Source organism: Cognatundibacterium rivi (genome assembly GCF_018139565.1).
GTDB classification, from domain to species: domain Bacteria; phylum Pseudomonadota; class Gammaproteobacteria; order Burkholderiales; family Burkholderiaceae_D; genus Undibacterium; species Undibacterium rivi.
Genome location: NZ_JAGSPK010000004.1, coordinates 1 through 115,343, shown reverse-complemented (window position 1 = coordinate 115,343; position 115,343 = coordinate 1). Strand labels below are relative to the sequence as shown.

Sequence of the window (115,343 nt, the reverse complement as noted above, 5' to 3'; positions counted from 1 at the left end):
AAGCTTCTTGTGTTAAACGACGCAGGTGCGATCGGTCTTCCGGCTGCGCCAACTGGTTTTGCTGAATCTGCTTTTGCATCCCAGTCAGATAATCAAAGAATTGACGATCTATCGTTACCGTATCCACCGCGCCACCAGCAGGCAACCATGATTGAAGGTGCCCTGACTGACCCACACCATCTTGCGCAACCGTACCAACACCGCCGGCCTGATTTCGCTCTTTAGACGCCTGAGGATAAAAAATATTTCTTAATTTATTTTGCAGATAAGGATCGCGTGAATCAAGATCCTCACTCTTCAGCGGAGCATGCCGTTTTTTGTTTTCCCGCTTCACGGCATCAGTATCGACCACGATACCGCGCTCAGCCAACGCGTCATTCACCCCCTGATAAACTGAATTTAAATTCAGAAATAAATCGGGTTGCATGATCCGTATGATCAGATGTGGCGTCACAGTCGTTGATTCCAGCTCCATCCAGGCCTGCAATACCGCATTGACAAAGATTTCTGGGCGAAAGGGATTTTGCGACACAGTAATTGGTGTGCGCTTCATCACCAGGCCGATGCGGCAATTCAGCTCCACCAATTTTTCTGCGCTGTTTACTTCCAGCGATTTCGTCAGATTATTGGTCAGAACTTTATTTTCCATTTCCTCGAAAGTAACGAGAGAAATATCCTTGATATCGTGATTATCTTTGAGCCGTTTGCGGGTATTAATCGCGCTGACTTCTTTCATCAGCATCGTTGAAATCTGCGATGCCAACAAACGGTAAAAAGTGGTCTGGTTCCGTTTCAATAACTGGCAAGCCTGAAAACTGCTTGCGGCCTCTTCCGGCTGCAATGTCTGGTCAGAAATTTTAAATAAGGCATCCGTTAATCGCGACGTAAATGCCTCTAATTGCGACGAAATAAGATTGGTGGCAACAGGCACCAGACTTTGCAACATCAGCAAACGACTCGAACTCGAAAATTCACTGACTTTGGCGGTGTTTAAAGGAACAGTATCCATAATTCGAGACTCGGTGTATAAAAAAATCAGAACGTCATTCAGATAAGCAAACGGTTCATCGTGAAGAGATTTCCCGCTGCGCTTAATTCGTGTAGTAAGCCTCGGTTGCGACTGTAATCAGCACGATCAACATGACGGCAGCAAACAAAACCAGCAGCAGACGTCCAAACTTCGGACGCCCATCATCGGCTGGCAGTCTTTCATTTTCTTTCGGAAGCATAGTTGTTCGCCCTATGGAATCAATAAACTCGACCCTGTTGTTCTGCGTGCTTCCAGATCCTGATGCGCACGGGCAACCTCACTCAAGGAATAACGCTGACGGATGTCGATTTTAACTTTTCCGCTTTCAACCATCGTAAACAAATGTGACGCCATCTGTTCCAAATCAACTCTGTTTGCAGTGTAATTCATCAAACTCGGCCGGGTAATGAACAAAGAACCGCGTGAAGCCAGCTCACTCAGAGAAAACGCAGGGACAGGGCCCGAAGCATTGCCAAAACTGACCATCATACCAAGCGGAGCAAGACAATCCAGAGAGCCGGTGAACGTATCCTTGCCGATAGAATCATAAACGACCGAGACGCCTTTGCCTTCCGTAATTTCCCTTACACGTTCAACAAAGTTCTCTTTATTGTAATTAATAACATGAGTGCATCCATGCGCTTTTGCCAGCTCAGCTTTTTCGTCCGATCCTACGGTTCCAATCATATTGACGCCTATTGCGCGTGCCCACTGACAGGCAATCAAGCCCACACCGCCAGCAGCAGCATGAAAAAGTATGGTTTCCCCACCCTTGAGTGGATAGGTACGATGAAACAGGTATTGCACCGTCAATCCCTGCAACATCATTGCCGCCGCAGTCTCAAACGAAATGCTGTCAGGCAGACGAACCAATTGTGCAGCCGGCATGACACGCGCCTCTGAGTAAGCGCCTAAAGGGCGGCCTGCATATGCAACCCTGTCGCCGACAGCAACATGACGCACGCCATCGCCGACAGCTTCAACGATACCAGCGGCTTCCATCCCTAAACCTGCCGGAAGAGTTTGTGGATATAAACCGGTGCGAAAATAAACATCGATGTAGTTGAGGCCACATGCCTTATGCCGGACGATAACTTCGCCCGGCCCCGGAACACCTAATTCAACATCCACATATTCCATTACTTCGGGACCACCTACACTGCGCATCCTGATTGCTTTGACCATATCTCCTCCTACATTTTTTTTCTGGTTAACAAATACATCCCACCCATCACCAACACCGTACCAGCTATCTGCCAGCCGGTGATCGGCTCAGCGAGAAAAAAAGCGCCCAAAAACAAAGTGGATACAGGACCTATCATGCCCGCTTGTGAAGCAGTCGCCGCGCCTATGCGCTGCACTGCAATCATTGTCATAAACACGGGCAATACCGTACAAAATATCGCATTAATGACAGATAAAAAGTAGACAGGCGCTGGCTGCAGCAACATTGATACGGGGCGTAACGCAAAGAACTGACCGATGCAGGCAACACTGGACACGCACATGGCATAAGAAACCAGTCGCAAAGAACCCAGTTGACGTACCATTTGCCCGGACTGGATAAGATAAACAGCATAAGAGACAGCCGCGCCCAGCACCATTGCCGAGCCAAGCAATACATCTTTTCCACCAAACTCAAGATCGTGCAAAAACACCAGGACGATACCAAAATAACTAACGACTAAAGCCGCCCATTCCAGCATCGAGACTTTCCGGCGATACCATACCGCTGACATCAGCAGAACAAATGAAGGGGTGAGAAACAGTATCAAACGCTCCAACCCGGCAGTGATGTACTGCAAGCCAAGAAAATCTAAAAATGAGGAAAGGTAATAACCGACCAATCCCAACCCAACCAGGCGCCACCGGTCAGAAACGGGCAAAGGAGATGAATTCCTCATTTGCCAGACGGCGATCGCCGCAAAAATCGGCAACGAGAAAGCCATGCGAAAAGTAATCAGAGTCACCGCATCAACCTGATACCGGTATATCAGCTTGGCAACGATGGCTTTGGTTGAAAACAGAATGGCGCCAGCGATGGCTATGGCGAGTCCGCCAAGATAATGCTGCCGCGTATGAGAGTTTAATTGTTGTGAATGCATAGCCGGAATTGTAAGGCCATCTGACAAAATAAGAGGGAAACGGAGAAGTGAGAACATCCCATTTACTGCAGCTCAGACTGGAATAGCGTCAATTACAAATCATTGAGACACGTTTATTGTAGGCAACTTGCAACATCTGGCCAAAACGCAATGTGTGGTTGATATCATTTTTTGCAAACGCATCAGCAAAAGGCGAAATACAAGAACGGACGAAATACCTCAGGCTAATAAGGTGGAGCGTACACAAGGTTGAACGTCATCACCCTTTACCATAACAGGGGCGCTTTGAAGGATTATTCAGACAGATGAGTGGTGTGTCTATAAGCCGATCGGACGGTTGATTTCGGCATTTTCCACCATGCCAGTATGATAAAATGCGCGTCTTCAATATCAAACTAAGCTAGGCAAAACCGCTGACCAGATGGCTCAGCAATTGCCAATTCAGGAAAGAGCGACCATGGCAGGACATAGTAAATGGGCCAATATCAAGCATAAAAAAGCGGCTACCGATGCGAAACGCGGCAAAATCTGGACGCGTCTGATTAAAGAAATTACTGTAGCAGCGCGTATGGGTGGAGAAGACGTCGATTCCAACCCACGTCTGCGCCTTGCCGTCGATAAAGCTGCAGATGCCAATATGCCGAAAGAAAACGTCACACGCGCGATACAACGCGGTGCCGGAACTCTGGAAGGCGCAAACTATGAAGAAGTCCGTTACGAAGGCTACGGCATCGGTGGCGCTGCACTGATCGTTGACTGTATGACCGATAACCGCGTCCGCACGGTTGCCGAGGTACGCCATGCGTTCAATAAATACGGCGGCAACATGGGCACGGAAGGTTCTGTTGCTTTCATGTTTAAACACTGCGGCCAGATGTTATTTGCGCCGGGTACAAACGAAGATGCGCTGATGGAAGCCGCGCTTGAGGCCGGTGCAGATGACGTGGTTACCGATGAAGAAGGTGGTATCGAAGTATTATGCGCGCCATTTGATCTGTCAGATATCCGCGCCGCACTCGAAGCTGCTGGTTTCAAACCGGAAGTTGCCGAAGTCACCATGAAACCTGCGACAGAAACCGTCTTTACCGGTGAAGATGCGACCAAAATGCAGAAATTGCTGGATGCACTTGAAAATCTGGACGACGTACAAGAAGTTTATACCAACGCCATCGTAGAAGAATAATATGAAAATTCTGGTTGTCGGCTCTGGTGGCCGCGAACACGCTCTTGCCTGGAAACTTGCTCAGTCTGAGCGGGTACAGACGATTTTCGTTGCCCCTGGTAACGGTGGAACTGCAACGGACATCCGTCTCAAAAATATCGACATCACTGATCCGGCAACGCTGGCCGATTTTGTTCAACAAGAGCAGATCGAACTGACCGTCGTTGGCCCGGAAGTTCCACTGGCAGCAGGCATTGTGAATATTTTCCGTGACCGTGGTCTGAAGATTTTTGGTCCATCGAAAGAGGCGGCGCAACTGGAAAGTTCTAAAGACTTTGCCAAAGCGTTTATGCATCGTCACCAGATTCCAACCGCCGAATATCAGACTTTCTCCGACGTTCAGGCCGCGCACGATTACATCTCAGCCAAAGGCGCTCCTATCGTCATTAAGGCGGACGGTCTCGCTGCGGGCAAAGGTGTCGTGGTGGCCATGAGTCTGGATGAAGCACACGCCGCCGTTGACATGATGCTGTCTGACAACAAGCTCGGTGATGCTGGCGCACGTGTCGTCATTGAAGAATTTTTAGCCGGTGAAGAAGCCAGTTTCATTGTCATGGTGGACGGTAAAAATATTTTGCCGCTGGCAACCAGTCAGGATCATAAACGCTTGCTGGATAACGATGAAGGCCCGAATACCGGCGGTATGGGCGCATACTCTCCGGCACCGATTGTCACACCACAGTTGCACGCCCGCGTGATGCGCGAAATCATTGTGCCGACAGTACAGGGGATGGCAAAAGACGGTATCGTATTCACAGGCTTCTTGTACGCTGGTTTGATGATTGATGAACACGGCACGCCGAAGACACTGGAATTTAATTGCCGTATGGGTGATCCTGAAACTCAGCCTATCATGGCGCGCTTGAAAACCGATCTGGTCAATGTGATGGAACATGCGGTCAACGGCACGCTGGACACCGTAGAACTTGAGTGGGATCGACGCACAGCGATGGGTGTCGTGATGGCCGCCGCTGGTTACCCTGATGCCCCACGTAAAGGTGACAAAATTACGGGTATTCCAACAGAAACACCGGACAGTGTTACATTTCATGCTGGCACAGTGCTGAACGACAAGGTACTCAGCACCAATGGCGGCAGGGTTTTGTGTGTGGTCGGCCTCGGCGACACAGTCAAACTTGCACAAAAACATGCCTACGATGTTGTTGAAAAAATTCATTTTGACGGCGCTCAATACCGTCGCGATATCGGCTGGCGCGCACTGAACCGCAAGCACTGACAATGCTCACGGGGAGTATTCCCTGCGCAACAACGAATGGGTTGGACTATGTCCAACCCGTCTTGCTTTTTGAAGACCACCCTGTTCAACGTAAAATGACCGATACACAAGCCGTTAAAAATTATTTACTGTCGTTGCAAGCGAAGATTGTTGCCGCGCTTGAGGCTGCCGATGGCCATCAGTTTATCAGCGACAGTTGGGAACGCCCCGATGGTGGTGGCGGTATTTCCCGCGTGATTGAAGAGGGTCATGTTTTTGAACGGGGCGGGGTCAATTTTTCCCATGTTATGGGCAACAATTTACCACCATCAGCAGCAGCCAGCCGCCCGGAACTGGCAGGCAGAAAATGGGAAGCAATGGGTGTCTCACTCGTATTGCATCCACGCAATCCCTATGCACCAACTGTACACATGAATGTGCGTTTTTTCACCACCCACGCGGAAGGCAAAGACGCCGTCTGGTGGTTTGGCGGCGGCATGGATCTGACTCCGTATTACGGTTTTGAAGAAGATGCGCGTCATTTTCATCAGACCTGCAAAGATGCACTGACACCGTTTGGCAGTGATTTACATCCGCGTTTCAAAAAATGGTGTGACGAGTATTTCTATTTAAAACATCGCAAGGAAGCGCGCGGTGTCGGCGGCATTTTTTATGATGATTTCAACGAACTAGATTTCGCACAAAGTTTTGCGATGACCAGAACAGTCGGTGACGCGTTCATCCCCGCCTACCTGCCAGTTCTTGAAAAACGCAAAGAACTTTCCTACAGTGAGCGGGAGCGGGATTTCCAGGCATATCGTCGTGGGCGCTATGTAGAGTTTAACCTCGTGTTTGATCGTGGCACACATTTTGGTCTGCAATCAGGGGGGAGGACGGAATCCATTCTGATGTCTATGCCTCCGGTCGTGAAATGGCGTTACAACTGGACTCCGGAAACTGACAGTGCAGAGGCTCAATTAACAAATCATTTTCTGGTGCACAGGGAATGGGTTTAAGCAGTAAAGATCCTTATTGCGCCTTGGTTCTGGGTGGTAGTTTTGATCCCGTCCATACTGGCCATATTGCACTGGCAAAGCACCTGTGCGATGTACTTAAACCAGATGAATTACGCATTATCCCGGCCGGACAACCGTGGCAAAAATCCGCTCTGACGGCTACATCAGAGCAAAGAGTCAGCATGCTGAAGCTGGCTTTTGAAGACTGGCCAGACTGCAAGCTGATCATTGATGCGCAGGAAATACGACGTGCAGAAGCCCATGTCGCCAGCTACACCATAGAAACGCTGCGCGAACTGCGAACAGAACTGGGGGCGCAAGCTTCTATCTGTTTTGCCATGGGAGCAGATCAATTGCTGAATCTGCACACATGGCATCAGTGGAAAGACTTATTCAGCGTCGCGCATTTATGTGCGGCAAGTCGTCCCGGATTCGATATCAACCTCGCCTGCCCTGAAGTGACAAAAGAGTGGCAGAAAAGAATGATAAGTCCACAAGAAATGCGTGCCAGTGCTGCAGGAGGAACTTATCTGGACTCTAGTCTGGCCGTTGATGTATCCGCGACCCAACTGCGCAAAGAATTAAAACAGCATAACCCGACAATCAGATTGCTAGTCACTCACAAGGTGCTAGACTACATACAACAACATTCAATTTATCAAAATAATGGATATTAAAAAATTACAAACACTGGTCATTGATGCTCTCGAAGATGTGAAAGCACAAGACATACAATTGTTTGACACTATGCACCTGACCAGCCTGTTTGACCGTGTTCTGGTCGCTTCAGGTACATCAAATCGTCAGACCAAGGCATTGGCCGCATCTGTCCGCGATAAGGTCAAAGAAAATGGTGGCACGGTCATCAGCGTCGAAGGCGAAACCACGGGTGAATGGGTACTGGTCGATCTGGGTGACATGGTTGTGCACATCATGCAACCGGCGATCCGCGCCTACTATCGTCTCGAAGAAATCTGGGGCGACAAACCGGTCAAACTCGGCGCAGCAAAACGCACAGCAAAAGCGGCAGCACCTGCAAGCGCGGCTGATGATGCAGAAAAACCAAAACGCACACGCAAACCAGCAGGCAAAGCAGCACCGCTCGAAGTCACTCATGACATGATGGCGATTCAGACCACGATCGACGATGAGAAAAAACCTGCGCGCAAACCACGCGTGGCGAAAACAGTGGATGGTGAAGCAAAACCTGCACGCAAACCAGCCACCCGTAAAGCAGCAGATGGCAGCACAGTGAAAGCACCAAAAGTTCCTACTGGTGGACGTATTAAAGTCGCTGCGACAAAAACAGCGGTGGCATCAGCAAAAGAAGCTGCAGCCAAACGTCCTGCCCGTAAAAAAACAGTCGAGTAATCTGCGCTGTTCTGAATTATCAAATGGCTGCCTTGTGCAGCCATTTGTTTGCGCCAGACCTTTAGCTCATTTCAGTTTTTAAAAAAATATCATGCAACTCATCATCGCCGCAGTTGGGCATAAAATGCCAGACTGGATAGAAACGGCCTTTCAGGAATACGCTAAACGAATGCCGCCTGAATGCCGGATACACTTGAAAGAAATCAAGCCCGTCGAACGCTCTGGCAGCAAAACGGCGGAAACGGTCATGGCACTGGAGCGCACAAAAATAGAAGCCGTCATTCCAAAAAATGCGCGCGTCATCGCATTAGATGAACGCGGTAAAGACTGGACCAGTGTCGCTCTGTCACAGAATCTGAGTCTATGGCAACAGGATGGGCGTGACGTGGTTTTTGTCATCGGTGGTGCAGATGGTCTGGATGCGGAATTCAAAGCAAAAGCGGACACACTGATCAGAATTTCAAGTCTGACTTTACCACATGGCATGGTCAGAGTCGTGTTGGCCGAGCAGTTGTATCGCGCCTGGTCCATCACGCAAAATCATCCTTATCACCGCGTATAAAATAAGTCAGCCATCAAATGCAACGCGAAAATAAAATCTATCTCGCATCAAAAAGTCCACGCCGCCGCGAGTTACTCACGCAGGTCGGCATAGCATATGAATTACTCCTGCTCAGAGATATACCGCCGCGTGGTCCGGACGTAACAGAAATTGTATTACCCGGAGAGTTACCTCACGACTATGTCAGCCGTGTGACCAAAGAAAAAGCTGAAATGGCATGGAAAGTCATGCACCTGCGCAAGCTGCCGGTGCGCCCCGTGCTGGCGGCAGATACCACCGTTGTGATTGATCAGAAAATACTTGGAAAACCGGCCAACCGCGACGAAGCGATATCGATGCTCACGCTGTTGGCAGGTAACACCCATGAAGTGTTGACCAGCATCGCTGCGCAACACGAGCATGGACTTATCGCGGCAACACAAGTATCGGAAGTCAGCTTTGCGGCATTAACTGAACAGCAAATTCAAGCTTATTGTGACACGCCAGAACCCTACGATAAAGCCGGTGGCTACGGTATACAAGGTGCGGCAGCACGTTTTATTTCCCACATCAATGGCAGTTATTCTGGCATCATGGGATTACCGTTATTTGAGACTTGCCAGGTGTTACGTCAGTCTGGAATTTTTATCCCTTAATTTCTGAACTTCATGAGCGAAAATCTCCTCATTAATATCACGCCACAAGAAACCCGCGTTGCTCTGATTTTTCAGGGAGCAGTGCAAGAATTGCACATAGAAAGAACCCTATCCCGCGGCCTCGTCGGCAATATTTATCTCGGCAAAGTCGTGCGCGTCCTGCCCGGTATGCAGTCGGCTTTCATTGATATCGGGCTCGAGCGGGCAGCTTTTTTACACGTTGCCGATATCTGGGATGCGCGCCCTCAGGAGGGTAGTTCGAACGCACCACTGACGCCGATAGAAAAGCTGCTGTTTGACGGCCAGGCCATCATCGTTCAGGTCATTAAAGATCCGATAGGAACGAAGGGTGCACGCCTGTCCACCCAGATCTCGATTGCTGGACGCATGCTGGTGTTTCTGCCGCAGGACACCCATATCGGCATCTCTCAGAAAATTGAAAATGAAGCAGAGCGCGAAGCATTGCGCAGCAAAGTACAGCGTCTGCAACAAGCAGACGAAAAAGGCGGATTCATCGTCAGAACGATGGCAGAAGATGCGTCTGATGAAGATTTGAAAGCTGACGTCGATTACCTGCGCCGCACCTGGGCTACGATCACGCAGCTTGGCAAAACCCAGCCGCCAACGACCTTGCTGTATCAGGACTTGAATCTGGCCCAAAGAGTCTTGCGCGATTTCGTCAATGAAGAAACAGAAAATATTCAAGTCGATTCGCGCGAAAATTATCTGATGCTACAAGAATTCGGCAGGCATTATATGCCTTCCGTACTACCCAAACTGCAACACTATACGGGCGAACGTCCGCTGTTTGATTTGTACGGTGTGGAAGAAGAAATTGAACGCGCCTTAGGTCGTCGTGTCGATCTGAAGTCTGGCGGCTATCTGATCGTCGATCAGACAGAAGCGATGACGACGATTGATGTGAACACTGGAAGCTTTGTCGCAGGTCGTAATTTTGACGATACCATCTTCAAAACCAACCTGGAAGCAGCACACGCGATTGCCAGACAGCTACGTTTGCGCAATCTGGGCGGCATCATTATTCTCGATATCATCGATATGGAGAACGAAGAACACAAAACGGCCGTGCTGTCTGAGTTAAACAAAGCATTGTCACGTGACCGCACCAAACTGTCTGTGTCTGGTTTTTCCGCACTGGGCTTAGTCGAAGTCACACGCAAACGCACCCGTGAATCGCTGGCGCATGTATTGTGCGAAACCTGTCCGGCCTGCAATGGCAAAGGCCAGGTGAAAACCGCCCGCACTATTTGCTACGAAATTTTGCGTGAATTATTACGCGAGGCGAAACAATTCAATCCACGTGAATTCCGTATCATGGCGTCGCAGGTCGTGGTCGACATGTTCCTGGAAGAAGAATCACAACATCTGGCCATGCTTGGTGACTTTATTGGTAAACCAATTTCACTGCAGGTTGAAAACGTGTTCCATCAGGAACAATACGACATCATCCTGATGTAATTTTTCTGCTTATTTTATTTCATGCAAAACCGCGATCACTGGGTTGATTACGCCAAAGGCCTGGGCATACTGTTAGTGGTGTACGGTCACGTGAGTCGCGGTGTATTCAATGCCGGCATCAAGGTCGATGCCGGGCTGTTCAAGCTGGTTGACAGTGTCATTTACAGCTTCCACATGCCGTTGTTCTTCTTTTTGTCGGGACTGTTTTTTTTACCATCCTTGCAAAAATATGGTCGCACCGGATTAATTGCCGACAAAGTTGACAGCGTGCTGTACCCATATATTCTCTGGTCATTGCTGCAGGGTTTTATCGAGGTTTTTTTATCCGGATATACCACTTCTTCAACAACGACTGGCGAAGTGTTATCGCTGTTCTGGCAACCGCGGGCGCAGTTCTGGTTTCTGTATGTGTTATTTGCCATTTTCGTTTTGATGGCGATGCTATATCGCGACCACGAAACTGTTCCCACCTGGGTCTTACCTCTGACAGCGCTTGCCGCCTGGTTTTTACAGCTATTTGTGCAACTCCCTTTCCCTCTGGATTTTATCGCCAGTTATCTGATTTTCTTTGTATTGGGAACACAAGCCTTGCACTGGAAGGACGTACTGAAAACACACGCACTCACAGCAACACTATGCGCCGTCGCGATGTTCACCGGGCTGGAATATCTGTTTCATTCGCAGCTGCATCTGGTCTATACCGATAAGTCTGCGTTGAATCTGGCTCTGGCAATCGCTGGCATTGCATTGATCTGCAGCACAGCGGTGTTACTGGCACAGTGGAAGCAACAGTGGCTGACATGGCTGGCGATGCTGGGATACTGCTCAATGCCGATTTATCTGATGCATATCCTGACCGGTAGCGGTGTCAGGATAGTGTTGAGTAAATTATTTCACATACAAAGCGCCGCACCACATTTAATCATCGGCAGCCTGGCAGGATTACTGATACCGATAGCCGTATATCAGTTGTCAACAAAAGCAGGGCTGCACGGCTTACGTTATTTGTTCATGCCACCGGCGGGCTTCTCTTTGAAAACGCGTTTAGCCCGGAAATAGCAACGCAAAAGCGTCCATAGCGGCAATGCGCCCTTCATCGGTTGGAACAACCCAGATCTCGACCCGACTGTCACTCGCATGAATTGCGCAGATTTCATCGCCTCGCGCGGCAAGATTTTTATCCCGATCTATCCTGACACCAAGATATTCCAGCCCTGCACCGACCTGCTGTCGCAAGATAGCATCGTGCTCACCGATACCGCCGGTAAACGCAAATACATCGACGCCATTCAGGCATGCGGTTAAGGCGCCAGCTTCACGGATGACGCGATACGTAAATAAATCTATCGCAGCTTGGGCCTGCGCCTGATCGCTGCTGCGTAGAGTTCGCATATCGGCAGAAATACCAGAAACGCCCAGCAGCCCGGATTCCTTGTACAGGGTTTTTTCCAGTTGTTTCGCATTCCATCCCGCCTGCAATAAATGCAGGATGACACCGGGATCAAGTGCGCCGCAACGGGTTCCCATCATCAGCCCGTCTAATGCAGAAAAGCCCATCGTTGTCGCTACGCTACGACCTTCTTTCATGGCGCAGACACTGGCACCATTGCCCAAATGCGCCATCAATACGCGTTGGTCAGCCTTTTCTGAATTCTGGCGCAGACGACCAGCAACGTAACGGTACGACAATCCGTGAAAACCGTAACGGCAAATCCCCTCGTCACGTAAGCTTTGCGGCAATGCTATCGTACGTTCAGTCACAGGCATCTGTGCATGAAAACCCGTATCAAAACAAGCAATCTGCGGCACTTCAGGATAAGCTTTCTGAAACGCCAGCACACCATCCAGATTATGCGGTTGATGCAGCGGTGCCAGCATATTCAGCGTCCGCAGATAAGTCATGGTGTCTTCATCGATCAACACTGACGCGGCATAGCGCGCACCGCCATGCACTATCCTGTGGGCGACTCCGGCAATACGTATGCCTGCACTATGCTGCCCGATTAATTCCCTCAAAGCTTTGAGTACAGCGGCAAACGCATCACCATTGGCATCCAGCTCCAGTTCTGTCAGCACAAACTGCTGTCTGACACCATCAACGTCGAAACGTATGCACGGCTGCCCACCAGGTTCCAGACCTTCCACAATGCCGGACATACTGGCGGCATCCACATGGCTGTCACGCAGCGGATAAAGCGCAAACTTAATGGTGGATGAACCGGAATTCACCGATAAAATCGCGCTCTTATTCATGGCGTGTTTTTTCTGTATTCATGCGCCAGTAATTTAACCAGCGCCGCAGAAGCTACCCTCGCAGCAGGCCCATCAGCACGACTGGTGAGAGCAATCGGCACGCGTGCACCAAGCACCACGCCACACGTCGATGCTCCGGCAAGATACTCAAATTGTTTCGCCAGCATGTTGCCGGACTCAAGATCAGGAACCATCAGAATATCAGCCTGACCAGCGACTACAGAAGTAATCCCTTTAATCCTCGCTGCCTCTGCAGAAATCGCATTGTCAAATGCCAGTGGCCCATCCACAATCGCTCCGGTAATCTGCCGACGATCAACCATCTTGCACAAGGCCGCCGCATCAAGCGTCGAGGCAATTTTTGGATTCACTGTTTCGACGGCCGATAAGATCGCCACTTTAGGTTCCGCCGTTCCCAGTGCATGCGCGAGCTGAATCACGTTTTGCAGAATATCTGCTTTCTCCAGCAGATCAGGGGCAATATTCAAGGCGGCATCGGTCAGTAACAAGACCTTGTGATACATGGGAACATCAAGGTGAAAAACATGAGACAGCCGTCGCTTAGTACGCAATGCGGGGCAATGAACAACAGCGGCCATTAATTCATCGGTATGCAGGCTGCCTTTCATTAAGGCTTCCACCTCACCCGCAGCAGCCATCGCAACTGCTTTTTCTGCTGCTGCATGACTATGTGGCACGTCGATCACTTCGATGCCAGAAATATCCAGTTGCGCGAGTTGTGCTACTTCATTCAGTTTGACTAACGGTGCCACCAGCACAGGCACGATCAGCCCTTGTTTCGCGGCATCCAGTGCGCCAGCCAGAGAATCGGCATCACACGGATGAACCACCGCACATCGTACTGCGGTCAGGCTACGCACACTATCCAGCAATTTTTGCTGACGGGCACCCAGATCGAACATAGTGACGGTAGGCAAATGCGCACGCGGGCGACTGACCCGCTCGACAGGTGCGATCACCAGCGCGTTTCCGAACACCACTCGCGCACCATGCTGATTCACGATTTCACAACTCAGCGTAACGCGTTTTTTTTCATCATCTTTTGCGGCCACTGTCACCGTCGTCGTCAGCGTGTCGCCGATGCGCACAGGTTTTACAAAATGCAGATCCTGCTCAAGGTAGATCGTACCGGGCCCCGGCAACTGCGTACCGAGCACACTGGAAATCAGCGCCCCGCCCCACATACCATGCGCAATCACTCCGTGGAATAAAGTTTTTCCGGCATACTCAGGATCGAGATGCGCAGGGTTCACATCGCCCGAAATCGCCGCAAATGCCTGTATATCTTCATTACTCAAAGTCTTGATATCACTGGCAGTCTGACCGATCTGCAATTCGTCATAAATCACATTGACTATCATGTCAGGCACATTGGTATCGCTATTCATGCGGTCATTCATAGTGGTATTCCAGAAAGAGATAAACGAGGGAAGGAAAACAAAAACAGACGGGTGCAAGAAACGATCAATTCACAATATGATAACCAGCATCGACATACAGCGTCTGCCCTGTCATTCCGGAAGAGGCGTCACTGACAAGAAATGCTGCAAGCTGCCCGATTTCATCCAGACTCACCAAACGCCCCAACGGGGAACGTGCCACAGCTTTGGACATCAGTGCGTCAAAATCCTGTAATCCTGATGCGGCACGGGTTGGTACCGGGCCAGGTGACATTGCATGGACACGATGGCCGCTCTGCCCCATTTCCATCGCCAGATATCGCACCAGAGATTCCAGCGCCGCTTTGACCGGTCCCATCAGCCCGTAGTTTGCAACGGCTTCATCTGCCCCCAGATAACTCATCGTGATCAGGCTTGCACTCTGGCTTAAATGCGGTTCGCATAAACGCGCTAACCGGGCGAAAGAGTGGCAGGAAATATTCATGGCCTGCAAAAAACCGGCAGCAGAACTATCGATCACCCTGCCGTGTAAATCCTCTTTCGGTGCCCAGGCAATGGAATGGATCAGAAAATCGATCTGTCCGAGATGACTGACGCTGGCATTCACCAGAGATTCGAGCGCATCGTCCTGCTCAACATTACAGACTATCAGCGGCGCCTCAAGCTCTGCCGCCAGAGGCGCAACAAAAGTCTGCGCTTTCTCATTGACACAGGAGACGACCAGCGAGGCGCCCTTTTTTTTTAACACCGCCGCGCAGCCATAAGCAATGCTGTGCTCATTGGCGAGACCGATGATCAAGCCCCGCTTTCCTGCCAGTGAAAAACTGCCACCTGTATTTATCATTTTCATTCCTGTTCTTATTCACAAGTCTTCAAATACGTTCTAACCAAACTGTTTTTTGAAACGTAATATGGTCGCACCGCTGACAATACAACCGATGACAAGAATGCCCGTAAACAAAGGCCACAATATGCTGATGCCTGCACCTTTCATCAAAATGCCATAACTGGCATTGATGTAGTAATACAGCGGCGACACATACATTCCCCAGCGCATCAGCGTCGGCATCGCTTCGGGCGGCGTCCAGGCACCGGATAAAAACATCATCGGTGCCAGTATCAGTATCACCATCATACCGGCCTGCGCCATATTGTTCGTCAACGTTGCAATCCAGATTCCTATGCCCGCCAGCGTGCTGACGTACAGAGTAGTTAAAGCAAAAAATAACAGCAGGCTACCGCTGACCGGAATAGAAAAGATCGGGACTAAAATACCAAACAAACCCAATGCTGTTCCGCCCAGCAGCACCGCCACCATCGCCACAATTTTTGGAATCATAATCTGCAAAGGTGACAACGGTGAGACAAGCAATTGCTCTATCGTACCGCGTTCTTTTTCCCTGACCATCGCCGCTGCCGGTAGCAGCATAGAAAATAAAGTGACGACATTCAGTAATTCTGAAATACCCATAAACCAGGCATCATTCTGATTCGGATTAAACCAGACCCGGCTGTTATTGTTGATGACCGGGGCATCCAGTGCAGATAAATCAGCACTGAAACCGAGATTGCCTGCCGCCTGCTCCAGCCCGTAGCGGGCTACGATCTGGGTCGCGTCAACAGCAGCTAAAAAACCCAGCACAGAATTCGACGCGTCAATCTGCAATTGCAAAGCGGTGTTATCGCCGCGCGTCAGCGCGGCGCCGAAACCTGGAGGAATATCCAGCACAGCCATTGCCTTGCCATCATCAAGCAACTGCTGCCCTTGCTTTGCATGATCGATCGATCCTGCCCAGCGAAACTCCGGCGGCATAAAGCGTCCGGCGAGTTCGCGCGATGCAGCGCTGCGATCAAGATCAAACAATACCAATGCAGCATTATTCAACTGAAACGAAACGCCGGACGCCGCGTTATAAATATCCGCCGAGAATGCATACAGCACAAACACCAGCAATACAGGATCGCGTAAGAGTTGCAATAACTCTTTCCAGATCATCGCCTGCAAACGGCTCCACCAGACCCGGTCAAACAAAAATAGCATGTCAGTTTCCTCGTTACTCAATTATCCGGGCGTTTGTGAAACGCCAGAAATCCGGCGGTAAATAAGGCGGCTGCATAAAGAGTCAGTATCAGCAAATCCATCCACAACGCGGCAAAACCAACGCCTTTCAAAAAACTGCCTATCGTAATTTCTGCGTAATACATCCCGGGCAAAAGATGTGCAATCACCGCGGCAATGGCCGATAACGAGGGGATAGGAATGATCATTCCCGAATACAGCACCGCCGGTACCACGGTCACAATAGCAGTCCCCACCATCGCCGCCACCTGCGTATTCACCATCACCGATACCAGCAAACCGATCCCCGTTGTGCAGATCACATACAGTATCGTGGAGATAAGGAAGAACAAGGGGTCGCCTTTAAATGGCGCGCCAAATAACAGCAGCGCAAATCCGCTCAGTGCACAGGCATTGACGATAGAAATTCCGACATACGGCAGCAATTTACCGATCAGATATTCGCCGCGCGATAAGGTCGAGGAATACACGTTATAGATGGCGCCGGATTCTTTTTCCCTGACCACCCCCAGTGCGGTCAGAAATGGCGGCGATAACATCAGGATCACCATGATTAATTTCGGCGCAACCGACCAGATGCTTTTAACCTCCTGATTGTAGAGGTAACGTGTTTCCAGTTTGACTGGTTGCAAACTGCTGCGTATTTTTTCCTGACTGATACCGGTCATCGCAGAAAAATGTGCGGATAAGTTTTCCACATTAATCGCCGCGTTGATCGCCGTCACGTAGCCTTTCGTCGTCAAAGCGCGGAACGGGAAAGTTCCATCGATCCAGGTCTGTACTTCGGCAGAACGCCCGGCTTTCAGATTTTGTCCGAACTGCGGCGGAATCACAATCACTGCCCGCAGGGTATTATCAATAACGAGCTTTTCCACCTCTTTCTCATGCCTGGCATAACCTTGAAATGAGAAATAACGGGAATCTGTAAAACGATGTGCATAGTCACGCGAAGTGACAGACTGATCGTAATCGACTATCGCCAGTGGAATATTTTCCACATCCAGCGACAGCCCATAACCGAACAAGAGCATCAGCAAAGACGGCACAAAAAAAGCCAGCGCAAAAAACAGCCTGTCACGAACGATTTCGCGCCACTCTTTAAATGCGACTACCCGGATACGGCGCAGATTCATCGTTTTTCTCCTCTGGCTTTCGCATCTTCGGCTTCAAGACGCGTCACGATATGCACGAACACGTCTTCCATCGCCAGACGTTTCGGTGCGACTTTCAGCACGCCGGTATCTGCAATCACTTCCGTCATCTGACGCAAAGCCTGCTCATCGTCAGGCATCAACACATGGACTCGCGAACCAAACAAAGCAGCACTTGAATAACCTGCAGCCTGCAAACGATCCAAAGCCGCCTGCGCATCGCCGGTCTGAATTTCATAGAGTTTGCCAGCCTCTTTTTCGACATCGGCTTTTAACTGATCAGGGGAAGCATCCGCGACGATACGACCGGCATACATCAGCGCCAGATGATCGCAATGTTCGGCTTCCGACATGTAATGCGTGGTCACCAGTATCGTCACGTTCTCTTCCCGCGAGAGGCGGAACAGCACATCCCAGAATGCGCGTCGCCCCATAGGATCGACGCCCGAAGTTGGCTCATCCAGAAACAGCACTTGTGGCCGGTGTATCAGCGCGCATCCCAGCGCCAGTCGTTGCCGCAAACCCATAGGTAGGCTGGCCGCCAGTGCTTTACCGAAGGGGCGCAAACCAGCCATGTCGAGTATCCAATCCATACGCGCGGCTGTTTGTTGCCGGGTCAGACCATAGATGCCGGCATATAAGCGTATGTTTTCGAGTACAGATAAATCCAGATACAGGGAAAACGCCTGCGACATGTAACCAATACGTTCACGTATCTGGCGCCCTGCGGTACGCATGTCGGCACCGGCGACCCGCCCTTTGCCATCGGTCTGACTCAGTATTCCGGTCAGCATTTTGATGACGGTACTTTTTCCAGCGCCATTCGCGCCCAGCAAACCAAATATCTCACCTTGCGGCACCTGAAAACTGACCTGATCAACGGCTTTAAATTCACCAAACGTGCGGCACAGGTTCACCGCTTCTATCGCCAGACCATTATCAGGATGCCGTTGCGCGGCGGGTTGTGCTGCGCTGCTTTTTTCATCTTTGCCGACCAGCTCTTTTTTTCTCAGCAAGGCGATAAACACATCTTCCAGCTCGGGCTCAAGCACCTCAGTCCGCTGTTGCGCTATGCCTTGCAGGCAAGACACGACTTCCGCTTTTGCTGACGCAGGATCTGGCTGATCGACAAAAATTCGCATATCTTGCCCGAGCACTTCAAGCTGCGGGAACGTCTGCGTCAGACGATGTACCGCATCCACCTGCTGCGAGGCATCAGCACAAACACTGCTGACAATAGCGCCTTGCGCGAGCGTTCTGATATTTTCCGGCTCTCCTGACGCCAGAATTTTCCCGGCATGCATCAAAGAGACGCGATGAAAACGACTGGCCTCATCCATGTACGCCGTTGATACCAGCGCGGTTATTCCTTTTTCCTTCAGCAGGCGCGAGAGGATGCTCCAGAATTCACGTCGCGATACCGGATCAACCCCTGTCGTTGGCTCATCCAGAATAACCAGTTTCGGCTCGTGGATCAGGGTACAGACCAGACCCAGCTTTTGTTTCATGCCACCGGAAAGATTCTTCATCGGACGGTCACGGAAACGCTCAAGCCGGGTGCTGCGTAACAATGCTTCCTTGCGTGTACGCAGCTCTTCACGGGTCAGCAGACGTAAACCACCAAAGTAATCGATATTTTCTTCTACCGATAAATCACCATATAAATTCTGCCCCAGCCCTTGCGGCATCAGACCGATGCGGTCTTTAATCTGTTCGCTGGATTTTTCAGAATTGATCAGGCAGCCGAATACCCGTAAGTCGCCGCCGTCATGGGCAAGCACACCGGCCACGGCTTTGAGCAAACTACTTTTACCCGCACCATCCGGCCCGATCAGACCGTAAATTTCACCGGCCTGCACCTGCAGACTGATGCCATCCATGGCAACGGTATCGCCATAGCGTTTAGTGAGTGCGCGCGCATCCACCACCGGTGCGGACGATGCAGATGGTGCAGCAACGCTATCCGCGTCTGGCTGCTGATCAGGTTTCATGACCACAGACAAGTTCATTTCCAGCGTGGCTTTTGCCAGGTGACATTCTCTTTCCAACGTATAACTGCATCGGCTGGAATACCTGGCATCAGCTTATGATCGGGATTTTTTGCAATCGCCAGTTTGACCGCATACACCAGTTTCACGCGCTCATCCGTCGTCTGCACTTCTTTAGGAGTGAACTCAGCGCGGGAAGAAATATAACTGACGGTCGCCTCATAAAACTGATCGGGTTGCGCATCCGTGTAGATACGTACTGGTAATCCCAGACGCAACTGACCGATTTTTGATTCAGGCACATAAACTTTTAAATGCAGCTGATCCAGATTCACCATTTCCACAACCGCGCCGCCTGGTAACACCACTTCTCCCGGCTCCCGCAGACGCGTCAGGACGATGCCGCTTGCCGGTGACTTGATCACCAGATCGCCGAGCACAGAATCGGCTTCCATTACAGCGGCGGCCGCTCTGTCGCGTTGCGCCCGTAAGGCTTCCACTTCCTGTTGTCTGGCTTTGACTTTATCTGTTCCCAGCCCGGCCTGAGATAAACCTTGTTGCGCGCGCTTCACTGCTTCCTGAGCCGCTTTCACATCCGATTGCGCAACCTGCCATGCGAGATCAGCCTGTTCATAGCGGTGACGTTCGATGACACCGCGCTCAAACAATTCTTTGTGTCTCTGCGCATCGCGCCGCGCCTGCTGTTCAACCGCGCTGGCCTTAGCGAGCGTCGCCTGCGCCTGACTGACGCCGGCATCAGCAACACTGACGCCCATCGGCACTTCCCGTTGTGCAATATCTAAATTCGCTTGTGCTGCTTTCAGTTGTGCATCAGTCGCATTCAGCGCCTGTTTTGCCTGCTCAGCCTTCGCCTGAAAACTGGTATCTTCCAGTTGCGCGACCACCGTACCAGCCGCCACGGTGTCACCTTCTCTGGCGAATATTTTACTGATGCGGCCGGGGTACTTGGCGGCAGCGACGATACGATCACCTTCAATGCGGCCGCTGGCGGCGATCAGTCCTTCGGGTAATTTACGGCTGCTGGCAAGATAATAAAAAAATCCAACGCCAATCACGATGGCGGCAACGCCCAACAATGCAGGGCCGATAAACTTACGATTTTTTTCCATCTGTATTCTCACATTGATAAAGGGGGACGCTAGGCAGAGACGAGCCAGCGTACGCTTGTAGTGCGCGGCAACTGCCCGCGATCAGGTGCTGAATGAATGCTGACTGATGTGCGCTCATATCAAAGCTGTCCGGCGGCATGCTGCAATTGCAGACGCGCAAAGGCTCTGTCGTACAAGGCATTATCCCGGTTCGAGTATGCTTGCAAACGACGCGTTTCAGCATCCAGCACATCACTGTTCGGCGCAAGGCCGGAGCGATAACGTTCCCGCGCCAACAATAAGGTTTCATCGGCCTGTTCAACGGCTTTTGACACCAGTTGCATGCGGGCGTTCGCCTCTTGCTGCGATAACCAGGATTGGCGCACCTGCAAGGCTATCTTTTCCCGGACATCGAGTTCTGCTTCGCGCACGGCCTGTGCATTGACCGCGAGTTGTGATGCCTGATTCCGGATCAGCCCGCCGTCAAACAGTTCCCATTTCATCACGACACCTACCCACCAGGCTTTATCTTCGGCCAGATAGCGATTTTCCAGTTTGCTATAACCAGCACTGACACCGATTTGCGGCAAATGCCCGGCACGTACACTGGCAGCCTGATTTTGCAAAGCGGTACTTTGCATCGTCAGTTCCTGCAATTCTTTACGCTGCATATTTGCGGTCTGCAATAAGGTATTCAGATCACTTTCAGCCGGTGTCTGACCTGCCTGACCTATATCGACCAACTCCACCGCCTGATCGTATGGACGCCCCATCCAGCGGTTGTAAGCGGCACGCGACAGTTCCAGCGCATTCGCTGCCTGCAAGCCGAGTTGCTGCGCATTTGCAAGCGCAACCTGAGAAGCCAGTAAGTCATGTTTTGCCACGTAGCCTTGCTGGAACAATTCCTGCACATCACTGACATGTTTGCTCACCGCGCCGATATGGCTTTTCGCAACCTCGTTCGCGTGTTCAGCCCGCAGCACAGCGATATACGACTGCGCGATTGCCAGTTTTAATTCGCTGCGGGTCAGCTTGGTACGGGCTTCGCTGGCGTCGGCCTGCGCCTGTGCGGCAGCCACCGCGGATGAAATTTTCCCACTGGTGTACAGCGGTGCGGACACTGTCACCCCACCAAAATAGGCCGAATCTTGCGCAAACGGCAGACTGGCACCTTTCAGCATAGGCAAAGCAGGAATATTAATCTTGGCAGCAGGCTCCGACTCTGTTCTTAAATAACCCGCCTCGACAGCGAGTTTAGGCAAGTAATTCGCCTGCGCAGAGCTGAGTTGATGCTGTGCCGCCTGCTCTTTGTATTGCGCAGAGGCCAGCACGTGATCACGCTTGAGAGCAATATCCCATGCCTGTTCCAGCGATTCTGCGGCATATACCGTGCCACTCAGAGTCAACAAGTGCAGGCAAAACAAACTGACGGGTAACCATAGGATTTTTCGAGGGTGACTGTTTTTTTTCACGTCGCCTTGTTTCAGCAGGCAAGTGCATAATGGCAGTCGATGAAGATTGAAAACAGAGTTTTTCATATTAGCACCAGACATTAGTCATCGCAGTGTATTGATAAAGGTGCACAATCGAATTGATTCGCATCAATTCACCCCCTTTTGAAGTTTGTGACAATCGGAACTACCGCTAAAGGAAAGTCAGATGAGTACAAATAAGCCCCATCAGGATACGATAACATCCCTGCCTGCAAATAAGGAACATCACGACCAGATTTGTTATCTGACCGGAGAAGAAGCCCCTGTTAATCCTATGGATATGGCGCTGCAAAATCACATCGCGAAACTGACAGGCGGGATTTCGCCGGCCAGTGTCAATCTGGCGTGGGCGGACTGGGCGATGCATCTGGCGACCACGCCGGGCAAGCAAATTGAACTGGTTGGACTGCTGCAAAAACAAGCAGCCGAATGGCCTGCTTTTATGCGTGCAGCAACACTCAGCTCTAACACAGCAACACCGGCAACAAACACGGCAGAGGCGATAAAGTACAGCGTCCCGGCCAGTACATCGGACACACGCTTTTCCCACAGCGGCTGGGCGCAGTGGCCATTTAACGCAATGTCGAAAGCCTTTCTGCAAACGCAGGATTTTTGGAATACCGCGACTACCGGCATACGTGGCGTCACTGCGCATCATGAAGATGTCGTCAACTTCATGGCCAGACAGCTATTGGATATGAGTTCCCCGTCAAATATTCCCTGGATTAATCCGGAAGTCCTGGAAGCAACGCAGCAAAGCGGTGGTAAAAATATCCTGACTGGATTCACGCACTGGCTGGAAGACGTTGGCGTCAGTCTGCCGACGAATGAAGATAAAGAAAACGATGAAGAACAAGCTCCGTTCAAACCAGGACGGGACGTCGCCGTCACACCGGGCAAAGTCGTTTTCCGCAATCACCTGATTGAACTGATTCAGTATTCTCCGCAGACGCCAAAGGTTTATGCAGAACCTATTTTCATAGTTCCCTCGTGGATCATGAAATACTACATTCTGGATCTGTCGCCACATAATTCCATGGTGCGCTTTCTGGTTGAGCAGGGTCACACCGTATTCATGATTTCCTGGCGTAACCCGGGTCGTGAAGATCGCGATCTTGGTATGGATGATTATCTCGACAGCGGCTTATTTGCGGCATTAAAAGAAGTTCACAGCATTTGCAAAAAGCCCTTGCACGCTGTCGGCTACTGTCTCGGTGGCACCTTGCTGGCGATCGGAGCTGCCGCTCTGGCTGGGCAAAAAATTCATGGCGAAAAACCGCTCGCCGCTATGGTCAATAGCATTACTTTGCTCGCTGCCCAGACCGATTTCAGCGAACCAGGCGAACTCGGATTATTTATCGATGAAAGCCAGTTAGCCATGCTGGACGCTCTGATGTGGAAACAAGGCTATCTCGATGGCAAACAAATGGCAGGTTCGTTCCAGTTACTCAATTCCCGCGATCTGATCTGGTCAAAAATTATGCGTGACTATCAGTTAGGGCTGCGCAATAAGCCGAATGATCTGATGTCATGGAATGCGGATACAACCCGTATGCCCTATCGCATGCACAGCGAATATTTAAAACATCTGTTCCTGCATAATGATCTGGCGAAAGGCCATTACGAAGTACACCAGCATGCTGTCGCACTGAAAGACATACAAATACCGATGTTTGTCGTGGGAACCGTGAAAGACCATGTTTCACCCTGGCGCTCTGTTTACAAAATTCACGTACTGACGGATACCAGCATCGACTTTGTACTGGCCTCGGGTGGCCATAATGCGGGCATTGTTTCAGAGCCGGGTCATGCTCATCGCAGCTACCAGTTTATGCCAAGCAAAGGACATGGCGCCAGCTATGAAGATCCGGATGTCTGGCTGACGGAAGCCAAAACAGAGCAAGGCTCGTGGTGGACTTACTGGCAGCAATGGCTGACCAGACATTCATCGGCAACGCAGATCAAAGCCCTGCAGCCACGCCATGATGCAGATCTGGGCGCGGCACCGGGACAATACATATTTGAAACCTGAAATCGTTGGTGTCACCGTCAGATAACTCCCAATAAAAAAAGAGGCTGGTAAAACCTGCCTCTTTTTTTCGATCAACGAGCGCAATTATGCGTATGCAGCCGTCATTTTTATGCGGCATTACGTCTGAACAAATGCCTGAGCTTCTCAGCCACATTCACAACCACCAAAACAAGCGCACCGGCAACAACACCAAACAGCATATCCAGCACCGAAGGAACAACGGCGGCCAACACACCACCCACCAGCGGTAAATCTGCGCCTGCTTGCGCGACATTCTGTATCAGATCATGCATCACGTGAATACCATGCGTGAGTATGCCGCCACCGACCATGAACATGGCGATAGTGCCAATCACCGTCAAAGATTTCATCAGCCGTGGCGCAAATGCCAGCAAGCCGTTACCAGTCACTTGCAACAAACTCCGCACGATGCCCGTTGCATTTCTGCGCTTCAGATATAAGCCAACATCGTCCAGTTTCACTATCGCTGCGACCAGACCATAAACACCGATCGTCATGATCACCGCAATCATCGCTAATACGGTCACTTGCGAGGTAAACGGGGCAGACGCCACGGTTCCCAGAGTAATGATGATAATTTCGGCGCTCAGAACAAAATCCGTGCGGACTGCGCCTTTGATTTTTTCTTTTTCAAACACCATGATGCTTGCATCATCATGAGCGACGGCTGCTAATAACTGCTCATGCTCGCTGCTGACTTCTTCTACACTGTGCAGATACTTATGCGCCAGCTTTTCAAATCCTTCGAAACATAAATACGCACCACCCAGCATTAACAAAGGTGTCACCGCCCAAGGGGCGAGCGCATTCAGCAATAACGCCAGCGGCACCAGTATCACTTTATTTTTCATAGAGCCAAGTGCAACAGCCCATACCACCGGCAATTCCCGGTTCGCGCGGACACCAGCCACCTGCTCGGCATTCAAGGCAAGATCATCCCCCAAAACGCCAGTGGTTTTTTTTGCGGCAATTTTAGTCATCGCCGCCACATCGTCCAGCACTGTCGCAATATCATCAAACAGCGCGAGTAAACTTCCTCCGGCCATAATGCCCTTTCTCTTCAATTTAATTCAAACAAGCACGGCAGTGCGGGAATTCATTGCCACGCAAACGCTGTTAGCGGCAATCCATATATCCAGCTACATCCGATCAGGTTTGGATACGCTTACGGATACGGCTCAAGGCTTCCGGCGTCACCCCCAGATAATGAGCGACATCGCGCAACTGTATGCGGGATGCAATCGCAGGATAGTTTTTTAAAAATGACTGATAACGCTCTTCCGGAGCCATCGTCAAAAGTTCACGCTCGCGCTGCTCCTTACGCACGATGTGCCATTCCAGTAACTGACGTATCGCCCGCTGCCAGTCCGGATGCAGGGCGATCAGCTTATTGATTTCCGAATAATCAACCTGCTCGATCTCGCATTGTTCAACTGCAGTCGCAAAGTAATCGGTACGCAAACCAGCCAGCAACACATTCGGGCAGGCAAAAAAATCCGCCTCGCCGATAAACGACTTTATCCACTCCTGGCCACCTTCGCTGAGATAGGTCAGCTTCACAATACCGGAGCGGACAACATACACATAAGGTTGCCACTCTCCGGCACCGAAGATATTTTCACCTTTGCTGAACTGACGTAACTGATACGAAGCACGTAACAGATCCCAATCCGGCAAAGGCTTGCCAGCGGCACGTTCGAGTAAGTCCCTGATTTGCTTCATCTCGCCCGATTCCTTAAACACCACCTAAGGCCGCCTTCATAATCGACTGTAAATGCGGCCATACCAGATCAGGGTTTAACTTCTGCATGCAATCATGATGCCCCAGCGGGCATTCACGCTGCTTGCACGGGGCACATTTGAGACGCAAAGAAAACGAATGCGCAATATCTGAAAATGGCGGCGCATGATCGGGATCTGTCGGCCCGTAAATCGCCAGAGCCGGGCGATTCAGTGCTGAGGCGATATGTAAAAGTCCCGAATCGTTGCCGACCATCGCGACAGCCGTTGACATCAGCGCCACCGCATCATCCAGACAGGTTTTTCCTGCCAGGTGATGCACTTGTGGACAAGCTGCCACGATCTCATCACAGACCGATGCATCCTTCGGCGAACCCAATAACACGACTTGCGCTTGCGGATAACTGGCAAGCACTAATGTCGCCAGCGTCGCAAAATGGCTGGCCGGCCATCGTTTTGCGGAACCGAATTCCGCACCGGGGGCGAAGCAAATGACAGGATTCTCGTCGGATAAACCGACCTTTTGTAAGGCCGCGGCGCGTTGCGCGGCACTGACTGTCAGCATTGGTCTGGGCAAGTTCAACGGTGCCTGCGGTGACGGCGCAAAAGCCAGTGCCGCATAAAACGTCACCATAGGACGGGGCTGCGCTTTATCGTCAAAGTGCATCACATTGATCAGACCATAGCGGCTTTCGCCTTTATAGCCAACACGCTTTTTTATTCCTGCCATCCAGGGCAGCAATGCAAATTTCAAGGTATTTGGTAGAACATAGGCCGCATCATAGCCACGCCTGCACAGTAAGCGGGCAAAACGCCATCGCTCACGTAATTGCAATGCGCCATGTTTAAACGGCGTCTCCAATATGGTGTCAACCTCAGTCATCGCCCGCAGAACCGGTGCCACCCACGTCGGTGCTAACACATCGATTGCATGCTGAGGATATTGCTGCCGGAGTAGTTGCAACAATGGCTGCGCCATTACTGCATCACCTATCCAGTTCGGAGCGATTACCAGTAATCGCGGCGTTGGTGGTGAAACTGATTGCGTCATCGTGCTACTTGTTCCATGAAAAAGAGCCCATCATCCGGATTTAAAAATTTATGCAGCATAGTACATAGTCTGATCGGCTTTACGCAAAACTGATGCCAGCAATACGCCAATACCATCAGGCGATCAGCATGCCGATGCAGCAACCGTGCTATTTGCTTGAGTCCGCAAATTGCAAACGATACAGGTTTGCATACACGCCGTCTCTGGTCAACAGTTCTGTATGCGTACCGGTCTCGGCAATCCGTCCGTCCACCAGCACCACAATCCGGCTCGCACGCTCAATTGTGGAAAGCCGGTGTGCAATCACCAACGTCGTCCGCCCTTGCATCAGTTCATCTAGTGCTTCCTGCACCGCGCGCTCGGATTCGCTGTCGAGTGCAGAAGTCGCTTCATCCAGAATCAGGATAGGCGCATCTTTATAAATTGCCCTGGCAATTGCCAGACGCTGACGCTGACCGCCGGATAAGCGATTACCGTTATCGCCGATCATGGTGTTCAAACCATCCGGCAAATCACGCACGACATCGTTCAGATGCGCTGCCTGCACAGCAGCGGCAATGCGGGCTGAATCCGGCTGCGGGTCGCCATACGCAATATTGGCGGCGACGGTATCGTCGAACAGCACCACATTCTGGCTCACCATCGCTATTTGCTGGCGCAGACTGGTAAGCGAAATAGCACTTAACGAGCGTCCATCCAACAAAATATCGCCTTCTGCCGGCGTATAAAAACGTGGCACCAGATTCACCAGCGAAGTCTTGCCACCACCTGACATGCCAACCAGCGCAATGGTTTCGCCCGGCTGTATGCTGAGGTTGATATTGTTCAGGGCGCGCTGCTCTTGTCCCGGATAAGCAAAACTGGTTGCAACGAATTCCAGCTTGCCTTGTGCCCGTCCCGCCAGGTTTTCGCCACTATCGGTTTCCGGCGGAGTATCAATCAGACCAAACACCGATTCAGATGCAGCCAGCCCGCGCTGCATGGGGCCATTCAAATCCGCCAGACGTTTGAGTGGCGTCAGCAATAACAGCATCAGTGTGAAAAATTCAGCAAAATTACCGGCCGTGGTCTGGTTTGCTGCCGCCTGCGACACCGCAATCATAATCACCACGGCGACAGCGAATGCCGCTGCCAGCTGCGTCAGCGGCGTGGTGGAAGCCACTGCCACCGTGGTACGCATCGCATAGCCACGGAGTTTTTCATTTTTATCTTCAAAACGCTGTTGCTCGTATTGCTGACCACCAAAAATGCGGATCACCTGATTCGCGCGGGTTGCCTCTTCTATCACTTGCGTCAGTTCATTGTTCACACTCAGCTGATTCTGATTCAGCTTACGCAAGCGCTTGCTGACGCCGCGCACCAGCACCGCCATCACCGGAATTAGCACCAACGCGACGATAGTCAGTTGCCAGTTGCGCCACAATAAGGCCAGCAACAGCACCAGCACCGTCAGCGAATCGCGGAACAGCGTTGTCATCGACACTTTCAGCATTTCGACGATCTGCTGCGCTTCAAACATGATGGTGTTGATGATACGGCTACTGGATTCGGCCTGATAAAAACTGACCGGCACATTCAGTATGCGGTCAAAAATTTTGGCACGTAATTCGTTGAGCAATTTGGTGGAAATCCAGCTCATCAGATAGCTGGTCGTGAAGGTACACAATCCGCGTACCAGAAAAATACCGATAATTGCGACCGGAATTTTCCATAAAGCCAGATGCGATTGCTCACCTTTAAAGCCGTGATCGAGCAGATAACCCAATACCTTCGGAAACATGACCTCGGTCGCCGCCGTGCCCAGCATCGTCAGCAATGCCAGCAAAATCCGTGAGCGATATGCCTGTACCGATATCCATAGCCGCTGAAATACTGTGATCGTTTCTTTATTAATCAAACTCATATTTTTTATAATGTCTTATATTTTATGCGGGTTTTCAGGCATTTTCACCCTGTCAGGCGCAGCAGATATAGAGGATTGCTTTTTCATTCTGAAATATTCCCCATAAAAACTATTCCTGCGCAACATTGCATTCAAGCTCATCGCCACTACACAACACAACGCAACCAGCGCCATTTGCTTCAGGCCTGATTCGCTTGTTCTCTGAGCATAGTCTGGCGCACACCGGCAAGTGGAATCGCCAGCAGAATCATGAATGCCAGACCGAAAACCGCGTCGCGCAAAATCGCATTGAACATCGCCCCTGTCATCATCGCCAAGGTTAACATGCTCAGCAGCATAGCTTTGTCTTTGATTGAATTATCTTTACTGAGCGCCATTCTCCTGGCAATTCTGAACTGACTGAACCAGATCCACAGCAAGACCGCAACGCCCGCCATGCCTAACTCTGTTGCATACAGCAAGTAGTCATTATGCGGCGTCGTCATACCGTTACTGCTCAAACCTTGTGAGCGCTGTCGGTAATTCGGCATCCACGATGCAATACCATGTCCACTCCACGGTTTTTCCGCAATCATGCCTGCGGTAATCCGGTAAATTTCAGCACGCATGCCGTCATCATCGGAGGATTTTTTTCCATGCGCAAAATCGTTCGCCTGTTGGATTGTGCAAACGGCGCGTAATTTGGCGATATCCCACGGTGGCAGTTGCACCTGACTCACAACGCAACTCGCCGGACGCGGCAAGTCTGCGACATATTTCAAGCAAGCTGCGATGGCGATTAACAACACCAACGGCAACAACAGGCTACGTAAATTCCATCGCAGATTGCGTAACAAAATCAGACCGCACATCAGGACAAACATCAGGCTCGCAGTGCGCGTCTTTGACAGCAACACCAAGGCCGCCACCACATACAGCAACGCCAGAATACGCAACAGATAATGATTTTTTCGCAAACGCAATTCATGCAACATCCAGCCTGCAGCAATCGCTAACAAGACGCCGAGCAAAATGGATTTATTACCCTGATACAAAACATAGCTGTGGAACAGCGTGTTATCCGGCAAGACATGAAAGAAATTCACAACAAATAAGGTGGAAGCGATCACGGCACCAACGAAAAACACAGAGACTGCTTTACGCTGCCATTCTCCCGCATCGAGCGCCAGAAACGGCAGCAGCAACAGATAAGTCTGGTAATGCATCAGCGCGGGCCAGAACTCTTTTTCCATCTCAGGCGGTCGCTGCTGCGTCAGCGCGATGACGATACTGACTGCCGTCAGCAGCAGCACCGGCATTAACAGCGGGTTCTGCCGGATGTTATCCAGCTTGCGGGATGCTTGCCCCGACAGGATCAGCGCAAGATAGAAAAAAAAGATACCGGCATACATCACACCGACCGGAAAAAACAGGGTCAGCGGCAGACACATCAGTATCTGTTCAGGTAATCGCTGACGCCAGTGTCGTTTCAACGGTACGCTCAAATGTGCGGCTGAAACGACATTGGCATCGGCGGCAAGGAGAGTATCAGTGGGCATGAAATCAGGCGTATTCGATCGTGACATTTTTCGGAGACAACCATTCACCCAGACTCAGACGTAAATGATCATCAGGATTCACGCGCCACTGGTCCGATAAATACAATTCGGCACTCGCCTCCGCATTCTGATAGCTGATCAATACAGGGCAACCATCCGCATTCAGATGCGGCTTCAGCAATTCCTGCAGTTTTTTGGTATCGGTACTGGCTTGTAATGTCAGACGTAAGCCTTGAGAAAACTGCACCCTTGCCCGACCGATATCCATAACTTTTTCTGCCGAAATCCGCAAGCCTCCCGAGAAACGGTCCTCAGAAACTTTGCCCAGCACCGCCAGAAATTCATCTTCCTTAAACAAGGATTTGAACTCTTCCATGATCTCGCTATAAACGGTGACTTCGACCACAGCCGTACTGTCATCCAGCGTCACAATCAGCAACTTGCCACGTTGCGTCATTTGCGTGCGGACACCGGTAATGATGCCGCAGATCAGGCGTAAGTCACGCGAAGGCTCTACTTTCGCTAACGTCGTCTTAATAAACTGACGCACTTCCGGTGCATACGAATCAAACAAATGACCGGACAAATAAAATCCCAGCGCCAGCTTTTCTTCTGTCAAACGTTTTTTGTCAGACCATACAGGAACATCAATGTAGTCCGGCGGTGGAATCAGATCGTCATCGTCACCGAACAGGCTGACCTGATTTGCCGCAGCCTCTGCCTGATCCGCGGCCTCTATCGCCAGTGATACCGTCGCTAACAACACGGCTCGGTCTTTTCCCAGACAATCCATTGCACCGGCGCGAATCAATGACTCTATCGTGCGGCGATTCACCTGACGTTTATCGACCCGCTTACAGAAATCAAACAAATCTTTGAAAGGACCATCGGCAGCGCGTACCGCCATGATATTTTCTATCGCATTTTGCCCCGAGCCTTTAACCGCGCCCATGCCGTAACGTATCTGCGTCGCTTTCTTGCCGGGTTCACCGACTGGCATAAAACGGTAATCCGATTGATTGATATCCGGTGGCAGCATTTTCAGCTTGCAGATATCCATCGCGTCTTCGACTAAGATTTTTACCTTGTCGGTATCGTCCATCGCCAGCGACATATTGGCGGCCATAAACGCGGCTGGGTGATGGGCTTTCAGGTAAGCAGTGTGATACGACAACAGCGCGTACGCGGCAGCATGGGATTTATTAAAACCATAGCCCGCGAATTTTTCCATCAAGTCGAAAATCTCGTCGGCTTTTTCTTGTGGCAAACCGTCTTTGGCTGCGCCGTCGCGGAAAATCTGGCGATGTTCTGCCATCTCTTCGGCTTTTTTCTTACCCATCGCACGACGCAGCAAATCCGCACCGCCGAGTGAATAACCACCTACCACCTGCGCCATCTGCATCACCTGCTCCTGATACACCATGATGCCGTAGGTTTCGGACAAAATGCCCTCAGTACGCGGATCGGGATAATCAAATTTCTCGCCGTGCTTACGCTTACAGAAGTCAGGAATCAAGTCCATAGGACCCGGGCGATACAGCGCCACCAGCGCGATAATGTCTTCAAAGCGATCAGGCCGCGCATCTTTCAACATGCCTTGCATGCCGCGACTTTCCAGCTGGAACACAGCGACGGTTTTCGCTTTGGTCAGTAATTCATACGATGCTCTGTCATCCAGCGGCAATTTCGCCAGATCAAAATCCGCCATCGAAGGATCCAGCATTTTGATATAGCGCACCGCCCGATCAAGAATCGTCAGTGTTGTCAAACCCAAAAAGTCGAACTTCACCAAGCCAACGGCTTCGACGTCATCTTTATCGTATTGCGACACCACGCCGGAATCCCCGCCCTGCGTGTAAAGCGGGCAAAAATCCGTCAGCTTGCCTGGCGCAATCAACACACCACCGGCATGCATACCGATATTGCGGGTAATACCTTCAACTTGCTGCGCCAGATCGAGCAGAGTCTTCACTTCTTCTTCGTTTTCCTGCCGCTCGGCCAGCAAAGGTTCTTCGATGATCGCTTCCGCAATCGTCACCTGCTTACCCGGCTTGAACGGAATCAGTTTAGACACGCCATCGCAAAACATATAGCCGAAATCGAGTACACGCCCCACGTCACGAATCGCACCTTTGGCCGCCATCGTTCCGAAGGTAGCGATCTGCGACACCGCTTCTTTGCCGTAACGGTCTTTCACGTATTGAATGACGCGGTCACGACCTTCCTGACAGAAGTCAATATCAAAGTCGGGCATAGAAACGCGTTCTGGATTCAAGAAACGTTCGAACAGCAGGTTGTACTGCAAAGGATCAAGATCGGTAATCAGCAGTGAATATGCAACCAGTGAACCGGCACCGGAACCACGGCCCGGGCCGACGGGGACGCCATTATTTTTTGCCCATTGAATAAAGTCGGCAACGATCAGGAAGTAGCCTGGAAAACCCATCTTGACGATGGTATCGGTCTCAAACTTCAGGCGGGCTTCATAACGGGCGCGCTCTTTCTCGCGTTTTTCTTCATTTGGAAACAGATGCTGAAGGCGGAATTCCAGCCCGCGCTTCGCCTCATGCACCAGAAACTCATTAATATCCATACCATCAGGGGTAGGGAAATCGGGCAATTTAGGTTTACCGAGTTCCAGCGTCAGGTTGCAGCGTTTGGCAATTTCTACGGAATTTTGCAAAACCGCCGGCATATCGGCAAACAACGCCTGCATTTCTGCCTGCGTCTTAAAGCATTGCTGGTCGTTGAAGCGACGCACACGCTTACCATTCGCGAGCATGTCACCTTCCGAGATACAGACCCGCGCTTCGTGCGCCATGTAATCATCTTTACTCAGAAATTGCACCGGATGCGTCGCCACTACCGGCAGGCGTAATTTCTTTGCCAGCGCTACCGCATGCCGCACATGATTTTCCATGTTGGCCTGGCCTGCACGTTGTATTTCGATATAGAAATGGTCAGGAAAAATACTTTCCCAACGGCGCGCATGCTCTTCTGCCAATGCCAGATTGCCATTATCAATCGCCACGCCGACATCGCCAAAATGCGCACCGGACAAGGCGATCAAGCCACCGCCTTCGCCCTGCTCATGCAATTTCTGCAACCATTCAAAGCGTATCTCGGCCCGACCTTTATATTGATTCGTCAGCCAGGCTTGCGCTAACAATTCACAAAGTTGCAAATAACCCTTGCGATTTTTGACCAGTAACATCAAACGTGATGGTTTTTCACGATCGGTTTCATTGGTAATCCAGGCATCACAACCGGCAATCGGTTTAATCCCCTTGCCCCGGGCTGCCTTATAAAATTTAACCATGGCAAATAGATTTGCCAGATCAGTAATCGCCATTGCTGGCTGCATGTCTTTGGCTGCGGCCTTAATCACGTCATCAATACGTACCAGACCATCCACAATCGAATATTCAGAGTGGATACGTAAATGGACAAATTTTGGATCGGAAGGCGCAGCGGATGTTGCTTGAGCGTTCGCTTCTGGAGAAAGTGTTAATTCTGTAGTCATCCCGCTATTCTACCGCGAGCCCAGTTCTGTACATCAACTTTACGCACGACATATTTACGTACGACATATAAGGATCAGGATACTGATGACTATGACGAAACCTTATCCGATCAGACACTCTTTTGTCGAAGAAGCAAAGAATTTTTCCAGCAAGAAAGACCCTCGCTGAGTTTTAAGAAAAATCCCCGGCAGATTATCCGCAAAGTTGCATTGGCACGACAGCGGCGCGTAAGTGCTGTGTTAAGCTCAAACCAAGTATTGACGCCTTCCGGAGCCTATTTTGCCAACTGTTTTTAGCATGCCAGATGCTGTATTTTCGCGCCGCGTATCAAGCCGCAAATACAGTCATTTATTTGCTGTATTGCTATTTTTTCCTTACCTGAACGCGCACGCCGCATTTTTGGAGGAATCGGCAGAACGAGGGGAGTCGATTTTTCTGGATGATATTCCCGTCGTATTGTCCGCATCACGCTTATCTCAGCCCATCAACGAAGCTCCGGCGGCGGTCACCGTCATTGATAAGCAAATGATCAAAGATTCCGGTGCCTGGGATCTGTCCGAAATCTTCCGGCTGGTTCCTGGCATGTATGTGGCCTACCATGCTGATCCGTATTTCTCTGCAGACAGCACCGTTGCCTATCACGGCATGGTGACAACAACGACATCTGATCGCATGCAAGTGCTGATTGATGGCCGCTCGGTCTACTCAGGCTTGTTTGGCGGGGTTAACTGGAGCGATTTGCCGATAGTTCTGGCTGATATTGAACGCATAGAAGTGATACGCGGCCCGGATTCAGCGAGCTATGGCGCAAATTCTTATCTCGGTGTCATCAATATCATTACCCTGCATGCGGCGGAATCCCGCGGTGCGTCGGCTTCATTTTCGTATGGCAACAGCCGCTCAGAAGGCGTATTTCGCTATGGCGCAAAAAGTGGTGATCTCAGCTACCGGTTGACTGCGAGCATACGCAAGGATGACGGGGAAAACGCATTTATCCAGCATCCGACCTCTCAGGATAAATTCTGGACACTGAATAAATACGATAATAAAACGATGCAGATTTTCAATCTGCGTACGGATTACCAGATCAACGCCAGCGACACGCTGGAATTTCAGTTTGGCTACAATGGCGGCCCGCGCGAAGTTGGTGAATACGACAACGTCGCAGCCGTCACGCGCCGGGCAGAAAATCATTTTGAAATGCTCTACTGGCGCCGCGCGCTGGAATCGGGCGGAGAGCTAAGCCTGAAAGCGTTTCATACGCAGGAAAGAGTCAACGCCAGGCTGATCGATTCTGATGGCATCAGTGATGGTGACGCGAGATTCAGCCGTTTTGATCTGGAAGCGCAACACACCTTTTCACCGTTTAAAAATACCCGTCTGGTGTGGGGCGGCAGTGTACGGTACGACAATACCTATGCACCGTACTATCTGGGGGTCGGTGACAACCAGTACCTTTACGGTGATTTTCCTTACCATCTGCAAAGATTATTCGGCAATCTGGAATGGCGAGTCCGTCCAGATCTGGTGTTGAATGCCGGGGCGATGGCGGAACACAATACCTACACCGGTAGCGACGTCACACCAAGGATTGCACTCAACTGGCATGTTTCTCCTGATCACACATTCAGAATCAGTCATTCACGCGCAACCCGTTCACCATCGGTGTATGAAAAGGTCTATGAGAGCTACTGGCGCGGTGCAGATATGTACCCCAGCTTGCCACCACTGCAAACGGAACGCGTCCAATCAACAGAAATTGGCTACATGGGGAAAATCGCCAAAGCCGATATCGATTTCCGCATTTTTTATGACGACTACAATGAGCTGATCGACGTTCGCAAAGAAAAATCTGCGATCAGCGGCGATCTGAATGCCGGTCGCGCATTAATGCGTGGCTACGAGTTGCAAGTCAAAGCGCCACTGGGTGACGCGACCCGTATTATTTACGGATTATCAGGAGGCACCGTCAAAAGTGACAACATCAATGGCGTTATTTATAGCGACTCATTACCCAAATACAGCCACAGCCTGTTAATCAGCCATAAATTTAATGAGCAATGGCAAGGCAGCCTGGTTGCTTATCAGGTAGCAAAGACAAAATTCAATGCTACCGATTTCAATCCCGTCATGAATCGTGGTTATTACGTCGATGGCAATCGCCGTTTTGATGGACGTCTGGCCTATCAATTTAAAATGGCCGGGAATCAGGCTGAGCTCGCGTTGATCGTGCAAAACATTGCGAATGCGCATTACTTTGAATATCGCCACGACAACGAATTTCCAGGTCGCTTAACCAGACTGAAACTGAAGGTCGACTTTTAAATCATGGGACGCTTACGCCGACTGATCAGCAGGGATTTGCGCCGCAAGTGCTACGCCTGCCTGCTCGGATGGGCACTCATGCTGTTCTCCGGCGTCACCGCTTCGGCATATACGCTGGACAACATCACTATCGTCCTGAGTGATGAAGGTGGCGCATACGAAGAATTTGCAAATCACCTCAACAGTCTTTTGCAGCCATCAAATAAAACCTCAGTCAGGCTGCTCTCGCTGAAAAATATGGCAAATGATGAATTCAGCCGTGCCGCTGCCAACCAGCTCGTGATTGCCGTTGGCACGCCAGCGATGGTGGCGATGGCGCAAAAGCCTGCTACGAATCCCGTACTGAACGTGCTGGTACCGAGGGCAACCTTCATCAAAACAGCAAAGCAATACAACCGCAACCAGGATCAACGTCGGTTTTCAGCGGTCTATATGGATCAGTCATGGAGCAGACAATTACGGCTGATACGCGCCACCATGCCGCCCCGCTCCAAAGTCGGCATTCTGCTGGGCAGAGAATCGAGCGACTACATTTCCGCCCTGCAAAGCGCAGCAAAAGAAGTCGATCTGACAGTGAATATCGAATCTGTCACCGATGATGCAGAATTGCTGAACGCACTGCGCCGGCTATTAAGCAACAGCAATGTGATACTGGCCGTGCCCGATGCGCAGATCTATAACCGCAATAATATTTCCAGCATTTTATTGACCAGCTACCGGCAGCAAGTGCCTTTATTTGGTTTTTCCGCTTCCTACGTGAAGGCGGGCGCACTGGCCGCGGTGTATAGCACTCCTGCCCAGATCAGCCAGCAGGTTGCAGAAATTATCAGCAATTTATCCTCGGCCAGCAGCCTGCCTGCGCCGCAGTATCCTCGCTATTTTTCAGTGAATACGAATCCGCAAGTCGCCCGCTCGCTGGGTCTCAGCATCGATTCCGACATTGAAATCCAACGCCATCTCAGGCTAACGTCGGAGCAGGCGCAATGAAAAACTGGCAGCTATCAAAACGCATACTGTTTATCGCCCTGGTGCCGGTATGGGCCATCATGATCTTGTTGACGGTGTTGGTCGTCGTGGTCGGTATTACTGAAATTGATGGTGCGCTCAAAGCGCGCGGTGCGCTGATCACACGTCATCTCGCTCCCGCCTGCGAATACGGCGTGTTTTCAGGTAATCGTGAGGTGCTGCAATCAATGGCGCAAGCGATCATGAAAGAAGATGATTCGCAAGCCGTGATTATTACTGACACTGAAAGGCATATTCTTGCCATCAGCGGCAAACCCGATGTGCTCACCGCAGAACACCAGCGAGCAGCCATGGAAGGCCGCATTTCAAAAGGAAAAGGCAGCCTGATTTTCGGTGCGCCGATTTATCAGGGCAATACCGAAGGCGACGCATTTGATTTATTCGACAGCGCGACCAAAGAAAGAGCAGAAAAAGCCAAGCTGCTGGGCTACGTCTATCTGGAACTCAGTACCGCATCCAGCCAGCGCAGCAAAAACCTGTTTGCGATTGTCAGCCTGTTGATCGGCGTCGTCGGCACTGCGTTTGCATCCGTACTGGCGCTGCGTATGAGCAATGATCTGACACGCCCGCTGTCACGCCTGATCGACAGCGTACATCGCATGGCACAAGGCGAATTCAGTACCCGCATCCTCGCCAATTCCGGCGGGGAGATTCAGGAACTCGAAGATGGATTTAATAAAATGGCGTCTGAAATTCAGCGCAGCCACGATGAAATGCTGGAGGTCAATGCCAATCTGGAAAAACTGGTCGGCGAACGTACCCGCCAGCTCGAACTGAAAAATCAGGACCTCGAATATCTGTCCAATACCGACCGCCTGACCGGTTTATACAACCGCTTCAAACTCGAAACCATCCTTGACGAAGAACATTTGCGCAGCCAGCGTTACGGCAGCAATTTTGCACTGACCATTATCGACGTTGATAAATTCAAGTCAGTCAACGATACGTATGGTCATCAGGTCGGTGATCAGGTACTGATCAGCATCGGTAAAATCCTGCAGAAAAACGTGCGCAGCAGTGATGCCGTTGGACGCTGGGGCGGCGAAGAATTCATCGTGATCTTCCGCGAAACTACCGCCGAAGACGCGATTGCGGTTGCAGAAGAGCTGCGTGCCGCGATCGAAGTCTATGAATTCGAGACCGTAGGCAAACGCACCGCCAGCTTTGGCGTTGCCGCTCACCGCCATCCCGACAACATCTCTGAAATGATACGGCGCGCGGATAATGCTCTGTATGCCGCGAAACACAATGGCAGAAACCGCGTCGAGTACAAAGAAAACTGATGCATCGTTGTTGCCTCCGGGGCAGGCACAAAGCAGCCCGGCTCTACTCAGTTTCAGCATCCATCCTGCATCAGCCATTTATACGTGGTGCGCCATACAATGGCGCTCACGCCTGACACCAGCATTAGCGCCAGCATCCGCACAACAAACAGCCGCCAAACAAATGCGCTTTCTGTGCTGCGCTACGGTAAAATGCTTGTCATCCCATTATGGAAGCACTGAAGCGCACGTTCGCTCACGGGCACAGATGAGGTTGGGCGTCTCTTGCGCATCGCCTGCGCAAAGCAATTCACCAGAAAGCGCCTGCCATCTGCCTGTCAACGAACCAGCGCGCCGGTCTCGTATCCAACATTTCATTTTTATCGGTTTAATTTATGAGCAACGACAACAAAAATAAGGCAGCAGCAGAAACCACCGCACCCGTTTCCAATTTTTTACGCGCCATTATCGATAACGACAACGCCGCAGGCACTTACAAGCGCGATGGCATGCCAGCCGTCATCACCCGCTTTCCGCCAGAACCAAATGGCTACCTGCACATCGGCCATGCCAAATCAATCTGCCTCAATTTCGGTTTAGCCCGCGATTACAACGGCGTTTGCCATCTGCGCTTTGACGATACCAATCCAGAAAAAGAAGATCAGGAATACGTCGACACCATCATGGATAGCGTCAAATGGCTGGGTTTCGACTGGCAAGCCTCGGCACAAAACGGCGGCGGCAATCACCTGTATTACGCCAGCAATTATTTCGACACTTTCTACGCGATTGCCGAATACCTGATCAATGCTGGCCATGCCTACGTCGATAGCCAAAGCCCTGAAGACATGGCGGCGAATCGTGGTGATTTCTCACGGCCTGGCGTGAACTCGCCTTTCCGCGATCGCACAGCCAGCGAATCACTGGATTTATTCCGCCGCATGAAAGCCGGTGAATTTGCCGATGGCGCCCACATCCTGCGCGCCAAAATCGACATGGCGTCACCAAATATGAATATGCGCGACCCGGCAATCTACCGTATCCGCCACGCGCATCACCACAACACCGGCGACAAATGGTGCATCTACCCGATGTACGACTACGCGCATCCGCTCGAAGACGCAATCGAAAACATCACGCACTCAATCTGCACCTTAGAATTCCAGGATCACCGTCCGTTCTACGATTGGATTATCGCCCGCGCAGCCGAAGGCGGTTTCTTCAAACAACCCGTGCCACGCCAATACGAATTCGCGCGCCTGAACTTAACTTACGTCGTCACCAGCAAACGCAAACTGCGCCAACTGGTCGAGCAAAACATCGTCAGCGGTTGGGACGACCCGCGCATGCCCACCATCGTCGGCATCCGTCGCCGTGGCTACACACCAGAATCCATCCAGCTTTTCTGCGAACGCATAGGCGTCACCCGCTCTGATGGCTGGATCGATTACAGCACACTCGAAGGCTGCCTGCGTGAAGACCTCGACCCGAAAGCACCACGCGCCACCGCCGTACTGCGCCCGTTGAAACTGATCATCGACAACTTCCCTGAAGGCGAAAATATTTCCTGTAGCGCCCCCGTTCACCCGCACCACCCGGAACGCGGCAACCGCGAATTCACCATCGGCAAAGAACTGTGGATAGAACAGGAAGACTTCATGGAAGAACCCGTCAAAGGCTACTTCCGCCTGTTCCCCGGCAACAAAGTGCGCCTGCGTTACGGCTACGTCGTGGAATGCACCGGTTGCGATAAAGATGAAAACGGTAACGTGATTGCCGTGCATTGCAACTACTTCGCCGACAGCAAATCCGGCACCGAAGGCAGCGCGAATTACAAAGTCAAAGGCAACATCCACTGGGTCAACGCCGCCGACGCCTTAGAAGCCGAAGTGCGCCTGTACGACCGCCTGTTCACCGATGCGAATCCAGATGCAGGCGGCAAAGACTTCATGGTACTGCTCAATCCAAACGCATTAGAAATCGTCAAAGCCTACGTAGAACCCGGCATGAAAGACGTGACACCGGATACGCGTTTACAGTTTGAACGCCACGGCTATTTTGTCGCGGATCGTGTGGATTCTGTCGTGGGGAAACCGGTCTTTAATCGGGTGACGACTTTGAAGGATTCGTGGGGGAAGTGATCGTCTCGTCTTCGCTGATCATTTTTCGATATCATTGAACGTTCCATCGCTGAAGCATATTCCAATTGGCCGAAGTAAATTAGACTCACCCAAACTAATATCGTTTGTTATTTGACCAAAATTTAGCAAAAAATAGGATGCTTATGCCACTTGACTACAACCAATATATCGCAGAGGTAACCGCGGATATTGAGACTGTGTTGACTGAAGCTTTATGCCAGCCCATTTTATTTATCGGTTCTGGATTTTCCAAACGATATGCAAAAAAACCAAATTGGGATGAACTTCTACGGAAGTTGGCAGAACTTTGTCCGACGATTGATAAAGACTACGCATATTATAAGCAGAAATATAATGATCCGATAAAGATCGGAAGTGTCTTTGCTGAAGCTTATGTTGAATGGGCATGGGGCGCGGGAAAAGAACATTTTCCAGAAGAATATCGAAGTGGAAAATTTCCAAAAGATATTTTCTTGAAACACATGATCTCGGTATTGTTGCGTGAAGAGTCTGGAGAGCCCTTAAGTGCCGAACTAAAAGCTGAAATTTCGGCAATAAAAAATATTTCGCCTCATGCAATTATCACCACTAATTACGACGAAATAATTGAATCTATTTTCCCAACCTACGATCGAATAATTGGCCAACAAATTCTAAGAAAACCTTTTTTTTCAATTGGCGAAATTTTCAAAATTCATGGTTGCATTTCAGATCCGCAGTCAATCGTCATTGGTGCCGAAGATTATATAAATTTTGAAGAAGATCATAAATATTTAAGTGCAAAGTTATTAACTTACTTTGTCGAGCACCCACTTATTTTTATAGGGTATGGAGCAAACGATCCGAATATTAAAAAAGTTTTATACGACGTCGACCGAATGGTTCGTGCAAACTTTCAATTGATCCCTAATATTTATATTCTTGAGTGGGATCGTGGGATTACTGCATCGTCTTATCCTGCTAGAGACAAGGTCTTGACCATTTCTGAAGATAAAAATATTCGCATCAAAAATATTACCGCGCAAAACTTTGAGTGGGTCTTTAAAGCCTTTAAAGGCGATGGAAATCTCGAACATGTAAATCTAAAATTGCTCCGTTCTTTAATGGCTAGATCTGTCAATTTGATTCGATCTGATGTACCGCATAAGAATGTTGAGATCGATTTTGCATCTCTCGAACATTCGCTAGAGAATGGCGAAAATTTTGCAAAACTTTTTGGTGTAACTCATTTAGATGACCCTTCAAAGGTTAATCTAAGCTATCCGTACACACTTTCAAGCGTTGCAGAACAACTTGGTTTCAATTACTGGAGTAAGGCGCAAGATCTAATTCAAATCGTTACTGAAACAAAGGGCTTTAACATAAAGTCAAATGACAATAAATATCACGTAGCATTAAAAACCGGGCGAGCTACTGATAGCTTCACTCACAAGTACTCGCAGGCTACAGTCGACTTGCTTAAAAAAGTAGTCGATGGCACGGACTATGAAATTGATAAGTAAGCACCCTACGTAATGTTTGTGCGGCTTGTGGCGTGTTTTTTGCCACGAGCCGCATCTTTATTGGGTGGCGTTTTAAGGATATTGACGATTCATCGCGTTAAAAGCGTGCTGTGATTTTATTTCTCGCGCCTTTCTTATGTCTAAAACCAACGTTCAGAGATCGCTGGCGGCACATATTTCTTCACCGCGAATAACTTTTAGCGCAGACCTATTCTGACCGCCGTATTATTGCCTGCCGCCCTATTTCACAAGATTAAGCTTGCTTCATACATTTCAACACCGCGTCGTCAATGATCGCGTCTTTTCTTACACATTCCTTTAATTTTTTTGTAGGCACGATTGTCGTTGAAGTATTTTTTTCGTACGCAAGCCAGGTGTGATAGCGGGGTGTTATCTTGCCCTTTACCGGATGCCAAAATTCTATGGGCAGCGAAACGATGATGCCATTTGCATTTTTTTGTAAGTGGAAATGCAAATGTGGTTCCGTAGAAAAACCGCTATTCCCCGACAGCCCAATGACCATACCAGCTTCGATTCTTTGCCCCGGAGAGACGTGAGACGAATATTGTTTCAGGTGGATATATTCGGCCCAAGTGCCATCGTCATGAAGAATCCGCACAAGGTTTGCCTTGTCCACAAACTCAGGCTTCGCCAGTCCATTATCTGCAAATTGGTTTACATTTTCGATGACATAACCAGATCTGGCCGCAACAATCGGCGTACCAATAGGCATAACGAGATCAATGGCATTTTTATTTGAAACTGCATTGTGAGAAAAAATCGGGCCGTCTGGTGCCTGACTGACGAAGACGGGCTGCTCTGAAATAAAAGGCAATCTGTATTTCGCAGTCGGGTCATGCTGCGCAACTGGCGAACCAACTACATAATTAAATTTATAAAAAAACTCGTATCTCTGCTGCTTATTGAATGCGGAAATGTCGACTAACTCCAGCGTTTGTCCGGGTGCAATATAGCGCACTATCGGCCAGCTCGCGCTGGAGGCGATGTTGCTGGAAAGAACTAAATTCAGGCTTAAAGTCAATGGAATACGACTTCGATTATTCGCAATAACCAGTGTCGAATTCGCTTTTTTGACACTCTCTACTGACACCAGTGTCGTTTGTGAAAAGCAGCAAGAAGACCACAGCCAGGCGACCAACAGCAAGGCTGATTGAAAGTGCAAATTCCGAACTTTTTCCACATTAAGGATTTCCGTTAAAAAAATAATCTTGCTGCACGTATTTATTCACCGTGAACAGCTTTCAGCGCAGACCAATTTTTACTGCCGAATTAACACGCGCTGTCTTACCGCAAGCGTAGCATACGCCCTCCTTCCGCAACCCTTTTTGCTACTTGCCACTCTGTTTTTTAGAGCTGGTATTTCGTCAGAAAATGACAGCCCAATGTTGTTGCAAAATGCGCAGGAAGATAGGCAGCACGCTGGTGCTCTGGCGTATCATTGACAATGGTTACTCCTTCAAAAATACGGATCACGCAACGTCAATGCACGCACTGAATCATCTTTTATACGGCAATATTGATTTCCTTAAAAATGAGGAATACCGGGCGTTTCAATTCCGGTTTTTATGCATTTTATTGCTGGCTGGTGCGGGGGTGACCGTGCTGTTGCTGGCGGGCGTCGCCAGCGGGGTAAATCATATCGACGCCATCCATGTCGTTTCGATGACGTGTTTTACGCTCATCAGTCTGGTGATCTGGCTGGTCTTGCGCGGGCAACCGCAACGCTTTGTGGCAATGGCGTGGATATACGAGTGCTTATGCCTGCTGGAGTTTGTGTCTGCGCTGTATTTTGTTTCGGAAGATGAAATGCGCGTGATCTGGTTTTTTACCAATATTCCGGGGATCTATATTTTGCTTGGTCAGCGTGCGGGCATGTTGATTACCATAGGTACGATCGTTGGTCTGGCGGTGGGCAATGCATTTTTGCCGCAGCCTTATTCAACAAATGCGATCGCTACCTTGCTCTCAGCGTTGATGTATCTGGGTGCTTTTTTTCATGTCTATGGTGCGCGCTCGGTGTCTTACTTCATCCGTATGCGCGAGTCTAACCGTCAGTTGCGTCATATCGCCAGCCACGACCCGCTGACCGATCTGCTGAACGCGGGCGCATATTATGCAACCTGCGATCAGTTGATTCATCTGGCAAGCCGCCACCAGCAGCCGTTCGCGGTGCTGTTTGTCGATCTCGATCACTTCAAAAAAATTAACGATACCTTTGGCCATGAAGCTGGTGACATCGTGCTGAAAACTGTCGCTAAACAACTGCAGGAATCAGTCCGGCAAAGTGATGCGGTTGGCCGTATCGGTGGTGAGGAATTTTCCGTTTTTCTGCCGGACACCGATTTAAGCGGCGCAGCCAAACTGGCCGAAAACATGCGCAGCGGCATTGAAGCCCTGATGCCGCAAATCGGCCAGCAGCGCATCAAAGTCACCGCCAGCATCGGTGTTGCCAGCGGCGAACGCAGCGAAACCAACATTGCCGCCATTCAGCGCCGCGCCGATCAGGCGATGTACGACGCTAAACAGCAAGGGCGCAACCGGGTATCCTGTTTCACGCAAGCCGCCTGAAAGCGTGCGACTGCCCGCTTCCTACCCGCTTCTCACGCGCTTCGCATCGCCTGCTGATCGCACAATACGCAACGTATCAACGGCGTTTGATTATTCAGGCTGGAGGTTTTATTTATCTCCCATTGGATATTCAAGGTGAAATACGGCACTATCTTGTGCTGTGCAAATAGCTCATCATGTTTTATAAATTACGTTTTGCAACACAAGTAAGACGCTGTCAGCTTTTTTAAAAACTCAGGCGACGAAATGCTATGAAAAATTCTTTGATTTTTATATCTATCAGCATTGCGGCAATCGGCTCTACTTTAGCGCTGGCTTATTTCATTCGTATGGACAGCTTTGAGTTTGCGTGGGCGTTGAATTTTCTGTTGATGATCTGGGTTTCCGCTCTTATCGAGATAATGAAAAGCCCGCTTCTATCGTCTTACTTTGACGAAAAAACCTGGGAACGAAGAGGGAAAATTTACGAATATCTGGGCATCAATTTTTTCAGAAAAATGCTGGTGTTAATTGGATGGGAAAAAGTCATCAGAAAATCGACGCCTGTCGAAAAAAATGCCGAGGCTCTGATGGGTTTGCACCATCAGACTAAGAAATCAGAACTCGGTCATTTCATTATTTTCTTTATCGTGCTGGCCTTTAATATTGTTGTCGCGATGCGATTTGGTTTGATGAAATCAATGTGGCTGTTTGGTTTAAATATCTTACTGAATCTCTACCCTGTGATTTTGCAACGATATAACCGCCCGAGAATTGCGCGCGTAATCAATATGCGACGACGAAAATGAGTACCGCTATCTGAGCCTTGAAATATCAAGGCTGATCTTCACCAACGCGCTATTCTTCCATCCGCCTGCACATATTGAACCTGCACTTGCATTTCCCATCGAGGGTTAGCAAACAACCTTCGCAGGACGCGCTGCGGATACCTCTTTGCCGGGCATCGTCAATTTTTACTGATCATTTTTCTTTTTCTACGCACTCGCCCCCAATATCTATGCGGTTTGTGGCGTATTTTTAGTCTGCAAGCCTTATTTTTTGCGGGGTATCTCTTGATGTAGGTAGATATCTCAATCTTAGAGTTGTCGTCCTCTTTTAATTCATGAGCTTCCCCCTCCTCTGCGCACGTTTCTTATTTTATTTTTTGACATTGTTAAATTCTTACTAAATTGGATATAAGTCCATTGGTTTTGCCTATAGAATAGAAACTCCTTCTGATGGCATTTCCCTTACGCGAGGCGAGTCATGAGTTCATCCGCAACGATGCAGCAAGCGAAAACCGAGGCAGCACAACCTGCGCAACGCCAGCAAAGTAAAGCAAGTGCCGTTCAAAGTGAATTGTCTGACCTGCGCCCGCAAGCCACCGCACAGCGCCAGCTACAAGATACCGCCAACAACAGCCCGCAAAGCCATCAGCTCAACACCTTTCAACAGATGGCACAAAACAGCGCGCGTTCCACACAGCTCAAAGCCATGAGCGCGATGATGAATGCACCTGCTGTGCAACGGGTGGAACGAACAACATCAATATACAACCGGAATTTGCCAAGCAATGTTGTCTATCGCAAAGGAATGGAAATTGTGGACTCAACAAGTCCCGAGGCGTATGTGCATATTTCGAGAAATGCTACAGGTGCTGAACCTACGGTTAACATACAAGAACAGCCAGCATTTTTTAATGGACTGAATGAAGGCAATAAACGCTCTCACATTAACGAGGCGGGTGTTGGAGCGCACGTCAATTTGGATCAGTATACGGTGGCAAATAATGGTCACATAACTTTAGAAGGAAGATACGCATATGTCATGTCTGAGTTAGCTAATGGCTTTCCAGATCTTGGTGCAATAAAGACTGGCGCGCCAGTTGCAGATGATTTTACCAATTTGAATTTTGGTTCTTATGCGGCTCATGGAAATACACAAGTGTCGCAGCGAGATATATTTACATACATTAGCGACTATGCTGAACAAGCAGAAGAAATTTTAAATGGAAGAGAAATGGACGACGAATTGAAAGGCGAAGCACAAACTCAAATTACCGCAGTACAAACAGAAACAAATAATTTTGCAGACCATTTGATTAGTAATAGTCCACTACATGAAATTGGCGATGATGATTTTGTTCATTACGGTGGTGCAGAGTGGAATCCATTATTTCCTGTTGATTTTGTAAATCATCCAGATGGAGAACCTGGGAATTGAACGCATGAGTATTCGCGGATAAATAAGGTGCAAACATAAAGTATGCGTAATGTGCATCCTCTTTGTTATACATCACACGCACCACTTCTCCTGACATCTTCATTTTAAGTCGCTTTTTTTCATCATTAACGCGTAGCGCACTAAACAATACATATCAGGTCTATGGCAGGTTCGCATGCCACGAGGCTCATCTTTATTGAGAGGATATCTTTTGCGGGTGTTGTGATTTGTGGGCTAACTTGGTCTCTTCATTCATTGGTAAAACGGAACTTTCTCATCGTGGTCATCCTTTCCATTTTCTGACGTTATTAAATTTTCACTGAATCAGGAAAAATCCAACAGTTTTGCCATTAGAATAGGTTCTTCGTCTGATGGCATTACCCTTACGCGAGGCAAGTCATGAGTTCATCCGCAACTATGCAGCAAGCGAAAACCGAGGCAGCACAACCTGCGCAACGCCAGCAAAGTAAAGCAAGTGCCGTTCAAAGTGAATTTGCTGACCTGCGCCCGCAAGCCACTGCGCAACGCCAGCTACAAGAAGCGGCCAACAACAGCCCACAAAGTGCCCAACTCAAAGTTTTTCAGCAAATGGCACAAACCAGTGCACGCGCCACTCAGCTCAAAGCCATGAGCGCGATGATGAATGCGCCTGCTTTGCAACGGGTGGAAGAAGAGGAACCGCTCCAAGCTAAATCGGCAACCGAAACAGCCCAGCGTGACGTAGCAGATGCAGCCGAAGCGCCTAAACCAAATAACACCGGCCTGCCCGATCAACTTAAATCCGGTATTGAATCGCTGTCCGGCATGAGCATGGATCATGTCAAGGTGCACTACAACTCCGCACAACCCGCCCAATTGAATGCCCACGCCTACGCGCAAGGCAGCGAGATTCATGTCGCTCCGGGACAAGAGCGCCATTTGCCACACGAAGCCTGGCACGTCGTGCAGCAGGCGCAGGGGCGCGTAAAACCGACGATGCAGATGAAGGCTGGGGTTCCGGTAAATGATGATGCGGGGTTAGAGTCCGAGGCGGATCTGATGGGAGCGAAAGCCTTGGGGTTGGGGGCTGTGCAGATGAGGAAGGAAGGGGATGTTGGAATGTTAGAACTGAACCCGTCGCCATCGCAACCCATCCAGCAAAAAGAGCCTAAAAATAGTTCTTCAATAGACATAAATGTACAGAAGAAAGCTCTTAACCTAGCGAAGGGGGAGAGCAATGTGCTAATACAAAAATATAGTTATAACCCTAATCCGGCAGAAATAACTGTAAATCTCCCAAAAAGTACTGAAAAATGGACCGAAAGCATTAGTTCGAAAGTCACTTGGAAGAAGGGTGAAATTATGGATCCAAAGTCGATAGGTTCGCATACTGTGCATAACCATGGTTGGAAGGGGCTGCTCAAAAACCAAAGTAACAGTAACAATGCAACAGGTCTACATGTGGTAAATGCAAACTGGGGTGGTTCCGCAGATGCACTGGATGGAAATTTGGTACCAGGGACACCTAGATTAAACGGCCGCCATAAAACAATTGAAAACGAGGTGCACAATCAGTTCAAGAACAACGGTGGAAAAGCGCCTAAAGACATGTCCTACGAAGCAGATGTCATAACTCCCTATGATCAAACAATAGATCTTACAAAAAATAAATCAGGAGATGAGATTTATTATGAAGACCCATCAATTAAATGCACCGTAATAGTAGGCTCTGAAACGCTAGTGGATAATGAGCAAGTGGAGTTAGGTGGTGGCACCAAAATTGTAGTCCCTTAATTTCCCAAAAAAACACAAACAAAAGGAAAAAGGATCAAGTCTCGACCTAACACATTTTCAAACTAGACTATTCCCCATGTCCAGTACCTATTTGTGCCCACACGGATATAAATCTTTGTCCCAAAGTTTCTTACGGATTTTAAAATTTCGAGATTGTAAGGCACTTAATGCCTGACACTTAATGTGCAGGCATTAAGCAGCTTCCCAAAAAAATCAGTGACCTGCACCCGAAAACTTACTCCGCGCCACGTGTAATTTTTTGTAGCTATCGATCAGTCGCTGGTGTCTGTCCAAGCCTTCCAGTTTCATGCTCGTCGGTGTTAAGCCGTAAAAACGCACGCTGCCATTGACCGATCCGATTGCTGCATCCATGCGCTCGTTGCCAAACATGCGGCGGAAGTTGTTTTCGTAATCAGCCAGCTCTAATTCATCATCCAGTGTAACTTCGAGCACCACGTTCAGCGCCTGATAAAACAGACCGCGTTCGACGCTGTTGTCGTTGTATTGCAGGAAGGCTTGCGTCAAATCCTGCGCGTCTTCGAGTTGTTCTAAGGCGAGATGGATCAGCAGTTTTAATTCCAGCACGGTGAGTTGTCCCCACACTGTATTTTCATCAAACTCAATACCGATCAGGGTGGCGATGTCGCTGTAATCGTCGAGTTCGTTATTCTCTAAACGATCGAGCAAGTCTTCCAGTGCATCGTCATCAAGTTGATGTAAATTCAAAATATCGCTGCGGAACAATAAGGCTTTGTTGGTGTTATCCCAGATCAGATCTTCGACTGGATAGACTTCTGAATAACCCGGCACCAGGATGCGGCAAGCAGTCGCGCCTAGCTGGTCATACACCGCCATGTAGGATTCTTTACCCAAATCGGCGAGGATGCCGAACAAGGTGGCAGCTTCATCGGCATTCGAGTTTTCACCTCGGCCTGAGAAATCCCATTCCACAAATTCGTAGTCGGCTTTGGCACTGAAAAAACGCCATGACACAACGCCGCTGGAATCGATAAAGTGTTCCACAAAATTATTTGGTTCAGTCACAGCCTGACTGACGAAGGTGGGTTGCGGTAAATCATTCAGGCCTTCAAAGCTACGGCCCTGCAGCAATTCTGTCAGGCTGCGTTCCAGCGCGACTTCAAAGCTCGGATGCGCACCAAACGAAGCAAACACGCCGCCGGTGCGTGGGTTCATCAGGGTCACGCACATCACCGGATATTGCCCGCCGAGCGAGGCATCTTTGACCAACACCGGAAAGCCTTGTTCTTCCAAGCCTTGTATGCCAGCGAGGATACCGGGATACTTTGCCAACACGTCTTGCTGCACATCAGGCAAGGCGATTTCGCCTTCGAGGATTTCACGTTTGACGGCGCGTTCAAAAATCTCAGACAAACATTGCACCTGCGCTTCGGCCAGCGTATTACCCGCGCTCATGCCATTGCTGGCGAACAGGTTTTCGATCAGGTTCGATGGGAAATAAACAGTCGCACCATCGGATTGGCGCACAAATGGTAATGAGCAGATACCACGTTCTGTGTTACCAGAATTGGTGTCAATCAAATGCGAGCCACGCAATTCTTTATCGGGGTTATAAATTGCCAGGCTGTAGGCATCCAGAATCTCTTTTGGCAGCGCGTCTTTTTTACCCGGTTTGAACCATTTCTCATTCGGATAATGCACAAACTCGGCGTTCGCAATATCTTCGCCCCAGAACGAACCAGCGTAAAAATGATTATTACTCAGGCGCTCAATGTACTCGCCCAACGCCGACGCCAAGGCGCTTTCTTTGGTCGCGCCTTTGCCATTGGTAAAACACATCGGTGAGTGCGCATCGCGAATATGTAATGACCACACGTTCGGAATGATATTGCGCCACGATGCGATTTCAATTTTGATGCCCAGCCCCGCCAGCAAGCCGGACATATTCGCGATGGTTTTTTCCAAAGGCAGATCTTTACCGAGGATGTAGGTCGCAGCCTCTGCATCTGGATTTAAGGTCAGCAAAGCTTGCGCATCGGCGTCGAGACTTTCGACTTCTTCGATCACAAACTGCGGCCCTTCCTGCACGACTTTTTTGACCGTGCAACGTTCAATCGAACGCAGAATACCCTGACGATCTTTTTCAGAAATATCGGCGGGCAATTCAACCTGAATTTTGAAAATTTGCGCGTAGCGGTTTTCCGGGTCAACGATATTATTTTGCGACAGACGGATATTCTCAGTCGGAATATTGCGCGTGTTGCAGTACAACTTCACGAAGTACGCCGCGCACAATGCCGATGAAGCAAGGAAGTAATCGAAAGGCCCGGGCGCTGAGCCATCGCCTTTATAGCGGATAGGCTGATCAGCGATCACCGTGAAATCATCGAACTTGGCTTCGAGGCGAAGCTTATCGAGAAAATTGACTTTAATTTCCATGAAGAGTGTTCCAAAAAAGCGAGCAAAAGCGCGTTAAAAGTAAGTTAGCCGCCATTATCCGTTTTTTTAGGTATATACGCACTGTGTATGCATCATTCGCTTGCGCCTCTTTTCCATTCAGGCAAACCTTGCATCAATACAGGTTTCCCGGTGCTGAAAATTTCATGAGTAAAATAGGGAAACTTTTTCGGCATGCGTACCGCAATTGATCTCTTTAAAACCTGTGTTCAGGTAGCTCACCATATGAAGTTACTTCTTAGCCTGATTCTCAGTTTCTGCCTGACAGCAGCGGCGTTAGCGGCAGATGTTGAAACAATGCAGGCGCAGTTAAACGATAGTGAAAGCTTGACGGCGAGGACGCCGCTACTCACGCGGGTGGGTCAGTTAAGAAATGTCTTGATTGTCGATGCGGTACGAGAAGATGATCGACGCTACAACTCAGCAAAAAAGATGAAAGAGTCTTCTCTCGCGAAAGCAATTGGAGATGCGTACAAAAAAAGTGTCGCTGAAAATGCGGTCGAGGCTTATACCGAAGTATTAAAGCAATGCCAGCGTGAAACCTCACAACTACAGACAGTGCCGTTTATGCGCAGTGAAAGTCAGCAAGCACATTGCTACCGTTACTGATGCGGCTGTCACCAGGTAACTAAGAAACGAGCATCGTTCCGCTGGATTCTCACTGTTTTAATAACCGTCAGAAAAACAGTAAGCAGAGTGGTAGTCCCTTTTATCGCAGGACGGCGAAAAGGGACTATCGATTTTTATTTTTTGTAAATGCCGACACCAAGCAGGTAATTGTCGACTTTTTCTATGTAGGTCGTTTTTTGGTCCAGCAATTTAGTGATGGGATTAGGCCAGCGATATTCGACCCAGCCTGAGCCCTTCGTTTTTGCGACCTGCAGCATTTCTTTGGTCACCAGTTTGCCGTCGCCATCTTTAAAATCCATCAGCGGTTTTCCGACCAGTTTGGTATTTGCCGATGCGAGCATCGTGCCTTCCATATCGAATGCGATGACATACAGATCTCGGTCATGGAATTGTTTGTTGGAAGGATCATTAAAATCTGCCAGCGCCTTATCTTTGCCATTGGCTTTAAAGTGGGCAATCGCTTTTTTTACCATGGCTGTTGCCTGTTCAGCAGTCCCATGATCCTCTGCTGCTGAAGACACGCCGCATACGGCAAAAGTCATCAGAAATGCCAGTATCAGTGATCCGATTTTTTTCATGTCAGTCTCCCTATTTTTGATAACAATATTGGCTCCCGCTGCTGCCGTGTCGCAAGGGCGCGATCATGGCAGGCAGGATTGCTGCTCAGTATAGGGTTAGTGAAATTTTCTTATTGCAAGAAATTGTTGAATCGGTTTGAGTAAAATCAGACACAGAGGCAAGTAGTAACCTGTGCCCTGCACCGTGCTGCCGTAAATCCGTCTGAGTAAGATGTATATTAACAACGGTGTCACAACGACAAGTCGAAATAGGCTGTCCCGGTTGTAAGGTCCGTGCTTTGCTGTTTCTCACGCATAAGAAACTTCAGGAAAACAAAGTAAGGCACCAGAGATGGCGCTTATTGATGTCGCTTATTGATGACGGAGCATTTGATAATCGGTGCGTAATTTGAGACTGATGTCTTTTCCCATCACCGAGACATCGGTTTCTACCGCTTCTGACTTCACCAGATTATCCCCGTTTGCCTGTTTTTCATATTCAGTGACGGCAACAATATGGTTCATTTTGAGGATGAGCTTGACGCGAAAGGCTTCAATGTTGCTATATTCCACTCTTTGCAAATCACCCTTTTCACTGAGTGTGATAATGCCTGCAATTTTTTCAGGAGGTACACCTCGTAAATCAGCGTCTTTACGCATGTGAAAACGCCAGCGTCTGGGATTATTGCCCGCGTCTATCGCCTGTAAGGATTTCTCATCAACCTGTTCGCTCAGCTTTTCCTGATCGGCACTTTCCATTTTGTCGAGAAATTTTCTGGTTTCTTTTTCCGTCGGTACCCGTCCTTCAAACGACTCCAGCAGCCATTGCTGCTTTTTCTCTTTGGCCGGATCAAACACACCTACGCTTTTGAGCTTAGCGTTTTCGAATGATGTCACACGATAATGCCACGCACTGACTTGACTCTGATCGGTCGCCTTCAGTGCCTCCATCACCACATGCGCGCTGGCTGTTGAAGAAAACAGCAAGCACACTAGCAATCCACGTAAAAACATTCTTTTCCTTTCTGCTTTTGTTTCGGTATGACGCAACAAAGTGATGCTTTTTCAGGTATATCTTCCCAACGTTGTTGCTTCAGGTTTTCGTTCTTGTCGCCAACTCTGATAAGGTCAGATGCAACTTCATATTCTGTGTTACTGCGCGACAGAGATCGCGCTCCCTGGCAACATTGCATGATCTGTTTCGATAATGTCACGCCCGCTATTTTTAGCACGATACAAAGCAGCATCGGCTCGCTGCAGCAAATGATCAAAATCATCCTTGACATTACTATTACCAGCGATGCCAATACTGAGGGTGCAGAGCGGTAAATCTGTTTGCGCATTCTTCAGCGTTGCCTGAATCCGGGCCGCGACCACTCGCGCTTCCGCCACTGTTGTTCCCGGCAACAGCACAACAAACTCTTCACCACCGAAACGCGCGATCTGATCGCACTCACGCAGCAACTGGCAGATTTTTCCTGCGACGAACACAAGCACCTGATCCCCGACGGCATGACCATGCTGATCATTGACGCATTTAAAGTGATCCAGATCTATCGCTAGCAACGCCAGCGGAAAATCAGCCTGGCGGGCATGCAATTGCAGTCGTTCATAGTAAGCACCACAACCGCGGCGATTGAGCACGCCAGTCAGCGGATCTTTGACCGCCCGCTGCTCAAGTACGGCCTTTAAACGACGCGATGCCATGACCAGAAAAACGACGCTTAACAGCTGCACCAGTATTGTCGAGGTTGCCAGGTAGGTCGTGGCCAGATTGCTGGTCTTCAGCAAGTTCACACTTGCGCCATCGTATGCCAGAGCGAAACCACCGCGTATTAATGTCAGAGCAGCATGTAGCAGCAACAGCGCCACAAAAAAATAACTGCTGAATTGCTTTTCGCCATGAAGCCAGACCAGCCGGACCAGAGCGCAGTACATCCCAAAAGAGGTCAGTGAATAAATCGCCACGCGTATGCTGAAATTGGGTGTCACCGCCAGCCACCACATCAAAGCAGCGATGGTGAGCCCCCAGATAAAAAGAAACAAACGCCAGGTCGGCTTCTGCCCGTAAAACAACTGGGTACCGATCAGAGTCATTCCCTGCCCCCACAACATCGCACCATTAAATCCGGGAATTGCAATGTATTCACTCAGTACTGCTTGGGTCGCAAGTATCGGCAGCGCCAGCAATGTCATTAACTGCGCCCATGCCCAATGCCCCACACCCTGCACTTCTGATTTAAATGTGCGATGTACTGAAAACATGATGACGCTCATGCCTATACAAATAAATGCATTCATGAAGACTAAGGTGTAGATATCAAGTGGCTTCATCGTGCTTTTAAGTGTCAACAGGCTCTGGTTTTCGTGCGTGCAATTATAGTGGATTACACTCTGAAATTTCCTCAATGCAATTTCCCAGATAATGAAAAATGGCGTTCTTACACACGGATGGCATTAATTTGGAGGCAAGCGCATCGGACTGATAATTTCTCTGTGGTCCTGACATAAGCTGCAGATTGAAATACTGCTTGATTTACTGATCCATCAGCATTTTTGCACCGCCGTCCATGACGATTTACACTACGTTCTGCCGCTTCCAAGACGTACGACGCTAGGTCAAAACCGCACATAAAAACTCACGATAGAGGAAATCCATGCAAGACTGGTCTGTTTTAAAAACACTGTGGCAGCGTCATTGCGATCCGGTTTATCAAACCAGCGCGCGCGCATCAACAGAATGGGAACAACAGATACAAGCCTTGTATGCCAATCAGATTGCGCACCCGGCTGCACTCAGATTTCTGCTGCAAAAACGCCCGACTCTGGAAGAATTTTACGAATGGGTCGCGCATACCAGCGCGCGGTACCAGGTAGCAGAAGACGCATCGGATAATGATGACAACAGCTATCGCCTTTCAGCTGAAGAAGTCGCTTTCTGGCAAGAAAACGGCTATCTTGTTTTGCATAATGTTATTGATGCCGCCGCATGCGCTGCCAGTTGCGACGCCATCTGGCAACATACAGGCGCAACACTGCAAGAGCCGTCAAGCTGGTATCAGCCAGAATGCTTACAGCACGGCCTGATGCTGCCCTTGTACAATCATCCGCAATTAAACAGCAACCGTGCATCAAAGCGTATTCGCGCAGCCTATGCGCAGCTCTATGGTAGTGAGGCAATATACAAGACGATCGATCACGTCAGTTTCAATCCACCGGAAACGGCGCATTTTTCTTTTCGCGGCAGTGCCCTGCACTGGGACGTCAGCATCGCACAACCGATACCAGAACGCTACCAGGGCTTATTGTATTTAACCGACTGCACCGAAAGCGACGGTGCCTTTCATTGTGTGCCCGGTTTCCATCGCCAGATCGCCGATTGGATCAAGCAATTCAAGCCCGAAGACAACATCCGGCAAATTGCAACCGCAACCCTGAAGCCGCGCGCGGTACCCGGCAAAGCCGGCGACTTCATCATCTGGCATCAGGCCCTGCCTCACTGCGCAACGCCGAATCACGGTCTTACCCCGCGCATGGTGCAGTATCTGACGTATATTCCAACGAATCATGTGGAACACAGCGTGTGGATGTGAGCTTGGGCGATTTTTCATTTTGTTCGCCCTCCAGTCGTTCTAAGTACCCATTACAGCATGCGCTCAGGCTACAACGTCAACAGCCCTCATTGAAACCCTCGGGTGCAATTATTTTGAGGCTTCATCTATTTGGAGTGCTATGGAGCCCGAATTAGCTGACAGTCGAAAATATTTACATTTAAGCCAACTTTTTCGCTAATATGATTGTTTTCCGCATAGCCTTTCCACTACGCGAGGTCGATCATGAGTGCAGCAGCGCCATTGCAACAAGCGACAGCCAATTCACACGCCGAAACAAGAACCAACCCTCGCCAACTCAGGCAGAACGCTGCGGTGGCTGGACGTGAAAAGCAAAGTAACTTTGTTGACTCACGACCACAAACGGCTATCCAACGTCGCCTGCGAGAAACAGCTGCCGATAGTCCGCAAGCTGCTCAATTACAAGCCTTGCAGCGCATAGCCGCAGCAAGCGAACGCGCGGTGCAGCTCAAAAGAATGAGTGCAGCAGCGAGCACCGCTGCGTTGCAAAGAGTCGAAGATGAAGAACTATTGCAAGGGAAGTTCGCCACCATACAACGGGTAGAGGAAGAAGAACCTCTGCAAGGCAAGTTCAAGACAGCACAACGGGTGGAAGAAGATGAACCCCTGCAAAACAAGCTGATAACCGCTCAAAGAGTCGAAGATGAAGAACCGTTGCAGGGGAAATTCGTACCTGTGCAACGCGTTGAAGAAGACGAACTACTCCAAGGGAAATTCGATACTGTACAAAGGCAAGAGCAAGCCACCGCCAAGCCCAATAATACCGGTCTGCCGAATCAACTCAAATCCGGTATCGAATCTCTTTCCGGCATGAGCATGGATCATGTAAAGGTACGTTACAACTCATCCCAACCGGCGCAACTCAATGCACTCGCGTACGCACAAGGCAGCGATATTCACGTCGCGCCGGGGCAGGAACAACACTTGCCACATGAAGCCTGGCATGTCGTACAGCAAGCGCAGGGGCGTGTGAAGCCGACGATGCAGATGAAAGATGGTGTAGCGGTCAATGATGATGCGGGGCTGGAGACGGAAGCGGACGTGATGGGGGCGAAGGCTTTGAAGTTGTTACAAACAAAGGCGCAACTCAAAGACACATCGCCGTCGACATCGATACGAAAATCAGATGTGGCCGTACAAAGAGTCTGGAAGAGAGGTAGTGAAATAATCAACTCCAAAACAGTCGATGGCAATCCCATATCGTATTTAGAACTCATCCTAGGCAACGATAATCCATTTAATCATTATGTCAATGCGTACAAAACGAATGAGGATAGTGATTTTTCTGAGTTATATGACCGTCTGAGTAATACCCTAATCGAAGAAAGACAGTACGAACTCGATACGATCATTAATAACGCAACGGAATGGATTAAGAGCAAATTTCCTCAGGACAATAACGACGAAATAGTAGATGACAACGATCATCCAGAGGGGTCTGGAGAAATGGAAAGTCTCGAACCTGAGGACATAGATACTACATACTGGAAAAGTTCGGATGCTAAATGGTTAGCAAGTTTCTTTTGCGATCTGAACGTCGTTAAAGAACAGGTCAGTTTAGCTGAAAAGACTGGCTTTTCTGTAGCCCAGAATGTGTTCAACCAATGGACTAACTCAGGACCTCTGACCCGCAATCAGATCGCGTCGCTAATTGCACAGGAAAAAATACGGCAAAGTGGACAAATTTCGGACAAAGGCATCAAGCAATTTGCACGCGGCGCTGGTATTTCAGGTCCCAAAACTTATACAAGTAATACCGTCGGCCAATATAAAAATGTTGCCTACACTCGCGATGGGAATGGGTATTTTGATTTTACCAAGCCAACGCAAAAGACCCAATGGGCAACCCCGATTTCCGGGGGCATCATCGACATGGAGCTAGGTTGTAAAAAAACAGGGTATGGCTTAATGAAAGATAACAAAACCAAAGTCAAACTGCAAACTGCAACAAGAGCCCAACACTTTTCTATCGCTAATCGGATCGCGGGATATAGCGGCTCCGGTAGTCCAGATAACTATACATGGCACCATCTTAAGCAAAAATATAAGATGATTTTAGTAGATAGAAAAGTACATCAACAACACGGTCACAATGGCGGCATTTTTCTTTGGAAGTAAGCATGTCAAACGAAGTATTTGCTCATTCGAGCACTTCAGAGAAGTTCAACATTTGCAATTATTCTGACTAATAAAATATACGCAAAAAAAACAGTAATGAAATCGTGGCTCCCTGCACATTTCCACGCCAGCAGCCGCATTTTCATTAGGGGTTGCGGTGACATACTCACCTCAAAATGCATCACCTGAATGACATTACTTCGCAACGAAGCGCAGTGACCCGGCGTTACGGATGCGTTTGCCGCTGCGTTCGGCGGGCATGAATTCACATGATTTGGCGATGCGCAGGCTTTCCTGATCGAGTTGTGCATCGTCGCTGCCCCACTGCACTTTGGCATCCAGCACTTTTCCTGTTTCCGACGTATAAATACCGACGACGATGCCCGGATCTTTTTCTTTATGATCTCTGTCATCGGCGATGCGCAATTTGTCTGAGGATTTGCAAGTCTTCGCATCTAACACTGCCGGGCTGGTGTAGCCTTGATCAAACCTCCAGCGGTAAGCGGTGTATATTTCACTCGGCTCCCGCTGCCCCTCTGGCAATATCTGGCAACCGATAATTGCGTTCATCACGGTCAGATCAAGCATTTTCCAGCCGCTGCTGCGCACTAACTGAAACGCTTTGATTTTGCCGCTTTCATCAATCATCAGCTTCAGCATAGTGTCACCTTGCATACCATAGCGCAGAGCAGCTTCGGGATACGTGGGAATCGCGCACGCAGTGGCAATATCAATTTTCAGATGATTGATATTCGGCGTCACAGAATCTGCTTCGATACTGGTCGCAGACGCCGCGACTGGTGCGGACACCACGCCCGGCTTCACCGATTCTGCATCTCTGGCTATCGCGCCGGGCGACATCAAAGTTTGCAACAGCATCCACAACAAAACTGCCCCAGAAAATTGACGCATGCGATACCTTTTCAAAAGAAGTAGATGAGTGGCGCAACATCACTACAGCGTCGTCGCTGTCGCGGCGTGAACCAAATGGGCGGAATTAAAAACACAAATCATGTCGCAAGATTGTAATTAGACCAATATCTTTCAATCAAGCAATTTAAATAAATATTGAATACAATCGTAGCGCCTGATGCGCATCACAACCAAGGCGGCAGGTATTTACTCCATCCACTTTTCTGACAGGTCTGTACTGATATGAAAAAAATCGCGCTGCTTTTTAGTTTGCTGCTGACATTCTCAAACCTGTCTTTCGCTACGCCACCTGCGCAGGAAAACCCGATCAGTGCTTCGCAGACGGACAGCGCCCCAGACAACCAGTCTTACCCGCTGCTGTTTCTTCGTTGCGGCCCCATCAACTACCCCAAATATGCACTGCGCTACGAGTTGCAGGGCAACACCACAATTTCCGCTATTGCCGATGCCGATGGCAAGGTCATGTCAGCCGAAGTCACCAACAGCAGTGGCTGGCGCATACTGGATGAAGCCGTGCTGCAAGCCGTACAGAACTGTAAGGTATTGGATCAGCCTGACATGGAAAAAACGCCTCTGAAAGGCACATTCCGATGGAACATCAGTGGTATTGATTACCAGCAGCCGCAATTGATCGCCGCCAGTTGCGCAAGCTCAGATGCGGTGCATATTGCCTCTGACGAAGAAAAAGAACGCGGCATTGTGATTGGTGTTTATCTGGATAAGAAAGGAATGGTCAAAAAAATGACACTGGAATGGAGCAGCGGTACCGCTTCGGATATGGAAGCAATCCGTCTGCTCAAGAGCTGTCAGTTCTTACCTGCGCAGGATGGAAAAAAGACGCTGGAATCCGCGATTTCTATACGCCTGATCGCTGATGTTAAATCGAAAATACACCGCGACTATTCGCAATTCTGAGACCGATTAAGAACACCACCACAGGACGTGCAGAAGTATGTCAAACGAAAACAGATCGCTACAAATGCTGCAGCGTCCCGGGCAAGCCGTCATCACCGCTCACACGATTGCCACTGCCGACGGGCTGCGTCATTACCTGATGGCGACTCCTGGTAAAAAAAATTCGAACTTGCGTCCGCTGGTGATTATTCTGCACGGTGCGGGGGCATCTGCAGCACAAGTAATGGGGCTCGCGTTTCCGGTATCCCCCTTATCCATCTGGCTAGAAATTGCTGAGCGCGAACAATTGTTGGTTGTTGCACCGGATGGCAGCAAAAAAGGCTGGAATGACAGCTTTGCCCATGTCAGAAATAAACCAGTGACCGATGATACGGGCATGATTCGTGGGCTTATAGAGCACATGATACAAGCGCATGAGGCGGATCCGCAGCGCGTTTATGTGATGGGTGTATCCAAAGGCGGCATGATGGCCTACCGTTTGGCGACAGAACTGGGATCTATGCTCGCAGCGTTTGCCAGCGTCCTGGCTAATATGCCGCAGCAAAGCGTGTGTGCGGCTCCCGCGACACAGATATCCGCTCTGATCGTCGCCAGCACCCGCGATCCGCTGGTACCCTACGGTGGTGGTAAATATTTTTACACACCGCTGCTAAGCCCGATGAAAAGCATAGAAGAAACTGTCGATATCTGGCGTACGCTGGCGAACCTGCCCACAACCGGAAAGAGCATTGATATTCCGAAATCTGCGGCAAGCAATCCGACCTCATGCACACGTGTCACCTGGGGTGATAATCCGGAGCAACTTCAAGTCGTTTTACTCAGAATCAATGGCGGTGGTCATTCAGAACCCAGCCGGGGTCAGTTTTACCCGTGGTTTCTGACCAGACTGGTCGGCGCACAAAATACAGATATCGAAATTGCTGAGGAAGCATGGGCGTTTTTCAAAGATAAACGATGTAAAGATGCCGGCGGCAACAGCCGCCCTGAAACAGCATCCGGTAAAAAAGAATGAGTTTATTTCGCAAAGCTAACTCTGCCATCTGCTACACAATAAAACTCCTGCCAACAGATGTACTCACGGATGAAAGATCGTATGAATAAACATCGCCACACCACACCGTGCTTGCTGTTACTTGCATCTGTGCTGTCGCTCAGCGCCTGCACGACGGTCAATTACACTGCACAGCAATTCGTTCCAAGAGATCCGGGGAAAATCAGTTTATTAACCAGTGTTGCGCCTGCGTATCAGGTTGAGAATATCGAATACAAGCAAGTCGATAGCGCCATCAGTCGTGGCGTTTACATCCGCAAACCCGGTGCCGATTTTACGGTGCTGTATTTCATGGGCAGTGGCGTCCGCGTCGATGCCGACGGCACCAGTTTTGCAAAAGCATTTACCGAGCTGAACGCCAATGTCATCAGCTTTGATTATCGTGGTTTCGGACGTAGCGATTCAAACGGCAAACCGCATAGCTTGCTCGAATTAGAAAACGATACGCTTGCGTTGTATGACTATGCCTGCAAAATGGCACCTGGAAAACTAGTTGTACACGGTCATTCTTTTGGCAGTTTTGTAGCAGCAAGACTGGCGAGTAAGCGTGCTGTCGACGCATTGGTACTGGAAGGCACAGGAACCACCGCTCTCGCCTATTCCGACAATATGGTGCCGTGGTTTGCAAAACCTTTCGTCAAAATCAATCTTGATGCGGAGTTGAGCGCTGTCGATAATCGCGCTGCCTTGCGTAACTATGCTGGCCCGGTATTGATCATTAATGGTGCGAATGATGTACAGACCCCGGCTGCAACTGCGCGCGAATTATTTGTCAGTATTCAGCGCAGCAATAAACGTTACGAAGAAATTGCGAATGCAGGCCACATGAATGCACTCAGTAAGCCGGAAGCATTGAAAGCGTATCGTGACTTTTTAAACGGCCAGTTCTGATTTGGTCAACGATTGCCGCCGTCAAGCTTAAACACAGCATGCGGCGGCAATCAATTCGGACTGTCATCAGCAAAACATCCTCGTCACATCAGCAATTGAAGCGCTAATGTCCACATCATCACAGCGATGACAATATCGAGAATACGCCATGCCAGAGGACGGGCAAACAAGGGGGTGAGTAATCTGGCGCCGTAACCGAGTAAGCCATACCACAGCGCGGCATTACATAAAGCGCCGAGCCCGAACCAGAATTTTCCGTCCCCGGGTTGTTGCGCACCGACAGCCCCCAGCAACACCAATAAATCCAGATAGACATGAGGGTTGAGCAGCGTGACCGCTAACACTGCCGCCAGTGCAGGTCGCCAGTTCATGGCTTGTTCGCCGCCGCTCACCCGCAGGCTGTGCGACTGCATCGCCGAGCTCATAGCACGCAAACCATACCAGAACAGAAACGCGGCACCGCCCCAACTGGCGATACGTATCCATAGCGGATGAGTGCTGAGCAAAGTTCCCATCCCCAGAATACCGATGGCGATCAGCACCGCTTCGCAGATCACACATGCAAAAACCGTCAACGCGACATGTTCGCGTCGTAATCCCATACGCAACACATGCGCATTTTGCGAGCCAATGGCCATAATCAGACTGGCACTGAGCCCCATGCCTTTCAAGAAAAACGTCAACATCTTAAGTGCTCCGGCGGCAATGAATATGCTTGCATGATGCAGCGCTTCACGGCTAAGCTGAAGTAAATTTAATTTATTTACGATGACATTAAAATTTCTTAACAATGAAATTCGATACCCGACAATGTGCAGCACTGATGAGCGTGATCGATAACGGTAGTTTTGAAGCCGCAGCACAACAGCTGAATCTGACCGCATCGGCGCTGTCGCAAAGAATCCGTGCGCTCGAAACACAACTGGGAACCACGCTGATTATTCGCAGCCGTCCTTGCCGCGCCACGCCCGCCGGTCAGCGATTCTTGCAGCACTTGCGGCGCGTCGCGGAAATGGAGCAGGATTTAGCCGATACGTTTTCCGATCAGCCGCATGCCCCTGTCAGCATTGCGCTGGCCGTCAACGCAGACAGTCTGGACAGTTGGGTTTTGCCTGCGCTGGCGGATTTTCTGATCAAAGAAAACATACTGCTGGATCTGTGTATTGATGATCAGGAGCACACCCACACTTTGCTGGAAAGCGGCATGGTGCTTGGTTGTATATCGGCACAGCAAGCAGCGATGCGGGGTTGTGAGGCCGAAGTATTAGGAAACATGCGTTACCAGGCGGTTGCCAGCAAAGCTTTTTGTACGCGTTGGTTTCCAAAGGGAATGCAGCGTGACAGCGCCCGCTTGGCGCCGGTGCTGACATTTAATCGTAAAGATCAATTGCAATCGCAATTTTTGCTTGAGCATTTCGGTTTATCTGACAACGCGTTTCCTCGTCACTACATTCCTGCCACCTCGCCGTATAACCATGCCATCGCACTGGGACTGGGCTGGGGCATGATTCCCGAGTTAATGCTGAAACAAATGCCGCGCGGATCCGGGCTTGTCAGACTGGCACCAGCGCACCCGGTGGATGTCAGCTTGTACTGGCATCGCTGGAAAGTGCAATCGCCACGTCTGGCACGTTTGTCTGCAAAACTGGTCGAAACAGCGCGACGTGCCTTGCTCTGAAGAATAACGCCAGTATCGGATCAGCGGGATGCCTATGTTAAACTTTTGCCCTCAGCCGCGCGTACCAGCACACATGGCTTCACAGGACAATCATGACTACCGCAATTCACCAACTTTTCCCTCAGCCTTTATGGCAATGGTTTGAACAAATCTGTGCGATCCCGCACCCCTCCAAACACGAAGCAGCACTCAGCGAATTTATCCAGCAATGGGCTCAACAACGTGGTCTGCCAGTGGTCGTGGATCATGTCGGCAATCTCATCATACGCAAGCCAGCGACCGCTGGTATGGAAGACCGTAAAACAGTCGTGATACAGGCGCATCTGGATATGGTGCCGCAGAAGAACGCCGATAAAGAGCATGACTTTACGACCGACCCTATACAGCCATGGATCGATGGCGAATGGGTCAAAGCAACTGGCACAACTTTGGGTGCCGACAACGGTATCGGTATGTCATCTGCGTTAGCGATTCTGGGTTCGGACGATATACGCCACGGCCCGCTGGAAGTGCTGCTGACCATCGATGAAGAAGCCGGCATGACCGGTGCGTTCGGCTTACAGGCGGGCATGTTGGATGCAGAGATCCTGATCAATACCGATTCGGAACAGGAAGGCGAAATCTACATGGGTTGCGCCGGTGGTGTGGATGCAGAAATCAGCCTTGCTATGCAATGGCAGCCAGCGCCAGCAGATCAGCAGGCATTCACGCTCAGCATTGCAGGTCTGAAAGGCGGCCACTCCGGTGTGAATATTCATCTGGGACGCGGCAATGCCAATAAACTGATCGCCCGCTTCCTTGCCGGACATGCAAAGGAACTCGGCTTATCTTTATCTGACATCAAAGGCGGCTCGTTGCGTAATGCGATTCCACGCGAAGCACAATGCAGCTTTACAATCGCCCCGGCGCACATTGCCTTATTAGAACAACGCGTCGCTCAGTATCAGGCGATCTTGCAAGCCGAGCTGGCCGTAGTGGAACCCGCATTAACACTGAGCCTGCAAAGTACAGCAGCGCCTGCGCAAGTGTTGCAAACAGCGACGCAGACCAAACTGATCAATCTGATCAATAGCTGCCCGAACGGCGTGATCCGTATGAGCGATGAAATCACCGGCGTCACCGAAAGTTCGCTGAATGTCGGCGTCATCAGCACCTCACAAGACAAAGTGACTATCCTGTGTCTGATTCGTTCGCTGATCGATAGCGGTCGTGAAAATATCGAAAGCACACTGCAATCGCTAAGCGATCTGGCGGGTGCACAGATCGCGTTTTCCGGTTGCTACCCGGGATGGAAGCCTGATACCAGCTCAGCGGTGATGGCGATTGTCAAAGACACCTACCAAAGCATTTATCACAAAGAACCGGTGATCATGGTGATTCATGCCGGACTGGAATGCGGTCTGTTTAAAAAACATTATCCTGAACTGGATATGGTTTCCATCGGCCCGACCATCCGTTATCCACACGGCCCCGACGAAATGGTGAATATCGAGACCGTCGGTCAATACTGGACGCTGTTGCTGGCCGTGCTGGAACGCATCCCGGCAAAATAATCTGCCGCAGTCAGGCGCATGCGATCGAAACGGCATGCGTCTGCATTAACTTCATCACTTTGTTTTCTCATCTCCTTATTGATTGTGGCTTACAGCCGGTTTTCAGGCCAGAAGCCGCATCCAATATAGAAGACGGATGAAATGTCCTGTCGATATTCCACATCTATCCCGCAAGTCCACCAAGCTGCTCGCTGGTGCTGTTGTTTTTTTGATTATTTTGATCATTCCCCTGAGGTTGACGCTTTTTGTGCCGTTAACGTCAACAAGCAGACAGTCGATGGTGTGTGAACCGACTCTGCAATGAACCAGCAAAGTCTGCTGATCGAAATACAGTTCAATCTCGCCGGAGGGATATATGCCCGTCTATCCAGTCGATGCCGCCACCGCCGTCGGCAGCACCTCAGCCATCAGCGCAGCCAGTCATGCGCAAATCGCCGCACTGCAAAGACAACTTGCCACATTACAAAAAGAGTTGACTGATGCAGAAAAAACAGCAACGACCGAAGTGTCGCAACGACAAATGTTGCAACTCAGGCTGCAAATTGCTGAAGTAGAGCAAAAAATTGCCCGTCTGAAATTGGAACAGTCCCAAGCCGTCAATGAGGCAGCAAGCAACAATGCCACCACCAGTATCCAGGATACCCAGAATGCGGCACCAGCCGTACATCCGACGGAAACGCTGGGCAACCGTATCGATCAGTACATTTAATCTATCCACAGTCGATGAAAACGATGTGCTCAGAGGTCACAGCCGAAACCGGCGGTGTTACACCTCAGTTGTCTGCGCCGGACATTTGATGACCTTAAATTTGTTGCATTGAATTTATTACCTTGAGTTTGTTGCCCCGACCGCATTTCGCTCTGCCATCCCCGCAAAAGTCCGCATCCGACGCACTCTGCCAGCCAGTACGCATCAGCAGGTATCTGCCGTTCTGACTTACAATGACGCTCCTCTTGCTGCAAGCCAGCAAACCGTTTAAGAAAGAACCAATGAAGCTTTTTTTCAGATTATTGCGGGCCATACTCGGCCCTTTCATGCTGCTCAAAGAACGCCTGAGTGCACCGCAAGGCATCGTTCGCGCGCCTGCGGAACAGGCAAAAGTCGATGCCGCCTGTCAAAAACTGGCCTTGTATCAATTCACGACCTGCCCATTCTGCATCAAGGTTCGTCAGGAAATGCGCCGACTGTCGCTCTCTATCGAATTACGCGATGCGCAAAAATCGGCGGAACATCGCCAGACTCTGTTGACACAGGGTGGCAGCCCGAAAGTCCCCTGTCTGCAGATCACCGATGACAAAGGCAAGGTGCGTTGGCTGTATGAATCAGGCGATATCATCCGCTATCTGCAACAGCAATTTGCCTGATTTTCCTTATGTGGCGAGCGACAGGTTGTGAAGTCTCAATAAAGATAAGGCTTTCCAGCGATTTTGCTACCAGCAAGCCCATAAATAAAGGGACTCCGTTTAAACCTCAGATATGGAAAGAATAGTGATGCAGATTGCGTGGAATGAATTTACGCCGACGACCTCATTCGCAGGCGGCGTCCTGATCGGTCTGACAGCAGTCATGCTGATGGCTAGTCTGGGGCGGATTGCTGGTATTACCGGCATCGTTGCAGGGCTGTTTCGTCCGGTGCGTGGAGACTGGGCGTGGCGCGCCATGTTCACACTAGGCATGATCGCCGCACCGCTGATCTATCGCCAGTTTTCCGCATTGCCTGAAATCACGCTGGATACGGACTGGATCCCATTGCTGATCGCCGGTCTTTTGGTTGGCATCGGAACCCGCCTCGGCTCGGGTTGCACCAGCGGCCACGGTGTCTGCGGTCTGGCGCGCATGTCTCCGCGTTCCGTCGTAGCGACACTCGCATTTATGACCAGCGGTTTTCTGACCGTGTATGTCGTACGCCACCTGTTCTGAGAAAGATAAGAACATGAAAAAACTGATCACCGCGGCATTCTGCGGCCTGATATTTGGACTGGGTCTGATCGTTGCAGGAATGGCGAATCCGGCCAAGGTACTCGCATTCCTTGATCTGGCGGGCGTCTGGAATCCTTCGCTGGCCTTCGTTATGGGAGGCGCCATCGCCGTCGCGATCGTTCCGTTCACACTGTTACGCCGGCGCTCGCTTTCATTGCTCGGAGAACCTATGCAATTCCCGACGATCTCGGTGATTGATCTGCGCCTCGTTGGCGGCAGCCTGCTGTTTGGCATAGGCTGGGGCATGGCAGGTATTTGTCCGGGTCCTGCAATCGTATTACTAGGCGCAGGCATTGCCAAAGGCGCTGGATTTTTACTGGCGATGATCACTGGTATGTTATTGGTTGACCGTTTCGATCAGCATAGAAAAACGGTCTGACAGCAATGCTGCCCGCAGCATCCGCTATACGCCCGTATGACGCCCGTATGACGCACATTCAGGAAACATGCGCCTTTGCAAAGTCTTTTGCCTCAGTATCCACATCAAACCTGCCACGGTGCCGCGATGCGTGTAGGATGTCGCCTGTATTTGCTTTCACAGAGAATTTCTTTTGCAACACACTCATCCAAACACCGGCGATCACTTCGATAACCTTGAAGAGACTATGCCAGAACAAGACCAAGCGATTTTTGAAGCTCGCCTGTGGCGCGACAAAGGCTGGACAGCCAAAGTTATCAAAAACGATGACGATGAAGGCTGGGCAGTGGCAATGCTGAAAGATGGCGAGCCGGAACCGGCGCTGGTTGGTCCATGGACCATGGGACGCGATAAAAAAAATCCTAAACCCTTGGATGCCAACGCGTTCGGTACGCTAGTCAAAACTGCGTCAGAAGTGATCCGCCGTCATGAACAACAATTGCACGCACTGCTGCACAAAAGTCTGCAGCTCAGCACGGATGAGGCAGACTATAAAATCATGCTGGATATAGTGCCGGATGAAGATGATCCGTATGCGTATCTGAGTGCCCTCGATGCTGACGGCGCAGAACTGGCGAAAGTAAAAGTTGCGGCGAACTATAAGCTGGACAGAAAAAACGCCTTGCGGTGGATAGAGAACGAGTTTCGTCGGCCAGATTAAGCGGAACCAAAGATGAGCAATAAGCTGGTGCTGCATTTTTTTGACACACTACATGATGAATCTGTGCTGCAAATGTGTCGGGAATTTGGGCGGAGAACTATATAGTCAGATTCTCATTCAATCCCTCATATCTGATGCGCCTGCCAGAGCATTTCTGTGCTGGCAAGCGCATGTATATTGAGAGATAAAAACTGAATTCAACTGATCGATGGTCTTATGCCGACTGCAAATTACCATTAACGATTCTGACGCGATCACCCGACTGCCATCCCGGCTGAGTCGAAGGGTGGAAAGTACGCACATGGCCATTTTCCATTTTCACACGCACTTCATAAACGGTCGTGGTACGGGTACGTTTCTCGATAGCGTTACCGGCAAAACCACCACCGACAGCACCTGCCACGGTTGCCAGTTTGCGACCATCGCCACCGCCAACCTGATTACCCAATACACCACCAAGTAAAGCCCCGGCAACAGCGCCAACACCGCTGCCTTGGGATGCCTGCTGCTCAATCACGCGCACAGATTCTACGACACCGCAATTATCGCAAACATCCTGCTTACGTTCCGCAATCCTTACATTGCCGGAATTATCGTAGCCAGCAGAACGGGAACCCTGCTTCGCAGTGTTTTGCACTGGCTCATTTGATGGTGAGAATGAAGTCTGATTATTGCCGCCGGCATCTTTCATCGCCACGGCATTGGCATTGGCGTTGTCCGGCACAGTCTTGCTGTTAGAGTTAGGCAAGACTCCGGTCATCGCTGCAACACCGATCAGGCTGACCAGCATTACCGATACCGCAGCACCTGCAACAAGTGGATGAATACGTTTATTTGTTTGATTATCTGACATAGCCCGGCTCCATTAAAAAATTAAAACAGAAGTATGGATATCTCAACGAAACATGTGTTCATCAAGTTGACCCGACTGCCGTATTAATCGTAAGTACATGTAACAACAGCGGGCAGTCACGTCAAAATAAAGATCAGGATAAGTTCAGTTTTCCTGCCAACGGGCGACAACATCGCAAAGAATGTATGCCACCGTTTTCCAGACAACAGTGCATCAGGGCACCGTTGTCTGGTTCAATGATTAAAACGAATATTGCAAACCTACAGAGATGTTATTAACAGCCTCTTTGTCGCCGCTGAATTTGATTTTTCGGGTTTCAAATTCGCCACGTAAGGCAAGCTCTTTGGTCAGTTTGTAGCTTGCACCAAAACCAAATACTGGCTGTGTTGATGTGGTGCTGTCGTTGTAGGCGCCGACGCCTGCAACTGCGCCGCTGCCTTCAGCCTTGATACTCGCCAGACCCAATTTAGCAAACCCGCTCAGTTCAGGGGTGAATTCATATTTATACAAACCGGAAACCTCAAAACCCTTGCCCTTCATATCGGCAGACACATTCGTACCGCCAACATTGCCAGTTGCAGAAATGGTTCCCAGAGAAAAGTAACTCGCTTCAACTGCAAAGTTTTTGTCGATGTTATAACCGCCTAATAACTTGTAAGTGTTTGAACTGGTACTGCATGAAACGACATTTTTGCAATCGTCATTCCAATGTGCTTTACCGACTGTCGCACCAACATACACTTGCGCAGATGCGGCTGCACTCAGCATAAAACCAGCAGTAGCAATCATTCCAACAACCAATTTTTTATTCAACATCATGTGACTCCTCAGGTTATCCAACGTCTTACAATTCATTGCTACACAATGACTATGTAGCTCAGCCTCAGCACGACAAGTTGTGCTTAAAGTGTGGAAATAGTCTGGCAGCGAGGAATTTTTTTTGAAATAAAAATCCTGATAGTCTCCCGTGATGAAACAGCAAGTACCGGAATCTGCGACCTTTCAATTCGTTACAAAAGGCCGGGGGAGCGACATCATCACGACGACTTCTGGCAATGAAATCCCACATATTCAGAGCGGTGGCAGCGTACAATAACGGCTCTGGTTCGTATCAAAATAACCGATGCCACGCGGCCCCCACTTCTGCAGATATCTCTGCCTCAACCCGGTAAAAAGCCATTCATCAAAGCTACGCCTTTTAGTATGCACAACAAGAAATTTAACTCGCTCGCGAATTCATATTTGATCTACATCGGTGTGGCCATTGCTTCCGGCGGCGTCGCTTTGTATACGCCGCTGATCGTCTCAGAAACAGGAAAGAACTTTTCCGGCTTCTGGGCGGCCTCCATCCTTTTCGGCTTGAATCTGGGTCGCGTCATTGGTTCATTTGCCGGTAGCCGGTTTTCGCGTGCAGTCAATCACCCGCTGATGGTTTGCGGGAATATTTTTCTCGAAGGAATTGCGCTGTATTGCATGGCATTTCTGCAGCAGGCGTGGGCACTCGCGTTGTTTGCTGTTCTCGCTGGCTTCGGCAGCGGATTGTCATTTCCAGGCTTGAAAAATTATCTGCTGAAACTCCGTGATCTGGATCAGTCGTCTTTATTCAGTCGCCTCGCGTTCGCAATACGGATGGGCTTGGTCAGCGGTTATCTGATGGCAAGTTGGGTGCCGCATGAAAGCTTACGCCTGGTATTTCTGATCGTCCTGATCACCTTCATTGCTTATGGTATTTTTATGCTGATCGCAATGCGGGCAATCTCTGAACATGAAAAACAATATCTGGCTTTACATACCGCATTGGCACAGCAGGAAAAGCACGCATCAACACTACAGACAAATTCAGCCAGCGCAGGAGCCTCGACGACAGGACAGCGCGCAGCCGAATTACCCATTCTTTTCTATCTCTCCAACGCGATGTTCTGGTGTTTTGCCATACAGCCGATGATAGGATTCAGTCTGCACATTCCTAAATTCACACCGGATATTCCGGTATCCACACCATTCTGGATATCAGCACTGGTGATCATCTTTTTTCAGATTCCGATTTCTAAACGTGCGATCAGAATCAGAGATCATTTCCGCTTCCTGCAAATCGGCTATGGCTGTCTTTTCCTGAGTTTTTTGCTCATGCTTGTATTTACGCACTCTGCCGCTGCCGTTATCGTTTCAGCGGTATTGCTCTCGTTCGGACAAGTATTTTATGGCCCATCGTTAGACGTGCTGACGGCGCGTTTTGCGGATAAAACTCACGCCGATACAGGAAAACTGATGTCGAAACAAATGCTGTATCAAAGCATGGGAAATATGGTGGGCAGCCTTGCAGGCGGAATACTTTTCGATCTGTCACAGCATTTCGACAGCCCTCGCCTCAACTGGTTATTGCTGGCGCTTGCCAGTGTCGTTATGGTGATTCTGAGTAAAAATAAAATTCCTCAACTCTATCGGCAAGCCGGAAATATGCCATCAGCACATTGAAATTACCTTGAATGTGATTAGAACAAGGAAAACGCTGTTTTTTTCTTCACACTTACCTTACTTACTCACACTTACTTAACGATTGTTTTCACATAGTGCACTCAATTCAATATTAAAATTCCAGCTGGCTTTACAGGTGAAATAATGAAGATACACGGCGAGTGGGAAGTGAGTCGGGTGCGTAACGTGGTTGTACGCGCTTTTGCAGGCAATTTTAATGAACAGGGTGTCAGAGCCATGTTTGAAGACTATAAAGCAATCGCTCCGACGGGTGTAGCATGGGCAAGCCTGGCGCAAGGTGAATATTGGGAAATGGCTCCCACCGTCGCTTTAAAAGCTTATACGTCGATGCGTGACTGGGCCATTACGCATGGCTGTCAGTGCATCGCTTTCGTATGCCCAAGCCGGTTTCATCTGGATATCGTGCAACGTAACTCCGGCATTGTTCCTGGTGACGATTTTTATGTCTGCACGACCACGGAAGAAGCTTGTGCGTGGCTGACCGCCAAAGGTTTTCCATTTTCCATGCAAGATTTTCAGCACACGGTATTTTTAGAAAAAGCCAAAAGAACACTGGAAAATGACCCGCTGAGTAGTTTCTTCAGAGTTGCTTAAGCCCTATCTGACGACGCAATCGGATCACTCATATTCGTTGTACTTGCGAGCATCACCACGAACGATATCACTCGGATACTTCCGCGCATTCAACTGAATTTTTTCATTCGTCGCCGCAATGAGGTCAATATTTAACTGATCTGCCAGCATGATCAGGTATGCCATAACGTCGGCCATTTCATGCCGCACCGCCTGTAATTTTTCCGCGCCGAGTTCATCGGCCTTGCCATTGTTCAGCCACTGAAAAGGTTCCAGTAATTCAGCCGCTTCCACAATCAGGGCGCTCGCCAGATTTTTTGGGGTATGAAACTGTTCCCACTGGCGTTCCGCCGTAAATTGACGCAATTGCGCACGTAAATCATTCAGGCTGTCTGTCGTTGCGAATTCATTCGCCATGTCATTTTCCATCAAACGTAAAAGAGATATTTTATTGCACTGCAATATTTTTTAATGGCAGAGAGGCAGATCCAAGGTTAGAATGCGGATTGCGGCATTGCGCCATTTTTGAAGAGCTACCGGATCAAAGTGAATGCGCAAAGCGAAGAGGAATAGAAACGATTGTTCCTGCTGCGTTGTTAGCGGTCAGTTTTACCGATCATTTCAAGATTCATTTGTGCGATCACTTTACCAGGCGTTCCTGATCAAAATTAACGCTTGAAACGTCTTATCCACCTTTAAGGAGAGATTCATGCCTTTGATTCAAACACAAATTTCCGTCGTTGCGCAAGAGCAGCTGAGCAAACAGCTGGAACTTTTGCAATCATTCTCAAACACCGCCTTTCAAGGCCTTGAAAAAATGATTGCGCTCAACTTCGCAACAATCAAAGACACAGTGGAAAAAGTAAGCGCGAGTTCTCGCCAGGTATTATCAAGCAGCGGACCTCAAGAATTATTAGCATTGGCACAAACGCAGCGACAACCTCAGATCGATAGTTTGCTCGCCTACGGCAAAGAACTGGCGACTATCTCCAGCGATACGCGCGAAGCATTTCTGCATCTTGCCAACGCAGGTAAAAATAATCTGATTTCGGTAAAAATCACCAATACCGAAGCGGTACCCGTCGTCGCGGAGAAATCACTGAACGCAAGCCCGGTCAGTACAAAAACGGTATCTCCAGTAAAAATCAAAAGCAGCACCAGCGCTAAGCAAATTTCACTTTTACCAGAACCGGATGTGAAAGCCAGTGCTAACAAAAAGACCGTCAGTCAGCCGCCAGCAGCAACAAAAAAAGCAGCGGTAACGACCAGCAAAACTAAAACGGTAGCAAAGGTGGTGGCAAAATCGGTCGCTCCTGCGACACCGGCAAAAGCCGCTGTTCCGACAACAAAAGCGACGGCTCCCAAAACGACCAAAAAAGCAGTAGCGACAAAAGCGATTCCGGCTCAGACTGAAGCAAAATCAGCCATAGCAGAAGTACAGAAAACATCCCCTGCTGCACCTACTACATCAGTACAAATAAAAGAAGTGGTAGCTCCGGTAAATACGGCAAATACAGCTGCAGAGGCATCCTCAAAGGCTGCAGTTCTGGAAAAAAAATCGGCCGTGAAATTTCCGTTCCCGCCAACTAAAAATCTGCAAGGCGATAAACCTGCCTTTCCACAAGCAGGCGGCAGACCAGCCTATAAAGGTAAAGCCAGCCCTGCAACCGGTGCGAAAAAACGCGTTCGCCAATAACAACAAGCTGCAACGCCTCTGAAATAAAAAATCCCGATACACTTCTGTCGGGATTTTTTTTATTTCATTCATTCCACCCTTGTCAGGCGTAAGAGCGCATTGTGATTCTTCGCGATCAGACTGCGCACCTGTTTTTACATCTCAGCGAGGCGCCTTAATCTTTCCTGCTCTTCCAGAATAGCCGACTCAATTTCACGCATCACTTCGCCCACATTCACCGGACGGGTATCGGCGGCGACATGTCCAGTTAACGGCGTTTCAGGTGTGAGCTGACCTGCAACATACAACTTCCAGATTTCTTTGCCATATTGAGTGTCATTCAACTGCGGTGCAAACTGCCCGAAATACGATGCCAGATTCGCCACGTCGCGCTCCAGCATCACTGCCGCTTCGGTATTGCTGGCAGCGTCAATCGCCTGCGGCAAATCGATGATGACAGGGCCGTCGCCATCAACCAGAATATTGAACTCGGATAAATCGCCATGAATAACACCTGCGCACAACATCAGCACTACCTGATGCAATAATTGTGCGTGATATTGCAATGCCAGCTCTGCCGACAAGGCAATATCATTCAGCCTTGGCGCCGCATTGCCGTCAGCGTCGGTCACCAGTTCCATCAATAACACGCCTTCAAAACAAATATAAGGCGTCGGTACTTTCACACCGGCTGCAGCTAACTTATAAAGGGCATCGACTTCGGCGTTTTGCCAGACTTCTTCCTGCATCTTACGGCCATAACGCGTGCCTTTTTCCATCGCCCTGGCCTGGCGACTGTTTTTTACCTTACGCCCTTCCTGATAAGAAGCCGCTTGTTTAAAACTACGCTGGCTCGCCTCTTTGTAGACTTTTGCACAGCGAATATCTTCGCCGCTACGAACAACATAGACAGTGGCTTCCTTGCCGCTCATTAGCTGCCGCAGCACTTCATCGATCAAGCCCTCTTCAACCAGCGGCTGTAGTCTTTTTGGTGTTTTCATGCCATCGCAGTCATATTCACTTACGCGGCTTGCTGGTACGTTGTGGCGGTGTATGCGGACGTGATTTATTGCGCTGATCGTAAATGGTCTGGGCATCCTGCTCTGCGCGTTCCTGCGTCCGCATTTCAGGATGATCGTCGTGCAACGTAAAGAAATCATTCGCCTGTGCGCGCATCACGTGCTTAATCGCAGCGTCATCAGTGAGATCAAATTTTTCTGTCATCAGCGTGGTGACTTCATCCAGATATTCTTCATAGGTCATCATAAGGGGATCCTTGGGAAAAGCGCTTGTCGCGCGATGTATATTATTTACATTGATTGCATGCCATCCGGCGCGTGATGAATAGCGCCAGACATCTCCGGCAGCGGTAAGTCAGCACACGATCAGGATCACCGCAGCATTGACGCATCTGCCCGGATGCGAAGCCACATCTGAGTGGCAACTGTTTCAGATCGCATTGTACACGTGAGGCCGCACAAACATTCGCCATAACTCGCGATCGACAAGCGGAAATCCATGCTTTTTCTCGGCTACAATGCGACCTTCCCCGAAACACTGCAAGGCTGGTTTTATGAGCATCATTATTCACGAAGGGCTACGCGCCTATATTGACCCTCTGACTGAACACGAATATGCAGCGCTGGAACGCAGCATACTCACCGAAGGCTGCCGTGATGCACTGGTACTCTGGGGTGAGGTTCTGATTGACGGGCACAATCGTTATGCGATCTGCCAGCGCCACAACATTCCTTTCAAGACGATACAAAACGATCATTTTAATGATCTCGAAGATGTGCAGTTATGGATGATCGATAATCATCTGGCACGCCGCAGCGTTTCCGATTTTCAGCGCGGCATGTTAGCGCTGCGAAAAAAAGAAATTATTTCTATGCGCATCAAAGCGCAAGATGAAAATGGCACATCAGGGAATGAAGAAACAGACATCGCTGTTCCCGTAGTGAAACCTACGCAAAGTCGTCAGGACATTGCCCGGGTCGCCGGTATCAGCAGCAACGCTGTTTTACAGATCGAAAAAATTCAGCGTGCAGCAGCGCCGGAACTGGTTCAGGCGGTACGCGATGGCACAATTTCCATCAGCGCTGCGGCTGCCGTTGCGACACTGCCAAGCAATGAACAAGCAGCCGCAGTCGCCGGGGGACGTAAAGAATTACAACAAGCAGCCAAACAGGTCCGCGAAAAAATACGCGAGCAAAAAGCGCCCGCAAAAACGAGCAAGCTTCCTGATTCTCAAGACGCAGAAAATCCGTCTGATACCAATAACGGAGCGATGGATCAGGTCAGCGAATCTGTCATTCTTCAGCAACGGATTAAAGCACTCGAGGCCGAAAACGCGGCGCTCATAGAAAAGATCACACAGTTGAATGCCGCCTTGTCAGCAGCAACAGCAACGAACTAATGCAGAGAGTGTCAGGATAGTCATGTCGAAGCCACGTCAGAGCTTGTCCCGCCTTTTTCTGAACCAGCTGCCAGCAGAAGAAGTGATTCATCGCAAGCATTTACAAGCACTTTCAGATCAGCATCGCGGTAAGCCGTTTTTTCTTGATGATGATGGTCTGCGCATGATGTATCTGACACCGGCGTGTATGCAAAGCGCGATGAAGCTGGATGAACCGCAACGCTTACTCTGTGCGTATTCCCGAATCATGATGGGATTTCTGTTGTTCAATCCGGCGCCGAAACATATTATTCTGATCGGTCTTGGTGGTGGCTCGCTGGTCAAATACTGCTACCGCCATCTGCCGGATTGCCGCATCACGGCAATTGAAATCAACGCCGATGTGATCGCAATGCGGGAACAATTTTTTGTACCACCCGATGATGAGCGGCTGACGGTGATTCATGCGGATGCAGCTGAATGGTTACCGCGCCAAACCGAACAGGCCGATGTGATTTTTCTGGATGCCTACGACACTGAAGGGCTGGTACCCGCATTGAATAACGCTGCATTTTACGCACACTGTTACCGGAATTTACATGCGCGCGGTATACTGATTGCCAATGTATGGGGAAAGCCGAGCACACTATCGCCAATGCTGGAGATGCTGTACACCCAGTTTTCCCATCAGTTACGCTGGCTGAAATCCTACGACAGCTACAACCTGATTGTATTCGCCAGCAAACAACAGACTGGGCAGGATCAACTGATCGCCAGCGCCGAAAAACTAAACGGGGTGCATGAAAGTCTGGGGCTGACAAAGATTCCCCTTCACTGGCACCAGATAACGCCATCAGCGACAAACAGTGAAGACGTTATCGACGCCATCAAACAAAGCCTGCGCGGGATACTGGTCACCGATCCGAATGTGCCGCAAAGCTATGCAGAATGGAAATTATCTGTGCAGGCGTGACGGCATGCACATGTCGTTTGCGCCTTCGATCTAGACAGAGATATAACTTCTGCGATACATCATAGGTTGCTGCTTTTTTATTCTGTGCAGATTGTAAAAACAGGGGATTTCTGGCAAGCTTTGAATATCACTTCTGAGAAGAACAAGTACAGAACATCGGTTCAGGGAGAGTTGCCATGTATGATGAAAATGATTTTTTCGCGATTTCCAAATTTCTGAAATTAGGAATTAAAATCACCTTCACTAATCCCATGGGGCAAAACCCGTCCTTTGTGACCAGTTTTCCGACACCAAAAGGCGCCAAAGTCTCACTCAATGAAAGAAGCCTGTACGATGTCGAGCGCAAACTACGGGCATTGCTGGGGGATGACTCTCCGGTAAAAACCAAGGTTGCGCCCTTCGCTTACTTAGGAACCAATTTTCGCGGCTTAATGTACTGCACCCGGGGATCGAACGAATACGTTGTCGAGGAAACCCACAATATATTCGGCACAGCCTCCCGACGCGTCGTCAGAAAAGCCGACGACTTCAACCAACTGCTCAGTTAAGTCTCCACACTTTTCTGCCCTCCGCTCCTTCAGGCTTGCTACGCCCTCTCTTTCTGACGCGGCTCAGCAAATAGTAACCGGCAACGCAATTACTCTGATATTGCTCGAGGTACCTGTAATAGTTACAGTGCTCTCCCGTATCCGCCTGCTTTTAGTAAAAAAATCCGAAAATCGTCATTCACCGACAAAGCAGCGCTATTCACCGATAAATATGCGACAAGCATCGTGATACGGTTTATCTTTATTCTGTCTACAGAATTATTGATCAAGGAGTTGAGATGAGCCGAGAACATGAAGAACCTCAAACGCGACACAGAAAAAACTTTTTGCTTGGTACCGTACTGGTCACGATAGGCGTTCTGTTTCTTGCAGAAAAAATGCGTGTTTCTGATCTGGCTGATTATTGGTACATCATGCCAGCGCTGATGGGATGTTTTGGTCTGATTGAAATGCTTAGCTCACGCCAGCCCCAGAATATTGCGAATGGTTGTTGCACCGTTATTCTGGCTTTCTGGGTATACGCATCTGTAGAAAATCTGTGGGGCTGGACATTCGCCACTAGCTGGCCAGTTGTTTTGATTGCCGTTGGCATCAAAAGTATCGTTGCTGGTCTGCTTTCAACACGTCAGTAATTTTATTATCCGTTCATCCGTGGAGTTCACATCATGAGTAAGCGACAACCGCAAACCCAGGTATTCTTTGGCGTTCTGTTATTAATTTTTGGTGCATTGGCACTGGTAGATAATTTAGATATTTTCAGTACGCGTCAGTTTTTCCAGTTCTGGCCTATGGTATTTATTCTGGTCGGCATGCTCAAAATTTCCCGCAGTCAGAATACCTCCGGTCGTCTTATCGGCGCAGGTTTCGTTGCCTTAGGCGCGCTGCTGACGCTGCAACATCTGGGTATCGTTTACTTCAGAATGCGTGACTGGTGGCCAGTTTTTATTATCGCTGCAGGTCTGATGATTATTTTCAAGGATAAGATAAATAGCAGTACATCTTATTCCAATCCGGCCACAGGAAGCAGCAATCAGCAAGCGGAGAGCAATATCTCCGCAATTATGAGCGGCGCGAAAATGCAGAACTCCACACCGGATTTCCGCGGTGGCGAGCTGACCGCGGTGATGGGTGGTATCGAACTTGATCTGCGTAATGCCGGTTTGCAAAACGAAGCGACCTTAAATGTCTTTGCGATGTGGGGAGGAATAGAATTAAAAATCCCCCACGACTGGACAGTCATTTCTCAGGGAGTACCCATTCTGGGTGGGTTCGAAGATAAGACCGTACCGCCGATGGTACGCGATAAAAAATTGTACCTGCAGGGATATGCCATCATGGGCGGAGTCGAAGTGAAGAACTGACGCTCGAGAACTCACATGCATCCGATTCTGTCCGATTTCCGCCGTTTTCTCTGGTATGTCGCAATCTGGCTGTTAGTAGGCGCTTTATTTTCCAGGCTCCTGGTTTCCGCTGGATTGTGCCAGTGGATTTACGCCCTGACTTTCGCTCTGCCCGTGTCACTGATTTTCGGTTTTGTGGCGACGTCGTCGTATTACATTTGCCGGACACTTCCCTTATCCAGACGTTCTATTTTTCTGACGTTTCTGATGTTCGGCAGCAGTGCGATGGTTTCAGGCATCCTGCTGTTAGGCATATGCGAAATCTGGAATATGGCTCTCATTTCCGTGACCGGTAAGGAAGCTGTACTCGTTATCTCGAACCAACTCGCAGCAATTATTCTCGCTACAGGATTCGCACTGTATTTGCTTTCCTTGTTGGCCTACGATGTCCTTATTAGTTTTGATAATTTGCGCGAAGCAGAACGTCGAGAGGCTGCTTCCCGCCTGTTTGCCCGTGATGCGGAATTACAGCTTTTACGTACACAAATTGATCCTCACTTTTTATTCAACAGCCTCAACTCCATCAGTGCACTGACAAGCATTGATCCTGCTGGCGCCAGAAACATGGTAATTTCCCTCGCAGATTTTTTCAGAAAAACGCTGGCCTTGTCTGAACACACCGCAATCACTGTCAGAGAAGAACTTGACCTATGCGAACATTTTCTGGCGGTAGAAAAAATCCGTTACGGCCAGAAATTACAAATCGATATACAAGTTGATCATACTGATCGTGCATTAATACCGCCAATGAGTTTACAACCCTTATTTGAAAATGCGATCAAACATGGCGTACGGCAATTGCCTAAAGGCGGCTTGATTAGCGCCAGCATCTGTGGCCAAGACGGATGGCTACATATCCGTGTAGAAAATCCCGTTTCAGATAAAGTAAGCACGGATAGCGGTATCGGCTTGGGATTAACAAATTTGCGCGAGCGTTTTAATACGATTTATGCTGATCGTGCCAGGGTGCACTGGTCACGCACGGACAATCTCTTCTTTGTAGAAATATCCTTACCAATAGAGTTAAAACGACAAACTGACACGATATGAATCATTCCCTCAGAGTATTAATTGCCGATGATGAAGAACTTGCCCGCCGCCTGATCCGGGAGTATCTGCGCTCTCATCCGGACATCGTCGTTATCAGTGAGTGCGAGACCGGCACCGAAGCAGTCGATGCAATATTTGCGCATCAACCCGATCTGATTTTTTTAGATATACAAATGCCGGAATTAACCGGGCTGGAAGTATTGGATGCCACAGGCAGAAAATCCGGCATTATCTTTACGACCGCGTATGACCAATATGCGGTAAAGGCCTTTGACTTGCACGCAATCGATTATCTTTTGAAGCCATTTTCCCAACAGCGATTTGATGAGGCACTACAGAAAGCGAAAAAACTCCTACAGGAAGATAAGGCCGCGGACTCATCGCCAATTGGTATACAGCAACTGATTACATCAAACGTCCAACAATCACAGCGCCTGACGATACGCGACAGAGAGAAAGTACATGTACTGACGTTCGAGGAAATTGATTTTATTGAGGCGCAGGATGACTATATTCTGATTCACGCGAACGGCAGAACAGTGATGAAAACGCAGAGTCTGTCGGACATTGAGGAACAACTTTCGTCCACCGGTTTTGTCAGAGTCCATCGCTCTTATCTGTTGCAGATGAAGGCATTAACAGGGATAGAACGCCAGAGTAAGGATACTCAGGTGGCCGTGCTACGCAGTGGTATAAAAATTCCAGTCAGCCGCACTGGCTACGAACGCCTGAAAACGAGATTGAATTGATCGACTTTGCACCACGTTATTTTTCGGTGAATCAGTCGGCGACAACGAACAGTTATTCTCGTTTTTTGTCGACTTGAACCCAGAATAATTCCGTTCATCGCAGCTCGGATGCAAAGCAAAGAAATTAAGTCTATCTTTCTGCTTCAGACAAACAACCGAGGAAAGAAGATGAACTCAATAAATCGCGATGAAATGACAGCATTCTTCCGCCAAAGCCTGCATGAATTTATTTACCTCATCAAAAAAGCGGCTTACCTGATTGCCAGTTTGCCACTGCACAGCATTTTTATCGCTTGCATCGCTATCGCACTGATATTCACTGTGCTCCCGTTGGCAATCAGTCTCTTTTGTCTTTTTCTTTTATTGAAAATATTCAGCGTCGGTATTATTTTTGCAGTCAGAAAAACACGACGCGGCTCCGTAAAGCAAATTATTTCGCGTCATGACTAACGGTAAAAACGAATACCGTTTCAGTTAAGCTCGATGCTGATTAATCGCGTCACGAGTTTCAATCGCGACGCGTCGGGCAGCTTCTACAAAGGTTTCATTGCCGGACGTTTTTGCGTACAAAATTGCGCGCGACGAATTAATCATCATCCCTGTTCCGTTTGCTGTTTTTCCAGCTGCAACAGTTGCAGCAATATCGCCGCCTTGTGCGCCAATGCCAGGTACCAGCAATGGCATATCGCCAACAATATGGCGCACCTGCGCCAACTCATCAGGAAAGGTCGCGCCAACGACCAGAGCACATTGTCCATTGGTGTTCCATTTTTCTACCACCAGTTTGGCAACATGCTGATACAGAGGAACGCCACCTACATTCAGAAATTGCAAATCCGATCCGCCAGCGTTTGAGGTGCGGCATAAAACAATCGCGCCTTTATCTTTCCATTCCAAATACGGAGCGACTGAGTCAAATCCCATGTACGGATTGACGGTCACCGCATCGGCGGCATACCGTTCAAATGCTTCACGTGCGTATTGTTCGGCCGTTGCACCAATATCTCCCCGTTTCGCATCCAGTATGACGGGAATAGTAGGATAAGTCGTTTTGATATAGCGGCACAGTGCTTCCAACTGATCTTCGGCGCGTAATGCAGCAAAATAAGCAATCTGCGGTTTGAATGAGCAAGCGAGATCGGCAGTCGCATCGATGATCGCTTTGCAAAAAGTAAAAATAGCATCAGGTTTGCCGGCTAACTCGGCAGGAAAACGACTGATATCAGGATCAAGCCCAACGCAAAGCAGAGATTGATTTTCAGCCCAGGCGGCATTTAATTTTTCGATAAAAGTCACAACTTACCTCTGCATATACGGGTTTTCATTAATCCAGCATTATACCGTGCAGACTCAGGCCCGATAGACCCGAAGATCAAAGACAAGTGGTACCGAATTTGATTATCATGTCAGGCAATCATTATTATTTCTATTTTTTTGAGTGTCATATGAACGAATCTGTAAAAAAAGAACCGGACTTACTGGCACTTGATAACCAGTTTTGCTTTGCGCTGTACTCTGCGTCGCTGGCACTTACCAAAAGTTATAAACCGCTGTTGGAACAACTCGGCCTGACGTATCCGCAGTATCTGGTCATGCTGGTACTTTGGGAACAGGATCATATTCTCGTTAAAGAGATAGGAAACGCCCTGTTTCTTGACTCTGGCACACTGACGCCTCTGTTGAAACGAATGGAAGCAGCTGGCTTGCTGGAACGCCACCGGGACGACTCTGACGAACGGCAAGTCAGAATTATTCTCACCGACAGCGGGAAAGAGTTGAAAAAAGCGGCAAAAAAAATTCCACTCAAAATCCTCTGTGCCAGCGGACAAGACCAAGACACACTGATGCAACTGCGCAGCCAACTCTCAGAATTGAGAGCCAATCTCACTGAAAAATAAAATTCCTTTATCGAGTGCATAGAAAAAAATAATCACAATTTAAATTGCACACAATTAAATTGTGTAATATTATTCATCCATCGACTCATAGGGTCGTAGCGAAAATATTCTTCATGCAGTCAATTTAAATGGGAAATCTTATGCAAGTTCTTTACACAGCAAGTGCAACTTCTACCGGTGGTCGCGATGGCCGCTCTGTCTCCAGCGATAATCAACTGGACGTTAAACTCACGACGCCAAAAGAATTAGGCGGCGCGGGCGGCGCAGGTACAAATCCGGAACAATTATTCGCTGCTGGTTATTCTGCATGTTTTATCGGTGCACTGAAGTTCGTCGCTGCGGCGAGTAAGACTGCGTTGCCAGCAGATCTTTCAATCAAAGCAGACGTCAGCATCGGCCCAAATGGCAAGGGTGGCTTTGGTATTCAAGTAGCATTGAATATCTCTTTACCGGGAATGGATCGCCAGGTAGCCGAAGAACTGGTCAATAAAGCCCACGAAGTTTGCCCATATTCGAACGCAACTCGCGGCAACATTGAAGTAACACTGACCATACTGTAATCACGTAGCGTGTATCAGGGAGAAATTGCCCTGGCACTACAGAATCAGAACAAATGCAAGTGACCTGCACCGGTTTTTCTTCTAAAAATTGGTGCGGGTATTATTTTTCCTATGGATGTAAAGTTAGCTTGACATTGATTTTTTTAACGTTAATATGTAAAGCATACTTTACTTTTTTGACGTATCAATTTCTGAATCGTCAAGAAGTAAGGTAAAACAGCCTGCATTTGCGAGGCTATTTTCATGACCACAAGTGTCAAATAAACTTTACATGGAGAATGTCATGCGTGAGAAACAAGCGAATCACATGTATTTCAAAGAGTTACTGGGTGCTTTTTTTATTTACTTTATCGTTATATTTCTCAGTAATTTCCTTGCTGATCAGATGACGCCGCAGCCGCTTCGTACCCTGATTATTTTGGCGCCGGTCATTCCAGCCATCATGATGATCTGGGCGATTATCAGACAATTCCGTCGTATGGATGAATACATCAGACGTCGTCAATTAGAAAATGTCGGTATTTCCGCGGCGATGACCGCTGTCTTCGCATTATCTTATGGCTTCATGGAAGCAGCAGGATTTCCTAAATTAAGCATGTTTATTGTCTGGGGCTTACTGATGGCGGGCTGGGGCGTAACCGATGCTGTGCGCTGCTGGCAAGAGAAGTCAGCATGAGAAATTCGCTCAGGGAATTGCGTGCTCAAAAAGATTGGAGCCAGGCGCAACTCGCCGATCTTCTGGAGGTGTCCAGGCAGACGATTAACGCTATAGAAACAGGCAGGTACGATCCCAGTTTGCCGCTCGCGTTTGCAATCGCAAAATTATTCGGAATGCCGATAGAAAAAATTTTTGAAGCGGAATAAGACTGAAAACTTGTCTGCAAACGAAGATGAGTTGAATGCATATTTTTCACCTTATCTTCTTTCTTGACTGGATATGATATGCATTTGATTCTTACCAGAAGCCTCTTGTGATTCTACCTATATGATTCCATTTATCAGCAAAGAAAATGTACGGCGGGCATTACAATATCCGCAGCTCATACAAGCGTTACGGGAAGCATTTCAACAAGAAATAGTGACTCCAAAACGACATGCGCATCAACTATCGGAACAGGTCAATTCAAGTTTACTTTTGATGCCAGCATGGAATCCATCCGGTCATACTGGTGTGAAATTAGTCACGGTTGCACCACAAAATAAAGACACGCCGACCGTGCACGCAGTATTCATTTTATTCGATTCCATCACTGGCGTGCCGCTGACCTTTATGGATGGTGAGGAAATAACGCAAAAACGAACTGCAGCGGCATCAGCGCTCGCTTCCAGTTTTTTATCCAAAGAAAACAGCAGTCATTTACTTCTCGTTGGCAATGGCAGCCTCGCGCCACATATGGCACTCGCGCATAGCTATACCAGACCGATCAATAAAATCAGCATCTGGGGGCGATCAGTAGAAAAATCAGAAAGCTGCCGTCAGACCTTATTATCTTTCACAGATTTGCCAAAGAATATCAAAATTGAAGTCAGCGACGATCTCGCGGGATCCTGCATGTCCGCTGACATCATCACCTGCGCAACAACAAGCAAACAAGCCATCATCAAAGGAAAATGGATACAAGCAGGTACGCATCTTGACCTGGTTGGCGGTTTCAAACCGGATATGCGCGAAGTGGACGATGAACTGATGGCAAAGTCTGTCGTCTTCGTGGATACATTCACCGGAGCATTCGCAGAAGCCGGCGATATTCTGCAGACATTACAAAGTGGTAGCTTAAAAAAGGAAGCGATTGTTGCCGAGCTTGCCGATCTCTGCGCCGGGAGACATAACGGGCGCCAATCGGAGCAGGAAGTGACGGTATTTAAGTCAGTCGGAACGGCTCTGGAAGATTTATGCGCGGCGAACCTGGTCTGGCAATATCACCAGCAGGAATCAAATGAAAACGCATCTGCCTGAGTTTTTCAACAACGCAATTATTAACTGAGATCCGTTATACGTGATCTCAGTTGCCATCGATAAACGTTCAGACTTTAGGGATACCGCCCAATAAGGCCGCACGCTTTTGTGGTTTTGCAGCAGCGCTTTCACTGGTTTTAGCAGAGGTTCCGGTTTTCAGGGAAGAAGATACCGCTGGCTCATAAGGCTTCAAGAACCACGGGTCTACTTTTTCTCTTGGCGGCTGATAACCACGCGCAGGTTTTTCGCTACGATCAGTGCGCTCGGTACGTTCAGATTTGTCGCGTACCGGACGGCTACGCTCCACCTGATGGGTAGCAGGGACAAAACCAGCGAGAGTCAATCTGACAATTTTCTGTTTGATCAGCTTCTCAATATCAACGAGCAAGCGCTCGTCCTGATCCGTGTACAAAGAAATTGCATCACCTTTAGCACCAGCACGCCCGGTACGGCCAATACGGTGAACATAGTCTTCGGCGTTATACGGAAGATCGTAATTGATCACGCAAGGCATTTCGGATATATCCAGACCACGCGCAGCCACATCCGTTGCCACCAGTACTTCCACCTCACCGCGTTTAAAATCTTCCAGCGCAACCATGCGTTCATTTTGCGATTTGTCACCATGAATCGCAGATGCTTTTACGCCTTGCTTCACCAGATGGACAGCGAGACGTGACGCACCGATTTTCGTGTTACTGAAAACAATCACTTGTTTCAAACCACGCTCACGGATAATGAAAGAGACAGCATCACGCTTCTCATCTTCCGCAACCTTGTACAAAATCTGCGTGACGTTGTCAGATGTTGCGTTACTACGAGCAACTTCTATCGTTTGTGGATCGTTCAAAAAGCTGGCAGCCAGCTTTTTAATTTCAGGAGAAAAAGTCGCCGAAAACATCAGGTTCTGGCGCTGCTTAGGCAACAGATTGATGATGCGCTGCAGATCCGGCAAAAAACCCATATCAAGCATACGATCAGCTTCATCCATTACCAGAATCTGCGTCTGCGATAAATTAATCGTCTTTTGCTGAACGTGATCGAGCAAACGCCCCGGTGTCGCAATCACGATTTCCACACCTGAACGCAACATGGCAACTTGTGGCGCCATATCCATGCCACCAAAAACAACTGTGGAACGTAAAGGTGTGAAGCGAGAGTAGGCTTTGACGTTCTCGGCAACCTGATCCGCGAGTTCACGCGTTGGCGTCAGTATCAAAGCACGGACAGGATGGCGCGCTGGCGAGGCACTGGTACTTGCATGAGCAAGCAAACGCTGGATAATCGGCAAAGAAAACCCTGCTGTTTTACCTGTGCCAGTTTGCGCGGCCCCCATCACATCCCGACCTTGTAATACAACAGGAATTGCTTCCGCTTGTATGGGCGTAGGATGGACATAGCCCTGCTCAGTTAAAGCACGCAGGATATCAGGAGATAAGCCGAAATCTTCAAACTTCACTTTGTGTTCAGTCTGATCAGAAGGGGAATTTGGAATGGACTTAGTATCAGTCATGGTAAATGGTGGGCCTCCCGTGAGTCGAACACGGTACCAACGGATTATGAGTCCGCTGCTCTAACCAACATGAGCTAGAGGCCCAATTCTTTCTGCAAGCTCTGCCTGCTGTAATCTGAGGTTAATCCAGGTTTGGAAATCACTTCAGGATTTGCAGGAAAAGCCCGATGCTGCCGCCTGCAAAACATTGTGCTGAAAACTCAGCTCAATATATTAACGGGCGCTGAAAAAAATCAGCGCCAATTATATAACATTAATTACCTTCAAGGAAGCTCTTCAGCTTATCTGAACGCGATGGGTGGCGTAACTTGCGCAATGCTTTTGCCTCTATCTGACGAATCCGTTCGCGTGTCACATCAAACTGTTTACCGACCTCTTCTAAGGTATGGTCAGTTGACATTTCAACGCCAAAACGCATACGTAATACTTTCGCCTCACGTGGCGTCAGAGAGTCAAGCACATCCTTCACGACATTGCGCATGGAAGCATGTAATGCTGCATCTGCCGGAGCAAGCGTGTGATTATCCTCAATGAAATCGCCAAGATGAGAATCATCGTCGTCGCCGATCGGTGTTTCCATCGAGATTGGCTCTTTAGCGATTTTCATGATCTTGCGGATTTTATCTTCCGGCATTTCCATCTTGATCGCTAACGTTGCCGGATCTGGCTCTGCGCCCGTCTCTTGCAAAATCTGACGCGAGATACGATTCATTTTATTAATCGTCTCTATCATGTGCACAGGAATACGAATCGTACGTGCCTGATCGGCAATCGAACGGGTAATCGCCTGACGTATCCACCAAGTTGCGTAAGTAGAAAACTTGTAACCACGGCGATACTCAAACTTATCCACGGCCTTCATCAGACCGATATTACCTTCCTGAATCAAATCCAGGAATTGCAAGCCGCGATTGGTATATTTCTTCGCAATGGAAATCACCAGACGCAAGTTGGCCTCAGTCATTTCACGCTTTGCTTTACGCGCCTTCATTTCACCAGCCGACATCTTTTTATTGATGCCACGCAGATCAGGCAATGGCAATACCACGCGCGCTTGCAAATCAATCAATTTCTGCTGCAATTGCTGAACCGCTGGAACATTACGTCCTAGAATCGCGCTATATGAGTGCCCCGCATTCACTTCGCCTTCAACCCAACTCAGATTGGTTTCATTGCCGGGGAAAACTTTAATAAAATGCGAACGCGGCATACCACAACGATTCACTGCCACATCCAGAATTTGCTTTTCAATATGACGAACTTCGTCAACCTGTCCACGCAAAGTATCGCAAAGCTTTTCAACTACTTTGGCAGTAAAGCGAATGCCAAGCAGTTCATTCGAAATAGCTTCCTGCGCTTTAACGTAAGTCTTAGAGTTATAGCCTTCCTTCTCGTAAGACTTGCGCATTTTTTCAAAATTAGAGGCAATGATTTCAAACTTGGCGAGTGCCTCACGCTTCATTTGCTCTAACTGTTCAGAAGAAATTGCGGCAGCGGCAGCGGCACCGCCATCCTCATCTTCTTCCTCTTCATCTTCTTCCTCGTCTTCATCTTCATCAGATTCTTCTGCTGCAACAACGACAGCAGGAGCAGGAGGCGCATCTTCGGTCGCATTTGGATCGACCAGACCATCGACGATTTCGTCGATTTTTATTTCATCTGCAGCGATTCTATCGGCCGCGGCCAGAATTTCTGCGATTGTCGTCGGACAAGCTGAAATTGCCTGAATCATATCCTTCAGGCCTTCTTCAATCTTCTTCGCAATAACGATTTCGCCTTCACGCGTCAACAACTCAACCGAGCCCATTTCACGCATATACATGCGAACCGGATCGGTAGTGCGTCCGAAATCAGAATCCACGGTTGACAATGCAGCCTCAGCGGCCGCCTCGACTTCATCATCATCCGTCGTGACAGTCACCACGTTATCGGATAACAACAATGTTTCAGCATCAGGCGCGCGCTCATAAACGGCAACGCCCATGTCGTTGAAGGTGCTGATAATGCCTTCGATCGCTTCAGGATCAACAACGTTTTCCGGCAAGTGATCGTTAATCTCGGCAAATGTCAGATAGCCACGATCTTTACCAAGCTTAATCAGTGTTTTCAGTTTCTGACGACGACGTTCGAGCTCTTCCTCTGTCGCCTCTGGGTCAGAGGAAAACGCATCCTTCAATAACGCCTTCTCTTTTGCTTTGCGATCTTTTGCTTTGGCCTTATCGATTGCCTTCATTTCCGCGCGTTCAACCGCATTCAATGCTGCAATTTCTTCGTTTTCCGGCTGATATTCTTTTGGCTTGCGGCCACGGCGTCCAGGCACCTTCACGCCAGGCAAAACATAGCCGGACGTATCGATAGCAGCAAGCACGGCAGCGTCTGTGGTCTGACTGACAGTAGGCGCAGATCCGGTCTTGATTTCCTGAACTTCAGGTGCAGCAGCTTTTGCTGATTTCTTGGTAGGTTTGGTCACTATCTTTGAATCGGTTTTGTTAGTTGTCACGGAAGCTTTCGATGTTGCGGATGGTACTGATTTAGCTCGGGACGACTCCGTTGTCACTCGCTTTTGCTTACCTTCAGCCTGATGAACTGCACCTTCCGCCAGCTTCTCATCAATTTTTTTTGCTTTCGGTGGCGCCTTGACTGTAACCTGCTTCACAGTTGTTTTAACAGTCGTTTTTTTAGATGGGACGCTAACTGATTTCTTTGTATCTGTTTTTGCAGCAACCGACTTTGAGACCGTCTTTTTGACTGTCGACGCGGACGCTGCTGGTTTGCTTACTTTAGGCGCTTTGATATCTTTTACCCCCGTTTTTTTACCCGCCACACTAACAGTTGCTGCGACCTTTGCTTTTGCGACGGCCTTCACTGGCGCAACGACTTTCGGTGCCTTGGCAGCGACAGGCTTGCTGACGGCTTTGGATTGCACTTTCGGGCTGGTAATTTTTGCTTTGGCTACAACTGCCTTACTCACCGTTTTTGCTGCGGTGCTGGCACCTGCATTTTTAGATGCCTTTGCCGTAGTTTTTTTAACCGTTGTAGGCATCAGGGTTTTCGAGGGTTTCTTCATTGCGCTAGCCATTGAATCAAACCATCCGGAACTGAGGAAGTCGCCTGCTGACATATTTTGCAATAAAGACATACTCCTGCATCAGGCCAGGTGACCTGTATGCAGAGCAAATCATTTTTGCTTCAGACTTCCCGAGTCTCAGCGCCAGTGTTTTGGGTTACTCGGAGGAGCATACGCTCACCTAAACAACACATTTTGCGATAATCAAATGATTTTACGCAAAATGAAACAACCTAAGACCTTGAATCGTAAGCCTTTAATTATACCATGCGAGCGTCACATTCTCTAGCCCAAAGCCAGAGCAATGACAACTAAATTGATAAAAAAATAGGCAAACCATTTATCATCACAGACATAGCCTAAATCAATTCAGATAAAAAACTGACAAATTTCTTGCTAAAAAAGAACCGTTGCAAATTACTGGCGACTTCCTGCTTCCGCGGCCGCCTCTTTGCGCAATTCTTCCTGCAACTGCATAATTTCACGCCAACGCGCCTTTTCCACTTCAGTACGCAAACCTGACGCCACCAATCTTTCTGCCTCATATTTGAGCGCCTGAGAGCGAATTTGCCGCATAGCACCGAGCAACTCCAGTCTGACCAATTCAGCATCAGCATCGGTCTGACCTGCCACCTCCGCAATCAAACCATCGAAATCAGAGCTAACGACACGCAATCGCTCGGCGAGCGCGGCAAATTGCGCGCCCTCGCCCATCTCTTTCGCAATACCGACCAACTGCATTAACATCTCTGCACCATCCGGCGCCAACAATGCGGCTTCAGCAAGCGCAACATCGTCCAGCATCAGCGCTAAGGCCGGATAAGCAACGAGTATGCGCATAATCTGACGCTCCAGCCCAACCGGCGCACTGCGTTTTGAACGTGGCGGCGCAAGCTTCTGACGGGCAACTGGCTGGGAAAGCTCAAACAAAGCCTCTATCTCGGCGGGCGTTGTCTGCGTCACCTGCGCCAGATTGCGCACCATTTGCAAACGCAACCCTGAAGGCTGCATCGCCTGCAGCAAGGGCTTCGCATCAAACTGCGTTTTTGCACGCCCCTCTGCCGAATTGAGATCATTATCTGCAATCATCTCCCGCATAAAAAACTGGGACAAGGGCATCGCCTCATGTACTTGCTGCTCAAATGCATCCGCACCAAATTCGCGAATAAAACTATCTGGATCGTGTTCGGCAGGCAAAAACAGAAACTTAATAAATTTATCGTCATTCGCATGCGGTAAGCAGGCATCCAGCGCACGCCGGGCCGCGCGGCGTCCGGCAGTATCACCGTCGAAGCTGAATACAACGTGATCGGTCTGTCGCAACAATTTTTGTACGTGTGTTGGCGTACAAGCCGTGCCCAGCGTCGCAACGGCTTGCGGAAAACCCATTTGCGCGAGCGCCACGACATCCATATAGCCTTCAGTGACCAACACATAACCAGCATCCCGAATCGCCTGACGTGCTTCAAATAAACCGTAGAGTTCGTAACCCTTCTGGAATAGTGGCGTTTCAGGGGAGTTCAGATATTTGGGCTCGCCCTGCTCCATAATGCGCCCGCCAAAACCGATGATCTGCCCCTTCGTATTACGGATTGGGAACATCACACGATCACGGAAGCGGTCATAGCGCTTGCGCCCGCCCCCCTCTTCGTCACTCTTATCGATGACCAGCCCAGCCTCAACCAACTCGGGCGCCTGATAGTCTGCAAAAACAGAGCGCAAACCATCCCAGGCATCCGGCGCAAAACCCAAACCGAAGCGCGCTGCAATTTCTCCGGTCAAGCCGCGCTTTTTCAGGTATGCAATCGCTGGCGGCGCCGAGCGCAACTGTTGTTTGTAATACTCGCCCGCTTTCGTCATGACTTCTGACAAGGCCAGACTTTTGGCCTGCACCTCCGCCCTTTGTGCAGGTAGCATGCGATCTTCTTCGGGAACGACCATGCCATTGCTTTGCGCCAGATCGCGGATAGCGTCGACGAAACTCAAGCCTGAGTACTCCATCAAAAAACCGATAGAGCTGCCATGCGCACCGCAACCAAAGCAGTGATAAAACTGCTTGGTCGGGCTCACGGTGAAACTGGGAGATTTTTCATTATGAAAGGGACACAAACCCATATAGTTTGCGCCGCCTTTTTTCAGCTGGACGTATTTACCCACCACGTCAACAATGTCAACGCGGGCAAGTAAATCCTGAATAAAACTTTGTGGGATCAAGTCTGCTTAGCGGCTTTTCAGCCGCTGCAATTGACAAATAAAATTCAAAATTAACGGCTTAAAGCGGCTTTCACCAAGCCAGATACTTTTCCCATATCTGCACGTCCGGCGAGTTTTGCTTTTAACACATCAATCACTTTACGCATATCCTGTGGACCAGCAGCACCGGTCTCGGCAACAGCCGCGGCAACCGCAGCCTGAACTTCTTCATCCGACAAAGCTGCAGGCATATAGGTGGACAGCACAGCCAATTCCGCTTTTTCGATATCGGCCAAATCCTGGCGGCCACCCGCTTCAAATTGCTGAATCGAATCTTTGCGCTGTTTGATCATTTTTTCAATAATGGCGAGGATCATGCCATCATCCAATTCAACGCGCTCATCGACTTCTTTTTGCTTCATTGCAGCCGTCAACAAACGGATAGTCCCGAGCTTGCCAGCTTCCTTGGCACGCATCGCGGCTTTCATATCATCGGTGATTTGCTCTTTTAAGCTCATGACTTACCCCTGAATAACTGAATCAGATAAAAATAATAAAGCCCGCTGCGGTTGACCGGAGCGGGCATGCAATACTTAAGCAATGCAATACCGAAAGTATCTGACTAAGCCAGACACCATATCGGAATTAATACATTTTCTTAGGCAATTGCTGACTACGAATACGTTTGTAGTGACGCTTAACTGCTGCTGCCAGCTTACGCTTACGCTCTGCAGTTGGCTTCTCGTAGAACTCGCGAGCGCGCAATTCGGTCAACAGACCGGTCTTTTCGATAGTGCGCTTGAAGCGGCGCATGGCGACTTCGAACGGCTCGTTTTCTTTAAGGCGAATTGTGGTCATGTAAGTTCAAACCAATGAAAGATTTATAGAAGAACGAGATATTAGCAGGCTTTTGGAGATATGGGAAGGACGATGATTAAATCTTACGCAAAAAACTTGCTCAGCTCTAGCAAAAAACAACAAGAAGTCAACACCCCAAACCAGATTTTTTAAGAAAAATGGGGAGTATCCGGCAAAAACCAGCGAATGTCCGCGTTAAATCTGGGGGTTAAAATATACTCCCCCCAGTATTTAAAGACAGCCAGATCGCCGTCATTCCCGTTGCCTCAGCCGGAATAGCCGCGCTTTATACCGCCATTCCGGCAGCGCTGCCCGACGCCCACGCCCATTGAAAGTTATAGCCGCCCAGCCAGCCTGTGACATCGACGGCCTCGCCGACAAAATACAGCCCGGGCACTTTGTTTGCCATCATGCTCTGCTGTGACAACTCTCGGGTATCGACGCCGCCACGCGTGACTTCCGCCTTGCGATAACCTTCAGAACCGTTAGGGGTCAGCTCCCAACGATTGATTTTTTCGGCCAGCAAACGCAAACGCTTATCCTGCATATCCGCGATTTTCAGGTTGCCGTCGAATGCATGAGCCGTGAGCAGGCCATCAATCAGGCGAACTGGCAAATATTGCGACAAATAATTCGCCAGATTCTTTTTTGTCGTCGTTTTCGCCGCAATCAGATCTTCTGCCAGATCGACTTCGGGCAACAGATTAATCCGGATAGGCGTACCAGGTTGCCAGTAGCTGGAAATCTGTAAGACGCCCGGCCCCGACAAGCCGCGATGCGTGAACAGTAAATCTTCACGAAACAACATTTTGTTCTTCTTGTCGCCAGTCTCAATATCGACCTCAAGAGAAATACCAGACAGCGGCACAAACGGCTCCCACGCAGCAGCATCAAACGTCAATGGCACCAAAGCCGGTCTCGGTTCTATAATTTTCAAGCCAAACTGACGGGCAATTTTGTGTGAAAAATCAGTGGCGCCGATTTTGGGTATCGACAGGCCGCCCGTAGCAACAACCACCTGATCCACCATGATGTCGCCGTGTGAGGTCTGCACAACAAAACCAGCATCTGCCTTTTGAACGTCTGTGACAGGACAAGACATACGCCATTGCACCTTACCCAGATCACATTCTGCTTTCAACATGCGAATAATGTCTTCGGCACTGTCATCACAAAATAACTGACCTTTGTGTTTTTCATGCCAGCTAATGTTGTGGCGCTTGATCAGAGATAAAAAATCCTGCGGCGTATAGCGCGACAAAGCACTTTTACAGAAATGAGGATTTTCTGACAAAAAATTCACAGGGCTTGCATGCAGATTCGTAAAATTACAGCGCCCGCCGCCAGAAATACGGATTTTCTCTGCAAGACGACTCGCATGGTCGATCAACACCACACGTTTGCCACGCTGCCCAGCCACCGCCGCACACATCATTCCTGCCGCGCCGGCACCGATTACAGCAACATCAAATTGTTTATTCATGGCAGCCTCAAAAAATTCAGGCGTGATTGTAGCGGAATCCCCTTCTGCTACGGATACTAAGAATCTAAGAATCAGAATAGCGTTACCACAATATGCCGCGCGCGCCATCACCAACTTAATCGCGCAGCTCAACCTGAAATGCCGCTTTACAGTGCAAAATCGCCTCATCGTAAAAGATCGCACCAGCGGACTCTGCAAATGCTGAAAACGGACGATGCTGATCGCAGCAGCACCCGACTGTTTGAAATTCACAACACGATTTTACGTATATTGAAACTTATTTTTGTCATAAAAGAGTTAATACTTGACTTGATTTACATCAAAAGAGATAACTAATTACAGCCGCAAGCAAACGTTTGCGTAGTAACGGAAAAACAAGAAACATCATCGTCGCTACGCACACTTCTGGCTCATTAATGCACTCAATCTGGTCACTGATCATCCACTACGGGGACTCCCTTCATGCAAAAATTATCTTCTCATTCCGTACTAAAAGTACAAGCTCGCAGCTTGATTGCATTAGCAATCGCATCTGCGTTTCCTATGCAAGCTGCATGGGCGCAGGAAGCAAGCAACGATACGACGAAACTGGAAACAGTCATCGTCACCGCGAACCGCCGCGCGGAAAACATCAAAGAAGTGCCGATGTCCATTTCTGCCATTAAAGGCGAGGCGCTTGATACTTATAATGCCAGCGGTCAGGATATCCGCTTCCTTTCAGCCCGCGTTCCCAGTCTGAATATTGAATCCGATTTTGGTCGGTCTTTCCCACGCTTTTATATCCGCGGTCTGGGTAACACTGATTTCGATCTGAATGCATCGCAACCTGTCGGACTGATTTTTGATGATGTTGTGCAGGAGAGCCCTATTCTCAAAGGCTTCCCGGTTTTCGACGTTGATCAGGTTGAAATTTTACGCGGCCCACAAGGCACGCTGTTTGGTCGCAACTCGCCAGCTGGCGTGCTGAAATTTGACTCGGCAAAACCAACGAACCGCTTTGAAGGTTACGGCAGCCTCGGTTACGGCAACAACAATGCGGTGAATCTGGAAGGCGCCATCAACGTGCCGCTCAGCAAAGAATGGGCGATGCGTTTTTCCGGTCAGGCGCAAAGCCGTGATGACCGCGTTACCAATCCACGTTCTACCGGCGAAAAAAATCTGGAAGGCTACCGCGACAATGCAGCACGCCTGCAGTTCGCTTACAAAACATCTGACTTCAGCGCTCTGATTAATTTACATGGTCGCGACATGTCTGGTAACGCGACCTTATTCCGCGCCAATATCATCCAGAAAGGTACGAATAATCTGGTGCCGGGCTTTGATTATGGCACCTACCCTACCGATGGTCTGAATACGCAAACCCTGACCTCTTCCGGTGCCAGCCTGCGTCTGCGCTGGGATTTGCCAGGTATGAGCGTTCACTCCATCACGGCGTATGACAAAGCAAAATTCTATAGTCGTGCGGACGTTGATGGCGGCTATGGCGCCGGCGCCACTTCAGGCCCGGGATTCATTCCATTCGCATCTGAAACCGCTGATGGCCTGCCGAATCTAAAGCAAGTCACGCAGGAAGTCCGCGTTGAATCCAACACTAAGGATCCGCTGCAATGGATCACCGGCCTGTACTATTTCAAAGAAGAGCTGCAAGTCGACAGCTTTAACTTTGACTCCATGAGTGCTGGCAATCCACAAAATGGCTATGCAGTGCAGCATCAGAATGCAAAATCGTGGGCCGCATTCGGTACACTGAACTATGCGGTTAACGACAAATTGAAACTGCGTGGTGGCGTGCGCTATACCAGCGATAAAAAAGATTTTGACGCACAGAGAACGCAGACGCCATTCGGCGGGAAAAATACCGATTTCTTGCAAGCACATCCGTCTTCCACTAACGTCAGTTGGGATCTGGGTGCCAATTACACACTGGACAAAGAAACGTCTTTATTTGCCCGTGCTGCAACCGGCTATCGCGCTCCCAGCGTTCAAGGTCGGGTGCTTTTCGGCGACACGATTTCCGTCGCACAGTCAGAAAAAACCTTGTCTTTCGAAGCAGGTATCAAAAAAGATATTCTGGATAACACGGCTCGCGTCAGTGCCACCGTATTCCATTACACCGCGAAAGATTTGCAACTCACTGCCGGTAGCGGCAGCGTTAATCAAAATAAACTGGTCAACGCTGACAAAGCCGTCGGTCAGGGTTTTGAACTGGACTTGCAAGCAAACTTGAACCGCAACTGGAAAACAACAGTTGGCGTGAGCTATAACGATACTGAAATCAAGGATGACAAACTGTTCGTTGCTCCATGTGGCAACGGTTGTACCGTAACGAATCCGAAAGGTTCTGTCGCAGGTACGGTTTTAATCGGCGGCAACCCGTTGCCACGCGCGCCTAAATGGGTAGGTAATTTCTCGTTGAAATATTCGACACAAATCGGTGCCGGTACTTTGTACGCGAATACAGACTGGGCTTACAAAGACAGCTACAACATGTTCCTGTATGAAGCCAAAGAGTACAAGGCAAAGTCGATGCTGGAAGGTGGTCTGCGCGTAGGTTACGTATGGGCCGATGGCAAATATGAACTTGCAGCTTATGGTCGTAACATCACCAATAAGCAACAAGTTATCGCCGCCATCGACTTCAACAATCTGACAGGTATCGTGAACGAACCACGCAGCTATGGCGTGCAGTTCAAAGCAAACTTCTGATACTCAGTCACAAATAAAAAACGCCGGATGATGAATCCGGCGTTTTTTTTCGTCAATCGTGAACGGAACATTCTGCAGTTTCTTGCAAATATCTCTCCGGTAAATTACTTCGCTAATCGCTGATGAATCAGGTGTGACACCAGCACACAATGCTCTACCTGCGCCGCAATATTCACCGGCACAGGAATTTCTTCATTTAATACACGCTGTATCCAGGCTGCGGTAGTCGCGGCATCGAACTGCTCCGGAATATTTTCAATCTCTCCGACGATCACAGATTGGGTGTGGGCCAAGGTTGTCACTTCGCCTTCGTGTATCCAGTCTATCTGTTGTGCGCGTCCGGTACTGGCTACCGTCTCGCCTTCGGTTCCGCGCATTAAAAAAACGTCACCGGCGTCATGTGGCGCACGCTGGCTAAAGTAGTGCTGCAACATCTGCTGATATTCCGGATGAGTGTAAGAAGTCAGGCGCAAAGCTGGTGTTGTAAACGGCTGCAGTAACTTCACTAGGGTATGCGTCGAGTTACGAACGCCGAGAATTTTTCTTAAAGAAAGCAAACGTGCGAGAGTGGGAGCAAGCAATTCAACGGGAATGAATGCCGGGCGCCTGTGGGACATTTCCTGGCTGATATCGGACGCATTACTACAAACAGGAAAATTCAGCGCAGAAAAAATTTCGGCAGTTGTCACGCGACCGGGATCACTACTGACGCCATGAACCAGCACAGGTACGCCACGACGGGCCAACAAGATTGCCAGTAATGGTGTCAGATTCGCTTTTTTGTGGGCGCCGTTGTAACTTGGTATCAACACCGGAACATAGTTGGTGTTGACTGGTGCTTCCAGTGCCAGCATAAACGGGCGGGCAGCGTGTAAAAAACCGGCGATCTCATCGATCGACTCGCCCTTAATCCGCATCGCCAGCAAAATCGCACCCAACTCAAGCTCGCTGACGCGACCATCCAGCATCGCCGTATACAAGGTCGCAGCATCTTCAGTTGACATGCTACGGGCACCATCTTTTCCCCGACCAATTTCCTTAATGAATCTGGCGGCGGGAAAAACAGTTGCTACTGTTTGAGTCAGATCGTCGGTCATCAGTTTATTTATCCAAAATAGCTAATATGGTTTCCCATTCATGCGAAGCGACCGGCGTGATCGATAAGCGGCTTCCTTTTTGCAGAACCAGCATACTTGCTAACTCCGGTACAGATCTTAACTCTGCGAGACTCAATAACCGCGTTTTACGCAAGGCCTTAATATCAACCATCATCCAGCGCGGGTTTTCCCTGGTCGCCTTAGGATCGAAATATTTGCTGTCCTGATCAAACTGCGTATGGTCAGGATACGATGTACTGCTCACTTCCGCGATACCGGCAATACCCGGCTGAGCACAACTGGAATGATAGAACAACACACCATCACCGACTCGCATCGCATCCCGCATAAAATTTCGCGCCTGATAATTTCTCACGCCAAACCACGGCACGCTCTTCATCGACAGCACATCATCAATACTGATCTCATCAGGTTCTGACTTCATTAGCCAATAATTCATCATCGTTTGAGAGAAAGAGAAAGAGAAAGAGAAAGAGAAAAATAAATTGTCGCACATTCAGACGCGCCAAATAAAAAAACGACTGTCAGAAATGACAGTCGTTTCAGAATAAGCCCCCACCGATGCCGCTATGCCGGCATCCTGAACCTAAGCGGTTCAAGTTGGCCACGGTCAGTTCAATTTCGGGTTCATCGAACTAGCGACGCTCACACCCATCAAACAATATCCCACAGCCTATGCACATAAATGGTTCAAGGAATATATGGCACTGGCGAACACGGCAGGGAATTAAAGTTTACTCTCAAATGCGACTGAAGCGAGAACTATTTTGCTCATTTTTGATTAAATTAAGCAATAACTCTAAAAATCAAAATAGATTTTCTTGCGGAGTCAACGCCTGATCCATCACCTCATGCATCTGCGTCATCTTTTGTTTTACTTCCGACAAAGACAATCCAGATAAGGGGCCTTCGGGAGATTTAGTTGCCAGCAACTCGGTCGTCATACCCAACGCCGCCATCACTGCGATCCTGTCAGTACCTTTGACCCGGGAAGAGTCACGAATTGCACACATCTTCGCATCAAGATAAGCGGCAGCTTCGCGCAACGCTCTATCTTCACCTTCTTTGCAGGACAATTTGTAAGCTTGCCCCATGATATTGACGTCAACCTGAATCAATTTTTTATCCGTCATGCTGACACCTCTTCATCCTCCAGAACTTCTGCTGGTAATTGTGTCAGTAGAGCCGTAATCCGTTCATGTGCTTGTTGCATACGTTCCCTGACATCCTGATTCTGCGTTGTTAACGCAGTCACCTCATTACGCAAGGCAGCATTCTCCACCCGCAAGGCGTGGGTAAGCTCAGCAAGCTTGGCTACTTTTTCGGCAAGCAATTCGAAATCGGAAATCATCATATGTTTATGTATATTGGGGCGCGACAAACCTAGCTTCTTATTATACGAGCAAACCCTCAGCATCAGCATCGTGATCTAAAGCTAAACAAGTAAATTCAGTGTCTGAACGATATATTCAGCGTCCAGAAACGCCTTTCCAACAAACAGCACACTGCTTAAAACCGGAAAAATCAGAATGGGTCGCTTGCATTTTGCGTGCCGAATTATACAAATTGGCGCTTAGCATCACACTTTTTTAAAAAATAGGTTATTATTTGACGCATAGCTAACCACGCTTGGTTCTTCATTGGCATATTCAAGGTGCGAAATAAATTTCCGCTATTGAATTTAAGCCAATCGCCGCCAGATCCAACCTCTGAATACGGCGAGTTCCCAACTGCCCGACCGATATTCTGTGGCGCTGTTACCCCTTAATTTTTCCCTCTCAATGAGGATTCCATGAGCGAAAACATCAAATACGTAAGCGATGCTTCTTTTGAAGCTGATGTATTAAAATCTGACAAACCTGTCCTGGTCGATTTCTGGGCCGAATGGTGTGGTCCATGCAAAATGATTGCGCCGATTCTGGAAGAAGTTGCTAAAGAATACGATGGCAAAATTATTGTCGCAAAAATGGACGTTGATGCAAATCAGGCAGTTCCTGCCCAATTTGGCATCCGTGGTATCCCGACACTGATACTGTTCAAAAATGGCGCAGTAGCCGCACAAAAAGTCGGCGCACTGGCTAAAGGTCAGCTGATCTCTTTTATCGATAGCAATATCTGACAATTTGCTTACCTGCTGCGCTGGATGTTCTTTCTGATGGTGTACAATCCTTCAAAAATGAAATCCGGCGCCGTATGCGCATTGAGACCAAAGTACAAATACATAAAGAATGCTTAACAGGTCGCTGACCTCAAAAGACAAATAACGATTCTGTTTATTCCGCAGTTCCTCTGTTCACTCCCCCACCTCATATTCCCGTCCCGGGACACTCACCATGCATCTATCTGAATTAAAAGCCCTACACGTATCCGCATTACTGGAAATGGCGATCGGGCTTGATATTGACAACGCTGCGCGTATGCGCAAACAAGAATTGATGTTTGCGATTTTAAAAAAACGTGCAAAAGCAGGCGAACAAATTTTTGGCGATGGCGCACTTGAAGTATTACCTGATGGTTTTGGCTTCCTGCGCTCTCCCGATGCCAGCTACATGGCATCGACAGATGACATCTATATTTCTCCTTCGCAAATCCGCCGTTTCAATTTGCATACCGGTGACTCGATTGAGGGTGAAGTACGTACTCCTAAGGATGGCGAGCGCTATTTCGCACTGGTGAAAGTAGACAAGGTTAACGGCGAATCACCGGAAGCATCCAAACACCGTATTCTGTTTGAAAATCTGACACCTCTGCACCCGAACAAAGTGCTGACGCTGGAACGCGAAATGCGCGGCGAAGAGAATACGACAGGCCGGATTATCGACATGATTTCCCCTATCGGACGTGGTCAACGCGGCTTGCTGGTCGCATCACCGAAATCAGGTAAATCCGTGATGCTGCAGCATATCGCGCATGCCATCACAACCAATCATCCGGATGTAACATTAATCGTTTTACTGATCGATGAACGCCCTGAAGAAGTGACCGAAATGCAGCGTTCCGTGCGTGGTGAAGTCGTCGCCTCCACTTTCGACGAACCTGCAACACGCCACGTTCAGGTTGCTGAAATGGTACTGGAAAAAGCCAAGCGTTTAGTCGAAATGAAAAAAGACGTGGTCATTCTGCTCGACTCGATCACCCGTCTGGCGCGTGCCTACAATACCGTTATTCCGGCATCCGGCAAGGTGCTGACAGGCGGTGTCGATGCTAACGCATTGCAGCGCCCAAAACGCTTCTTCGGTGCAGCACGTAATGTCGAAGAAGGCGGCTCATTAACGATTATCGCCACGGCGCTGATTGAGACTGGCAGCCGTATGGACGACGTGATCTACGAGGAATTCAAAGGCACGGGTAACATGGAAGTACATCTGGAACGTCGCCTGGCGGAAAAACGCGTTTATCCGGCAATTAACCTGAATAAATCTGGCACACGTCGCGAAGAATTACTGATCAAACCAGATCAGCTCCAGAAAATCTGGATTTTGCGTAAGTTGCTGTATTCGATGGATGAAATCGAAGCGATGGAATTCATTCTCGATAAAATGAAAGCCACCAAAAATAATGCAGAGTTTTTTGAAATGATGCGTCGTGGTGGTTAAGTATGACCCTCGCTGTTGAATGAGCGCTGGTTGTACTGAAAAGAGCTGACAATGCAAGTTGTCGGTTCTTTTTTTTCGTCCTACTGTCTGATATCAATTCCATGAAAATAAAAAAGGCCTCCTGATTTGAATCAGGAGGCCTTTTTCTTTAAACGAACAATTTACTGGGAGATCGCTTTCACTTCCCAACCGCCACCAACTGCTTTATACAAGCTGACAACAGCACTGAGATGTGCTCGCTGAGTGTCGATCAACGCTGTTTCAACAGTTGCGAGATCGCGTTGAGCATTCAACACTTCCAGATAACTGCTGTAACCATTTTTATAGCGCAACTCAGCTAAACGCAGGCTATCTTTCAATGCCTTGACTCGTTTCAGATTTGCGCGATAAATTTGCTCATTCGATTCAGCGCTGCTCAACGCATCATGCACGTCACGGAAAGCGCCTTGTACCGCTTGCACATACTGTGCGGTGGCCTGCGTTTTACGCGCTTCTGCACCAGAGACCACCGCACCGATGGCTCCGGCACGGAATACCGGCTGGACCAGATTGGCACCGAGATTCCACAGCAACGATGTCGGATCAACCAGATCTTTGAATACGCGCGACTCGTAACCGATGCCTGTCGTCAACTTCAGACTAGGGAAATACGCCGCCTTCGCTTGCCCGATATCTGCATTCGCTGCCACTAACGTTTGCTCCGCTGCCAGAATATCCGGGCGGCGATTCAATACGTCGGATGGCAAATCAGCGGGTAAGCTCAGATGCTGATACAACGCCTGGATATCCTTGCCACGTGCGATCACTGGCTGTGCTACCGCAGCCGGACTGCGCCCAAGCAACACCGCGATTGCTGACTCAAGATTAGAGACAGCGAGCTTCGCTTGCGATACGCTGACTTCTGCGGCAGCAGTTTCGGATTCGGCTTGATGCAAATCCAGCTCACCTGCCGCGCCAGATGCGAAGCGTTTCTGTTGCAAACGCAGATTTTCCGCACGTGTCTGATAAGTCGCCTGCGCTAATGCCAGTTGTGCATCAGCGGCACGCAAAGCGAAATAACTTTGTGCAAGATTACTAAACAAACTGGTTTGCACCGTCGTACGGTTGTACTCCTGCACGAATAAGCGAGCTTTCGCTGCCTCATCTGCGCGAGATAATTTCCCCCAGAAATCGACTTCATAAGAAGCAGTCAAACCTAACTGGAAATCTTTACTGACCGGCTCAGCACCGCTGGCCAACTTACCGGCATTTTCACTGGTACGAACTTTAGAGCCACTCAGGGTCGCGTCAACACTAGGATAACGGTTCGACTTCGCACCAACTGCAAGAGCGCGAGCCTCTTCTATACGCCCTGTCGCCAGCAACAAATCCTGATTATTTTTTGCGGCTTCCTGGATCAGATCAAGCAAAACCGGGTCATTGAACGCGCTCCACCATTGCACGAAGTCAGTATTGGCCGCTTTACCGCCGGTCGCCTCCAGCTTCGCAGGAACCTCAAGCTGAGGACGTTGATAATCAGGCCCGACCGATGCACAACCCACGAGTGCCAGACTCGCGACAATAGTGCTCAGGACAAATTGAGTTTTCAGCATAATTACTCCTTCCCTTCTGCTTGTTTTTCTTTAATCAACTGCCCCAGAGGAATGTGATCAGGATGATGGAAGTCTTCAGGGAATGTTTTAAACCGCTTGTCGTTAATCAGCTTAAAGAACAAAGGAACAAAGAAGATCGCGAGGAAAGTCGCAGCCAGCATACCGCCCAACACACCGGTACCCAGGGATTGACGTGCCGCAGCACCCGCACCGTGTGAGAATGCCAGTGGCACAACACCCAGAATAAACGCCAGCGATGTCATCAGAATCGGACGGAAACGCAAGCGTGCCGCTTCTACCGCTGCTGCAACCGGCGCATAACCTTCATGCACTTTCATCACCGCAAACTCCACAATCAGAATCGCATTTTTCGCCGATAAACCAAGTAAGGTGACCAAGCCGATCTGGAAGTACACGTCATTATTAAAGTGACGCAGATATACCGCCAGCAGCGCGCCGAAGATACCGAAAGGCATCGCCAGCAATACCGAGAACGGCAGCGACCATTTTTCGTACTGTGCAGCCAGAATCAGGAAAATCATCAAGACACCCGCGCCCAACGCCAAACCTGCGGCGTTGCTGCTACGTTTTTCCTGGAACGATGCACCACCCCAGTCATACACAACATCAGATGGCAAAACATTTTTCGCGGCACGTTCCATCGCTGCGATCGCCTGACCAGAACTGAAGCCTGGCTTAGCATCGCCCATGAGTTTAATTGCAGGCAAGGCATTGAAACGTTCTACCGAATCAGGCCCGGTAATGAACTTGATCGTGGTAAATGCGCGGATCGGTACCATCTGACCGCTGGCAGCGCGCACATACATAGCCCCAATATCATCTGGTTTAGCGCGGAACTGGCCTTCTGCCTGCAACTGCACTGTGTAGATACGACCATTTTTATTGAAGTCGTTCACATAGTAACTACCCATCGTAGCTGCCAGTGTGCTGTAAACATCAGCCAGTGCAACGCCCATCGATTTGGCTTTTTCATTGTCCACATCCACATACAATTGTGGCGAATTCGCTTGCCATAATGTTTTCACACCTGCGAGCTCTGGCTGTTTGTTTGCTTCTGCAATCAGCAAAGGCAAAATCTCTGCCAGACGTTTAACACCACCCTCGCCAGCATTCTGCAGATAGAATTCAAAACCACCGGTTTGCCCTAAACCCTGAATTGCAGGTGGAGCAAAAAATAAAGGTAAACCTTCTTTAATGCCACCCGTTTTCATATAGCTTTCGCCAACCAGCTGTTGCGCAGATTTACTACGTTCTTCCCACGGTTTCAACGGGAAAAACATCGTCGCCGCAGATGATTTCAGACCGCCACCGCCAAGGAAATCCAGACCAACTAACGCAAATGTGGTGTCGATATCGGGATTCGTTTTCATTGCCGCTTCAACTTGTTTGACAACAGCATCGGTACGATCAAGCGAAGCACCATCCGGCAAAATTGTCGCGCCGATGAAATAACCCTGATCTTCATCCGGCACCAATCCACCAGGGACAGTTTTCCACAGGACACCAGTCAAAGCGACCATGCCCAGCACCAATGCAACGCCTAACACGGCTCGCTTGAGGAAAAAGCTGACACCATTGGTATAGTGTTTTGTGAAACGCAGGAAAGCCGCGTTAAACCATAAGAAAAACCGATGGTGATTTTCTGCTCCGGGTTTCAATAAAATCGCACACAAAGCTGGAGTCAGAGTCAAAGCAACGATACCGGATAACACTACCGCGATCGAAATCGTGACAGAGAACTGACGATACAACTCACCAGCGAGTCCACCAAGGAAAGCAATCGGACCAAAAGCTGCCACCAGCACCAGCACAATCGCAATCACAGGCCCGGTCACTTCTTGCATCGCTTCAATTGCCGCGTCCTTCGGGGTCATGCCCTCTTCGTTCATCAGACGCTCAACGTTTTCCAACACCACAATCGCATCATCAACAACGATACCGATCGCCAGTACCATACCGAACAGCGTCAACGTGTTAATGCTGTATCCCAACAGATGCAGCCCGGCCATCGTACCAACAAGAGAGACTGGAACCGCCAGCGTAGGAATAATGGTTGCGCGCCAGCTTTGCAGAAACAGATACACAACAATAAACACCAGCACCATCGCTTCGCCCAGAGTCTTGAGCACTTCATAGATAGACTCGGTCACAAACGGTGTCGTGTCATATGGTGTTGCGTAACTCATTCCCTCTGGGAATTTTGCCTTCAGGTCTTCCAGTGTTTTCTCAACCGCCTTACGTGTTTCCAGCGCATTTGCGCCGGTTTGCAAGAACACACCGATATTGGCAGATGGATGTCCATTAATACGACCATAGAGGTTGTAATCTTTTGAACCCAGTTCAACACGCGCCACATCTTTAATACGTATCGTGCCGCCACTCTTATCCGATTTCACGATGATATTGGCAAACTGTTCCGGTTCCAGCAAACGACCTTTCGCCGTCACCGTCATTGTCAGCTCTTCGGTATTATTTGGCGTCGCGCCAATCTTACCTGCGGCATACTGCGCATTTTGCTCATTCACTGCATTAGAAATATCGGCCACTGTGACACCAAGCTGCGCCATGCGGTCAGGACGCATCCAGATCCGCATTGCATAGTCTTTAGCACCGAAAATCTGTACGTTCGTGGTTCCCGGAATCCGCTTGATCGCATCCAGTACGTTTTGCGTCGCGTAATTAGAAAGATACAAAGCATCGTAACGATTATCAGGCGAGTACAAAGCTGCAACCACCAGGAAATTCGACGAACTCTTGGAAACTGTCACGCCCTGGCGACGCACTTCTTGCGGCAACTTGGCATCAGCCTGACGCACGCGGTTGTTCACGTTCACCGCAGCAATATCGAGATCGGTACCGACTTCGAAGGTCACGTTAATTGACACGCGACCATCTGCTGACGAAACAGAATCCATATACAGCATGTGTTCGACACCGTTGATCTGTTCCTCAATCGGAGCCGCGACGGTGCGCTCAATCACTTCAGCAGACGCACCTGGGTACACTGCAGTCACATTGACTACCGGCGGAGAAATTTCCGGGTAGCGAGAAATTGGCAGGACGCGTAATGCGGCCAGACCAGCCAGCACGATAATCAGCGAAACGACAGTCGCGAAAATCGGCCGGTTAATAAAAAATTTAGAGAACATGAATTATTCCTTGTCGCCTGCTTCTGTCAGAAGCAGGATGTTCATAAAGAATGGAGTGCTATCAACAATAAGCCACGCATCTCTCAATGCGTATTGACACAGTTACTTAGTGCTGGCAGCCGACGCGGCAGATGCTGCCCCTGTTGCAGAAGCACCTTCTTTTGCGGCAGCCGGAGCTGCTGTAGGCGCGGGTGCAGCATTGGCTGCCTGTGCGGAAATAAGCACTGGCTTCACTGTCATACCAGGCTCATGCGCTTTGATCACGCCATCAACCATCACGCGCTCACCAGCTTTCAGTCCTTTGGTAACGATCCATTCTCCGTGCGACCAGCCGTCAAGCTCAACCGGACGAGGTGCCAATTTGTTATCTGGTGTCACCACAAAAACAATCTTGCCCATCGGTGCATCAATCACAGCACGTTGTGGTACAGCGAGTGCCCCTATACGTTTCGCCCCAGACAACATGACGCGAACAAATTGTCCAGGACGCAGAGTACCGTCAGGATTAGCCACTTGCGCACGCGCGTCAAAACCGCCATTGGCAGCGTTAATACGTTCACTGACAAAATTCATTTTGCCCGTCGCTGGGAACATGCTGCCATCGGCCAGTTTCAGCTTCACATCAAAGCCTATGCTGCCATTTTTAGCAACTTTTCCTGGTACAGCGACCTTGCCACCATTCACTTCTTTGGAAACTTTCAGGTAATCCGATTCCGGAATACTGAAGTTCACATACAAAGTATCGGTCTGAACAATCGTGGTCAATAAACTGTCTGCGCTAGTGATCAGACTACCGTTCGACTTAGCCGCCATGCCGGTGACGCCGTCTATCGGTGCCACGACTTTGGTATAGCCCAGATTCAGTTTTGCTTCATTTGCTTGTGCACGCGCTTGCTTGTAGCTGGCTTCTGCGGTTTCCAGCGTTGACTTTGCATCGTCAAATTCTTTTTGACTGATCGCTTTTTCTGTCGCCAGAGGTGCCAGACGCGCATATTCACGTTTTGCCTGATTCAGCTTCGCTTCTGCAACGCCAGCAGAAGCTTCGGCGGAGGCAAGTTGCGTCTGATAAGTCGCTGGATCGATCTGGAATAAGACTGTGCCTGCTTTCACGCGGGAGCCTTCTTCGTATAAACGATTTTCCAGAATGCCCGGAACACGCGCCCGGATCTCTGTTTCTTTGGAGCCTGCAGTCTGGCCCACATATTCAAAATCCACTGCAAGATCACGACTTTCCAGCGCAACGACATTAACTTCTGGCGGAGGCATATTGCCTGGACCAGCATTTTGCCCACCTTGCTTGCCGCACGCAGTCAACACAATTAAAGACAAACTGATCGCCAGCGCACTGGCGGCGCGGCGAGAGAATAATTGTGATATCTGTGATGACAGGGTCAAGGACTGGGACGAAGGGAAACCTGAGGAGTACATAGAAATTCTTTCTTATAAATGAAAGGACGGTGTGCTATTATATACATACACGAATGTTTGTAAATGAAATTCTGAAATGACCCTATAGATTAGCAAGGCATTCACAGATAACGATGACAACTTGATTACGAATCGCCAAATCATCGAAATTAACGGCAGGCGGTATTCAACAAGTACGCCAAGATTGAGATCGTTATTATTATCTGGATAGCCTTGTTTCTCATGTAACAAAGTATGAATTTTTCGTAAAAAGAAGTGTACTACCGCAAACTTCGTGGAAATAGAGTCATTCTGGTATTGCGATAATTGCGCCCTCCTCTTAAGATGCCGGCAAAAAGAGGAAAGCGCATCTTTACAAAAAACGGGGACACATCAGACAGAGTGATATCAGTGCGCCAGGTTACCTTCGGCAACCGGGCGGCAGATATGAACTTAGCAAGGAAAATCATGGCAAGAAAGACGAAAGAGGAAGCACAGGAAACCCACACAGCACTGTTAAATGCTGCGGAAGATGTCTTCTCGACTAAAGGCGTGACCAACACTACGCTGAATGACGTCGCATGTGCAGCTGGAATGACGCGCGGAGCTATCTATTGGCACTTTAAAGATAAGAACGCGCTGTTTCAGGCGATGTGTGATCGCGCCTTCCTGCCTATGGAAGCCTTATTGAACGAAATAAGTGATGCGCCCCAAAAAGATCCCATCGCGGCGCTACGGCAGTTGAATATCCACTTTCTGAAACTCGTCTCCAGTGACCCTCGCCAACGTAAGGTATTCGACATTATTTTTAATCGTAGCGAAAAAACAGCTGACCTTCCCTACTTCGAAACTGAAAAAGAAAAGCGCACAGAATGCATGAATAAAGTGCAGGTCATTATCGACAATGCAGTCGCTTCAGGCCAATTGCCGCCGGAGACTGATACGTGGATCGCCATGCAAGCAAATCATAGTTTCCTGGTAGGTCTCATCGGTGAATGGCTTGAAGACCCAAATGCCTACTGTATCAACACGCACGCAGAGGATATGGTAGATATGTTTTTAAGCGGCTTACAGACACGTCCGCCGCTTAAAAAAAATCCCAGATCTGCCTGAGTATCGGGTAACTGCAGCTACTGGCAGTATTACTTATATTCAGGCGGGTAACTTCAGATCAAACTTGACTGCCAGCATCCGTAAGGCGAAGGTACTGATAATGCCGGCGAGCAAGGCTGCCGCATCGTTAAACTGAAGGTAAGTCATTCCTAGATAAACCCAGCATCCCGTGAAAGCACAGGTAGCGTAAAGTTGACCGCGCCGGAATACCATGGGTATCTCGTTACAGATCACATCCCGCAGTACACCACCAAAAATACCGGTAATAACGCCCATCATGGCGCAGACAAAAGCCGGCATATCTAACTCCAGTGCCAGCGATGTTCCTGTCACGCTGAATAAGCCTAAGCCCAGAGCATCAGCCCACTCGATCGCGCTCTCAGTAACAGCATGGCGCAAATGACGAAACAAAGGCGTAGCGATCAATGCCAGTAAAAAAATCAATATGGGATATTCCTGATTTTCCACCCAAAACAGTGGGCGACGATCAAGCAATAAATCACGCAGCGTACCGCCACCAAAAGCGGTAATAAAGGCAACCGTGAACACCCCGACCGGATCCATACGCTTGCGCCTGGCCTCGATAAATCCGGAACAGGCAAATGCCACGACACCTGCCACTTCGATGGTGTGTAACATTGCGTTCATCCCTACATAGCTTCCTGCCATACTCTTCTCACGTCATTCAATCAATGCCAAATTTTAACTGCAGTCCGGCTAAATCATTACGCAAAATTAAAACTGCAATGCCATATTGATAAACAAAATTAAGGAATCAATCAACACCCCTGCGTTTATTGATCAGTAAACATGGTGAAACAATCCGATATGGCGCCAACGAACGATCCTATTGTATAATCGCGGGCTTGGTATTTTGCAATCGCAAAATCCATGATTACTTTAACTCTGGCAAGTGATACGCAATCGGGTCAAGAAGCGAGACGACCGACGAAGTGCTTATTGGCTACCAACTTTATATTGAGGCAAGCATGAAAGAAGGCATCCACCCAAACTATCGCGAAGTGTTGTTCCACGACGTTTCTAACGATTTCAAATTCATCACACGTTCAACTATCAGCACAAAAGACAAAGCTGAATTTGAAGGTAAAGAATATCCACTGGTAAAGATCGAGGTTTCTGCAGAATCCCATCCTTTCTACACTGGTAAACATAAAATCGTTGACACCGCTGGTCGCGTTGACAAATTCCGTAAAAAGTTCGGCAGCGTTGGTTCCAAGACTTCTGTTGCTAACTAATTCGTGCAATGATTTAAATAAAAAAAGGCAGCTCAGGCTGCCTTTTTTACTTCTTCTTTCCTTACAATAAGCACGCTTTCCACCCACATTTAACGCTATGAAGCCAGTTCGTCTTCCTGCCTCCGCCACCATTGCCCTTCCTCGCTGGGGAATACTGGCACTCTGTCTGCTCTACATCCTGCCTGGTCTGATTGGACGAGATCCATGGAAAGGCGATGATGCGACAAGTTTCGGCATCATGTGGACGATGGCGCAAGGCACGCTTTCCGACTGGCTGTGGCCACACATCGTTGGCCTGCCCATGGCAGAAAAAGGACCACTGGCGTTTTGGATCGGTGCCATCTGCGTCAAACTATTCGGTGGTATTGTTGGCGCTCCTATGGCGGCTCGACTGTCGACGGGTTTTTTCTTTTTACTCGGATCAGTTTCAGTCTGGTATGCAACCTATCTGCTTGGGCGCCGAGCAGAAGCCCAGCCACTGAAACTCGCTTTTGGCGGACAACCGGATCCCAAAGATTTCGGCCGCACACTTGCCGACGGCGCCCTACTGATCTACCTCGGATGTCTGGGCTTACTGATACGTAGCCACGAAACGGGCGCCGAAACCCTGCAAATTTCGCTTGTGGCATTCACTCTGTATGTTTGCGTCCGCCTGTTCGATACGCCAAAAATTTCTCTTAGTGCTCAATTAGGACTCAGTCTCGGCCTGCTCGTACTAACGAAAGGCTGGGTACTGCCAGTTACCTTGTTTTTGATACTGATCGTGCTGTGTGTTTATCGCCAGCAAACGCAGCACATTAAATTTATTGTTGCGGCGTTACCTGTCGCGCTGCTTCCAACAACTATCTGGCTGCTTGCAATACAAGTTAATCATCCATATGACAGCAGTCCGATTCCCGCCTGGATGTTATGGAATTACCGTCAGATTAACTGGCCTGGTATCGATAGCATCAGCTACTTTTTTAAATATAGCATCTGGTTTGCGTGGCCAGCCTGGCCTTTTGCTGCGTGGGCTATTTACGCATGGCGGAGGCAAGAAAAAGCGCTGCATATTGCGTTACCAGTTGCATTCCTGTTCGGATTTATCATTCTGGCCTTAATGAGTCAAAATGCAGAGGAAAGTTTATTACTCCCGCTGCTGCCCCCAATAGCAATTCTTGCTGCATTCGGCCTCCCAACAATGAAGCGCAGTGCTATCAACGCGGTTGACTGGTTTGCAGTGACTGTCCTCACAGGCACTGCGGGCTTTATCTGGTTGGGTTGGATAGCAGAGCAAACTGGGGTCCCCAGCAACCTGGGAGCAAAAATTCTAAGGCTTGCTCCGGGTTTCGAAGCAAGCTTTAATCCGTTCATTTTCACGCTTGCGTTCATCGCTACGGTTGCCTGGTTCCTTCTGGTTTACTGGCGTATTTCACGGCAACCATCGGTTCTTTGGCGGGCAGTCGTGCTGTCTAGTGGCGGACTTATTTTATGCTGGTTACTGCTGCTGACGTTATGGCTGCCATGGATTAATCACCGAGTGACTTATGCCAGTGTTGCCGAAGACCTCGCCCAGCAACTACCGAATAAATCTTACTGTATCGAAGGATATATCGGGCCATCGCAACGGAGCACTTTTGCTTACTTCGGCAAAATACAATTCGCAGGATTCTCAGACCATGACTGCGGTTATCTGATGACGCAGAATAGCCGGAAGCAAACTGCCACACCCGTTATGCCAGCTCACGTTGACGCAGAACAATGGGAACCCGTCTGGAGCGGACACCGTGCTGCCGATAAAGATGAATTATTTATATTGTATCGCCGTAAATTACAGTAAAAATATAACGATAAGCATATCGGGCCAACGAAGGTCCGGTATGCAACCAATTCATTACTGGACATTCAAGCTACGTCGTTCAATTCAATACTGAATTAAATGAGAGCCCGTGATTAAAAATTTTTTGTAAATTAGCCCAGGTCATGCAACTAGTGGAGGACCTACTTTTTTGCGAGAACAACTTAGGACAAATACAGAGAGAACGGACAACTACTTTAGAAGGTATTTAGTAGTACGTTCAATTTGATTGGCAAATAAAAAAGCACCCAAAAGGTGCTTTTTTATTAAATTTTTTTGGTGCCGAGAGCCGGAATCGAACCGGCACGCCTTGCGGCGCGGGATTTTGAGTCCCGTGCGTCTACCTATTCCGCCATCTCGGCAACGCATAAGCGGGATTATGACATTAATAGGCAAAACTTGCAATACGCGCGGTCAATCAGCCTTGTGCTGATCTGCAAAATAAATCTCTTTAAATCGAACTGAATCACTCTCGATTAATATCGATACTCATCAACAAGGTGCTTGTTAAAGCTGTATTTTGTCCCGCCCTGTAACGCATCAACCAATCGTTTTGGATTCGCCGCAGAGATAAAAATATCGGCAACTCCATCTTTAATACGAAACTTGGTCGCAGGACTCAGGATGTTATTCGCCTTAATCGTTAAGTGACGAATGATTCTCGCTTTATCGCTACAAATCAGAAAATGAATTTCTTTGCGAAAGTGAGTCAGAGGAATATTGAGCCACCAGCCTTCATCACCCGCGTAACGGACAACATTCGAAAACTGCGTATTCATATCATTGAGTATGTTCGCACGTAAAGACTCATTCGCGATCAATATAGCTTCAGATTTGTTCATTGTTACCTTTAAAAATAAACTGATTGCGTGTTCTGCAATCTCAGTCGTCATTGTAAATGGGAAGCCAGAAGCTATGCATACAGAGAATCCGAAAAATACCTTGAATAACCTGGGATTATGCCAAAGCGCAAATTTTCCGTTTATACGAAATACAAGAGCAATTTACAATCAGGTTTGTTTTTGCCGATATGAATCTTGATTCAAACTGGCGATCATATTTTTTATAACATCACGGGAGAGTAAATGAATTCTTTTTTAACGCATGGCGTCATTGCTATGCTGCTGAGTTTTTCGAGCATTTGTCTGGCAGCGATACCTGCAACTGTGCGGGTGGACTACATGCACACCGGCAACGCTAAAACTGAACAATACGCTTTAAGTCGCGTCTTGATAGAGCCTCTGCCTTGGCCTGGTAACTTACAGCAAAACATTGATACATCTGATCGCGGCGTTAACAAAGTAGAAGTGAGCGATCTGAAAACTGGTGAACTCATTTATTCACGAGGATTTTCAACGATTTTTGGCGAATGGAAAAGTACAGATGAAGCTAGCAAGTTAAATCGTGGCTTTGAAGAATCGGTGCGTTTTCCAAAGCCAAGCAATCCTGTGCGAGTCACTATTCTGAAGCGGAATGAGAGTAATACATTTGTGCCAGTATGGAGCGTTGATATCGATACCGATGCACAGGATGTCATCCGCAAGCAACCACGAGCCATCGCCAAACCCGTGCCGATAGTCGTCAGTGGTCCATCGCCAGAGAAGGTGGATTTATTAATTCTTGGGGATGGTTACAGTGCCGCAGAAATGAAGAAATTTATCGCAGATGCGCGTCGTTTATCGGCGCACCTTTTTAAGGTTTCACCGTTCAAAGAACGTGCCAAAGACTTTAACGTCTGGGCAATCGCCGTTCCAACCAGTGAATCGGGGGTCTCGCGCCCTTCAACCGGAGTGCATCATGCGTCTGCACTCGGCACGCGTTACGATATATTTGGCAGTGAACGCTATATTCTTACAACAGATAACCGCGCGCTCAGAGACATCGCCCAAAATGCTCCTTACGAGTTCATTGAAATTCTCGTTAATAATGAGACTTATGGAGGTGGCGGTATTTTTGGACAATTCAGTACTGCGGCAGCAAAAAATGACTGGGCTGAATATCTTTTTGTGCATGAATTAGGTCATCACTTTGCTGGTCTCGCTGATGAATATTACACATCACCTGTCGCGTATCAAAGCAGTGAGGTATTGCCAGAACCATGGGAACCGAATGCGACAACCTTGCGTGACCCGGCTAATCTGAAGTGGAAACACAAGGTAAGACCGGGGACACCATTGCCTACCCCATGGCCTAAAACGGTGTTTGATCAGCACGCAAAAGAATACCAGCAAAGTCGAATTCAACTACGTGCACAAAATCGACCTGAATCCGAAATGAGTGCTTTATTTAAAGAGGATCTGCAATTTAATCGCCAATTGTTTTCCAACGCTTCGCATAAAAACGATGTTGGGGCTTACGAAGGGGCGAATTATGAGTCAACTGGATATTTCCGTCCGCAAATGCAATGCATTATGTTCGACCGTAGCGACTCTTTCTGTGACGTATGTAACGAAGCGATCAACGTCATTATTGACTTGTATAGTAAATCGGGAGCAAAAAAGTAAGTCTGTCGTCAAAAGCAAGTTAACGCAAAGGCGAATGTATCAAATAGGAACGACTGCTCCTGAAAATTCCAAACTCCAACGGAGCGATAAAAAAGCCGAACCCTGGTGCGAATGTTGCCACGGTTAAGGTTGGCTACCACTTCTGATCAGATTCTGACCTGGCGTAGCCGACAGCGAGGAATAAGGAAGTGCTAAGGCGCCTTGATAGGTGCGAGCAAGACCAGCAAGATCAAACAAAGGAGCTTACGGGCTCCTTTTTCTTTACCCGGCAATATTGACTACTGGTCAGTAAGAGAAGGCGAGTCCAGTTCACGCAGAAAGAGAAAGAAGAGCGAGAATGAGGAAGATGCGCCGGAATCAGAAATAAAGCCAGCGGTACCGAAGCATGAAGAAGAAGAAGAAGAAGAAGAAGAAGAAGAAGAAGAAGAAGAAGAAGAAGAAGAAGAAGAAGAAGAAGAAGAAGAAGAAGTAAAAAAGAGATCACCAAAAGCAAAACCCCCGGTTACGGTAGGTAACGGGGGGTTAGCAGAATACAAGCCTGACGATAACCTACTTTCACACTGGTTGCAGCACTATCATTGGCGCA

Annotated in this window: 102 protein-coding genes, 2 tRNA genes and 1 other RNA gene (1 of these 105 running past the window's edge); 56 read left to right on the top strand and 49 right to left on the bottom strand. The window is 49.1% G+C overall.

Annotation, left to right across the window (positions count from 1 at the left end; translation table 11 throughout):
- The 4 genes from KDM87_RS12280 to KDM87_RS12265 form a co-directional block, all read right to left on the bottom strand.
- Positions 1-1,009 carry the start of a DUF1631 family protein gene (locus tag KDM87_RS12280; RefSeq protein ID WP_212679365.1) on the bottom strand. The gene continues 1,163 nt to the left of window position 1, outside the view, so the window shows 1,009 of its 2,172 coding nt (coding positions 1-1,009); its start codon is at positions 1,007-1,009; its stop codon lies off the left edge, out of view.
- Positions 1,010-1,091: 82 nt separating this feature from the next.
- On the bottom strand, positions 1,092-1,229 hold the full coding sequence (locus tag KDM87_RS12275) for a hypothetical protein (protein ID WP_212679364.1): 138 nt from the start codon (positions 1,227-1,229) through the stop codon (positions 1,092-1,094).
- A gap of 11 nt (positions 1,230-1,240) precedes the next feature.
- Positions 1,241-2,215 (bottom strand): quinone oxidoreductase family protein, encoded by a 975-nt coding sequence (locus KDM87_RS12270; RefSeq protein ID WP_212679363.1) that lies wholly within the window; start codon positions 2,213-2,215, stop codon positions 1,241-1,243.
- Positions 2,216-2,223: 8 nt separating this feature from the next.
- Entirely contained in the window at positions 2,224-3,135 is a 912-nt protein-coding gene (locus KDM87_RS12265; RefSeq protein ID WP_212679546.1) for a DMT family transporter, read from the bottom strand.
- A gap of 457 nt (positions 3,136-3,592) precedes the next feature.
- On the opposite strand from KDM87_RS12265, the gene KDM87_RS12260 reads away from it, so the two are divergent.
- The 9 genes from KDM87_RS12260 to KDM87_RS12220 all read left to right on the top strand — a co-directional run bounded on the left by KDM87_RS12260 (position 3,593) and on the right by KDM87_RS12220 (position 11,695).
- A complete protein-coding gene (locus KDM87_RS12260; protein WP_200180222.1) occupies positions 3,593-4,318 on the top strand; it encodes a YebC/PmpR family DNA-binding transcriptional regulator in 726 nt (241 codons plus the stop codon).
- Position 4,319: 1 nt separating this feature from the next.
- Positions 4,320-5,594, top strand: coding sequence for a phosphoribosylamine--glycine ligase (gene purD, locus KDM87_RS12255; protein ID WP_212679362.1), 1,275 nt, complete (start codon positions 4,320-4,322; stop codon positions 5,592-5,594).
- Positions 5,595-5,689: 95 nt separating this feature from the next.
- Complete coding sequence (hemF, locus tag KDM87_RS12250; RefSeq protein ID WP_212679361.1) at positions 5,690-6,589, top strand: oxygen-dependent coproporphyrinogen oxidase; 900 nt, start codon at positions 5,690-5,692, stop codon at positions 6,587-6,589.
- Positions 6,580-7,266, top strand: a complete 687-nt coding sequence (locus tag KDM87_RS12245) for a nicotinate-nucleotide adenylyltransferase (protein ID WP_212679360.1) — start codon at positions 6,580-6,582, stop codon at positions 7,264-7,266. The genes hemF and KDM87_RS12245 overlap by 10 nt, the downstream gene beginning before the upstream one ends.
- Positions 7,256-7,960 carry a ribosome silencing factor gene (rsfS, locus tag KDM87_RS12240; RefSeq protein WP_212679359.1) on the top strand — a complete coding sequence of 235 codons (705 nt, stop codon included), beginning with the start codon at positions 7,256-7,258 and terminating at the stop codon, positions 7,958-7,960. The genes KDM87_RS12245 and rsfS overlap by 11 nt, the downstream gene beginning before the upstream one ends.
- A gap of 91 nt (positions 7,961-8,051) precedes the next feature.
- A complete protein-coding gene (gene rlmH / locus KDM87_RS12235; RefSeq protein WP_186897908.1) occupies positions 8,052-8,522 on the top strand; it encodes a 23S rRNA (pseudouridine(1915)-N(3))-methyltransferase RlmH in 471 nt (156 codons plus the stop codon).
- A gap of 17 nt (positions 8,523-8,539) precedes the next feature.
- On the top strand, positions 8,540-9,157 hold the full coding sequence (locus KDM87_RS12230; RefSeq protein WP_212679358.1) for a Maf family protein: 618 nt from the start codon (positions 8,540-8,542) through the stop codon (positions 9,155-9,157).
- Between the two features lie 12 nt (positions 9,158-9,169).
- A complete protein-coding gene (rng, locus tag KDM87_RS12225; RefSeq protein ID WP_212679357.1) occupies positions 9,170-10,636 on the top strand; it encodes a ribonuclease G in 1,467 nt (488 codons plus the stop codon).
- A 21-nt stretch (positions 10,637-10,657) separates the two neighbouring features.
- Positions 10,658-11,695: an acyltransferase family protein gene (locus KDM87_RS12220; RefSeq protein WP_212679356.1), complete on the top strand. Its 1,038-nt coding sequence runs from the start codon at positions 10,658-10,660 to the stop codon at positions 11,693-11,695.
- Here KDM87_RS12220 and KDM87_RS12215 read toward each other — a convergent pair.
- The 8 genes from KDM87_RS12215 to KDM87_RS12180 all read right to left on the bottom strand — a co-directional run bounded on the left by KDM87_RS12215 (position 11,681) and on the right by KDM87_RS12180 (position 22,176).
- Complete coding sequence (locus KDM87_RS12215) at positions 11,681-12,889, bottom strand: acetate/propionate family kinase (RefSeq protein ID WP_212679355.1); 1,209 nt, start codon at positions 12,887-12,889, stop codon at positions 11,681-11,683. The two genes, KDM87_RS12220 and KDM87_RS12215, sit on opposite strands and share 15 nt — an antisense overlap.
- A complete protein-coding gene (locus KDM87_RS12210; protein WP_230407752.1) occupies positions 12,886-14,310 on the bottom strand; it encodes a bifunctional enoyl-CoA hydratase/phosphate acetyltransferase in 1,425 nt (474 codons plus the stop codon). The genes KDM87_RS12215 and KDM87_RS12210 overlap by 4 nt, the downstream gene beginning before the upstream one ends.
- A 64-nt stretch (positions 14,311-14,374) precedes the next feature.
- Positions 14,375-15,154: an enoyl-ACP reductase FabI gene (gene fabI / locus KDM87_RS12205; protein WP_212679354.1), complete on the bottom strand. Its 780-nt coding sequence runs from the start codon at positions 15,152-15,154 to the stop codon at positions 14,375-14,377.
- Positions 15,155-15,193: 39 nt separating this feature from the next.
- A complete protein-coding gene (locus KDM87_RS12200; protein WP_212679353.1) occupies positions 15,194-16,351 on the bottom strand; it encodes an ABC transporter permease in 1,158 nt (385 codons plus the stop codon).
- 17 nt (positions 16,352-16,368) lie between these two features.
- Positions 16,369-17,523 carry an ABC transporter permease gene (locus KDM87_RS12195; protein ID WP_186885074.1) on the bottom strand — a complete coding sequence of 385 codons (1,155 nt, stop codon included), beginning with the start codon at positions 17,521-17,523 and terminating at the stop codon, positions 16,369-16,371.
- Positions 17,520-19,532 (bottom strand): ATP-binding cassette domain-containing protein, encoded by a 2,013-nt coding sequence (locus KDM87_RS12190; RefSeq protein ID WP_212679352.1) that lies wholly within the window; start codon positions 19,530-19,532, stop codon positions 17,520-17,522. Before KDM87_RS12190 ends, KDM87_RS12195 begins: the two co-directional genes overlap by 4 nt.
- 14 nt (positions 19,533-19,546) lie before the next feature.
- The gene (locus KDM87_RS12185) at positions 19,547-20,659 is read right to left on the bottom strand and encodes an HlyD family secretion protein (RefSeq protein WP_212679351.1); all 1,113 of its coding nucleotides are present in this window, start codon (positions 20,657-20,659) and stop codon (positions 19,547-19,549) included.
- Positions 20,660-20,778: 119 nt separating this feature from the next.
- Positions 20,779-22,176 (bottom strand): TolC family protein, encoded by a 1,398-nt coding sequence (locus tag KDM87_RS12180; protein ID WP_212679350.1) that lies wholly within the window; start codon positions 22,174-22,176, stop codon positions 20,779-20,781.
- 121 nt (positions 22,177-22,297) lie between these two features.
- On the opposite strand from KDM87_RS12180, the gene KDM87_RS12175 reads away from it, so the two are divergent.
- Positions 22,298-24,163, top strand: a complete 1,866-nt coding sequence (locus KDM87_RS12175) for a PHA/PHB synthase family protein (RefSeq protein ID WP_230407751.1) — start codon at positions 22,298-22,300, stop codon at positions 24,161-24,163.
- A 107-nt stretch (positions 24,164-24,270) separates the two neighbouring features.
- On the opposite strand, the gene KDM87_RS12170 is transcribed toward KDM87_RS12175, so the two are convergent.
- The 6 genes from KDM87_RS12170 to dnaE all read right to left on the bottom strand — a co-directional run bounded on the left by KDM87_RS12170 (position 24,271) and on the right by dnaE (position 33,939).
- Positions 24,271-25,230: a DUF808 domain-containing protein gene (locus KDM87_RS12170; RefSeq protein WP_212679349.1), complete on the bottom strand. Its 960-nt coding sequence runs from the start codon at positions 25,228-25,230 to the stop codon at positions 24,271-24,273.
- Between the two features lie 103 nt (positions 25,231-25,333).
- Positions 25,334-25,906, bottom strand: coding sequence for a Crp/Fnr family transcriptional regulator (locus KDM87_RS12165; RefSeq protein ID WP_212679348.1), 573 nt, complete (start codon positions 25,904-25,906; stop codon positions 25,334-25,336).
- Positions 25,907-25,919: 13 nt separating this feature from the next.
- Positions 25,920-26,975: a lipopolysaccharide heptosyltransferase II gene (gene waaF, locus KDM87_RS12160; protein WP_212679347.1), complete on the bottom strand. Its 1,056-nt coding sequence runs from the start codon at positions 26,973-26,975 to the stop codon at positions 25,920-25,922.
- A 148-nt stretch (positions 26,976-27,123) separates the two neighbouring features.
- Complete coding sequence (gene msbA, locus KDM87_RS12155; protein WP_212679346.1) at positions 27,124-28,878, bottom strand: lipid A export permease/ATP-binding protein MsbA; 1,755 nt, start codon at positions 28,876-28,878, stop codon at positions 27,124-27,126.
- A gap of 179 nt (positions 28,879-29,057) precedes the next feature.
- Positions 29,058-30,416 carry an O-antigen ligase family protein gene (locus KDM87_RS12150; RefSeq protein WP_212679345.1) on the bottom strand — a complete coding sequence of 453 codons (1,359 nt, stop codon included), beginning with the start codon at positions 30,414-30,416 and terminating at the stop codon, positions 29,058-29,060.
- Positions 30,417-30,420: 4 nt separating this feature from the next.
- On the bottom strand, positions 30,421-33,939 hold the full coding sequence (gene dnaE, locus KDM87_RS12145; RefSeq protein WP_212679344.1) for a DNA polymerase III subunit alpha: 3,519 nt from the start codon (positions 33,937-33,939) through the stop codon (positions 30,421-30,423).
- 280 nt (positions 33,940-34,219) lie between these two features.
- Here dnaE and KDM87_RS12140 point away from each other — a divergent pair, with 280 nt between their 5' ends.
- The 5 genes from KDM87_RS12140 to KDM87_RS12120 all read left to right on the top strand — a co-directional run bounded on the left by KDM87_RS12140 (position 34,220) and on the right by KDM87_RS12120 (position 42,196).
- Positions 34,220-36,265, top strand: a complete 2,046-nt coding sequence (locus tag KDM87_RS12140; RefSeq protein WP_212679343.1) for a TonB-dependent receptor plug domain-containing protein — start codon at positions 34,220-34,222, stop codon at positions 36,263-36,265.
- A 3-nt stretch (positions 36,266-36,268) separates the two neighbouring features.
- On the top strand, positions 36,269-37,252 hold the full coding sequence (locus tag KDM87_RS12135) for an ABC transporter substrate-binding protein (protein ID WP_212679342.1): 984 nt from the start codon (positions 36,269-36,271) through the stop codon (positions 37,250-37,252).
- Positions 37,249-38,574 carry a GGDEF domain-containing protein gene (locus KDM87_RS12130; protein ID WP_212679341.1) on the top strand — a complete coding sequence of 442 codons (1,326 nt, stop codon included), beginning with the start codon at positions 37,249-37,251 and terminating at the stop codon, positions 38,572-38,574. Before KDM87_RS12135 ends, KDM87_RS12130 begins: the two co-directional genes overlap by 4 nt.
- Positions 38,575-38,948: 374 nt before the next feature.
- Positions 38,949-40,694 carry a glutamine--tRNA ligase/YqeY domain fusion protein gene (locus tag KDM87_RS12125; protein WP_212679340.1) on the top strand — a complete coding sequence of 582 codons (1,746 nt, stop codon included), beginning with the start codon at positions 38,949-38,951 and terminating at the stop codon, positions 40,692-40,694.
- Positions 40,695-40,837: 143 nt separating this feature from the next.
- Positions 40,838-42,196 (top strand): SIR2 family protein, encoded by a 1,359-nt coding sequence (locus KDM87_RS12120; protein ID WP_212679339.1) that lies wholly within the window; start codon positions 40,838-40,840, stop codon positions 42,194-42,196.
- Positions 42,197-42,449: 253 nt separating this feature from the next.
- On the opposite strand, the gene KDM87_RS17950 is transcribed toward KDM87_RS12120, so the two are convergent.
- Positions 42,450-43,397 carry a M23 family metallopeptidase gene (locus KDM87_RS17950; protein ID WP_212679338.1) on the bottom strand — a complete coding sequence of 316 codons (948 nt, stop codon included), beginning with the start codon at positions 43,395-43,397 and terminating at the stop codon, positions 42,450-42,452.
- A 302-nt stretch (positions 43,398-43,699) separates the two neighbouring features.
- Between KDM87_RS17950 and KDM87_RS12110 the strand changes: the two genes are divergently transcribed.
- The 4 genes from KDM87_RS12110 to KDM87_RS17755 all read left to right on the top strand — a co-directional run bounded on the left by KDM87_RS12110 (position 43,700) and on the right by KDM87_RS17755 (position 48,760).
- Positions 43,700-44,785: a GGDEF domain-containing protein gene (locus KDM87_RS12110; protein WP_212679337.1), complete on the top strand. Its 1,086-nt coding sequence runs from the start codon at positions 43,700-43,702 to the stop codon at positions 44,783-44,785.
- 251 nt (positions 44,786-45,036) lie between these two features.
- A complete protein-coding gene (locus KDM87_RS12105; protein ID WP_212679336.1) occupies positions 45,037-45,573 on the top strand; it encodes a glycosyl-4,4'-diaponeurosporenoate acyltransferase CrtO family protein in 537 nt (178 codons plus the stop codon).
- Positions 45,574-46,030: 457 nt separating this feature from the next.
- Positions 46,031-46,987: a hypothetical protein gene (locus KDM87_RS12100; RefSeq protein WP_212679335.1), complete on the top strand. Its 957-nt coding sequence runs from the start codon at positions 46,031-46,033 to the stop codon at positions 46,985-46,987.
- A gap of 399 nt (positions 46,988-47,386) precedes the next feature.
- On the top strand, positions 47,387-48,760 hold the full coding sequence (locus KDM87_RS17755) for an eCIS core domain-containing protein (RefSeq protein WP_230407750.1): 1,374 nt from the start codon (positions 47,387-47,389) through the stop codon (positions 48,758-48,760).
- Positions 48,761-48,973: 213 nt separating this feature from the next.
- On the opposite strand, the gene KDM87_RS12090 is transcribed toward KDM87_RS17755, so the two are convergent.
- Positions 48,974-51,178 (bottom strand): OsmC domain/YcaO domain-containing protein, encoded by a 2,205-nt coding sequence (locus tag KDM87_RS12090; protein ID WP_212679334.1) that lies wholly within the window; start codon positions 51,176-51,178, stop codon positions 48,974-48,976.
- A gap of 243 nt (positions 51,179-51,421) precedes the next feature.
- Between KDM87_RS12090 and KDM87_RS12085 the strand changes: the two genes are divergently transcribed.
- Complete coding sequence (locus tag KDM87_RS12085; RefSeq protein WP_212679333.1) at positions 51,422-51,805, top strand: hypothetical protein; 384 nt, start codon at positions 51,422-51,424, stop codon at positions 51,803-51,805.
- A 134-nt stretch (positions 51,806-51,939) separates the two neighbouring features.
- Here the strand turns inward: KDM87_RS12085 and KDM87_RS12080 are convergent, their stop codons facing one another.
- From KDM87_RS12080 to KDM87_RS12070, 3 genes are all read right to left on the bottom strand, one after another.
- Positions 51,940-52,404, bottom strand: coding sequence for a cache domain-containing protein (locus KDM87_RS12080; protein WP_230407749.1), 465 nt, complete (start codon positions 52,402-52,404; stop codon positions 51,940-51,942).
- 351 nt (positions 52,405-52,755) lie between these two features.
- Positions 52,756-53,397 carry a hypothetical protein gene (locus KDM87_RS12075; RefSeq protein ID WP_212679332.1) on the bottom strand — a complete coding sequence of 214 codons (642 nt, stop codon included), beginning with the start codon at positions 53,395-53,397 and terminating at the stop codon, positions 52,756-52,758.
- A gap of 138 nt (positions 53,398-53,535) precedes the next feature.
- Positions 53,536-54,717 (bottom strand): GGDEF domain-containing protein, encoded by a 1,182-nt coding sequence (locus KDM87_RS12070; RefSeq protein ID WP_212679331.1) that lies wholly within the window; start codon positions 54,715-54,717, stop codon positions 53,536-53,538.
- A 323-nt stretch (positions 54,718-55,040) separates the two neighbouring features.
- Here KDM87_RS12070 and KDM87_RS12065 point away from each other — a divergent pair, with 323 nt between their 5' ends.
- Positions 55,041-55,976 carry a phytanoyl-CoA dioxygenase family protein gene (locus tag KDM87_RS12065; RefSeq protein ID WP_212679330.1) on the top strand — a complete coding sequence of 312 codons (936 nt, stop codon included), beginning with the start codon at positions 55,041-55,043 and terminating at the stop codon, positions 55,974-55,976.
- Positions 55,977-56,219: 243 nt separating this feature from the next.
- Positions 56,220-58,133, top strand: a complete 1,914-nt coding sequence (locus KDM87_RS12060; protein ID WP_212679329.1) for an HNH endonuclease — start codon at positions 56,220-56,222, stop codon at positions 58,131-58,133.
- Positions 58,134-58,328: 195 nt separating this feature from the next.
- On the opposite strand, the gene KDM87_RS12055 is transcribed toward KDM87_RS12060, so the two are convergent.
- Positions 58,329-59,045 (bottom strand): TonB family protein, encoded by a 717-nt coding sequence (locus KDM87_RS12055; protein ID WP_212679328.1) that lies wholly within the window; start codon positions 59,043-59,045, stop codon positions 58,329-58,331.
- Between the two features lie 243 nt (positions 59,046-59,288).
- On the opposite strand from KDM87_RS12055, the gene KDM87_RS12050 reads away from it, so the two are divergent.
- From KDM87_RS12050 to KDM87_RS12040, 3 genes are all read left to right on the top strand, one after another.
- The gene (locus KDM87_RS12050) at positions 59,289-59,981 is read left to right on the top strand and encodes an energy transducer TonB (RefSeq protein ID WP_212679327.1); all 693 of its coding nucleotides are present in this window, start codon (positions 59,289-59,291) and stop codon (positions 59,979-59,981) included.
- Between the two features lie 37 nt (positions 59,982-60,018).
- A complete protein-coding gene (locus tag KDM87_RS12045) occupies positions 60,019-60,993 on the top strand; it encodes a CE1 family esterase (RefSeq protein WP_212679326.1) in 975 nt (324 codons plus the stop codon).
- An 81-nt stretch (positions 60,994-61,074) separates the two neighbouring features.
- On the top strand, positions 61,075-61,923 hold the full coding sequence (locus KDM87_RS12040; protein ID WP_212679325.1) for an alpha/beta fold hydrolase: 849 nt from the start codon (positions 61,075-61,077) through the stop codon (positions 61,921-61,923).
- An 83-nt stretch (positions 61,924-62,006) separates the two neighbouring features.
- Here the strand turns inward: KDM87_RS12040 and KDM87_RS12035 are convergent, their stop codons facing one another.
- On the bottom strand, positions 62,007-62,609 hold the full coding sequence (locus tag KDM87_RS12035) for a LysE/ArgO family amino acid transporter (protein WP_230407748.1): 603 nt from the start codon (positions 62,607-62,609) through the stop codon (positions 62,007-62,009).
- Positions 62,610-62,713: 104 nt separating this feature from the next.
- Here KDM87_RS12035 and argP point away from each other — a divergent pair, with 104 nt between their 5' ends.
- From argP to KDM87_RS12000, 7 genes are all read left to right on the top strand, one after another.
- Positions 62,714-63,601: an HTH-type transcriptional regulator ArgP gene (argP, locus tag KDM87_RS12030; RefSeq protein WP_212679324.1), complete on the top strand. Its 888-nt coding sequence runs from the start codon at positions 62,714-62,716 to the stop codon at positions 63,599-63,601.
- A 92-nt stretch (positions 63,602-63,693) separates the two neighbouring features.
- Positions 63,694-65,154: an aminoacyl-histidine dipeptidase gene (locus KDM87_RS12025; RefSeq protein WP_212679323.1), complete on the top strand. Its 1,461-nt coding sequence runs from the start codon at positions 63,694-63,696 to the stop codon at positions 65,152-65,154.
- Positions 65,155-65,509: 355 nt separating this feature from the next.
- Positions 65,510-65,863: a FlxA-like family protein gene (locus KDM87_RS12020; RefSeq protein ID WP_212679322.1), complete on the top strand. Its 354-nt coding sequence runs from the start codon at positions 65,510-65,512 to the stop codon at positions 65,861-65,863.
- Between the two features lie 233 nt (positions 65,864-66,096).
- The gene (locus tag KDM87_RS12015; RefSeq protein ID WP_230407746.1) at positions 66,097-66,519 is read left to right on the top strand and encodes a glutathione S-transferase N-terminal domain-containing protein; all 423 of its coding nucleotides are present in this window, start codon (positions 66,097-66,099) and stop codon (positions 66,517-66,519) included.
- 127 nt (positions 66,520-66,646) lie between these two features.
- Positions 66,647-67,075 (top strand): YeeE/YedE family protein, encoded by a 429-nt coding sequence (locus KDM87_RS12010; protein ID WP_212679540.1) that lies wholly within the window; start codon positions 66,647-66,649, stop codon positions 67,073-67,075.
- Between the two features lie 13 nt (positions 67,076-67,088).
- Positions 67,089-67,514: a DUF6691 family protein gene (locus KDM87_RS12005; protein WP_212679321.1), complete on the top strand. Its 426-nt coding sequence runs from the start codon at positions 67,089-67,091 to the stop codon at positions 67,512-67,514.
- A gap of 226 nt (positions 67,515-67,740) precedes the next feature.
- Complete coding sequence (locus KDM87_RS12000; RefSeq protein ID WP_212679320.1) at positions 67,741-68,214, top strand: hypothetical protein; 474 nt, start codon at positions 67,741-67,743, stop codon at positions 68,212-68,214.
- A gap of 214 nt (positions 68,215-68,428) precedes the next feature.
- On the opposite strand, the gene KDM87_RS11995 is transcribed toward KDM87_RS12000, so the two are convergent.
- Both KDM87_RS11995 and KDM87_RS11990 read right to left on the bottom strand, forming a co-directional pair.
- Complete coding sequence (locus KDM87_RS11995; RefSeq protein ID WP_212679319.1) at positions 68,429-69,067, bottom strand: outer membrane lipoprotein; 639 nt, start codon at positions 69,065-69,067, stop codon at positions 68,429-68,431.
- Between the two features lie 240 nt (positions 69,068-69,307).
- Positions 69,308-69,886, bottom strand: a complete 579-nt coding sequence (locus KDM87_RS11990; protein WP_212679318.1) for an outer membrane beta-barrel protein — start codon at positions 69,884-69,886, stop codon at positions 69,308-69,310.
- A gap of 384 nt (positions 69,887-70,270) precedes the next feature.
- Here KDM87_RS11990 and KDM87_RS11985 point away from each other — a divergent pair, with 384 nt between their 5' ends.
- Both KDM87_RS11985 and KDM87_RS11980 read left to right on the top strand, forming a co-directional pair.
- The gene (locus KDM87_RS11985) at positions 70,271-71,542 is read left to right on the top strand and encodes an MFS transporter (protein WP_212679317.1); all 1,272 of its coding nucleotides are present in this window, start codon (positions 70,271-70,273) and stop codon (positions 71,540-71,542) included.
- Positions 71,543-71,686: 144 nt separating this feature from the next.
- A complete protein-coding gene (locus KDM87_RS11980; RefSeq protein ID WP_212679316.1) occupies positions 71,687-72,157 on the top strand; it encodes a hypothetical protein in 471 nt (156 codons plus the stop codon).
- A 24-nt stretch (positions 72,158-72,181) separates the two neighbouring features.
- Here the strand turns inward: KDM87_RS11980 and KDM87_RS11975 are convergent, their stop codons facing one another.
- Entirely contained in the window at positions 72,182-72,553 is a 372-nt protein-coding gene (locus KDM87_RS11975) for a nucleotide pyrophosphohydrolase (protein ID WP_186885031.1), read from the bottom strand.
- Positions 72,554-72,845: 292 nt separating this feature from the next.
- On the opposite strand from KDM87_RS11975, the gene KDM87_RS11970 reads away from it, so the two are divergent.
- Positions 72,846-73,832: a phasin family protein gene (locus tag KDM87_RS11970; RefSeq protein WP_212679315.1), complete on the top strand. Its 987-nt coding sequence runs from the start codon at positions 72,846-72,848 to the stop codon at positions 73,830-73,832.
- 134 nt (positions 73,833-73,966) lie between these two features.
- Here KDM87_RS11970 and KDM87_RS11965 read toward each other — a convergent pair whose 3' ends face one another.
- The gene (locus KDM87_RS11965; protein WP_212679314.1) at positions 73,967-74,812 is read right to left on the bottom strand and encodes a PA4780 family RIO1-like protein kinase; all 846 of its coding nucleotides are present in this window, start codon (positions 74,810-74,812) and stop codon (positions 73,967-73,969) included.
- Between the two features lie 16 nt (positions 74,813-74,828).
- Positions 74,829-75,074 carry a hypothetical protein gene (locus tag KDM87_RS11960; protein ID WP_212679539.1) on the bottom strand — a complete coding sequence of 82 codons (246 nt, stop codon included), beginning with the start codon at positions 75,072-75,074 and terminating at the stop codon, positions 74,829-74,831.
- 310 nt (positions 75,075-75,384) lie between these two features.
- On the opposite strand from KDM87_RS11960, the gene KDM87_RS11955 reads away from it, so the two are divergent.
- The 8 genes from KDM87_RS11955 (at position 75,385) to KDM87_RS11920 (ending at position 81,379) form a co-directional block, all read left to right on the top strand.
- A complete protein-coding gene (locus KDM87_RS11955; protein WP_212679313.1) occupies positions 75,385-76,230 on the top strand; it encodes a ParB N-terminal domain-containing protein in 846 nt (281 codons plus the stop codon).
- Between the two features lie 22 nt (positions 76,231-76,252).
- Positions 76,253-77,182, top strand: a complete 930-nt coding sequence (locus tag KDM87_RS11950; RefSeq protein ID WP_212679312.1) for a spermine/spermidine synthase domain-containing protein — start codon at positions 76,253-76,255, stop codon at positions 77,180-77,182.
- 176 nt (positions 77,183-77,358) lie between these two features.
- Entirely contained in the window at positions 77,359-77,730 is a 372-nt protein-coding gene (locus KDM87_RS11945; protein WP_212679311.1) for a hypothetical protein, read from the top strand.
- Positions 77,731-78,008: 278 nt separating this feature from the next.
- The gene (locus KDM87_RS11940; RefSeq protein WP_212679310.1) at positions 78,009-78,362 is read left to right on the top strand and encodes a LiaF transmembrane domain-containing protein; all 354 of its coding nucleotides are present in this window, start codon (positions 78,009-78,011) and stop codon (positions 78,360-78,362) included.
- Positions 78,363-78,395: 33 nt separating this feature from the next.
- On the top strand, positions 78,396-79,091 hold the full coding sequence (locus KDM87_RS11935) for a LiaI-LiaF-like domain-containing protein (RefSeq protein WP_212679309.1): 696 nt from the start codon (positions 78,396-78,398) through the stop codon (positions 79,089-79,091).
- Positions 79,092-79,106: 15 nt separating this feature from the next.
- Positions 79,107-80,180: a sensor histidine kinase gene (locus KDM87_RS11930; RefSeq protein ID WP_212679308.1), complete on the top strand. Its 1,074-nt coding sequence runs from the start codon at positions 79,107-79,109 to the stop codon at positions 80,178-80,180.
- Positions 80,177-80,929, top strand: a complete 753-nt coding sequence (locus KDM87_RS11925; RefSeq protein WP_212679307.1) for a LytR/AlgR family response regulator transcription factor — start codon at positions 80,177-80,179, stop codon at positions 80,927-80,929. The genes KDM87_RS11930 and KDM87_RS11925 overlap by 4 nt, the downstream gene beginning before the upstream one ends.
- Positions 80,930-81,097: 168 nt before the next feature.
- Positions 81,098-81,379, top strand: coding sequence for a hypothetical protein (locus KDM87_RS11920; protein WP_212679306.1), 282 nt, complete (start codon positions 81,098-81,100; stop codon positions 81,377-81,379).
- Between the two features lie 24 nt (positions 81,380-81,403).
- Here the strand turns inward: KDM87_RS11920 and pyrF are convergent, their stop codons facing one another.
- Positions 81,404-82,225, bottom strand: coding sequence for an orotidine-5'-phosphate decarboxylase (gene pyrF / locus KDM87_RS11915; RefSeq protein WP_212679305.1), 822 nt, complete (start codon positions 82,223-82,225; stop codon positions 81,404-81,406).
- A 149-nt stretch (positions 82,226-82,374) separates the two neighbouring features.
- Between pyrF and KDM87_RS11910 the strand changes: the two genes are divergently transcribed.
- The 5 genes from KDM87_RS11910 (at position 82,375) to lhpI (ending at position 85,344) form a co-directional block, all read left to right on the top strand.
- Entirely contained in the window at positions 82,375-82,827 is a 453-nt protein-coding gene (locus tag KDM87_RS11910) for a MarR family winged helix-turn-helix transcriptional regulator (protein WP_212679304.1), read from the top strand.
- Between the two features lie 140 nt (positions 82,828-82,967).
- Entirely contained in the window at positions 82,968-83,387 is a 420-nt protein-coding gene (locus KDM87_RS11905; protein ID WP_212679303.1) for an organic hydroperoxide resistance protein, read from the top strand.
- 283 nt (positions 83,388-83,670) lie between these two features.
- A complete protein-coding gene (locus tag KDM87_RS11900) occupies positions 83,671-84,063 on the top strand; it encodes a hypothetical protein (RefSeq protein ID WP_212679302.1) in 393 nt (130 codons plus the stop codon).
- Positions 84,060-84,251 carry a helix-turn-helix transcriptional regulator gene (locus KDM87_RS11895; protein WP_212679301.1) on the top strand — a complete coding sequence of 64 codons (192 nt, stop codon included), beginning with the start codon at positions 84,060-84,062 and terminating at the stop codon, positions 84,249-84,251. Before KDM87_RS11900 ends, KDM87_RS11895 begins: the two co-directional genes overlap by 4 nt.
- 121 nt (positions 84,252-84,372) lie before the next feature.
- A complete protein-coding gene (lhpI, locus tag KDM87_RS11890) occupies positions 84,373-85,344 on the top strand; it encodes a bifunctional Delta(1)-pyrroline-2-carboxylate/Delta(1)-piperideine-2-carboxylate reductase (RefSeq protein WP_212679300.1) in 972 nt (323 codons plus the stop codon).
- A gap of 67 nt (positions 85,345-85,411) precedes the next feature.
- On the opposite strand, the gene KDM87_RS11885 is transcribed toward lhpI, so the two are convergent.
- The 7 genes from KDM87_RS11885 to KDM87_RS11855 form a co-directional block, all read right to left on the bottom strand.
- A complete protein-coding gene (locus tag KDM87_RS11885; protein WP_212679299.1) occupies positions 85,412-86,857 on the bottom strand; it encodes a DEAD/DEAH box helicase in 1,446 nt (481 codons plus the stop codon).
- A 6-nt stretch (positions 86,858-86,863) separates the two neighbouring features.
- Positions 86,864-86,941, bottom strand: a tRNA-Ile gene (locus tag KDM87_RS11880).
- 169 nt (positions 86,942-87,110) lie between these two features.
- Entirely contained in the window at positions 87,111-89,357 is a 2,247-nt protein-coding gene (rpoD, locus tag KDM87_RS11875; RefSeq protein WP_212679538.1) for an RNA polymerase sigma factor RpoD, read from the bottom strand.
- Positions 89,358-90,341: 984 nt separating this feature from the next.
- Entirely contained in the window at positions 90,342-92,138 is a 1,797-nt protein-coding gene (dnaG, locus tag KDM87_RS11870; protein ID WP_212679298.1) for a DNA primase, read from the bottom strand.
- A gap of 50 nt (positions 92,139-92,188) precedes the next feature.
- A complete protein-coding gene (locus KDM87_RS11865) occupies positions 92,189-92,635 on the bottom strand; it encodes a GatB/YqeY domain-containing protein (RefSeq protein ID WP_212679297.1) in 447 nt (148 codons plus the stop codon).
- Between the two features lie 127 nt (positions 92,636-92,762).
- Positions 92,763-92,975, bottom strand: coding sequence for a 30S ribosomal protein S21 (rpsU, locus tag KDM87_RS11860; RefSeq protein ID WP_005877634.1), 213 nt, complete (start codon positions 92,973-92,975; stop codon positions 92,763-92,765).
- Positions 92,976-93,261: 286 nt separating this feature from the next.
- A complete protein-coding gene (locus KDM87_RS11855; protein WP_212679296.1) occupies positions 93,262-94,458 on the bottom strand; it encodes a BaiN/RdsA family NAD(P)/FAD-dependent oxidoreductase in 1,197 nt (398 codons plus the stop codon).
- Between the two features lie 462 nt (positions 94,459-94,920).
- On the opposite strand from KDM87_RS11855, the gene KDM87_RS11850 reads away from it, so the two are divergent.
- Positions 94,921-97,164 carry a TonB-dependent receptor gene (locus tag KDM87_RS11850; RefSeq protein WP_212679295.1) on the top strand — a complete coding sequence of 748 codons (2,244 nt, stop codon included), beginning with the start codon at positions 94,921-94,923 and terminating at the stop codon, positions 97,162-97,164.
- 104 nt (positions 97,165-97,268) lie between these two features.
- Here KDM87_RS11850 and ybiB read toward each other — a convergent pair whose 3' ends face one another.
- The 5 genes from ybiB to KDM87_RS11825 form a co-directional block, all read right to left on the bottom strand.
- Positions 97,269-98,261 carry a DNA-binding protein YbiB gene (ybiB, locus tag KDM87_RS11845; protein ID WP_212679294.1) on the bottom strand — a complete coding sequence of 331 codons (993 nt, stop codon included), beginning with the start codon at positions 98,259-98,261 and terminating at the stop codon, positions 97,269-97,271.
- Between the two features lie 4 nt (positions 98,262-98,265).
- On the bottom strand, positions 98,266-98,721 hold the full coding sequence (locus KDM87_RS11840; protein WP_212679293.1) for an EVE domain-containing protein: 456 nt from the start codon (positions 98,719-98,721) through the stop codon (positions 98,266-98,268).
- A gap of 109 nt (positions 98,722-98,830) precedes the next feature.
- Positions 98,831-99,011, bottom strand: a non-coding RNA gene (gene ssrS / locus KDM87_RS11835) — 6S RNA.
- 77 nt (positions 99,012-99,088) lie between these two features.
- Entirely contained in the window at positions 99,089-99,400 is a 312-nt protein-coding gene (locus KDM87_RS11830; RefSeq protein WP_186885277.1) for a cell division protein ZapA, read from the bottom strand.
- An 11-nt stretch (positions 99,401-99,411) separates the two neighbouring features.
- Entirely contained in the window at positions 99,412-99,636 is a 225-nt protein-coding gene (locus KDM87_RS11825; protein WP_230407742.1) for a DUF904 domain-containing protein, read from the bottom strand.
- A 438-nt stretch (positions 99,637-100,074) separates the two neighbouring features.
- On the opposite strand from KDM87_RS11825, the gene trxA reads away from it, so the two are divergent.
- The gene (trxA, locus tag KDM87_RS11820; protein WP_186885006.1) at positions 100,075-100,401 is read left to right on the top strand and encodes a thioredoxin TrxA; all 327 of its coding nucleotides are present in this window, start codon (positions 100,075-100,077) and stop codon (positions 100,399-100,401) included.
- A 214-nt stretch (positions 100,402-100,615) separates the two neighbouring features.
- Positions 100,616-101,878: a transcription termination factor Rho gene (gene rho, locus KDM87_RS11815; RefSeq protein ID WP_212679292.1), complete on the top strand. Its 1,263-nt coding sequence runs from the start codon at positions 100,616-100,618 to the stop codon at positions 101,876-101,878.
- A gap of 161 nt (positions 101,879-102,039) precedes the next feature.
- Here the strand turns inward: rho and KDM87_RS11810 are convergent, their stop codons facing one another.
- From KDM87_RS11810 to KDM87_RS11800, 3 genes are all read right to left on the bottom strand, one after another.
- Positions 102,040-103,470 (bottom strand): efflux transporter outer membrane subunit, encoded by a 1,431-nt coding sequence (locus tag KDM87_RS11810; RefSeq protein WP_212679291.1) that lies wholly within the window; start codon positions 103,468-103,470, stop codon positions 102,040-102,042.
- A 2-nt stretch (positions 103,471-103,472) separates the two neighbouring features.
- Complete coding sequence (locus KDM87_RS11805; protein ID WP_212679290.1) at positions 103,473-106,640, bottom strand: efflux RND transporter permease subunit; 3,168 nt, start codon at positions 106,638-106,640, stop codon at positions 103,473-103,475.
- Between the two features lie 102 nt (positions 106,641-106,742).
- Positions 106,743-108,068, bottom strand: coding sequence for an efflux RND transporter periplasmic adaptor subunit (locus KDM87_RS11800; RefSeq protein ID WP_212679289.1), 1,326 nt, complete (start codon positions 108,066-108,068; stop codon positions 106,743-106,745).
- 447 nt (positions 108,069-108,515) lie between these two features.
- On the opposite strand from KDM87_RS11800, the gene KDM87_RS11795 reads away from it, so the two are divergent.
- Positions 108,516-109,160 carry a TetR family transcriptional regulator gene (locus KDM87_RS11795; protein WP_212679288.1) on the top strand — a complete coding sequence of 215 codons (645 nt, stop codon included), beginning with the start codon at positions 108,516-108,518 and terminating at the stop codon, positions 109,158-109,160.
- Positions 109,161-109,199: 39 nt separating this feature from the next.
- Here KDM87_RS11795 and KDM87_RS11790 read toward each other — a convergent pair whose 3' ends face one another.
- Positions 109,200-109,808, bottom strand: a complete 609-nt coding sequence (locus KDM87_RS11790) for a trimeric intracellular cation channel family protein (RefSeq protein WP_186885275.1) — start codon at positions 109,806-109,808, stop codon at positions 109,200-109,202.
- A 341-nt stretch (positions 109,809-110,149) separates the two neighbouring features.
- On the opposite strand from KDM87_RS11790, the gene KDM87_RS11785 reads away from it, so the two are divergent.
- Together KDM87_RS11785 and KDM87_RS11780 are read left to right on the top strand one after the other, a co-directional pair.
- Positions 110,150-110,416, top strand: a complete 267-nt coding sequence (locus tag KDM87_RS11785) for a type B 50S ribosomal protein L31 (protein ID WP_186885000.1) — start codon at positions 110,150-110,152, stop codon at positions 110,414-110,416.
- Between the two features lie 97 nt (positions 110,417-110,513).
- Positions 110,514-112,235 carry an ArnT family glycosyltransferase gene (locus tag KDM87_RS11780; RefSeq protein ID WP_212679287.1) on the top strand — a complete coding sequence of 574 codons (1,722 nt, stop codon included), beginning with the start codon at positions 110,514-110,516 and terminating at the stop codon, positions 112,233-112,235.
- 295 nt (positions 112,236-112,530) lie between these two features.
- Here KDM87_RS11780 and KDM87_RS11775 read toward each other — a convergent pair.
- Together KDM87_RS11775 and KDM87_RS11770 are read right to left on the bottom strand one after the other, a co-directional pair.
- A tRNA-Leu gene (locus KDM87_RS11775) sits at positions 112,531-112,615 on the bottom strand.
- Between the two features lie 114 nt (positions 112,616-112,729).
- Positions 112,730-113,095, bottom strand: a complete 366-nt coding sequence (locus KDM87_RS11770; protein WP_212679286.1) for a hypothetical protein — start codon at positions 113,093-113,095, stop codon at positions 112,730-112,732.
- A 243-nt stretch (positions 113,096-113,338) separates the two neighbouring features.
- On the opposite strand from KDM87_RS11770, the gene KDM87_RS11765 reads away from it, so the two are divergent.
- Together KDM87_RS11765 and KDM87_RS11755 are read left to right on the top strand one after the other, a co-directional pair.
- Positions 113,339-114,757: an IgA Peptidase M64 gene (locus tag KDM87_RS11765; protein ID WP_212679285.1), complete on the top strand. Its 1,419-nt coding sequence runs from the start codon at positions 113,339-113,341 to the stop codon at positions 114,755-114,757.
- Between the two features lie 201 nt (positions 114,758-114,958).
- Positions 114,959-115,343, top strand: a 385-nt coding sequence (locus tag KDM87_RS11755) for a hypothetical protein (protein WP_212679284.1), incomplete at its 3' end; no start/stop codon positions are given.

What these genes read in the sequence shown, in the direction of transcription:
- KDM87_RS12275 (WP_212679364.1), bottom strand. Translation starts at nt 1,229, where the DNA reads ATGCTTCCGAAAGAAAATGAAAGACTGCCAGCCGATGATGGGCGTCCG.
- KDM87_RS12270 (WP_212679363.1), bottom strand. Translation starts at nt 2,215, where the DNA reads ATGGTCAAAGCAATCAGGATGCGCAGTGTAGGTGGTCCCGAAGTAATG.
- KDM87_RS12265 (WP_212679546.1), bottom strand. Translation starts at nt 3,135, where the DNA reads ATGCATTCACAACAATTAAACTCTCATACGCGGCAGCATTATCTTGGC.
- KDM87_RS12260 (WP_200180222.1), top strand. Translation starts at nt 3,593, where the DNA reads ATGGCAGGACATAGTAAATGGGCCAATATCAAGCATAAAAAAGCGGCT.
- purD (WP_212679362.1), top strand. Translation starts at nt 4,320, where the DNA reads ATGAAAATTCTGGTTGTCGGCTCTGGTGGCCGCGAACACGCTCTTGCC.
- hemF (WP_212679361.1), top strand. Translation starts at nt 5,690, where the DNA reads ATGACCGATACACAAGCCGTTAAAAATTATTTACTGTCGTTGCAAGCG.
- KDM87_RS12245 (WP_212679360.1), top strand. Translation starts at nt 6,580, where the DNA reads ATGGGTTTAAGCAGTAAAGATCCTTATTGCGCCTTGGTTCTGGGTGGT.
- rsfS (WP_212679359.1), top strand. Translation starts at nt 7,256, where the DNA reads ATGGATATTAAAAAATTACAAACACTGGTCATTGATGCTCTCGAAGAT.
- rlmH (WP_186897908.1), top strand. Translation starts at nt 8,052, where the DNA reads ATGCAACTCATCATCGCCGCAGTTGGGCATAAAATGCCAGACTGGATA.
- KDM87_RS12230 (WP_212679358.1), top strand. Translation starts at nt 8,540, where the DNA reads ATGCAACGCGAAAATAAAATCTATCTCGCATCAAAAAGTCCACGCCGC.
- rng (WP_212679357.1), top strand. Translation starts at nt 9,170, where the DNA reads ATGAGCGAAAATCTCCTCATTAATATCACGCCACAAGAAACCCGCGTT.
- KDM87_RS12220 (WP_212679356.1), top strand. Translation starts at nt 10,658, where the DNA reads ATGCAAAACCGCGATCACTGGGTTGATTACGCCAAAGGCCTGGGCATA.
- KDM87_RS12215 (WP_212679355.1), bottom strand. Translation starts at nt 12,889, where the DNA reads ATGAATAAGAGCGCGATTTTATCGGTGAATTCCGGTTCATCCACCATT.
- KDM87_RS12210 (WP_230407752.1), bottom strand. Translation starts at nt 14,310, where the DNA reads ATGAATGACCGCATGAATAGCGATACCAATGTGCCTGACATGATAGTC.
- fabI (WP_212679354.1), bottom strand. Translation starts at nt 15,154, where the DNA reads ATGATAAATACAGGTGGCAGTTTTTCACTGGCAGGAAAGCGGGGCTTG.
- KDM87_RS12200 (WP_212679353.1), bottom strand. Translation starts at nt 16,351, where the DNA reads ATGCTATTTTTGTTTGACCGGGTCTGGTGGAGCCGTTTGCAGGCGATG.
- KDM87_RS12195 (WP_186885074.1), bottom strand. Translation starts at nt 17,523, where the DNA reads ATGAATCTGCGCCGTATCCGGGTAGTCGCATTTAAAGAGTGGCGCGAA.
- KDM87_RS12190 (WP_212679352.1), bottom strand. Translation starts at nt 19,532, where the DNA reads ATGAAACCTGATCAGCAGCCAGACGCGGATAGCGTTGCTGCACCATCT.
- KDM87_RS12185 (WP_212679351.1), bottom strand. Translation starts at nt 20,659, where the DNA reads ATGGAAAAAAATCGTAAGTTTATCGGCCCTGCATTGTTGGGCGTTGCC.
- KDM87_RS12180 (WP_212679350.1), bottom strand. Translation starts at nt 22,176, where the DNA reads ATGAAAAACTCTGTTTTCAATCTTCATCGACTGCCATTATGCACTTGC.
- KDM87_RS12175 (WP_230407751.1), top strand. Translation starts at nt 22,298, where the DNA reads ATGAGTACAAATAAGCCCCATCAGGATACGATAACATCCCTGCCTGCA.
- KDM87_RS12170 (WP_212679349.1), bottom strand. Translation starts at nt 25,230, where the DNA reads ATGGCCGGAGGAAGTTTACTCGCGCTGTTTGATGATATTGCGACAGTG.
- KDM87_RS12165 (WP_212679348.1), bottom strand. Translation starts at nt 25,906, where the DNA reads ATGAAGCAAATCAGGGACTTACTCGAACGTGCCGCTGGCAAGCCTTTG.
- waaF (WP_212679347.1), bottom strand. Translation starts at nt 26,975, where the DNA reads ATGACGCAATCAGTTTCACCACCAACGCCGCGATTACTGGTAATCGCT.
- msbA (WP_212679346.1), bottom strand. Translation starts at nt 28,878, where the DNA reads ATGAGTTTGATTAATAAAGAAACGATCACAGTATTTCAGCGGCTATGG.
- KDM87_RS12150 (WP_212679345.1), bottom strand. Translation starts at nt 30,416, where the DNA reads ATGCCCACTGATACTCTCCTTGCCGCCGATGCCAATGTCGTTTCAGCC.
- dnaE (WP_212679344.1), bottom strand. Translation starts at nt 33,939, where the DNA reads ATGACTACAGAATTAACACTTTCTCCAGAAGCGAACGCTCAAGCAACA.
- KDM87_RS12135 (WP_212679342.1), top strand. Translation starts at nt 36,269, where the DNA reads ATGGGACGCTTACGCCGACTGATCAGCAGGGATTTGCGCCGCAAGTGC.
- KDM87_RS12130 (WP_212679341.1), top strand. Translation starts at nt 37,249, where the DNA reads ATGAAAAACTGGCAGCTATCAAAACGCATACTGTTTATCGCCCTGGTG.
- KDM87_RS12125 (WP_212679340.1), top strand. Translation starts at nt 38,949, where the DNA reads ATGAGCAACGACAACAAAAATAAGGCAGCAGCAGAAACCACCGCACCC.
- KDM87_RS12120 (WP_212679339.1), top strand. Translation starts at nt 40,838, where the DNA reads ATGCCACTTGACTACAACCAATATATCGCAGAGGTAACCGCGGATATT.
- KDM87_RS12110 (WP_212679337.1), top strand. Translation starts at nt 43,700, where the DNA reads ATGCACGCACTGAATCATCTTTTATACGGCAATATTGATTTCCTTAAA.
- KDM87_RS12105 (WP_212679336.1), top strand. Translation starts at nt 45,037, where the DNA reads ATGAAAAATTCTTTGATTTTTATATCTATCAGCATTGCGGCAATCGGC.
- KDM87_RS12100 (WP_212679335.1), top strand. Translation starts at nt 46,031, where the DNA reads ATGAGTTCATCCGCAACGATGCAGCAAGCGAAAACCGAGGCAGCACAA.
- KDM87_RS17755 (WP_230407750.1), top strand. Translation starts at nt 47,387, where the DNA reads ATGAGTTCATCCGCAACTATGCAGCAAGCGAAAACCGAGGCAGCACAA.
- KDM87_RS12090 (WP_212679334.1), bottom strand. Translation starts at nt 51,178, where the DNA reads ATGGAAATTAAAGTCAATTTTCTCGATAAGCTTCGCCTCGAAGCCAAG.
- KDM87_RS12085 (WP_212679333.1), top strand. Translation starts at nt 51,422, where the DNA reads ATGAAGTTACTTCTTAGCCTGATTCTCAGTTTCTGCCTGACAGCAGCG.
- KDM87_RS12080 (WP_230407749.1), bottom strand. Translation starts at nt 52,404, where the DNA reads ATGAAAAAAATCGGATCACTGATACTGGCATTTCTGATGACTTTTGCC.
- KDM87_RS12075 (WP_212679332.1), bottom strand. Translation starts at nt 53,397, where the DNA reads ATGTTTTTACGTGGATTGCTAGTGTGCTTGCTGTTTTCTTCAACAGCC.
- KDM87_RS12070 (WP_212679331.1), bottom strand. Translation starts at nt 54,717, where the DNA reads ATGAAGCCACTTGATATCTACACCTTAGTCTTCATGAATGCATTTATT.
- KDM87_RS12065 (WP_212679330.1), top strand. Translation starts at nt 55,041, where the DNA reads ATGCAAGACTGGTCTGTTTTAAAAACACTGTGGCAGCGTCATTGCGAT.
- KDM87_RS12060 (WP_212679329.1), top strand. Translation starts at nt 56,220, where the DNA reads ATGAGTGCAGCAGCGCCATTGCAACAAGCGACAGCCAATTCACACGCC.
- KDM87_RS12055 (WP_212679328.1), bottom strand. Translation starts at nt 59,045, where the DNA reads ATGCGTCAATTTTCTGGGGCAGTTTTGTTGTGGATGCTGTTGCAAACT.
- KDM87_RS12050 (WP_212679327.1), top strand. Translation starts at nt 59,289, where the DNA reads ATGAAAAAAATCGCGCTGCTTTTTAGTTTGCTGCTGACATTCTCAAAC.
- KDM87_RS12045 (WP_212679326.1), top strand. Translation starts at nt 60,019, where the DNA reads ATGTCAAACGAAAACAGATCGCTACAAATGCTGCAGCGTCCCGGGCAA.
- KDM87_RS12040 (WP_212679325.1), top strand. Translation starts at nt 61,075, where the DNA reads ATGAATAAACATCGCCACACCACACCGTGCTTGCTGTTACTTGCATCT.
- KDM87_RS12035 (WP_230407748.1), bottom strand. Translation starts at nt 62,609, where the DNA reads ATGTTGACGTTTTTCTTGAAAGGCATGGGGCTCAGTGCCAGTCTGATT.
- argP (WP_212679324.1), top strand. Translation starts at nt 62,714, where the DNA reads ATGAAATTCGATACCCGACAATGTGCAGCACTGATGAGCGTGATCGAT.
- KDM87_RS12025 (WP_212679323.1), top strand. Translation starts at nt 63,694, where the DNA reads ATGACTACCGCAATTCACCAACTTTTCCCTCAGCCTTTATGGCAATGG.
- KDM87_RS12020 (WP_212679322.1), top strand. Translation starts at nt 65,510, where the DNA reads ATGCCCGTCTATCCAGTCGATGCCGCCACCGCCGTCGGCAGCACCTCA.
- KDM87_RS12015 (WP_230407746.1), top strand. Translation starts at nt 66,097, where the DNA reads ATGACGCTCCTCTTGCTGCAAGCCAGCAAACCGTTTAAGAAAGAACCA.
- KDM87_RS12010 (WP_212679540.1), top strand. Translation starts at nt 66,647, where the DNA reads ATGCAGATTGCGTGGAATGAATTTACGCCGACGACCTCATTCGCAGGC.
- KDM87_RS12005 (WP_212679321.1), top strand. Translation starts at nt 67,089, where the DNA reads ATGAAAAAACTGATCACCGCGGCATTCTGCGGCCTGATATTTGGACTG.
- KDM87_RS12000 (WP_212679320.1), top strand. Translation starts at nt 67,741, where the DNA reads ATGCCAGAACAAGACCAAGCGATTTTTGAAGCTCGCCTGTGGCGCGAC.
- KDM87_RS11995 (WP_212679319.1), bottom strand. Translation starts at nt 69,067, where the DNA reads ATGTCAGATAATCAAACAAATAAACGTATTCATCCACTTGTTGCAGGT.
- KDM87_RS11990 (WP_212679318.1), bottom strand. Translation starts at nt 69,886, where the DNA reads ATGATGTTGAATAAAAAATTGGTTGTTGGAATGATTGCTACTGCTGGT.
- KDM87_RS11985 (WP_212679317.1), top strand. Translation starts at nt 70,271, where the DNA reads ATGCACAACAAGAAATTTAACTCGCTCGCGAATTCATATTTGATCTAC.
- KDM87_RS11980 (WP_212679316.1), top strand. Translation starts at nt 71,687, where the DNA reads ATGAAGATACACGGCGAGTGGGAAGTGAGTCGGGTGCGTAACGTGGTT.
- KDM87_RS11975 (WP_186885031.1), bottom strand. Translation starts at nt 72,553, where the DNA reads ATGGCGAATGAATTCGCAACGACAGACAGCCTGAATGATTTACGTGCG.
- KDM87_RS11970 (WP_212679315.1), top strand. Translation starts at nt 72,846, where the DNA reads ATGCCTTTGATTCAAACACAAATTTCCGTCGTTGCGCAAGAGCAGCTG.
- KDM87_RS11965 (WP_212679314.1), bottom strand. Translation starts at nt 74,812, where the DNA reads ATGAAAACACCAAAAAGACTACAGCCGCTGGTTGAAGAGGGCTTGATC.
- KDM87_RS11960 (WP_212679539.1), bottom strand. Translation starts at nt 75,074, where the DNA reads ATGACCTATGAAGAATATCTGGATGAAGTCACCACGCTGATGACAGAA.
- KDM87_RS11955 (WP_212679313.1), top strand. Translation starts at nt 75,385, where the DNA reads ATGAGCATCATTATTCACGAAGGGCTACGCGCCTATATTGACCCTCTG.
- KDM87_RS11950 (WP_212679312.1), top strand. Translation starts at nt 76,253, where the DNA reads ATGTCGAAGCCACGTCAGAGCTTGTCCCGCCTTTTTCTGAACCAGCTG.
- KDM87_RS11945 (WP_212679311.1), top strand. Translation starts at nt 77,359, where the DNA reads ATGTATGATGAAAATGATTTTTTCGCGATTTCCAAATTTCTGAAATTA.
- KDM87_RS11940 (WP_212679310.1), top strand. Translation starts at nt 78,009, where the DNA reads ATGAGCCGAGAACATGAAGAACCTCAAACGCGACACAGAAAAAACTTT.
- KDM87_RS11935 (WP_212679309.1), top strand. Translation starts at nt 78,396, where the DNA reads ATGAGTAAGCGACAACCGCAAACCCAGGTATTCTTTGGCGTTCTGTTA.
- KDM87_RS11930 (WP_212679308.1), top strand. Translation starts at nt 79,107, where the DNA reads ATGCATCCGATTCTGTCCGATTTCCGCCGTTTTCTCTGGTATGTCGCA.
- KDM87_RS11925 (WP_212679307.1), top strand. Translation starts at nt 80,177, where the DNA reads ATGAATCATTCCCTCAGAGTATTAATTGCCGATGATGAAGAACTTGCC.
- KDM87_RS11920 (WP_212679306.1), top strand. Translation starts at nt 81,098, where the DNA reads ATGAACTCAATAAATCGCGATGAAATGACAGCATTCTTCCGCCAAAGC.
- KDM87_RS11910 (WP_212679304.1), top strand. Translation starts at nt 82,375, where the DNA reads ATGAACGAATCTGTAAAAAAAGAACCGGACTTACTGGCACTTGATAAC.
- KDM87_RS11905 (WP_212679303.1), top strand. Translation starts at nt 82,968, where the DNA reads ATGCAAGTTCTTTACACAGCAAGTGCAACTTCTACCGGTGGTCGCGAT.
- KDM87_RS11900 (WP_212679302.1), top strand. Translation starts at nt 83,671, where the DNA reads ATGCGTGAGAAACAAGCGAATCACATGTATTTCAAAGAGTTACTGGGT.
- KDM87_RS11895 (WP_212679301.1), top strand. Translation starts at nt 84,060, where the DNA reads ATGAGAAATTCGCTCAGGGAATTGCGTGCTCAAAAAGATTGGAGCCAG.
- lhpI (WP_212679300.1), top strand. Translation starts at nt 84,373, where the DNA reads ATGATTCCATTTATCAGCAAAGAAAATGTACGGCGGGCATTACAATAT.
- KDM87_RS11885 (WP_212679299.1), bottom strand. Translation starts at nt 86,857, where the DNA reads ATGACTGATACTAAGTCCATTCCAAATTCCCCTTCTGATCAGACTGAA.
- KDM87_RS11865 (WP_212679297.1), bottom strand. Translation starts at nt 92,635, where the DNA reads ATGAGCTTAAAAGAGCAAATCACCGATGATATGAAAGCCGCGATGCGT.
- rpsU (WP_005877634.1), bottom strand. Translation starts at nt 92,975, where the DNA reads ATGACCACAATTCGCCTTAAAGAAAACGAGCCGTTCGAAGTCGCCATG.
- KDM87_RS11855 (WP_212679296.1), bottom strand. Translation starts at nt 94,458, where the DNA reads ATGAATAAACAATTTGATGTTGCTGTAATCGGTGCCGGCGCGGCAGGA.
- KDM87_RS11850 (WP_212679295.1), top strand. Translation starts at nt 94,921, where the DNA reads ATGCAAAAATTATCTTCTCATTCCGTACTAAAAGTACAAGCTCGCAGC.
- ybiB (WP_212679294.1), bottom strand. Translation starts at nt 98,261, where the DNA reads ATGACCGACGATCTGACTCAAACAGTAGCAACTGTTTTTCCCGCCGCC.
- KDM87_RS11840 (WP_212679293.1), bottom strand. Translation starts at nt 98,721, where the DNA reads ATGAATTATTGGCTAATGAAGTCAGAACCTGATGAGATCAGTATTGAT.
- KDM87_RS11825 (WP_230407742.1), bottom strand. Translation starts at nt 99,636, where the DNA reads ATGATGATTTCCGATTTCGAATTGCTTGCCGAAAAAGTAGCCAAGCTT.
- trxA (WP_186885006.1), top strand. Translation starts at nt 100,075, where the DNA reads ATGAGCGAAAACATCAAATACGTAAGCGATGCTTCTTTTGAAGCTGAT.
- rho (WP_212679292.1), top strand. Translation starts at nt 100,616, where the DNA reads ATGCATCTATCTGAATTAAAAGCCCTACACGTATCCGCATTACTGGAA.
- KDM87_RS11810 (WP_212679291.1), bottom strand. Translation starts at nt 103,470, where the DNA reads ATGCTGAAAACTCAATTTGTCCTGAGCACTATTGTCGCGAGTCTGGCA.
- KDM87_RS11805 (WP_212679290.1), bottom strand. Translation starts at nt 106,640, where the DNA reads ATGTTCTCTAAATTTTTTATTAACCGGCCGATTTTCGCGACTGTCGTT.
- KDM87_RS11800 (WP_212679289.1), bottom strand. Translation starts at nt 108,068, where the DNA reads ATGTACTCCTCAGGTTTCCCTTCGTCCCAGTCCTTGACCCTGTCATCA.
- KDM87_RS11795 (WP_212679288.1), top strand. Translation starts at nt 108,516, where the DNA reads ATGGCAAGAAAGACGAAAGAGGAAGCACAGGAAACCCACACAGCACTG.
- KDM87_RS11790 (WP_186885275.1), bottom strand. Translation starts at nt 109,808, where the DNA reads ATGAACGCAATGTTACACACCATCGAAGTGGCAGGTGTCGTGGCATTT.
- KDM87_RS11785 (WP_186885000.1), top strand. Translation starts at nt 110,150, where the DNA reads ATGAAAGAAGGCATCCACCCAAACTATCGCGAAGTGTTGTTCCACGAC.
- KDM87_RS11780 (WP_212679287.1), top strand. Translation starts at nt 110,514, where the DNA reads ATGAAGCCAGTTCGTCTTCCTGCCTCCGCCACCATTGCCCTTCCTCGC.
- KDM87_RS11770 (WP_212679286.1), bottom strand. Translation starts at nt 113,095, where the DNA reads ATGAACAAATCTGAAGCTATATTGATCGCGAATGAGTCTTTACGTGCG.
- KDM87_RS11765 (WP_212679285.1), top strand. Translation starts at nt 113,339, where the DNA reads ATGAATTCTTTTTTAACGCATGGCGTCATTGCTATGCTGCTGAGTTTT.